Raw genomic sequence first — 113,518 nt, forward strand, 5'->3', positions numbered from 1 at the left:
ACACCGCATCGATGAGAGTGACCGTGACAGTTCCCGACGCCTGGCACACCAAAGCCACCGGCGAGGCGTGCCCATCCGTTACGAGCGCCGACTGACTCCTTCTACGGCCCCCGCCGGGACGCGTTCCAGGACGCCGCCCGCGAAGACGTCGTACAGCGGCAGGGTCTCCAGGTGCACGTATCCGATGTGGCAGTCGCATACGGCCAGGGGGCAGGCACGCGGAGCGAGCGCGGCACGGTAGGAGCCGTCGTAGAGATTGCCCAACTCGGCCCGCACGAAGTGACAGCGCCGGACCGTTCCCTCACCGTCCACGGAGATGACCGACTCTCCAGTCCGGCACGGCATGCCGGCCGAGCGGTGCGGATGCCGGCTGTACGGAAAGAGCGGGTCCAGCGCGGTCCACTCGGCGGCCTGCTCGTCCGTGTACGTGTGGCCCTCGGCGGCGTTCACCCACAGATACACGTGCTCCGGCAGTTCCGTACGCAGCCGGCGCGCGTGCTCCATATGCTCGGGCACACCGACGATCCCGACGCTGTGGCGCACTCCCATGGCGGACAGGCGGTGCGTCTTGGCCAGGAATCGCTCGTAGGGAGTCTGCCCGGGGTGATACGTGCACCACAGTGCGACGGTGTCGAGGTCCGCGTCCCCCAGCCAGTCGGTGCGGCAGCTCAGGTTGGTCTGGATGGCGACCCGTCGGACGTGCGGCTGGTGCGACAGTTCCACCAGGGTGCGGCGGTACCAGGAACGGACCAGGCCCTCTCCCCAGGGTGTGAAGAGCAGCGAGAGGTTTTCCTCTCGCTGCTCGCGCGCCCACGCGGTGAACCGTTCAAGGGCCGCCCGGTCGGCTCGCAGTTGTGCGGTGGTGTCGCGCCGCTTCGCGAACGGGCAGTACGGGCAGTCGTAATCGCAGGAAGAGAGAGGGCCGCGGTACAGAATCGTCAGGTCCACGGAGGCCTTCACTTCATCTCGTAGGCGGCCATGGCTTCCCGCACGGCCGGCGAGAAGAAGTCAGGGCCGATCGCGTCCGAGTGGGCGAGTCCCTCGGGAGAGAGAAGAAGCCGGCCCGCCCCGGACTCCTCGAGCCAGCCGCGGGCCGCGAGGGTGTCCAGCTCCGCGCCGAAGTCGTCGTGCGGATCGGACCCGAAGCGGAGGCGGTAGTCCGCGACGGCCAGGCCCTCGACCTGGAGAAGGGACTGCAGCAGATGCCGGCGCCTTGCTTCGTCCTCGTCGACCCGTCGTCCGTGCAGTGCGTGGGAGAAGTCCTCGGTGGTGGTGTAGTCGTCGACGATGCCGCGGATCTCCCGCATCGACACGGCGTAGTCGAAGGAGTAGTGCAGCGTGGAGGTGTACGAGCGCGCACCGCAGCCCAGGCCGATCATGCCGTCGGTCTGGCAGGCGTAGTCGTCAGGTCCCTGCGGCGGCGCGTCCACGCGCCGGAACATCCGCATGGACACCTGTTCGTAGCCCTGGGACAGCAGATGGTCGCGTCCCTCCCGGTAGCGGCGCAGGCGTTCCTCGTCCCACTGCCGGTCGGCCGCCTGTGGGTCGGTGTGGCGGCCGAGACCGGTGAGCGGGCGGATGTAGAGGGGATAGAGGTAGATCTCCTCGGGCTGCCAGGCGAGGGCCGCGTCGAGGGAATATCGCCAACTCGCCGCGCTCTGGCCGTCGATGCCGTAGATGAGGTCGATGTTGAGGACGGGTAGCGCTGCCTCGCGTATGCGTCCCAGCGCCGCCTCCACGTCGGCGCGCCGCTGGGGACGTACGGCGGCACGGGACTCCTCCTCCACGAAGCTCTGCACTCCGAGGCTGAGACGGGTGGTGCCCCGCTGTGCCAGCACGGCCAGCCGGTCGGCCGTGGCGGTCGCGGGGGACGCCTCCACGGACAGGGGTATCGCCCGCAGGTCCGCTCCCATCTCCTGCTCGGCGATGTCGAACAGCCGCTCCAGCTCGGTGGCCTCCAGATAGGTCGGTGTGCCACCGCCGAACGCGGCGTTGGCGAAGCGTACGGGCTCGTCCTCGCCGAGGGCCTCGCGGACGGCGGCGGCCTGGCGCCGCACCGCGTCCAGGTACCGTCCCGTCAGCCCGTCGGGGGCTCCGATACGGGTGAACAGATTGCAGAAGCCGCAACGGACCTCGCAGAACGGAATGTGCAGGTACAGCGAGAGCGCCTGCCGGGATTCGCCCTCCCACAGGTCCTTGAGCAGGGGCCGCGGGGTGAGCGGCCGGTATGCGGTCTTGTGCGGGTAGGCGTAGGTATAGCTCTGGTAGGGGCGCGGCAGGACGGCCGGGGCCGCCGCGGAGGGTCGGGTCATGCGGACGGCTCCAGAAAGAAATGGCTGTAGGGCACGGTCCACACGGACTCGTGGCCGAGACGGTGGCCGCTGTAGCCGTCATCTCCGTAGGCGGTGCCGTGGTCGGAGCAGACGACGGCGAAGCAGCGGCGGCGCGAGCTCATCGCACTGAACAGCCGGCCGACATGACGGTCGATGTATTCCAGCGCCGCGGCATGGGTGCGCCGGCTGTCGCCGGTCTCCCGGGTGGCCCCGGGCAGGTGGAACCAGTTCGGCTGGTGCAGCGCGGACGCGTTCAGGAACAGGAACAGCTTCTGCTGCTGCGGCAGTTCGGCCACGACCTTCTCGGCGCACGCGACCTGGGCCTCGAAGGACGTCGGGGAGGCCACGGAGAACTCCGGCTCCCAGTGACTCTCCTGGAAGAGCCCCGGCAGGACGTCGCCCAGCGCGCCCCGCTTGTTGAAGAAGCCGACGCCGCCGACGCACACGGTGCGGTAGCCGCGGTCGGCCAGGGCGGACACGAGGTTGGGGGCGTCGAAGACATACGTGCCGTCCGTCGTCGTCTCGCTGCCCGCGAACCGCGCCGCGAACAACCGTGGATGCGGACCGGGCTGCGCCGGAGTGGGAAGGAAACCCGCGAACATCGCCTGGTGCGAGGCGTAGGTGAAACTCCCGGGCGCATGCCGCTTCTCCCAGGTGCCGCCGGGCAGATGCGCGGCCAGGTTCGGCAGGCGTCCTGAGGCCGCCAGTTCGATCGCCACGTCGTAGCGAAGGGTGTCGAGGGTCAGGAGGAGCAGGTCGTCCCGGCCCACCACCTCGTTCATGTCGGGTGTCCTGGCCGGGGTGGGCGGAGGGGGTGTCGTGGCCGACTCGCGGTCGGGTTCAGGCTGTGGCATGTGCTGTCCTTGGCGGAACGAGGAGCGATGGAGCGGGTTGTACGGGAAACCTGCCGGGGGCGAGGGACCGGAACGCGGCGATCTGCGCGGCGTAGGTGTCCAGGTCTTCCGCGCCGCTGCCCGGAAGGCCGGTCAGGCGGGGGAGGAGATCTCCGAAGGCGTTCACCTCCGCGACGGCGAACCGCCGCCAGCCGATGGCCGGCAACAGATCGACCCCCACGCACAGGGTGCCGGGGAAGCAGGCCGCGGCGCGCTCGCTGATGTCGATGGCTTGTGCCCATCGGTCACCGGCCAGCGCCCGCGCGGCCGCCAGATCGCCGCGGGCCCCGCCCAAATGGAGATTGGTGAGAGGGGAACGGCTCGTGCGGACGACGGCGTGTGTGGCCCTGCCTCCCACGACCACGATGCGCAGGTCCGCCGACCTGTTCCCGAGTGAGGCTTTCGGCAGCCAGCGCTCGATGTGCAGCCCGTCCGGGGCGAGGGTGTCGACGATCGTGGCGATCTCCGACTCGTCCGTGTAGCGGCGGATGCGCAGGGAGTTGTGGAGACGGCCGTCCTCGGCGCGCTCCACCGACGTGGTCGCCCGGATCCGCCCGGAAGAGGCCGTCTCGATCGCCAGGACGCCGGAAGCGGACGAGCCGTGGGCGAGCTTGACGAAGACACGCCGCATACCGGCCTCACGTATGAGATGCCGTACGTCGCTCCAGCCCCGCACAGCTGCGATTCCGCCGGACGTGGGCGACGGCGGCACCGGTACGCCCGCGTCGGCGAGGCGGGCATGACACAGCCTTTTGTCGAAGAGCACGGCCAGGTCTGCCGGAGCGTCGAGACGTACGCCTCCCCGCAGTGAAGCCACGCAGGCGAGGAAACCGGCGTACCAGCGCGCGGAACCCTCCACGCGTGTCGGACCCTCGACGCCGCGCAGCAGCCTGTCCACCTCCGCGTTCTCTCCGGGCGAGTCCAGGCGGACCACCTCGTCGTCGGCGAAGGCGTGCCCGCCGTCATGGAGCACGTCTCGCCATTCGACGACGCGGGGCGTGCCGCAGCCGGCCGCCTCCGCAGCCGCGGTGAACAGGCTCAGCCTGCGGTTCTCGCCGTTGACGACGACCGCCCACCTCACCGCTGTGCCTCCCGGATCCGTGTGGCCCATGCCGCTTCCCCTCCCACCGGCCGGGGGCCGGACGGCGCTACTCACCCACCGCGACGAAGCGCCAGACCGTACCGTCCTCCTCCTCGTCGGACTCGGCGTCGTCCTGGTCGGCGTAGACCTCGACACCGGCGGGCTCCAACGTCTCCAGCAGTCGGGTGCGCAGGGCCGTGCTCAGGTAGTTGTGGTGCAGGTCGAGCTTCTTGAGATGCGTCAGCGGCTGGCCCGTCAGCAGCGCCGTCGCACCGTCGTCGGTCAGCACGCCCATGGAGACGTCGAGGACGTCGAGGCGCGCCACCACGGGGGCCGCTGCCAGCGCCGCGCAGATGTCGTCCTGTATCTCGCTGTTGCGCAGGGCGAGGTGGGTGAGCGCGGGAAGCCTGGTCCCCGCGAGGAACGGCTCCAGATCGGCCACGTCGGCGTCGCCACCGTATTCGGACGTGCCCAGCCACAGATCGAGATGGACCAGGGCCGGCAGGTCGCTGCCGGCGATTCCGCGCACCGCCACGGCGGGCATGCCGCCGGTCTCGACGGTCAACGTGCGCAGCCGCTCATGGCGGACGGGAGGGAAGACCAGCTGGTTCCCGCCCCGGACGCCGAACTCCTCCAAGTCGGGGAACGCGTCAAGGAGGGGACTGATATCGCCCTGGACGATCCACGAGATCTCGCACTCCTCCATCACGATGTCGGCGAGGAACAGGCCGCGCAGGGCGGGCAGCCGGTCACGGGCCGCGACCAGGGCCTCGATCACCGCGTCGGGGGCACTGTCGTACACGTCGCTCCACGCGCCGACGATCAGGGCGCGCACCTGCGTGGTGTCCACCGCCTTCAGGAAGCGTGCGAAGGCGTCCTCCCACGCTTCGTCGCTCTCGTAGGAGTCCACGGCGACGCGCCACGCCACGGACTCCGGCGACGGAAGAGACGTCGCACGGGAAGCCTCGGCGTCGGCATTCGGAAAGGTGAAGGCCGGCAGGCCGTGGAATTCCCCGAGGTGGCTACCGATGGTCATGCGCGCCCGCTCCTTCTTGCTGAGGCCGATGGATCGACGTAGTGCTTGCGAGCCTGGAGCGCGCCGACGCATCCAGGTAACGGAGTTCTACCAAGCCCCACTGACAACGCCGCGAACAGGGTTGCCCGGTCGACGAGACGTGATTGTCAGTGCTCGCCTCTACGGTCTCTTCCATGGCGCACCGAGTGCCTTCTCGGGAGGGAGACCCATGTATCGGCAGGGAGACGTTCTGATCGTGTCATTGGCGCAGGACGCGGTGCCGGACCACGCGAGGGACGCCGCGTCCGAACCGCGCGACGGCCGCGGCAGGCTCGTCCTCGCACTCGGCGAAGTCACCGGCCACGCCCATGCGGTGGTCGGACCGGGGCGGCTGATCCGGGAGAGCGGGGTGTTCGGCCCGATGCTGCTGCACGTTCCGGACGGCGCGCGCGTCGTGCACGAGGAGCACGCGGCGATCACGCTCCCGAAGGGCTGGTACCGCGTGATCCGGCAGCGGGAGTACGTCCCGGGTTCGGTGCGGATCGTCGCCGACTGACGCACACACGAGCAGATGTGCCTGGAAGCAGGGCAATTTCGGAGGGGAACGGCGTGATGGATCAGAGCAGTTGGCGTGCGGTGGCAGCGGCGACGGGAGCGGGTGACCGGGCGGCCGCGGAGGAGGGAGTTCGACTCGCCTACCGGCGCGCGGGGCTGGCCGAACCCGCACGGATCGTGTGGACGCGCTCGCCCCGTGAGGCGGTGCGGATGCTCATGGGGGCGAAGTACGCGGACGGTTCGGACCTGGGCGACACGGGTGCGAGCGTCCGCGACGCGGTGCTCAGCAAGCCCTGGGCGGCGGAACGGGACCGTCTGCACAAGCATCTGGGGCCGGAGGGCTGGAGCGGGCACTGGCGTGCCACGGGAGCGGCCCTTTGGGAGTCCACCCGAACCCTGGCGGACCGGATCCGGTCGGGAGTCGTCGAGGAAGAGGCCTCCGACCGGCGCGCGGAGACACAGGTCCGGCTGCTGCTCCTGGACGCGGTGCTGGGACAGCACGACGCGTCATGGCTGTGTGCGTTCGACACCGCCGGAGAGGGCGAGAACCCCCTGAGCGGTCTTGGCGCCGTGGCATGCAACGCGGGCTGGTGGTGGCCCTATGAGAAGGTGGCGATCGTCAGCGAACGGCCTCGGTGCCTCCACCGCGACGAAGCGGGACGCCTCGACAGAGGGGACGGCCCGGCTCTCGGCTACGCGGACGGGTTCGAGCTGTACGCCTGGCGCGGAATGCCCGTCCCGCGTGCGTTCCTGGACGAGCTGAGGTCGTTGACTCCCGAGCGGATTCGCGACGAGGAGAACGCCGAACTGCGCCGCGTGATGCTGGAGTACTACGGCTACGACCGGTACCTGGAGGAGTCCGGGGCGGTGCCCGTCCATCGTGACGAGACGGGAGTGCTGTGGCGCGTCGAACTGGTCGGTGACGAGGACGTGGTGATGGTGGAGGTCGTCAACTCCACACCGGAGCCGGACGGTACGAGCCGCACGTACTGGCTGAGGGTCCCGCCGACGACCCGTACCGCCAGGCAGGGGGTGGCGTGGACGTTCGGACTGGACGCCGAGGTCTATGAGCCGTTGCGGCAGACCTGAGCGCCGCGGACGCGGGCGACGCAAGCCGCAAGGGCAGAGGGACGGCCGGCCCCCGGCTCGCCGGGCTGATGACCCGTCCGTCGTCGTTCGCCTCCCGTACCGCCGACTTTCACATCGGCGCCACAGGAGCCTACCCGGGCGTTCGGTGCTGTTGAAACACTCCATTCGCACACGTTCCAGCAGTAACGGCCATCCGTACTCCGTCAGGACCGAGGTCACTCAGCCATGTCATCAGTGAATCGGCGTCGCTTTTTCCAACTCGCGGGCGGCACCGCGGCGTTCACCGCTCTGTCGAGCAGTATCGAGCGCGCCGCCGCACTGCCCGCGCATCACCGGTCCGGCACGATCGACGACGTCGAGCACATCGTCGTCCTGATGCAGGAGAACCGGTCCTTCGACCACTACTTCGGCTCGCTCAGAGGTGTTCGCGGTTTCGGTGACCCGCGCCCGTCCGCGCTGCCCAGTGGCAAGTCGGTCTGGCACCAGTCGGACGGCACCAAGGAGGTGCTGCCCTTCCACCCGGAGGCCGACGACCTCGGCATGCAGTTCCTGGAGGGCCTGCCGCACGGCTGGCCCGACGGACATGCCGCCTACAACGACGGCAAGTACGACAGGTGGGTCCCCGCGAAGGGCTCCACCACCATGGCGTACCTGACTCGCGAGGACATCCCGTTCCACTACGCGCTCGCGGACACCTTCACCGTCTGCGACGCGTACCACTGCTCGTTCATCGGCTCCACCGACCCGAACCGGTACTACATGTGGACGGGTTACACCGGCAACGACGGCGTCGGCGGCGGCCCGGTCCTCGGTAACGACGAGCTCGGCTACGACTGGACCACGTACCCCGAGCGCCTCGAGGAGGCCGGGATCTCCTGGAAGATCTACCAGGACATCGGCGACGGTCTGGACGCCTCCGGCTCCTGGGGCTGGATCGCGGACGCGTACCGGGGCAACTACGGTGACAACTCGCTGCTCTACTTCAACAAGTACCGCAACGCCAAGCCCGGCGACCCCTGGTACGACAAGGCTCGCACCGGCACCGACGTGAAGAACGGCGACGGCTACTTCGACCAGCTGAAGGCCGACGTCAAGGCGGACAAGCTGCCGCAGATCTCCTGGATCGCCGCCCCCGAGGCGTTCTCCGAGCACTCCAACTGGCCCTCGAACTACGGCGCCTGGTACATAGCCCAGGTCCTGGACGCCCTGACGTCCAACCCCGCGGTCTGGGCGAAGACGGCGCTGTTCATCACCTACGACGAGAACGACGGCTTCTTCGACCACGTCGTGCCGCCGCTCCCGCCGCGCTCCGCCGCGCAGGGCAAGTCCACGGTGGACGTGGAGCCGGACCTCTACAAGGGTGACGCCAACCGCGTGGCCGGTCCCTACGGTCTCGGCCCGCGCGTGCCGATGCTGGTGGTCTCGCCCTGGAGCAAGGGTGGTTACGTCTGCTCCGAGACCCTCGACCACGCCTCGATCGTCCGGTTCATGGAGCGCCGCTTCGGTGTGCGCGAGCCCAACATCTCGCCGTGGCGCCGGGCTGTCTGCGGCGACCTCACCGCCGCCTTCGACTTCTCCCGCAAGGACCCGCGCCCCGTCGAGCTGCCGGACACCGACGGCTACGAGCCGCAGGACCGCGAGCGCCACCCCGACTACAAGCCGACCCCGCCCGCCGACCCGCGGCTGCCCCGGCAGGAACGCGGTCTGCGCCCGGCCCGCCCGCTCAAGTACGCGCCCCTCGTGGACGGTTCGGCGGACCCGGCGGCCGGCAAGTTCACCCTGACCTTCGGCTCGGGCGCCAAGGCCGGCGCCGCGTTCCTCGTCACGTCCGGAAATCGCACCGACGGCCCCTGGACGTACACCACCGAGGCGGGCAGGACGGTCTCGGACACCTGGAACTCGGCATACTCGAACGGCTCGTACGACCTCACGGTTCACGGTCCGAACGGCTTCCTGCGCGCCTTCAAGGGATCGGGGAAGACCGCGGGACCCGAGGCCACCGCACGCCACGTCGGCGACGACGTGGAGCTGACCTTCACCAACAAGGGCTCCGGCACGGTCGACCTGAAGCTCACCAACGGCTACGGGGGGCGGGCGCGTTCGTTCAAGGTGCGGGCGGGCGCGACCGTGAGGCACCGGGTGGAGCTTCGGGCGAGTCGACGCTGGTACGACCTGACCGTCGTGTCCGGCACGGACTCCGGGTTCCTGCGGCGGTTCGCGGGGCATGTCGAGAACGGCCGGGCGGGCGTGAGCGATCCGGCGATCGTGACCGACTGATGGATACACGAACCCTGGTTGTTTTCCGGCCGACTCGCGGTAGTGTGCCCCGGTGACCACGCATTCGAACACTCCTGCAGGCTGGTACCCGGATCCGCACGGGGCGCCCCAGACGCAACGCTACTGGGACGGCTCGCAGTGGACCGAGCACACGAATGCGGACCAGCAGGCCCAGGCTGGACAGCAGGTGCCGCAGCAGGCCCAGCAGTCGTACGGACAGCCGGGGGCAGGCCCCGACCCGCGCGTGCACAAGCAGGTGCAGCAGCAGGCCGGGGTCGCGGCCGGCGGCGCGGGCGGCGGCACCCTGTTCACCGAACCGGTCCTGGTGGTGAACCAGAAGGCCAAGCTGATCGAGCTGACCAACGAGTACAAGGTCATGGACCAGCAGGGCAACCAGCTCGGCTCGGTCGTCCAGGTCGGGCAGAGCGCGCTGAAGAAGATCCTGCGCTTCGTCGCCAGCATCGACCAGTTCATGACGCACAAGCTGGAGATCCGGGACGCCTACGGCCAGCCGGTGCTGCTGCTGACACGGCCCCGGAAGTTCATGAAGTCGCGGGTGATCGTGACGCGCCCGGACGGTTCGCCCGTCGGCGAGATCGTGCAGCAGAACATGATCGGGAAGATCAACTTCGCGATCAACGCCAACGGCCAGCAGGTCGGCGCCATCAAGGCGGAGAACTGGCGCGCCTGGAACTTCGCGATCGTCGACCACGCGGACAACGAGGTCGCCCGGATCACCAAGACCTGGGAAGGCCTCGCCAAGACGATGTTCACCACTGCGGACAACTACGTCCTGCAGATTCACTTCCAGCTTCCTGAGCCCCTGCTGAGCCTCGTCGTCGCCACGGCACTGACCGTGGACACGGCGCTCAAGCAGGACTCCCGCGGGCTGGGCTGACCCTGCACACGGCAATCCGCTGACAAGAAAGGGCGGCTGCGGATTTTTCCGCAGCCGCCCTTTCCTTTGTGCAGGGGTTTTCAGCAGGGGATTTTATAGGGGCGTCAGATGCCCCGGGTTCGGTACCGCTCCAGGCTGCTTCGGCAGCAACGAGGGTTCGTACGCCGCCGATCCGGGCTCCAGTGCCAGCACCGCGGCGACCGGGTGGTCCTCGTCCACCCCGGGTTCCGCCAGTGCGAGTTCCGGCCGTTCCGGTGCCGAGCGCGACAGCGTCACCACGCCCCAGGACGCCAACCCCGCTCCCGCGGCGGCCAGCAGCAGGCCCGCCGCGCCGCCCCGGATCTGGTCGCCCAGCAAGGAGAGGCCGATCGCCGCGGCGGCGACCGGATTGGCGAGCGTCACGACGGCGAGGGGGGCGCCGAGCCCACCGCGGTAGGCGATCTGCGACAGGAGCAGGCCACCCGTCGCGAAGGCCGCCACGAGCAGGGCCACCACGATCACTTGGGCGCTGAGCAGCGGGCCGGAGCGGTCCGTAGCCGCCACCGTCACCGTCTGCGTGAGCGCCGAAGCGACACCTGACGCGAACCCGGAGGCGGTCGCGTGCCGCAGCCCCGGCCGGGCGCCGGGCCGCGACAGGATGCCGATCAGCGCGGCGGTCGTGGCGGCCACGCCCAGCGCCTGTGGCGTGCTGAGCACGTGGTCGGGCGTGTGCCCGGACGCCGTGACGAGCAGCGCGGCCAGTCCGATCAGGGTGAGCGCGGTACCGCGCCACTCGACCACGCTGACCCGCCGTCCGGCGACGCGCGCGCCGAGCGGCACCGCGGCCACCAGAGTGAGTGCGCCGAGCGGCTGCACCAGCGTGAGGGTCCCGTACTTGAGCGCGGCGACATGCAGCAGCGCGGCGGACGCGTTCAGCACCACCGACCACCACCAGGCCCCGCTGCCCAGCAGTCGCAGCACGCCCGAGTCGGCGGTGCGGGAAGCGAGCCGCTCCTGGGCCACGGCCGCGGCGGCGTACGCGACGGCCGAGAACAGCGACAGGACGACGGCGGCGAGAGTGGCGTTCATCGACCTGCCCCCACGAGTTCCGGTACGGATTCCTTGGCGTCGCCGACTTCCCCGGCGACGAGCTCCTGTGCGCGCCCGGCGGTCGTGCGCGTCCGGTGCGGCAGGTGGATCACGGCGAGGGTGATGCCGAGCAGCGCGGTGGCCACGATCGCGTCGAGCCAGTAGTGGTTCGCCGTACCGACGATCACCAGCAGGGTGAGCAGCGGATGCAGCAGCCACAGCCACCGCCACCGGGAGCGGGTCGCGGCGATCAGGCCGATCGCCACCATCAGCGCCCAGCCGAAGTGCAGGGAGGGCATCGCCGCGAACTGGTTCGCGATCTCGTCGCTCGCCGGGTGCGCCCCGTACACCGTGGGCCCGTACACCCGTCCGGTGTCTATGAGGCCCGTCGCGGCCAGCAGCCGGGGCGGGGCGAGCGGGAAGGTGAGATGCAGCACCAGGGCGGCGGCGGTGACCACGGCCAGCACCCTGCGGGCCCACACGTAGTGGACCGGGCGCCGCAGGTACATCCAGACCAGGAAGGCCACGGTGGCCGGGAAGTGGACGGTCGCGTAGTAGGTGTTCGCGAGGTGCACGAGGGTGTCGCCGTGGAGCAACGCGCCCTGCACGATGCTCTCGCCGGGCAGGTGGAGGGCCCGCTCCCAGTCCCACACCTGGTCCGCGTTGCGGAAGGCCTCGGCGGTGTGCCCGGTGGCCAGCTGCCGACCGAACTTGTAGAGGACGAAGAGTCCTACGACGAGCAGGAGCTCACGGATGATCGGCGGCCGTGTCGCGGTGTGCTGCGGCGACGGCCGCCGTCTCGCCGCGGCCGGCTCCGGTTCTGCAGGCTCGGTTCGGGAATCCATCCCCCGGCCCCTTTGCTGACGGTCTTGCGTGGGGTGGTGCGCGGTGAGCCCAGGGCAGGATCCACTCGCCGTCTACCCGACATGGGAGTGGGTTCTGTCCAGGACTCATCGATACGACAGGGTACCGATACGTTCATGTACCGATACGCCAGTGTACCGATACGACGCCGTACCGGTACACTGGCGTATCGATTAGACTGTGTGAAGCGGACCACCGGAGCGAGCGAGGAGAAGAGCCATGACGTCGCAGGCCGCGGACGGACCGGAGACGGTCGTCGCCTCGCGCCGCTCCAAGATCACGCCCGAGCGTGAGCAGGAGTTCTACGAGGCGGTGCTCGTGCAGATCCGCGAGTGCGGCTACGACTCGCTCACCATGGACGGCGTGGCCGCGACCACCCGCTGCAGCAAGTCCACGCTGTACCGGCAGTGGAAGACGAAGCCCCAGTTCGTGGCCGCCGCGCTGCGGGCCAGGCGCTGTCCGCGGTTCGAGGACATCGACACGGGCTCGCTCGCCGGCGACCTGCGCGCGGTGGCGCGGTCTGCCGACAAGTGGTCGGGCCCCGACACCCAGCTGCTCCAGGGGCTCGGCCATTCCGTGCTGCACGACAAGGAGCTGCAGGACGCGTTGCGCCATGCCCTCATCGAGCCCGAGGTCGCCGCCGTCCAGGCGATGATCTCCCGTGCGGTCGACCGGGGTGAGATCGCCGCCGACCATCCGGCGCTGGAATTCATCCCCGCGCAGCTGTTCGGTGTCGTACGCGTGCGCCCTGTCCTGGAGGGCCGGAACGCGGATGCGGCGTATCTCACACGGTTCGTGGAGGCTGTCGTGATTCCGGCTCTGGGCCTGACCTGAGACTCAGGTCGACGTCCGCGGGATGACCGGACGTCGGCCTGCTCGCGCCGCACCGTGGGGACGGGGGCGGCGCGCACCCCCCGGCCGGGTGGGGTTCCCCTTGAGCGGAGGGGCGCCCCACCCGGCCGATCTGTGTCCGGGGGGCCGGGAGACGTGCGGGCTGTACGGTCCAGGAGACGGACGGGCTATACGTTCTGCCCGCTGCCGCCGGTACCGGAGGCGACCTTGATGCCCTTGGTGATCTCGTCGATCACGGACTGCTTGGGCGCCTTGGAGCTGACGTCGATGCCGAAGCGGACGACGACCAGCGACTTGGAGTCGACGGGGGAGGGGAAGACGAGCGACTCGACATAGCCGTCCTCGCCCTTGCTGGTCGCGACCTTCCAGCGGACGAGATAGCCCTTCTCGCCGGCAACGGTCACCGCCTTGGAGGCGAGCTCCGTGTGCGAGGTGATCTCGCCGTAGCCCTCCCCGTAGGACTCCTCCGCGTTCTTCGAGATGTCCTCCTTGGCGGCTGCCTCGGCCGTGGTGGCCTTGATGCCCTGCATCTGCGCGAGCGTCGAGTACGCGCCGCCCCGCTGGCAGTTCTGCGAGGTGTCGCCGGGGCACTTGTAGGTGGCGTCGGTCGACACGGCCGCGCCCCCGGTGCCGCTCTGGCCGGTCCAGTCGTCGGGCACCGGGATGCTGATGCCGCTGAGCGCGTCGGTGGCGTAGCCGTCCTCGGTCTGCGGCTGGGCGGACTCGCCCGGCGCCGGGGTCTGGCCGCCGGAGCCCCCCGAACCGCCGGGAAGGCCACCAGGCCCGCCCTGGCCACCGTCGGGCCCGACCGTGCCGCCCTGGCCGCCGACTCCGCCCTGGCCGCCGGGAGCCTGGGAGTTGGCGCTGTTCCCGCTGCCGCCGTCGCTCTTGGTCAGGGCGTACACGCCGCCGCCGATGCCCGCGAGAACCGCGATCGCGGCGGCGACGGCTATGCCGGTGCGCAGCCCGCGCCGTGGTGCAGCCGGGGGAAGGGCCGGATAGGGGCCGTCGGCCGGCGGGTGCGCCGGGGGACCCCATGCGGTGGCCGACCCGGCGGGGCGGGTCTGGTCCGTCCATGTCTTGCCGTCCCACCAGCGTTCGGTGGCGGGACTGTCACTTGTCTGTCCGGGGTCGGGATACCAGCCGGGAGGAGTCACCTGCGTCATGTGCTTACCGTATGAGCCCTGGGTGAAAGGGGGATGAGAGGGGGCCCGGGAGCTTCAGACCGACCGGCAATGGGAGGGCGGCGTCGCGGGGTCCGGCACGCACATCTGCCGCGTTGTCGTCGGTCGCGACGGTTCCGCCCTCACTCCCTCCTCCGCCTTGCAGCCGCACGCACCAGACCCCGCTCGTTCTCCCGCCCTCCCATTGCCGGTCGGTCTCAATCGGCCCGGGAGTTTCATGTTTTCGGGGCTGTTGACGGTCGATAACTTTTACGGCGGCTGGTCGGCGCCCCGACGCGTCGCCTGCGGACACCTTGCGTCACCCGTCTCGGCAACAGGTGCCTGGACCCCTCTCCACATCGGCTTCCGGACGGCTAGGCTCGATACCAGTACGTCGTTTGGGCGGCCTTTGGGGAGGTAGCGGGATGACGGAGGCACGGCCCGGACCGGCCACCTCGGCCTCCTTATGGGAGCGAGAGGCGGAAATCGCCGACGTCGAAGGGGCCGTTCAGTCCCTGCGCGCGGACGCCTCGTCCTCGGGCAGCCTGCTGGTCTTCAGCGGCGAGGCGGGCATCGGCAAGACCGCCCTGCTCGCCGAGACCCGCCGGATCGCGGAGGCCCACGGCTGCACCGTGTGGTCGGCGCGCGGCGGTGAGACGGTCACCTCCGTTCCCTTCAATGTCATACGGCAACTGCTCCAGCCCGCCATCGTCTCGCTGATGCCCGAAGAGGCTCGCGAATACCTGGGCGACTGGTACGAGATCGCCGGACCCGCGCTGGGCATCACCGACCCGGGTGACCGGCAGGCCGACCCGCAGGGCGTGTGCGACGGACTGGTCGTCGCGGTGCGCAGGCTGGCCAAGCGCGAGTGGCCGCTCGTCCTGATCATCGACGACGCGCACTGGGCCGACCAGGAGACCCTGCAGTGGCTGGCCGCGTTCGCCGAGCGCCTGGACGACCTGCCCGTCCTCGTCGTGGTCGCCCGCCGCCCCGGCGACGTCACCGGCGAGCGGGCCCGCCAGCTCGACGCGGTCGCCGCCGCGGCCCGCCCGGTCGTCACCCTCAGCGAGCTGACACCCGAAGCGGCCGCGGGTCTGACCCGCGTCACGCTCGGGGAGCACGCCGACGCCCCGTTCTGCCGCGAGGTGTGGGCGGTCACCGGCGGCAATCCGTACGAGACCGTCGAACTCCTCGCCAAGGTGCAGGACAGCGAGCTGGAGCCGGTCGAGGCATCGGCCGCCGAACTGCGCGCCCTGAACCGCTCGGCGCGCGGCCGCGGACTCGTCGCCCGCCTCGAAGGACTCGGCATCGACGCCACCCGGTTCGCCTGGGCGGCCGCGATCCTCGGCACCGCGATCTCCCTCGACCTCGCCGCCCAGCTCGCCGGGATGCAGCGCGACGAGGCACAGCGCTGCGCCGAACTGCTCGGCGCGGCCCGCATCCTCACCGTGACCGACCCCGCGAGCGGTCAAGTGGCCGACGGAGACCTGGAGTTCGTCCACCCGCTCATCGCCACCGCCGTCTACCGCTCGATCCCGGACGCACTGCGCACCGCGATGCACGGCCAGGCCGCGTGGGCCGTCACCGACTCGGGCCGCGGAGCCGCCGCGGCATCACGCCACCTCCTCGAAGTGCACCCGGACGACGACCCCGAACTCGTCGAGCAGATGCGCGAGGCGGCCCGCGAGCACCTCGCCGTCGGCGCCCCCGACGCGGCCAGGCGCTGCCTGGAGCGCGCCCTCGCCGAGCCCCCACTGCCGGAGGTCCATGCGCGCGTGCTCTACGAACTGGGCTGCGCCACTCTCCTGACCGCCCCCTCCATCACGACCAGGCATCTGCGCGCCGCGCTCGACATGCCCGGCCTCGAAGGCGATCTGCGCGTGGACGCAGTCTTCCGCCTCTCGCAGGCGCTGCTCCACAACGACCAGTTGGAAGAGGCCGTCCGCACGGTCGACGCGGAGGCGGCCCTGCTCGCTCCGGGACCGGCCAGGATGCGGCTGCAGGCCGTGCACTACATGTGGGAGGGCATCCACGCGGGTGAGGAGCACTCTCCCGAGCGCTCCCGCAACCTCGCCGAACTCGTCAAGACGTGCACCGGCCGCGACAACTCCGAGCGCGCGCTGCTCATACTGCGCGGCTTCGACGCGATGACCCGCGGGGAGAGCGCCGAGGAGGTCGTGGAGCTCTGCGACCGTGCCCTCGTCAACGGCCGCCTCGCGCCGGGACTCGGCTGGACCGACACCGAGTGGGGCATCGAACTGCTGCTGATGCTGGCCAACGCGTACGCCTACGCGGACCGGCTCGACCGGGCCGACAGCCTCTACACGGAGGCCCTGCGCACCTACGAGGCGGCGGGCTGGAGCGGCGGTCACCTCGCCCTCGCCCATGCCTACGTCGGTGTCGGGCATCGCAGGCGGGGTCGGCTCAGGGAGGCGGAGACGGCCCTGCGCGAATCGCTGCGCATCGCCGAGCGGGTCGGGCGTGGCCTCCCGCTCTACTGGACCGCGACCTGCAACCTCGTCGACACGCTCCTCGCCCGCGGCGACGTCCAGGAGGCCTCGGCGATCGCCGAGCAGTACGGCTTCGCGCCTCCGTACCCGTCCACGATCGTGCTGCCCGACACCCGCTCCGTACGCGGGCGGCTGCTCCTTGCCACCGGTCGTACGAAGGACGGCATCAACGAACTCGAGGCCGCAGAGAAGGCCGCCGCCGCGCGGGGCCACCACAACACGGTGCTCGCGCCCTGGGCGCTCGACCTGGCCCGCGCGCTGGCCAAGGACGACCCCTCCCGCGCCGCCGCACTGGCCACCGACGCCCGCCGCAGGGCCGAGCGCTTCGGCACGGACACCGCCATCGGCGAGGCCCTGCGCTGCGCCGCGGCCCTCGAATCGGGCCAGCGCGCGGTACGCCTGGCCGCCCAGGCGGTCACTTACCTCGAGGCCTCTCCCTGCCAGTACGAACACGCGGCGGCCCGCGTCGAGTACGGCATCGCCGCGCGCTCGGTCTCCGAGCTCAACAAGGGCCTGATGCTGGCGCGTTCGTGCGGGGCGGACGGATTGGTGGCGAAGGCCGAGGCGGTGCTGGCGACGGGAAGAGGGCTGCGGTAGTTCCCTCGGGCCTCCCGGTCGTACGTCCCCTCGTGTCCCGCGCGGGACCCGCCGCGCCGTCGGCGACGGTGGTCCACGGCGAGACGCCGGCTTCACGGACCATGGTCGTGCGGTCAGGCTCCCTCCGTGTCCTCTTCCGCCAGCACCCGCTGGGCCACCGCGAACGCCGAATTGGCGGCCGGTACACCGCAGTACACGGCCGTCTGGAGCAGTACCGCGCCGATCTCCTCGGGCGTGAGACCGTTGCGCCGCGCCGCGCGGACGTGCATCGCCAGCTCGTCGTAGTGGCCGTGCGCCACCAGCGCCGTCAGCGTGATCATGCTGCGCTCGCGGCGGGCCAGCGTCGGGTCCGTCCAGATCTCGCCCCACGCATAGCGGGAGATGAAGTCCTGGAACCGGGCGGTGAAGGGGGTCTGGCGTGCCTGCGCGCGGTCCACGTGTGTGTCGCCGAGGACCTGGCGGCGTACCTCCATGCCTCGCTGCGCATACCCGTCGAAGTGCCCGCGCAGTGCGGCGAGCACAGCCTCCGGGCGCTCCGCGGGAGCGAGGTGGGAGGCCCCCGCGAGCTCGGTGAGCGACGCGCCGGGCACCGCGTCGGCGATCTCCCGCAGGTGCGCGGGCGGAGTCGCCGGGTCCTCGCGGCCCGCGATCAGCAGAGTCGGCGCGGTGATTGACGCCAGCCGGTCGCGGAGGTCGAAGGCGGCCAGGGCGTCGCAGCAGGCCGCGTACGCCTCGGGGTCCGCGTCGCGATGGTCAGCGACCAGCTCGGGAACGGTGAAGCCGGGCGTGAACCAACGGGAGTTCGCGGTCTCGGCGAGCGCGGCCAGGCCCTCGCGGCGTACGACCTCCGCGCGCTCCTGCCACGCCTTGGAGCCGTTGAAGTGGGCCGAGGAGCAGATGACGGCGAGGGAGGACACCCGCTCGGGGTGGTGCACGGCCAGGTGCAGGCCGACCGCGCCGCCGAGCGAGACGCCCGCGTAGCCGAACCGGTCGATGCCGAGCGAGTCGGCGAGTGCCAGCACCAGCTCGGCGAGGTCGGCGACCGTCGCGCCCGGGCCGATCAGGTCCGCGGGTGAACCGCCGTGACCTGGCAGGTCCCAGCGGACGACCCGGTGGGCGACGGACAACTCGGGCGCGACCTTGTCCCACAGGGCGCTCGAGGTGCCGAGCGAGGGTCCGAGGAGCAGCGGGGGAGCGGTGGCGGGCCCTTCGGCGCGGTGGCTGAGCAGTTTCTGGGTCAACGTCGCTCCAGTGCACGGTCGGTGAGGGCTCCCGCGGAGCCCGTGTAGCGGGTGGGGTCGGTGAGATCCGCGAGGTCGAGCTCCTTGAGCTCCGGCTCCTCGCCGAGCACGTCCACCAGGGGCCGGTTCTCGGCGACGGCGCGCTGCGCGGCCCGCGTCAGCAGCTCCTTGGCGCGGGCCCGGCCGAGTACGGGAGCGAGCTCGACGGCCAGCCGCTCGGAGACGATCAACCCGTGGGTGAGACCGAGGTGTTCACGCATGGTGTCCGTGTTCACCCGGAGCCCTTCGACCAGCTCGGCGGCGCTGAGCGCGGCGCCGCCGACCAGCCTCAGCAGATCGCGCAACGGCTCCCACTCCGCATGCCAGGCGCCGGCCGGCCGCTCGTCCTCGGCGACCATCGACGCGTACAGCGTGGCGGCGAGCCCCGGCGCGCGCCGGGCCGCAGCGGCGATCAACGTGGCCGCCACGGGGTTGGCCTTGTGCGGCATGGCGGAGGACCCACCTCCGGTCCCTTCGGCGACCTCGGCGATCTCTGTACGGGAGAGCGTGAGGATGTCCGCCGCCATCTTGCCGAGGGCTCCGGCCGTGAAGGCCAGGCCCCCGGCCAGATCGGCGATCGGCGTCCGCAGGGTGTGCCAGGGCAACGCCGGTTCAGCTAGGTCGAGTTCACGGGCGTACGACGCCACGAGGGCCTGCGTGTCGTCGGTGCCGAACGCGGCGAAGGCGGCCAACGTCCCTGCGGCACCGCCGAGTTGGGCGGGAAGCCGGACGGCAGCGAGCCGGTCCCGGGCATCCAGCGCCAGCGACCGCCACCCTGCCGCCTTCAGTCCGAAGGTCGTCGGTACGGCGTGCTGGGTGAGCGTCCGCCCCGGCATCACCGTGTCACGGTGGGCGGCGGCCAGCCGGCCGAGCCCTCGCGCCGTACGCTCCAGATCCTCCAGGGCCAGGGCCAGGGCGCGACGGGCGATCAGCATCATCGCCGTGTCCATGATGTCCTGGCTGGTCGCGCCCCGGTGGACGTACGGCCCGTACTCCTTGCCGACCGCCTTCGTCAGATCCGCGACCAGCGGGATCACCGGATTGCCGCCGCCTCCGGCGCGCAGCGCGATCGACCGGACGTCGAGGTCCGAGACCGCGACGGCGGACACCGCCGCCCCGGCCTCCGCCGGGGCCAGCCCGAGCCCCGCCTGGGCGCGCGTCAGTGCCGCCTCCGCGTCGAGAAGCGCCTGCAGAAATGCCTCGTCGGCAGTCGCGGTGGACGCGGCGGAGCCTGCCCACCCGGGGGCGAGCAGGGCATCGGAAGGGACCAAGGTCACTGGAACTCCAGGAAGACCGTTTCGCCTTCGCCCTGAAGGCGGATGTCGAAACGGTACGTGCGGTGCGCTCCCTCGGCCGCGATCAGCGTGGCGCGCCGGTCGGCCGGGAGGGAGTCGAGCAGCGGGTCCGCGCCGTCGGCGAGGTAGGCGCGAGTGAAGAGGTGGTGCACCAGACCGCGGGCGAACACGCACACGCTGATGTACGGCAGCCCGGCGTTCCCCGGCGGCAGGGTGGCGAGGGCGTAGTGCCCGTCGGCGTCCGTGGCGACCCGGCCGAAGCCCGTGAAGTCGACGCCGTTGCGGCCCAGGAAGCCGCCCGTCGACGGGTCGCGCCGCATCGAGCCGGGGGCGCCCTTGAGCGAGCCGTCGGGCGCCGCCTGCCAGAAGTCCAGCAGGGCGTCGGGGATCGGCGTGCCCGCGCCGTCGTACACGTACCCGTGCAGGGTGATCGTGTCGGGGTGGCCCTGGGGCGCGACCTGCGCGCCGCCGGGGAAGGGGAGGGCGTGGCCGTAGAAGGGGCCGATGGTGTGGGACGGGGTGGGGAGCAACCGCTCGGTCATGCTCAACGGCCTTCCTCGATCCAGGTGGCGGAGGGACCGTCGAGGACGATGTCCCATTCGTAGCCCATGGAGAACTCGGGCTGCGAGAGGTCGTGGTGGTAGGTGGCGATCAGACGGTTCCGGGCTGCCTCGTCCGTCACGGACCGCAGGATCGGGTCGTACCGGAACAGCGGGTCGCTCGGGAAGTACATCTGGGTCACGAGCCGCTGGGTGAAGGCCGTGCCGAAGACCGAGAAGTGGATGTGCGCGGGCCGCCACGCGTTGGTGTGGTTGCCCCACGGGTACGGGCCCGGCTTGATCGTGGTGAACGTGTATCGGCCCTGATCGTCCGTCAGGGTCCGCCCCACACCGGTGAAGTTGGGGTCGAGCGGCGCCGGGTGCTGTTCGCGCAGATGGGCGTAGCGGCCGGCGGCGTTGGCCTGCCAGATCTCGACGAGCTGGCCGCGCACGGGACGGCCGTCGCGGTCGAGCAGCCGGCCCGAGACGGTCATGCGCTCGCCGATCGGCTCGCCCCGGTGCTGGAGGGTCAGGTCGTTGTCGATCTCGGTGATGTCGGTGACGCCGAAGACCGGGCCTGCCAGCTCGACCGTCTCCGGGTCGCCACCGTTCACGGCGACCAGCGGCTGCTTGGGGTGGCGCAACCCGGAGCTGCGGTACGGGGCGTAGTCGCGTGCCGGATGGTGCTGGACCGGGGCGCCGCCGGCGACCGCCTTGTCGTAGGCGTCCTGGAGATCCTTGATCTCGATGTCGATGTCCGACTGAGTGAGAGCCATGGTCGACTTCCTATCGTTCGAGGACGAGGGCGAGGCCCTGGCCCACACCGATGCAGAGGGTGGCGACACCAACTCCGGAGCCTTTGCGGGCGAGTTGGTGGGCGACGGTTCCGGCGAGCCGGGCGCCCGACGCGCCGAGGGGATGGCCGAGGGCGATGGCGCCGCCCTGCGGGTTGAGGACCGCCGGGTCGAACTCGGGCCACTCGGCCACGCAGCCGAGCACCTGGGCGGCGAACGCCTCGTTCAGTTCAAGAGTTGACAGGTCGTCAAATCCCTTGCCCGCCTTGGTGAGTGCGCGATCGACCGCCTCGACGGGGGCGAGTCCGAAGTACTGCGGGTCGATCGCGGAGACGCCGGTCGCGCTGATGCGGGCGAGGGGCTCGCGGCCGGTGGCCTTCAGGCCCTCCTCGTCGACCAGGAGCAGAGCGGCCGCGCCGTCGTTCAACGGGGAGGCGTTGCCCGCCGTCACCGTGCCGTGCTCGGTGCGGAAGGACGGCTTCAGCTTGGCCATGGCCTCCAGGGACGCCTCGGCGCGTACGCATTCGTCGGCGCCAAAGACGACCGGGTCGCCCTTGCGCCGCGGGAGGGAGAGCGGGGCGATCTCGCCGTCGAACAGGCCGTCCGCCTGGGCCTGGGCCGCCTTGCGGTGGCTGGCGAGCGCGAACTCGTCCTGCTGCTCACGCGTGATCTTGTGCTTCTCGGCGATGAGTTCGGCCGACTCGCCGAGCGGGATGGTCCACTGCGGGTCCATCCTCGGGTTGACCATGCGCCAGCCGAGCGTGGTCGAGTACAGCTCGGCGTGTCCGGCCGGGAAGGGCTTGTCGCTCTTGGGGAGGACGTAGGGGGCGCGGGTCATCGACTCGACACCACCGGCCAGGGCGATGGAGGCGTCGCCGAGCGCGATGGCCCGCGCGGCCTGGATGACGGCTTCGAGCCCGGAGGCGCACAGCCGGTTGACGGTCACGCCGGGGACGCTGGTGGGCAGACCGGCCAGCAGAGCGGCCATCCGGCCGACGTTGCGGTTCTCCTCACCCGCGCCGTTGGCGTTGCCGAAGTACACGTCCTCGATCCGGGACGGGTCCAACTCCGGGGTGCGGGCGAGGAGTTCACGGATGGTGTGGGCTGCCAGGTCGTCCGGGCGGACGGCGGCCAGCGAGCCGTTGTACTTGCCGATGGGGGTACGGACCGCATCGACGATGTAGACGTCCTTCAGGCTCACGGCTGGATCTCCTCAGTGAGTTCATCAGTGAGTTCATCGCTGACACGGACCTTGGCGGCGGTCTTGGCGACGATCTCGTCGGTGGCCACACCGGGCGCGGTCTCCACCAGGACCAGTCCCTCGTCGGTGACGTCGAGGACGCCGAGGTCGGTGATGATCCGGTCGACGCACGCCTTCCCGGTGAGCGGCAGCGCGCACTCTTCAAGGATCTTCGGTGAACCGTCCTTGGCGGTGTGCGTCATCACGACGATGACGGTACGGGCGCCGTGGACGAGGTCCATCGCGCCGCCGATGCCGGTGATCATCTTGCCGAGGATCGCCCAGTTGGCGAGGTCGCCACCCGCGGACACCTGCATCGCGCCGAGCACGGCGACGTCGATGTGTCCGCCGCGGATCATGCCGAAGGACAGCGACGAGTCGAAGAAGGAGGCCCCCGGCAGGACGGTGACGGTCTCCTTGCCGGCGTTGATGAGGTCCGCGTCGACCTGGTCCTCGGTGGGATAGGGGCCGGTGCCCAGGATGCCGTTCTCCGACTCCAGGATCACCTCGACGTCCGCCGGGAGGTAGTTGGGGATCAGCGTCGGCAGGCCGATGCCGAGGTTCACGTACTGGCCGTCCTGCAGCTCGCGCGCGGCGCGGGCGGCCATCTCTTCCCTGCTCCAGGCCATTACTCGCTCACCGTTCCATCCGCCGCGGGCGCCGAGACCGTCCGCCGCTCGATCATCTTGGCGGTCGCCTGCTCCGGCGTGAGCGCCACGACACGCTGCACGAAGATGCCCGGCAGATGTACCGCGTCCGGGTCGATCCCGCCCGGCTCCACGAGCTCCTCCACCTCGGCGATGGTGATACGCCCGGCCATCGCCGCGAGGGGGTTGAAGTTGCGGGTGGACTTGTTGAACACCAGGTTGCCGTGCCGGTCGCCCTTGGCGGCCCGTACGAGGGCGAAGTCGGTGCGGATGCCGTGCTCCAGCACGTACTGGGTGCCGTCGAACTCGCGCACCTCCTTCGGCGGGGAGGCCAGTGAGACGCCGCCCTGTCCGTCGTACCGCCACGGCAGCCCGCCGTCCGCGACCTGGGTGCCGACCCCGGCCGGGGTGTAGAAGGCGGGGATCCCCGCGCCGCCCGCGCGCAGCCGCTCGGCGAGCGTGCCCTGCGGGATCATCTCGACCTCCAGCTCACCGGCCAGGTACTGGCGGGCGAACTCCTTGTTCGCGCCGATGTACGAGCCGGTGACGCGGGCGATCCGCCCGGCCGCGAGCAGGATCGCGAGGCCGGACTCCATGGCCCCGCAGTTGTTGGAGACCACGCCGAGCCCCGAGACGCCACGCTCGTACAGAGCCTCGATCAGTACGTTCGGCACACCGCTCAGGCCGAAACCACCGACCGCGAGTGTCGCGCCGTCCGGCACATCGGCCACTGCCTCCAGGGCCGTGGCGACCACCTTGTCCATCCGTGAAGCCCCATCTCTCCCGAGCATCCAGCGTCTCAGTGAGTCGGTCGATCTGGTCCGTCGATCTGGTCAGTCGAACCGGTCAGCCGAATTAGTCAGTGCGCTGATTATTTCTTCGAGGTTTCAAACACGCTGCCACCCGATCCCTGGACAGTCAAGACCCTCAGGGAATCTGCAGGTGACAGTCTTGGAGAAGGAGCGAGACAGGCTCGATGCCGGACGGGTATCGTTCAGTGCACCAACGAATACTGGGGAGCGCATATGGCCGCGGTGGATCTCTCCACCCACCCCGGGCACCTGGCCCGGCGGCTGCAGCAGGCGCACTATCTGCTGTGGAACACCATGGTCTCCGAGGAGATCACCTCGCCACAGTTCGCGGTCCTGAACGCGCTGGTCGCGGAGCCGGGCCTGGACCAGCGCACGGTGGGGGAGCGGGTGGGGCTCGACCGGTCCACCATCGCTGAGGTCATCAGTCGGCTCAGCCGCCGCGGTCTGCTCGACAAGGTGCGCGACCCGCAGGACGGCCGCCGCTCCCTGCTGCGCCTGACGGACGAGGGGACGCGGACGCACCGGAAGCTGACCGTCCGCACGGCGCGGATGAACCAGGTCTTCCTGGGGCCGCTCTCCGTCGAGGAGCAGGCCGTCTTCTTCGACCTCATCCAACGGGTCTCGGACGCCGCGGAGGGGCTCCGCAATCCGACGGAACCCCTCATCACCCAGCGCTAGGACGGCAGGCATTGACTGACGACGGGCCTTGACTGACGAGAGGCCTCGACTAAGCGTCCAGTCGTTCGACTTTGTCGATCAGGAGGGCGTACGCGAGGAATCCCGCCACCGACAGCGCGGCGACGTAGACCAGACCGCCCGCCATCGAGCCCGTACGGTCGATGATCACGCCGATGACGATCGGGGCGAGCGCGCCGCCGAGATTGGCCGCGAAGCTGAACGTGCCGCCCGCCAGGCCCATCAGGCGGACCGGCGCGATGTCGGAGAGCGCCGCCCAGCCGAGCTGCATGAAGCCCTGGGCGAAGAACGCCGTCGACATGAAGAAGATGACCAGGGGCGCGGCGTCCGTGAAGTTCGCCGCCACGATGATCGGCGCCAGGCACAGGCCCGTCATCACCGGCAGCTTCCGCGCCCAGGTGCGGGACATGCCGCTGTGCAGCAGGCGGTCCGAGCCCCAGCCCGCCATCAGGACGCCCACCATGGCGGAGAGGTAGGGCAGCGATCCCCAGAAACCCGCCTTGATGGTGTCCATGTGCTTCTCGTCGACGAGATAGCTGGGGAACCAGGTCAGGAAGAAGAAGAGCACCGAGGTGTTGGCGAACTGCGCGATGTACAGGCCCCACATCCGGCGGCTCCTCGCCAGGATCGCCAGCCCCTGCCAGGTGGACTCGGTGCGCGCGGCGGCCTGCTCGTCGGGGGTGCCCTCGCCGTCCTGGCGGATGTACGCGAGTTCCTCGGCGCTCACCCGCGGGCTCTGCTCCGGGGTGTCGTACACCCGCTTGAACCAGACCGCGGAGAAGAGCAGCCCGACGACGCCGGTCGCCAGGAAGATCGACGGCCAGCCGAAGTGCACGACCAGCAGGGAGAGCAGCGGCACGGCGACCGCGAGACCGACGTACTCGCCCGCCGTGTACCAGGCGGTGGCCCGGCCGCGCTCCTTGCTCGGGAACCAGTTGCTGACCAGCCGGTTGTTGGCCGGGAACGCCGGCGTCTCGAACAGGCCGAGGCCGACCCGCAGCCCGATCACCACACCGAAGGAGCGGGCGAAGAAGAACGCGACGGTACACAGGGACCAGCCGACCATCGCGTAGCCGAACGCCAGTTTCGGTCCGACCTTGTCGACGAGCCAGCCGCCCGGCACCTGGAGCGACGCGTACACCCACGAGAACGCCGACAGGATCAGGCCCGCCTCGGTGGCGGACAGCTTGAACTCGTCCGTGATGTGAGGGAGGGCGACCGCCATGTTCGTACGGTCGAGATAGTTGATCGCGGTGATCATGAACAGCGAGACCAGTAGACCGTACCGGGCCCTGCTGTTCGCCGGGCGGGCCGTCCGGTCCGACGGGGCGGACGGGGACGTGACGGCAGTGCTCATGGCTGCTCCTTTGCGGCCGTTCCAGTATGGGCCATCGGTCAGGTCCACTCTGTGGACCTCTGCGGAGTACCGTGCCTGTGCAGATTCGTCGGGAGGACCGCAGCGTGGTCCGACCTCAAGGAGGAACAGATGTCAGCCGAGTCCGAACCCGCCGGAATGCGGACCGTCCAGCGGGCGATCGACATCCTCGGACTCTTCGACGAGAGCCGCCCCGCGATGTCCGTCCGCGAGATCGTGACCGTCTCCGGACTGCCGAAGACCACGGTGCTGCGGCTGCTGGGGACCCTGCGGCTGAACGGTCTGCTGTGGGTGGACGAACATGGTCGCTACATCGCGGGCCCGGCGCTGCTGCGCTGGTCCCGCCTGGCCGAACAGGCCTGGCGGCTGCCGCCCGCGGCCGGCGTGATCCTGCGGAACCTCGCCGCCGAGTACAAGGAGACGGTGCACCTCTACGTACGCCGGGACATTCACCGCGTCTGCATCGCCCAGGAGGAGGGCCCGCAGACCCTTCGGCAGGTGGTCCGCGTGGGAGACGAACTCCCCCTGTGGGCGGGCGGCGTGGCCAAAGCCCTGCTCGTCGACGCCCCGGACGCGCTGCTGCGCCGGGTCGCGGAGGCCTCGCCGTACGGGGCTGACCATCTGGACACCCTGCACTCCTGGGTCGCGGAGGCGCGTGAACACGGGTTCGCGACAAGTCATGGTGAGCGCGAGGAGGGGCTGTCCGCCGTGGCCGTTCCGGTGCGGGGGCGCGGCGGAGTGGTGGCCGCCCTGTCGTTCGGCGGGCCGAGTACGCGGTTCACGCAGGAGCGCGTCGAGCGATTCGCGCAGGGGCTCGGGGCGGCGGCGCGGGAGTTGGCGAAGACGGGGCTGCCGTTCGAGGCGTGAGCCGCTCCGGGGGGCCACCCTGTGGTCCGCCCAGTGGACCAGGTGTACCGCTCAATGGATTGAAGGCTAGACTGACGTTCCCCGCATCTCTCCGCACGCGGGGCCCCGGGAAAGGAAGGCGGCATCACCGTGAGCCAGACCCTCGTCACCCGTTCCCCGCACACTCCCGCGGACTGGTGGGTCACCGCAGATCAGGCACGGCACGCCGCGCAGGACGGTCTCGGCGATGCGGCGACGGCCCCCGATCTGCTGCGGACACTCGCCGAACTCGACCGGGCACGCCGCGCCTCGGCGGCCGCCGTCGGCGCCGCGGTCGAGGCACTGCTCACCGCGGGTGTCAGCTGGGAGGACATCGCGGTCGCCGTGGGGCTGGACTCGGTCGAGGCGGCGCGGGACGCGCTCGCCGCCGCCCGCCAGGAGGCGGGAGCGGCGATCGAGCGTCGGCTGGGACACCGCGCCCAGGACCTGTCGGGCCGATGCCCGGGTCACTCCTTGGCGAGGACCACCCATACCTGACCCGTCGCGAAGTTCATCGGCGTGCCGTCGGTCGTCGTGAACTCCGTGCCGTCCGTGGCGGTCGGGCGCTTCCAGTTCACGTCGAACACCTGGCCGTCGCGCAACACCTTGGCGGTCCCCGAGCCCACGGTGTCCGTGTAAGGCGAGTTGTTGCCCAGGACGTCGTGGAACATGGACTTGTGCACCTTCACGTACTGCACGACGACGGTCGCGGGTGCCACCTTCTTCCCGTCGGTGGTCACCGTCGGCGTCCCGTCCATCGACACCAGCCAGCGGTGTCGGCTCGCGGACCAGTCGAAGGTGAAGCGGGCCGACGGGAAGCGCACCGTGCGTGAGGTCTCCGGGGTGCCGCCCTCGGGGGCCGCGCCGAAGTGGAATCCCGTGGTGAGGGCGTCGGCGCCCGGTGCCGAGCGCACCAGCTCCTGGGGGCGCAGATAGAGGTTGTGCGGGGAAGGCTTGTCATTGCCGCGGTAGTAGGCGTCGGAGTGCTGCTCGGGTGGTGCCGCGATCAGCGGTGCCTTGTCGATGAGCGGCAGCAGCTTGTGCTGCGCTCCCGAGAAGGCGAGCGTCGGCTTGTCGAACTGGCGCAGCAGCTCCAGGTCGGACTCGCGCGCGCTGCGCACCGGTCCGATGACCTTCGGCAGCTTGCTCGCGTAGATCGCCATCAGTCGGCTCAGGCCACCCTCGACCTGCTCCGCGTACACAAGGTCCGCCGCGTCGAGGCCCGTCTGCGGCCGGGCCGCACGCACGTTGTCGATCTTCACGGCGAGTACGGGACCGACGCTGTCGGTGCTGGTGCCGGTATCGCCCTGAGGCTGTCCCCGGCTGGGGCTGGGGTTGGGGCTGGGACTGGGACTGGGAACTCGGCCGCGCCCGTCGTCGATCGCGCCGCCGCCCGAGGTGCAGCCCGTCATCAGGGAACCCGTCACCGCGGCGGTCAGCAGCGTCGCCGTCATCGCGCCGCGCCGCATCCGCGCCATCTGCCGCATGCCCACCGTGCCACCCTCTCCCGTGCCACTGATTGTGCGCTCATATGTTCATCGGTGGGCATACCCGCACAGTTGCGTTCATGCGCGTCGAGTTGGGCCGATCGGCCGATGCGGGGGACTGATCACTCAGTCTCCAGGGTGGCGTCGATCAGGCGATCGGGCGATCAGCCCTGCGGTCCGAAGATCTCCGCGAGGTCGTACCCGACCGGCTCATCCAGCTGGCTGTACGTGCAGCTCTCGGCGGACCGGTCCGGGCGCCAGCGGCGGAACCGGGCCGTGTGGCGGAACCGGACGCCGTTCTCCATGTGGTCGTACGCCACCTCGGCGACCCGCTCGGGCCGCAGCGGCACCCAGGAGAAGTCCTTCTTCGTCGACCACCGGCTGGGCGCGCCCGGCAACCGCGCGGACTCGTGCGCCGACTCGTCCGACCAGGCGGCCCAGGGATGCCGCTCGACATCCGCCATGCGCAGGGGCTCCAACTCCTCCACCAGTTCCGCCCGCCGCTTCATGGGGAAGGCGGCGCTCACCCCCACGTGCTGGAGGGCGCCCTTGTCGTCGTACAGCCCGAGCAGCAGGGAACCGACGATCGGGCCGCTCTTGTGGAGGCGGTAACCCGCGACGACGACGTCCGCGGTGCGCTCGTGCTTGATCTTGAACATGGCCCGCTCGTCCTGCCGGTATCGCAGCGTGAGTGGTTTGGCGATCACCCCGTCGAGGCCGGCCCCCTCGTACTGCTCGAACCACCGCTGCGCCACCTCGCGTTCCGTGGTCGCCGGCGCCAGATGGACCGGAGGTGTCACCCCCGACAGGGCCATCACCAGCAGGGCGCGCCGGTCCCCCAGCGGAACGTCGAGCAGGGACTCGTCGGCCAGTGCGAGCAGATCGAAGGCCACGAACGACGCCGGGGTCTTCTCGGCCAGCATCCGCACCCGCGAGTCCGCCGGATGGATGCGCTCGGTGAGCGCGTCGAAGTCGAGCCGCCCTTCCTTGGCGATCACGATCTCGCCGTCCATCACGCACCGCCCCGGCAGCCGCTCCCGCAACGCCTCCACCAGCTCGGGAAAGTACCTGGTCAGCGTCTTCCCGGTGCGACTGCCGAGCTCGACCTCGGCGCCGTCGCGGAACACGATCGCGCGGAACCCGTCCCACTTCGCCTCGTACTGCATGTCCGGCGGGATCTTCGCCACGGACTTGGCGAGCATCGGCTTCACGGGCGGCATCACCGGCAGATCCATGCCTCGATTCTGCGGCGTCCTGAGGACGTTCGCCCGGTGTGGTTCGCCCGGTGTGCGAGGCATGCCCGCTGCGCCTACCGTGGCTCGCATGGCCGATGCGGTGGAACTCGAGGCAGCGGGGAGGACCGTACGTCTGTCCAGCCCGGGCAAGATCTTCTTCCCGGAGCGCGGCTTCACGAAGCTGGACCTCGCCCAGTACTACCTTGCCGTCGGCGACGGCATCCTGCGCGCCCTGCGCAACCGCCCGACCACCCTGGAGCGGTACCCGGAGGGCGTCGAGGGCGAGAACTTCTTCCAGAAGCGGGCGCCCAAGAACATGCCCGACTGGATCCCGACCGCCCACATCACCTTCCCCAGCGGGCGCAGCGCCGACGAGATGTGCCCCACCGAGGTCGCCGCCGTGCTGTGGGCCGCGCAGTTCGGCACGCTCACCTTCCACCCGTGGCCGGTACGTCGGGACGATGTCGACCGCCCCGACGAACTCCGCATCGACCTCGATCCGCAGCCCGGCACGGACTACGACGACGCGGTGCGCGCCGCCCACGAACTGCGCGAGGTACTCCACGAGTACGGGGATCTGCGCGGCTGGCCCAAGACCTCCGGCGGGCGCGGCCTGCATGTCTTCGTGCCGATCCAGCCGCGCTGGACCTTCACGCAGGTCCGCCGGGCCGCCATCGCCGTCGGGCGCGAACTGGAGCGCCGTATGCCCGACCAGGTCACCACCGCTTGGTGGAAGGAGGAAAGAGGCGAAAAGATCTTCGTGGACTACAACCAGACCGCCAGAGACCGCACCATCGCCTCCGCCTACTCCGTACGCCCCCGCCCGCACGCCCCCGTCTCCGCGCCCCTGCGCTGGGACGAGGTGGGCGACGCCCATCCCCGGGACTTCGACCTGGCGACCATGCCGAAGCGCTTCGCCGAACTCGGCGATGTACACGCGGACATGGACGACCACGCCTTCTCCCTGGAGGCCCTTCTCGAACTCGCCAGCCGCGACGAGCACGACCACGGCCTGGGTGACCTGCCGTACCCGCCCGAGTACCCGAAGATGCCCGGTGAACCGAAGCGGGTGCAGCCGAGCCGGGCGAAGCACGACAACTAGGAAGGCGCAGCACGAAGAGCTCGGCGTCCTCCTCCTCGTCCTCGAAGACGCCGCCTCTTCTCTCCCCGTGAACACACAGACCTCCCCGTCGTCAGCGGCGTACGGCTGCCACTGATCACAGCGTGCCGCACGCCACTGACAACGGCTCGGACAGGACCGACGTCCCTCCGGCCCCTCACAACTCCTTGATGCGGATGTCCCGGTACGAGATCACATCCGTCGTGCCGTGCACCTGAAGACCGAGGTAGCCGGAGGTGAACCGCCGTCCGTCCGTACCCGGGTCGTCCGAGCGCGGCGGATAGAAGTCCTGACCGCCGAGGTTGTCGAACTCGTTGATCAGCACGCCGTTGCGGTACACCGAGTAGTGCTGGTCGACGACGCGGATCTCGTAGTCGTTCCAGGTGCCCTTCTGGGTGACGCCCGCACCGGCGAGGCCCACGCGGTCGAAGCCGTAGACCGACCCCGTCTTGTACATGTCGCCGTCGGGCCGGTCGAGCACCTGCACCTCGTGCCCGTACTTGATGGCGACCCACTCGGGCCGCGACTCCTCGGGGTGGTCGTGGACCCAGGGGAATCGCACGAACACACCGGAGTTGGCGTTCCCGGTGCCGGGAGCGTCGTCACGCCACTGGAGCTTCAGCGAGAAGTCGCCGTACTTGCGCTCGGGGAACCACAGCATGCCGAGCCCGTCCTTGGACGTGCCGGATGTGATCGATCCGTCCGTGTTCAGGCCGAACGAGCCGCCGCCCACGTGCTCCCACTGGTCGAAGGACGCTTGTGAGCCGTCGAGGATCTTGCGGTAGCCGTCGGTCTGGCCAGGCTTGCCGATGCCGGACTGCTTGGCCGCCTTGGTGATCCGGTTGTCCTCCCGCTGGTCGATGACACCTTCCTTGAGGAGTTTGTCCAGGACGGTCGTGACGTGCTTGAGGAACAGAGCGTGGGAGGTCCACTCCTTCTCGTCCTCGATCAACTCGTTGATGCGGCAACGGTTGTTGGTGACCCGGTTCGGTACGCCTGAGTCGACCGTGCCGACGATCACCGTCAACCGCTCGTCGTACTCCGGGCAGTTGGGCGCGGGTACCCCGCCGCCCGTCGCGACGGTGAAGCTCACCGTCCGTGGCTCGGACGTGTTGCCCGCCTTGTCGCTCGCCCGGTACGCAACGGTGTGCGCGCCGACGCGGTCCACCGTCACCGGTGCGGTGTAGGTCAGATAGGGTCCGCCGTCGAGCGAGTACTCGATCACGGCGACCCCCGAACCGTGCTCGTCCGTGGCGCTCACGGTCACCTTGGCGTTCCCGACGTACGCCCCGCCGGAGTTCCGTGTTCCGTCGACGGTCACCCCGGTCACCGGTGGCGTCGTGTCCTGAGTGGGTGGCGCGACCACCGTGAACGAGACGCTCTTCTCGGCGGACACGTTGCCCGCCTTGTCGGTGGCGCGGTAGTGCACGGTGCGCGCGCCGAGTTGATGCACCATCACCGGACCGGTGTACGGCTGCCAGGCACCGGAGTCGACCGCGTACTCGATCGTGTTGACTCCCGAGCCGGTGTCGGAGGCCGAGACGGTGACCGTGGCCATGTCGAGGTAGGCCCCCTCGGCGTTGCGCTCACCGCTCACCGTCGCCGAGGTCTCGGGCGGTGTCGTGTCGTCGGACGGCGGGGCGACCACCGTGAACGAGACGCTCTTCTCCCCGGCCACGTTGCCGGCTTTGTCCGTGGCCCGGTAGCGAACGGTGTGGCTGCCGACCTGATCGAACACGACGGGCGCGGTGTACGGCTGCCACGCTCCCGTGTCGCCGATCGCGTACTCGATCCGGTCGACGCCGGAACCGCCCGCGTCGGTCGCGTTGACCGTCACGCTCGCCGAACCGACGTACTGCCCCTGCGCGTTCTGCGTACCGCTCACACTCGCCGACGTCTCGGGTGCCGTCGTGTCGTCGCCGCCGCCCTCGGTCACGACGAGGATGCCCTGCATCTGGCCGTGGCCGGGGATCGTGCAGTGGTAGAAGTAGCGGCCCGGGGTGAGCGTGACCTCGGCGGTGTGGCGGCCGCCCTGGTCGTCGTTCGGGTTGGCGAGGATGTTGAGCTGGACGTCGTTGTTGAACTCGGGATCGGAGGTCTCGAACGTCAGGGTGTGCGGCATACCGGTGGTGTTGCCGGTCGCCGCGCTGTTCTCGAAGACGATCGTCGTCGCTCCCGCCACCGCCGTCGTGGGCGCCGACATGTACCGGGTGATGTCGTCGCCCGCCGTCCAGGTGAGCACCTGGGCGGCGGCCGTACGTGCCGGGGCTTCGCTCTGCCCGACGGCGGACATCGCCGGCAGCCCGAGCAGCATCAGCAGCGCGGCGAGCAAACCCGTCCAGATTCTTCGTTGGCGCATCACTGTGCCTCCCTTGCCAGCTGATCGGCGACCGGGGTCGCCCCGCCACCGGTGTATGTGACCCTCCACAGCGCCGACTTGGAGTCCGAGGTGAAGAAGCCGCGCCCGTAGTCGAGGACGTACAGCGAGCCGTCCGGTCCGAACTTCCAGTCCATGAGGTTCTTGATGCCGTCGTTGCCGATGGGCACGATCTTCTTCAGCGACTCCGAGTGGATCGGCAGCCCGCCGTCTCCTTGTGTCTTCGGGTCGGTGAGCACGGCGTTGCGCGGCTGGTCGGCGTCGTAGAAGTCGCCGACGAACCACTTGCCGTCCCAGTACGAGGGCCATGCGACGTCACTCGAGCTCGTCGTGTCGTACCGGTAGACCGGGCCGTTCATCGCCGCCTGCCCGCCGCCCTTGAGCCACGGCAGCAGATAGGTGGCCTCCTCCTGCTTGTACGAGGGGATGCCGTTCGCGTCGCGCGGATAGTCCGGGGCGCCGCCCTGGGGCGAGTACCAGATGTTGTTGCCGGTGACCGGCGGGAGGTTGACGAGACCGTCGTTGTTGGGGGACTCGTTCTTGGGGTGATCGCAGTCGTACCAGCCGAGCGGTCGGGTCGGGTCGGGCAGATTGCGGTCCCGGTAGGGCTGCTTGTTGCCCATGCAGTAGGGCCAACCCCGGTTGCTCGCCTTGGTGATGACGGCGAAGGTGTCGTACTTGGCGGGGCCCCAGGTGGTCGACGGCACGCCCGCGTCCGGGCCGACCCACCCGGCGTACAGGGTGTCGGTCTTCTTGTCGACGGAGATGCGTGCGGGGTTCCTGACCCCCATCACATAGATCTCACCGCGCGTCTTGCCGCCGCCCTCGGCGGTCTCCTTGCCGGTGAACAGATTGCCTTCCGGGAGCGTGTACGTGCCGTCGGGCTCCGGGTGGATGCGCAGTATCTTGCCGTTGAGGTTGTTGGTGTTGCCCGCGGTGCGGCGCGCGTCAGCGAACGACACGCCCTTGTAGTTGGGCTGGGGGTTGTTGCCCGAGTAACCGTCGCTGAAGCGGCTGGAGTTGTTGTCCCCCGTCGCGATGTACAGGTTGCCCTGGGAGTCCCAGGCCATCCCACCGCCCGCGTGGCAGCAACTGTGGATCTGCACCGGCCAACTGAGCAGTACCTTTTCGCTGCTCAGGTCCAGCTTGTCGGTGGCGGGATCGAGCGTGAAGCGGGAGACGCGGCGCTCGGCCATCCGTGTGTCGCGGTTGATCTCGGAGTGGGGTGTGTAGTGCAGATACACCCAGCCGTTCTGCTCGAAGCGAGGATCGACCTCGATGCCGAGCAGCCCCTCCTCGACCTTGACCAGCTCGTCGCCGCCGCCCTTGTTGCCGAAGACCGTCAACTCGCCCGCCAGGGTGACCTTCTTGGTCTTCGGGTCGTAGACGTGGATCTGGCCCTTGCCCTTGCCGATGTCGGGGTTGTTCCAGTCGGTGATCACCGGCTGGGAGGAGTCCGCGCCGCCGCGGCCGATGTAGAGCACGCGCCCGTCGGGCGTGGTGACCAGGCCGTGCGGCTCGCCGATCTGGTCGCTTTGGCCGGGCTGATTGGGCTGAGTCAGGCGCTCCGCCTTGTAGTTGGCGTTGATGGTCGCCTTGCAGTCGGCCCGCGCGAGGCGGGTCGTCCAGAGCAGGGCGCCGCGCAGATGCGTGCGGAAGTCGGTCTCGTCGAACGATGCCGCCGTGCCGCCCATGCCGGTGTAGAAGGAGCGGCCGCCGTCGTAGTCGCGGCACCAACTCACCGGATGGTCCGAGCCGTTCGCGCTGGTGCCCGGCTGATACGTCGACTCGCGCACCCGAGCCACGGTGTGTACCTCGCCCGATGGGTTCTTCACCCAGTTGAGCCACTGGTCGGGGCGCTTCCACTGGACCGGGAGGTCCTTGGTGGCGGGATGTTGCCGGTCGCCGACCTCAACGGTCGCCCGCTGGACGTTCGTCGGGCTGGTGGTCGCCGGACGGGCGCCGATGAGTCCGGTGAACCAGTCCGAGTACGGCTCGGCGCGGGCCGCGTCATGGAGGCCGACGAAACCGCCGCCGGCCTCCATGTACGCCTCGAGGCCCGCCTCCTGCTCCGGATCGAGGACATCTCCGCCACCCGTGAGGAACACGATGGCATTGAACCGGCCCAGCTTTGTCTCCTGCGTGAAGACCGAGGCGTCGTCCGTGGCCTCGACCTTGAAATGCTGCGCGGCCGGGCCGGACAGACCGATCTTCTCGATGGCTTCGATTCCGGCGTTCACGACCGGTGACTCGTCCCCGGCCGCCGCCGAGCCGTAGAAGATCAGCACCCGTACGTTGGCGCCGCCTGGTGGCGACTTGATAGACATCGTTGTCAGGGGCGGTTCCGGAGCCTGGCCCGCACTCGCGGGCGGGGCCGAGAGTGCCCCCGCGGTGACGGCTCCGGCGGCCAGGGCGGTGGCCCAGGCGCGGAGTCGGCTTTTGGGTCTTCTCGCGCTCAACCCTCGTAAGACGGACGGTTTTTGATGCGATGGGAGCCGCATGTGGTCATCCAGTCCTCGTCGGTCACAGCAACAGCGCCAAGGAAGCTAGACCTCTTTTCGCGGCTCGCCAATAGGTATGACCGTAAGGGAACGAACTTTGTCCTGGGTGTGGATAAACTGGCGTCGTGCGACTACTGTCTCACCAGTTCATCTCCGTAAATTCCGTACCAGGGTGGGGAGTTCGGCATGGACAGACGTGGCTTCCATCGGCGGATGCTGCTGGGCGGGGCGGCGGTCGCAAGTGGGGTGACATCGTTGTCGTCGGCTCCTCGGGCGGTGGGTGCAGGCGACGCCGTGCGGACCGCTCCGGCCGGCGGCGAGGTCCGGCACATCAAGCTGTACGCCGAGAAACTGGCCGACGGGCAGATGGGCTACGGCTTCGAGAAGGGCAAGGCGTCGATTCCCGGTCCGCTGCTCGAGCTCAATGAAGGCGACACGCTGCACATCGAGTTCGAGAACACGATGGACGTGGCGGCGAGCCTGCATGTCCACGGCCTCGACTACGAAATCTCCAGCGACGGAACGAAGTTGAACAGGAGCGATGTCGAGCCGGGCGGCACCCGCACCTACACCTGGCGCACCCACGCGCCCGGCCGCCGCAAGGACGGCACGTGGCGCGCGGGCAGCGCGGGGTACTGGCACTACCACGACCATGTGGTCGGCACGGAACACGGAACGGGCGGTATTCGCAAGGGCCTGTACGGCCCGGTGATCGTCCGCCGCAAGGGCGACATCCTCCCCGACCGGACCTTCACCATCGTTTTCAACGACATGACGATCAACAACAAGCCCGCTCACTCCGGCCCCAACTTCGAGGCCACGGTGGGTGATCGCGTCGAGATCGTGATGATCACGCACGGCGAGTACTACCACACGTTCCACCTGCACGGTCACCGCTGGGCCGACAACCGGACGGGGCTGCTGACCGGCCCCGACGACCCGAGCCAGGTCATCGACAACAAAATCGTCGGGCCCGCGGACTCCTTCGGATTCCAGGTGATCGCGGGGGAGGGCGTGGGGGCCGGAGCGTGGATGTACCACTGTCACGTCCAGAGCCATTCCGACATGGGGATGGTGGGGCTGTTCCTGGTGAAGAAGACGGACGGGACGATTCCGGGGTATGAGCCGCATGAGCATTAGCCGGCGCTGATGTCGAGCACGGTCCACTCCGTGAAGGGGTCTTCCTGGATGTAGATGCGTGGCCCGCGGCAGACGACGCGGCGGCGACCGAGGTCGGTGCCGTCGGGGCGGACGAGTCGCCGCTCCGCGACGGCGGCGACCCCCGTGTCCGTCAGCTCGCCGATGACGAGCCGGTCGCGTTCGTGCTCGTAGCCGCCGAAGAAGGTCACGCGACCGTCGTGGACCGCCAGTCCCCTGGCGCCCCGGACCTGGTTGGCGTGGGCTCGCACACCCTGGTCCGGGCCGATCTCCAGCAGGGAGAACTCGGTGTAGGCGCAGACCCACGCCGAGCGGTCGCTGACGTTGAGCGCGTAGCAGTCGCTGATCGTGTCGCCGTGGTTCGCCGGGTGGTACGTCCACAGAGGGTCGCCGGTGTGGCTCCAGCGCCGTAGCCCGGGCCAACTGAGCTCGTCGTCGCCATACACGCCCTCGTCGAAGTAGCCCACCCACAGATCGCCGGCTTCATCGGTCAGCAGGTGCTCGATTCCGTCCCCCACGCGAAACGTCCACGAGAGGCGTCCGAGGGCGTCGAAGACCTGGACGTGTTCCCCTTGCGCCCGGCTGCGTGTGTCCGCGACGACGAATCCGCCGTCCGGGAGGGCGTCGAGCTGGGGGAATGCAGCCCGCAGAGCGCTGAGATGTGTCTCGTACGGGGGTCCGTCCCCGACCGTGACGACCACGGCGTCGTACGGCTTCTCGCGGCGCGGCTCGGGCGGACGCTCGGTCAGCAGCCAGTGCGCGCGCCCGAAGGCGTCGATCGTGCTGTGGGCGATGTTCCGGTCCCGATAGGAGCGGGGCAGACGGGCGAACGCGGCCAGTGGGGTCGCGGGGCGGTCAGGCGTCATGGACCTTTCTCATGGTCATGCGGAGATCATCATCCCGTACGGCTCGTCGGCGCAAGCCTTTTCGTTGATCCGGGAGCGCTCTCACGGCGGCGGCGCGGCTATCCTGATCCGCAACCGCTGGGGAGGTGCTCACGGGTGACCGGGACAGTGTCGCGCCCCACGTTGGAGGCCGTGGCCGCGCGGGCCGGGGTCTCCCGGGCCACCGCGTCGCGTGTCGTGAACGGTGGCGACGGGGTGCGGGAGCCGCTCGTCGAGCGGGTCAGGCGAGCCGTCGAAGAGCTCGGGTACGTGCCGAACCAGGCCGCACGCAGCCTCGTCACCCGGCGCCACGACGCGGTGGCCGTCGTGATCGCCGAACCGGAGACCCGAGTCTTCGCGGACCCCTTTTTCGCACTCCAACTCCGAGGCATCAGCAAGGAGTTGACGGCACATGACTCGCAGCTCGTGCTGCTGCTCACGGAGGGGCGCGACGACTACGCACGCGTGGGCCGTTATCTCGCCGGCGGTCATGTCGACGGCGCGCTCGTCTTCTCGCTGCACCTCGACGACCCGCTGCCCGGACTGATCCACGGCGCGGGCGTGCCGACCGTGTTCGGCGGACGCCCGGGCTGGGCCGACGGCACCCGTGACGCCGCGTCGACGGTGTACGTCGACTGCGACAACCGGGGCGGCGCCCGCGAGGCCGTACGCCACCTCGTCGGACTCGGCCGTACGCGTATCGCGCACATCACCGGCGCCCTCGACCAGACCTCCGCGGTCGACCGGCTCGACGGGTTCCGGGACGTCATGGTCGACGTCGATCCGGAGCTCATCGCCGAGGGCGACTTCACGCCCGCGGACGGCGAGCGTGCGATGCGGGAGCTGCTGGAGCGACGCCCTGATGTGGACGCGGTGTTCGCCGCGAACGATCTGTCGGCCTCGGGAGCCCTGCGCGTCCTGCGTGAGCGGGGACGGCGGGTGCCCGACGACGTCGCCGTGATCGGCTTCGACGACATGCTGCCCGTCGCCGAACAGACGGACCCACCGCTGACGACGGTCCGTCAGGACATCGAGGAAATGGGCCGGTTGATGGCTCGCCTGCTGCTGCGGGACCTCGATCACCGGACCGGTAAGGGGAGTCCGGGCGGCGGGCCCTCCAGCGTGGTGCTGCCGACGACATTGGTACGGCGGGCCTCCGCCTAGGGCAGCCCTTGGCCGGTTGCCGCGCTGTCGTCACTCTTGGTGCGGGCCCAAGTTGCCCAGCACTTCCCCCAGTTGGGGCGGGGTGAGGGGTGGCTCGGGCAGCGCTGAGGTGAGGGGGGAGGCGCGCAGGCCGTCCAGGAGGAGGGTGAGCGGGCGGCGCCAGGCGTCCGGGGCCGTGGTCGTGAGGGCCGGGACGGCGCGGCCGAGCGCGGCCAGTGTGAAGAGGAGGTCCTCGGTGGTGAGATCGCCGCGGATCGTGCCCTGTTCACGGCCGCGGCGCAGGAGCACCTCCAAGGTCTCCCGGTTGTGGGCGTGTACGGCATCAAGGGAGTCGACGCCCTTGAGGTGGGTGGTCATCAGGTCGTTCGTACCGCGGTCGGCGGCCAGTCCGGCGAAGACCGTCTCCAGATAGCCCAGCAGACCTGTCCAGGCTTCCTCACTGGTCCTGGCCCGCTCCCCGGCGTCCATGGTCTGCGTGAGCGAGTCCCGGAAGACCTCGTCGACCAGTGCGGCGCGGCTGGGGAAATGCCGGTAGAGCGTGGCGTTTCCCACGCCGGCCCGGCGGGCGATCACATCAAGCGGTGCGTGCAGCCCCTGTGCGGCGAACACCTCACGGGCAGCCTCGACCAACGACTCGCGGTTGCGCCGCGCATCGCGCCGCCGTACCGGATCGGGCCCGTTCACGCCGACCGTCATGACTTCGCCTCTCGGTAGTACCGGGGACAGCTCCCCAGTACTGATGCTATCGTCTACCGCAGAAGTGGGGAGTTATCCCCGCTTAGGTGGAGGCGTGACGGGGCGGGGCATGGACGGCCGGGGGAGCCGCCGGACTCGCCGAGACCGGGGTCGATGCCGCCGGGGCCGGCGCCGATGTCGCCATCGGCACGTCTGCCGGCGCGGTCCACGGTTCACGGCTCGCCTCCGGCATCAGCCCGGGCGAGCTGTACGAGGGTCAGCTGGCTCGGGCCGATGCCGTCGACGTGACGGTCACCTCGAGGCAGACGGCCCGCTTCCTGTGGGTGGCACTCGTCTCCGGTCGGGAACGGCTCGGCGGGCCACGTGTTTCGGGCCCACCGAGTCGTATCTCAGCTCTCCTGCGGCGCGCTCTTGATCACTGCGAAGCGTGCGCCGTACGGGTCGGCGAGCTTGGCCATGCGGCCGACGCCCTCCAGGTCGGTGGCGGGCATGCGGACTGTGCCGCCCAGCTCCTGGGCCTTGCTGACCGTCGCGTCCGTGTCGGTGACCTCGAAGTACGGCAGCCAGTACGCGCCGGACTTCGTCTCGGTCGGGGCGTCGGCCAGCGGGACGATGCCGCCGAACATGTCCGTGTCCTCGGTCCCCGCGGGGTTGATGCAGGTGTAGGTGCCGCCGGGGAACGGCGTGGCCGAAGTGGTCCAGCCGAACACGCAGTTGTAGAACGCGGCGGCCGCGGGCTCGTCCGCGGTGTAGAGCTCGACCCAGCACAGCGAGCCGGGGTCACCGGCCACCTCGATGCCCTTGGTCTGGCCCGGCTGCCAGATTCCGAACGGCACGCCCGCCTCGTCGCCGAGGATCGCCATGTGGCCCTTGCCCATGACATCCATGGGCTGAACGATCACGCTGCCCCCGGCCTGCTCGGCCGCTTTGGCGGTGGCATCGGCGTCAGGGCTCTGGAAGTACACGGTCCAGGAAGGCGGGCCCTGCTCCTCGGTGGTCTGCATGCCGCCCGCGGCGGTCTTTCCGGCGAGTTGGAAGAAGCCGTAGCCACCGGCGTCGGGCCCCGCGGACTGGAATCGCCAGCCGAAGAGGTCCCCGTAGAAGGAAGTGGCGCCCTCGATGTCGGGGGTGCCGACATCGAGCCAGTTCGGGGCGCCGGTGACAAAGCGGGTGGTGAGCATGATTGCCCTCCTTCGAGAGGTCCCGTTGCCTGCACTGCCGAGTCTTGCACCGCCCACTGACAATGGCCGCCGGGCCGCCCGCCGCGGATCTGTGCGACGGCCGCGGTTGCTCTGGGTGACCGGCGAGGTTCGCCTTGTTTTCACGCCTCCCGCGCGCCGCCGTGCCCTTCCGCGTCCGGCGGGGCCATCATCGGGGCCGTCGGCGGCATCGGAACACGGCGTTGATCCCGCGTTGATCGAACGTTTTTCGCCGCGCGGCACGATCTTCGCCATGCACACCGACACCATCGCCCCGGCCGACATCGACTGGCAGAACCAGGCACTGTGCGCGCAGACCGGGGCCGATTTCTTCTTTCCCGAGCCGGGCAGCTCGGTGCGGGAGGCGAAGCGCATCTGCGGCATGTGCGAGATGCGCTCCGCCTGCCTCCAGTACGCCCTGAACAACGACGAACGCTTCGGGGTCTGGGGTGGCCTTTCCGAGAAGGAGAGGATGAGCCTCAGGCGTACGGCTGAGTAGGCCTGCGGCCAGGACGGCTGAGTAGGCCCTGCGGCCAGGACGGGCGGGTGCGGCGCCCCGATCCGTCACCGCACCGCCTCCGCGTCGTCGGACCCGATCAGACCCAGCAGGAACCCGACCGCCTGTCCCGACGCGCTGTTGTCCTGCATGGGCGCATGATTCTGCAGCGGCCCGGCCGTCCGCACGGTAAATGAGGTACGCCGCATGGCTTTCAGCAGGCAGAATCCCCCGCATGTCCCGCACCCCGCAGCAGTACGCCGAGAGTCTGCTGAACGTCCTCGATCCGCTGCCGTTCCCGCACCGCATGCGCGAGCTCGCCCTGATGGTCAGGGAGGTGGCGCCGCTGCGGCCGGTTCTGGAGGAGCTCGAAAGCCGCGGACCGTACGGTCGCGGGATCGCCGTCGTCGCGGCGTCCGTCGTCCGGGACGCCGAATGGATCGCGGACCGTATCGCCGACCCCGACAGCTTCGTGCGCGGACACGCGCTGCGCGTCGCCGAAAGCCTCCAAGTACCCGACTCCGCCTACGAGTCGGCGCTCGAGGACGCCCCGGAAGTGGTCCGCAGACAGCTGCTGGGCGCGATCGTCGCGGGGCGGCGGACCGCGCTCGCCGACCGGCTGCTGGAAGGCCGGCGGCAGGCTTGGGGCGACGCGGACGCGGCATGGCTGCTGCCCGCCTGCGCCCCGGAGACGGTCGCCCGTCTGCTCCCCGAACTCTTCCACGCCGTCAGCGGGTGGAAGACGCTCGCCAAGCGGCATCCCGGCCCGCTTCTCGACGTCGCGGAAGGGGAGTTGACGGCGCTGCCCGAGGCTTTGCGAGCCACTTGGTGGGGCCGGTACGCACCGGGCGTGGCCGCCACGGTCCCCGCGGAGCCACTGCGCGTGCTGGACCTGCTCGAACGCTTCCGGCCGGGCGCCGTTCCCCACCTGTTCCACGACCACTTCGGAGCGTTCGCGGCGGCCGACGCGAGCCGCTGCCTGAAGCTGCTGCTCACACCGGGTGAAATCGCCGCGCGCCGCAGTCGGGCCCTGGGCCCCGCGGTGCTGCGCAGACTGGCCCGCTCCGGCGCGCCCGAACTCGCCGCCTACGGCCAGGTCCTGGCAGAGTGGGGCGATCTCGCGCCGCTCCTGAAGGCGCTGCCGCCCGCCCGACGCCACGCCTTCTACCGGAGCGCGGAGGAAGACCGCGGAGCCGGACACGTCACCATCGACACGGTCATCCTCGAAGTGCTGCCGCGCAGTGCTGTCGCCGAGGAGGCCCGACGGATGGCCGCCGTCGCCCGCGAACGCGGCGCCCGCTGGAACTCCCTGCTGCTCGCCGAGTCCTTCCTGCCCGTCGCCGAGGTGCGCGAACGGCTCGTCGAGGCCACCCGGCGCCCGGCCGCCGAAGACCGCGCCGAGGCCTGGCCGTTGCTCATCCGCAACGCCGCCCGCTCAGGCGACCCCGCGGCCGTCACCTCCGTACTGGAGGACATGGGACGGCTGCGCAACGAGCAGGACCCGGTCCGCTCCGCCGCGCTCCACGCCCTGTCCGAGGTCCGGCCCGCGCTGTTCACCGAGGACGCCGAACCGCACCTCGACCGGATCGCCGCGGACGCCGTCGAGGCCCGCGACTCCTCGCCCGCCACCCGGCAGCACCTCGGCCGGCTCGCCCTCGCCGTCCTGCGCGAGCACGCGGCGGGCGGGCGACGGGAGTTGGTGAACTGGGCGCTGCGCACCCTGGTCCGGATATCCGGCAACACCGGCGGCGCCGACCTCGGCCGGCTCGACGCGAGGCTGCGCCGCGGCCAGGAGCACCAGGTGTACGAGGCGCTGCGCCCCTGGATCGAGGCGGGCGCCGAGAAGTCCGACTACAGCCTCGCCTTCGCGCTCGCCCGCGCGGCGGGGCGCCGCGCCGCCGGCATGCCCGAGCTGCAGGAACTCCTGTGGCAGGCCATCCGGTACGGCAACGACACGACCGTGCGCAGCGCGGTCGAGCTCTGGTTGGAGCCGCCCGCGACCCGGGACGAGCGGGTGGCGCGTATCCTCGCGCTCGAACCGTCCGCGGGTGCGCTGTGGCCCGTCCTCCAGGTCGTCACCCGGCGCCGCACCGATCTGCTCGACCTGCTGCTGGCCGACGCCCCGCCGTACGGGCGCTTTCTGACCAAGGGCACCCCCTGGACCGTACCGGTGGACCGCGACGTACGGCGTTGGGTACCGCGTCAACAGCTCGCGGTGGCCCGGCAGCTGGCGGCGGAGGCCGAGGACGCCGGGCTGCCGCTGTACCAGCGGGCCGCAGCCGTCATGCAGAGCGCGCTCGTCCCGGACACGGGCGCCGATCTCGTACGTCACTGGACGGATTCCCCGGACGTGGTGCTCGCCGAAGCGGCCCTGGCCGCGCTCGCCCGCACCGACCGGCCCGCCGACACACTGCCCGAGCTGCTGGCGCACGCGGGCACGGAGCGGGCGCGGGTCGCCGTGTACGCCGCCACCCAGGCGTCCCGGTACGCGGCGCCGTCGCGCCTTGCCGAGCAACTGCGCGCGGTGCTGTTCGCGCCGCGCGCCAAGGTGACCAGTCGCAAGGAGGCCGCCCGGCTCGCCGCCGTGCGACTGCCGGTGCCGCGGGCGGCGGCGCTGCTGACCGAGGCGTACGCGGCGCCGGGCACCCACGTCGACGTCCGCGCCGCCATCGTGGCCTTCGCGGGCGGCCTGCTCGCCGAGGAAGCGGTGTGGGGACTGTTGCGCGACGCCGCCGGCGCCGAACCGGTGCTGCGCACCGCGGTCCTCCGGGTGTCCCCGTGGGAACTGCCCGAACCCCACCGCGAGCGGTACGCCCGGCTGGTACGCGACGTGTCCGCCACCGACGACCCGGAGACCGCCGGACTCGCCTTCGACGCGCTGGCCCGCTGGGTGCCCTGGTCCCCGCAGGCCCCGACGGTCCTCGCCGACGCCATCGCCGACCTGACGCAGCGCACGAACTGGCGCGCGGCGGCGAGCGGTCTGGTGACCGCGGCGGCGGGCTCACCACGCGGTGGCCTGGCACTGGAGCGGGCGCTGAGGGCGTTGGCCGAGGCGGAGACCGCTGCGCAAGGTGACGGGTATGCCGATGCCGACGAGCGACGCGATCGACCGGCCCGGCAGCGCGTCGACCACCTCGTCGCGGGCCTCGCCCGGGAGGCCAGGCTGGTCCCGGGACCCATCCGTCCCGTGGCCCTCGCCGCCGGTGAACTGCTCGCCGGGTACGACGCCTTCGTACCGCAGGCGGCCGCGATCACGGTGTTTCACCTGGATCTGGACACCGATCCGGTGCGGCTGGAGCGGCTGGCAGCCCTCACCGAGGGCCGGCCGGCGCTCGCCGTGCGGACCGCCAAGGAGCTGGGGCAGCGGTTGCAGAGCAGGCCGTCCGAGGGGGATCCCGAGGTGCTGCTCGCCGCGGTACGGCGGTCGACCGCTCACGGCGGGTACGGCGAGGGTCTGCTCGCCGTGGCCGTCACGGAGGCGATGGGCGCCCGCACGGGCTGGGCCGCCCCCTGGCGGGAGCGGCTGAGAGCACTGCGCCGCCACCCGGTGGCCGACGTGCGGGACGCGGCGCTGGACCAGGTGACGGCGTACGAGTGAAAAGAAAGAGGGGCTGAGGGGGCGGTACTACGCGCTCGCGCGTGCCGCCATCCGTGCCTTGCGGGCCGCGAGCTTCTCGTCGAACTTCGCGGCCTCCGCGTCCAGGCCGCCCATGAAGAAGCCGAGCTCCTCCTGGGCCTGCAGGCCCTCGGGGCCGAGGCCGTCGATCTCCAGGACCTTGAGGTGGCGCAGCACCGGCTGCAGCACGTCGTCGTGGTGGATGCGCATGTTGTAGACCTCGCCGATGGCCATCTGCGCGGCGGCCCGCTCGAAGCCGGGCATGCCGTGACCGGGCATCCGGAAGTTGACGATGACGTCCCGCACGGCCTGCATGGTCAGATCGGGGGCGAGCTCGAACGCGGCCTTCAGCAGGTTCCGGTAGAAGACCATGTGCAGGTTCTCGTCGGTCGCGATGCGCGCCAGCATGCGGTCGCAGACCGGGTCGCCCGACTGGTGGCCGGTGTTGCGGTGCGAGACGCGCGTCGCGAGCTCCTGGAAGGCGACGTACGCGACGGAGTGCAGCATCGAGTGGCGGTTGTCCGACTCGAAGCCCTCGCTCATGTGCTGCATGCGGAACGCTTCGAGCTTGTCGGGGTCGACGGCGCGGGAGGCGAGCAGGTAATCGCGCATCACGATGCCGTGGCGGCCCTCCTCGGCGGTCCAGCGGTGCACCCAGGTGCCCCAGGCGCCGTCACGGCCGAAGAGCGAGGCGATCTCGTGGTGGTAGCTCGGCAGGTTGTCCTCGGTGAGGAGGTTGACGACCAGGGCGATCCGGCCGAGCTCGGTGACCTTGGACTGCTCCTTGTCCCAGGCATCGCCGTCCTCGAAGAAGCCGGGGAAGTTACGGGCGTCGCCCCACGGCACGTACTCGTGCGGCATCCAGTCCTTGGCCACCTTCAGGTGGCGGTTGAGCTCCGTCTCGACCACTTCCTCCAGCGCGTACAGCAGCCGAGCATCGGTCCAGGCGGCGGACGGGCTGCCAAGGTGGGGAGAAGTGATCGTCACGGGTACTCCAGGGGACGGGAAAGTACTGAGCGGGGACGAAACCTACGGCATCGTAGGCTACGAAACCGTAGGTTACGAAACCGTAGGTTAAGCGCAGTGTAAAGAGTGCCTGATCAGCGGGGGTCTTCAAGGGGGTGCGGCGCACCTTTGGACCCGGCCGGGACCGCCGTGGACCCGCCCCGCGATCGCGGATTCCGAGGCCGGACGGGCGTCTCGATCACTCGTTCAGGCGTACAGCCCTCGAAGTCGTACTGAGAGGCATGTCACACACCCTTCGAGTTTCTCGAACTCGCTGATGTCCACCAGAACCGGTTCGTGGCCGAGGCGCGCGAGCAGTTCCGCGGTCTTCGGGGCGCTCGCCGCCATCAGCAGTTTTCCGTCGCCGAGCAGCACGACGTGCGCACCGGACTCCTCCGGCACCGGCAGGAAGCGCGGGAACAGCGACGGTGTGTCCACCAGCGGCTCATGCCCGATCACCGTGCCGTCGGGCAGCGCGGTGACCGCCGACTTCAGATGCAGCACCTTGCTCACGGGTACGGCGACGACCCGCGCCCCGAGCGGTTCGAGGGCCGCCCGCAGTTGCTGGACCCCGGCCGCGTTGGTGCGGCCACCGCGGCCCACGTACACCGTGTCGCCGACCTTCAGGACATCGCCGCCCTCCAGGGTGCCCGGTTCCCAGATCCAGTTCACCGAGCAGCCCAGCCGGGCGACGGCCTCCTCGACCCCGGCGGTCTCGCCGCGCCGGGACTCGGCGCCCGGGCGGGAGATCAGCGCGACGTTGCGGAAGACGACCACGGTGTCCTCGACGAACACCGAGTCGGGGCAGTCGTCGGCCGGATCGACCTCGACGGTCTCCCAGTCATGCGTGCGCAGCGCCTCCGCGTACGCCTCCCACTGCTCGACCGCCAGGTCGACGTCCACCTTCTCGCGCTCGATGTGCGTGACCAGCCCCTCGGCGAGACGGGGGCTGGGCCGGCGGATGAGGGCTTTCTGGCTGGGCACGAGGGGTTCTCCGAATCGGCAGAGGGCGTCGGCGCAACATCATGCAGCGCCGCCCGCGCGCGCAAAAGCCCTTGCCTCTGCCTGGCGTACGGCGCTCCCGGACGGAGATCGGGCAACTCCCGAATCAGATGCGCGGTCGCCCCTGGCACCGAGGTTAGACAGCCCCCGGGCCCGGCGCTATGTCGGATACCCGACAGCTTCCGGCGTGGTTTCTTTCAGTTCTCCTCCTTCCAGCAGCAGCCAGCGTGTGATTCCGATCGACTCCAGGAACGGCACATCGTGACCGGCGACGATCAGCGCGCCCTCGTACGACTCCAGTGCCGTGGTCAGCTGCCGGACGCTCGCCATGTCGAGGTTGTTCGTCGGCTCGTCGAGCATCAGGAGCTGCGGCGCGGGCTCGGCCAGCATCAGTGCCGCGAGCGCCGCCCGGAAGCGTTCGCCGCCCGACAGCGTCGCCGCCCGCTGGTCGGCCCGCGCCCCCTTGAACAGGAAGCGGGCGAGGCGCGCCCGGATCCGGTTGTTGGTGGCGGCCGGCGCGAAGCGGGCCACGTTCTCGGCGACGGTCCGCTCGTCGTCGAGGACATCGAGCCGCTGCGGCAGGAACCGCAGGGGCACATGGACCCACGCCCCGCCGGACACCGCGTCCAGCTCCCCGGCGATCGTCCGCAGCAGCGTGGTCTTGCCCGCGCCGTTGCGCCCGATCAGCGCGATCCGCTCGGGCCCGCGCAGGTCGAACACGCCGTTCACGCGTGCGCCGTACCTGAGCTCGAGGTTCTCCAGCGTGAGGACGGTGCGGCCGGGCGGCACGGCCGTGTACGGCAGGTCGACGCGGATCTCGTCGTCGTCCCGTACGGCCTCCACCGCGTCGTCGAGACGCTCCTTCGCCTCGGCGAGCCGCTCCTCGTGCATGATGCGGTGCTTGCCGGCGGACTCCTGAGCCGCCCGTTTGCGCGCACCCATGACGATCTTCGGTTCCCGCTTCTGCTCGAACATCTTCTGCCCGTACCGCTTGCGTCGGGCCAACTTGACCTGGGCGTCGACCAGTTCGCGTTTCTGCTTCTTCAAGTCGGCCTCGGCGACGCGCACCATGCGCTCCGCGGCCTCCTGCTCGCCGGCGAGCGCCTCCTCGTACGCGGAGAAGTTGCCTCCGTACCAGGTGACCTCGGCGGAGCGCAGATCCGCGATCTGGTCGACGAGGTCCAGGAGTTCGCGGTCGTGGCTGACCACGACCATGACCCCGGACCAGGCCTCGACGGCCGCGTACAGCCTCCGCCGGGCGTACAGGTCGAGGTTGTTGGTGGGTTCGTCCAGCAGCAGTACGTCCGGTCGGCGCAGCAGCAGCGCGGCCAGCCGCAGCAGCACTGACTCACCGCCCGACAGTTCACCGATGGTGCGGTCCAACTCGATGTGCCCGAGCCCGAGTTCACCGAGCATGGCGAGTGCCCGCTCCTCGACGTCCCAGTCGTCGCCGACGACCTCGAAGTGCTCCTCGGCCACGTCGCCCGCCTCGATGGCGTGCAGCGCGGCGCGGATCGCGGCGATGTCGAGCGCCTCGTCGACCCGCAGACCGGTGTCGAGCGTGACGTTCTGCGGCAGATAGCCGATCTCGCCCGCGACGCGGATCGCGCCGTCGACCGGGGCGAGTTCGCCCGCGATCAGCTTCAACAGGGTGGATTTTCCCGATCCGTTGGAGCCGATGAGACCGGTCCTGCCGGGGCCGAAGGCGATCTGGAGGTCGTCGAAGACGGTGGTTCCGTCCGGCCAGACGAAGGAGAGGGAGGTACAGGTGATGGAGGTGGGGAAGGTAGACATATAAGCCTCGCGGTTGCTGGGTGTGGTCAGGGGCACGCGTTCGGGACACCGCGAGGTGGCTGACGACGAATCCAGGCCGGAGGGAAGCAGAAAGGCCCTGTACCGGAGGACGGCTCGTACGCCGAGGTCGCACGCTGCGCACACAGGACCGGAGAGAGCCGGCTGTGTGTGACGCGGTGTCTCAGACCTCAGACGAGCAACGTCCTTCTCCGATCGACGACAATAGGACCGCTCTACACCGTAGGAGCGGCCCTGGAGGCTGTCAAAGGATTAACGTGGCCCCGACGACGCGAAGGAGATTTTGTGCCGAACGGCTCGCTCTCGCTCCCCGTCCGGCTCTATCTGCTGGCCTGGGACACCACGAGGCTCAAGGTCACCGGTGCGACCCACCTCCACCACCTGGTGCGCGCGGGCGCCCTCACCGAACTGGCCCAGCGCGGACTGCTCACCGATGTGGACGGTATCGCCACGCCGGTCGACATCGATGCCCGCACGGGGGACCTCGTGCTCGACGGACTCCTGGAACTCGTCGAGGAGTCCCGGCCGCGGAAGTGGAAGGCGTGGGTGACGCTGCGGGCGCACGTCACCCTCGACGCCGTGCGCGCACAGCTCGCGGCCGAGGGATACCTAAGGGCCGAGAAAAAGCGGGTGCTCGGGCTCTTCCCGTCCGTGGACTACCAGCTGGATCGCGTGACCGTGGTGGACGCGCTTCAGGAGGAGGCACGGGAGGTGCTGCACGGCCCGGTGCCCGTCGACGAGATCGCCGACCGTGATGCGGCACTCGTCGCCCTCGCCGTCGCGGCCGAACTCCGCACCCTCGCCCCGGGCAAGGAGCGCCGAGTGCACAAGCAGCGCATCGAGGAGCTGACCGACCGCAGCGGAGCGGCGGCCCCGGCGCTGAAGCGGGTCATCCAGGAGGTGCGCACGGCGGTGATCGCGGCGTCGACGACGGCGGCCACGACGGCGGCGACCAGCGGCTGAGCGGTACGAAGAGAGGGGAGCAGCCTCCGGGCGCCCACCTCACGTACAGGTCGCATTCCTGCCGGCCCCGGCGCGCACCAGGTGACGGAATCGCCCCATGACGAACCCGAACCCCCGCCAGGAAGCCGCCCTCGCCTTCCGCGCCCTGCACGTGCCCGGGCGCCCGCTCGTCCTGCCCAACGCCTGAGACACGATGAGCGCGCTCCTGGTCGAGCAGGCCGGGACCGTCGGCCCGGCGACGCTCACGTCACTCGTGGCGGGCGTCGAGGGCCCGCTCAATGTGCTGGTCGGTCCCGACGCGCCGCCCGTCGCCGAGCCGGCCGCGTTCGGCGTCGCCCGGATCAGCGTGGGTTCGAGCATCGCTCTGGCCGCGCACGCCGTGGTCCGCCGCGCCGCGCGGGAGCTGCTGAGCGCGGGGACCTGTGACTCGCTGCGCGGTGGGCTCGACTACACCGAGCTCAACTCTCCAGCGGGCGGCAGTCGCTGAGGGGAGGCTCAGCAGGTGCCCCGCATCAGCTCCGCCAGGTCGTGGTCCAGATCCACTTGCAGATGCTCGAGCCCGACGGGCACCAGTTCGGTGGTGCGCCGCAGGAAGTGCTGCAGTTCGCCCGAGCGCACATGCACCACGGCAGTGCCCTCGACGGCGCGGAACTCCAAAACGGTGCGGTCGTAGCCGTACGGCCGCACACGTACGTCGCCGTACCCGACCGCCTCCTCCATGCCGGACGCGAGCAGCTCGCGTGCGAACGTCCAGCAGACCTCCACTCCCTCCAGCGTGGCCGGGGCGGGGAAGGTCATACGGATGGCGAAGGGGTCGCGTCGGTCGTACTGGAGCGTTGCGGGAATGCTCGGCATCCGCGGCGCGGCGGCGACGAGGCGGGCCTCTACGGGCTGCTCGATGACGGTGGACAACGCCTTGCTCCCTTGTGACGGCTGGACCTACTCCGGGCGAATGAGGCCAGGCAATTGAAGAGACGAAAGAATGGGCCATCGAGTGCACCTGCAACCCGAGTGACCTCTGTCACCGAGTTCATTCACTGCGATGGTCCCCTTCCGGTCCCGTCATGCCGGGGATACCGAAGAGGACACTCACGGAGGCCTCCGGGTTCCCGCGGAGGGCATCTGGACGGCAGCCGGGGAGTGGGCTAGCTTCGCCCGCCATGAGGGGCTTGGGGAAGTCGAGACGTACGAGTCGGGTGGTCACCGTGGGACTGTGCGCGGCAGCGTTCGCCGCCGCGCTCATGGCGCCGCCCGCGCAGGCGCACGAGGCGGGGAAGGCGGCCCACTGGAAACTCAAGGACAGCGGCACGGACGTACGGTTTCGCGGCCTGTCGGCCGTCACCCGGGACACCGCCTGGGTGGCGGGCTCCAAGGGCACCGTGCTGCGCACCACCGACGGCGGCGCGAGCTGGCGAAACGTCTCGCCGCCCGGCGCCGCCGAACTGGAGTTCCGGGACATCGAGGCGTTCGACGCGCGGCGCGCCGTGGTCCTGGCCATCGGCGAGGGCGAGGCCTCCCGGGTCTTCAGGACCGACGACGGCGGCGCGACCTGGACGGAGTCCTTCCGCAACACCGACGCGAAGGCCTTCTACGACTGCCTGACCTTCTTCGACCGGCGCCACGGGCTGGCGATGAGCGACCCCGTGGACGGGAAGTTCCGCATCCTGTCCACCAGCGACGGCGGACGTTCCTGGAAGGTGCTGCCCAACGACGGAATGCCCGCGGCGCAGGACGGCGAGGCGGGCTTCGCGGCGAGCGGGCAGTGCCTGGTGAGTGCGGGGCCACGTGATGTGTGGCTGGCCACCGGCGGCGCTGCACGCGCGCGCGTGCTGCACTCCTCCGACCGCGGACTGACCTGGAAGGCGACCGACACGCCGATCCCGGCGGGCGACCCGGCGCGCGGTGTCTTCGCCCTGGCCTTCCGTGACCGTGTCCACGGCCTCGCGGTCGGCGGCGACTACAGAGCCGACCAGGCGTCACCCCAGGCGGCGGCGCTCACCTCCGACGTCGGCCGCACCTGGGCCTTTGCCGCACAGCCGCCGCCCGCGTACCGCTCCGGTGTCAGCTGGCTCCCGCACAGCCGCACCGTCGCACTCGCGGTCGGCCCGACCGGCACCGACCTCACGACCGACGCCGGCCGCACCTGGCACACCCTCGACAGCGGCTCGTACGACACCGTCGACTGCACCTCCGACCTGGGCTGCTGGGCCTCCGGCGAGAAGGGCAGGGTGGCACGCCTGGAACGCTGACCCGTGCGGTGTGGGCCCTGAGGCAACGGGTACTCGTGAAGCGAAGGGAGCAGTGATCAGCCATGCCCCGTGGATCGAGCCCCAAGCGGGAACGCCAGTACGAGCACATCAAGGAGAGCGCGCTCGACAGGGGAGAGAGCAGCAAACGCGCCGAGGAGATCGCCGCGCGCACCGTCAACAAGGAGCGCGCGCGGTCCGGCGAGTCGAAGACCGCGAGCCGCACGTCCACCCAGGACATCTCGTCCGGCAGGCGCGGCGGCCTGCGCTCCCACCAGGGCGCCCAGGGGCCCACCTACGACCAGTTGTACGAGGAGGCCAAGCGCCGAAATATCCACGGCCGCTCGGACATGAACAAGGAGCAGCTGCGGCGCGCACTCGGCGACCAGTGACACCCCGTACGCTCGTCACCACCATGAAGACCGTCACGAACACCGCTTCTCACACCGTAGGCATTCCCGCGGGTTGGCCCGCGACCGAGGAGCAGGCCCGCGCCGTGCAGGACGAGTTGCGGGGGCGCGTGGTGCTCGACGAACCGGGACCGCGGCCTGGCACCGGCAGGGTGACGGGGGTCGACGTGGCGTACGACGACGAGCGCGACGTCGTCGTCGCCGCGGCCGTCGTGCTCGACGCGGCGACCCTCGACGTCGTCGCCGCGGCCACCGCCGTCGGACAGATCTCCTTCCCGTACGTTCCCGGACTGCTCGCCTTCCGCGAGATCCCGACCGTGCTGGCCGCGCTCGAAGCGCTCGCCTGCGCGCCGGGGCTCGTCGTCTGCGACGGCTACGGCCTGGCCCACCCGCGCCGCTTCGGCCTCGCCAGCCACCTCGGCGTACTCACCGGGCTTCCCACCATCGGGGTGGCCAAGAACCCGTTCACCTTCTCCTACGAGGAGCCGGGCGCCCGGCGCGGCAGCACGTCCCCGCTTCTCGCGGGCGAAGGCGGCGGTGTCGAGGAGGTCGGCCGTGCGCTGCGCACCCAGGACGGCATCAAGCCGGTGTTCGTCTCGGTCGGCCACCGGATGAGCCTCGACAACGCGTGCGCGCACACCCTCGCGCTCGCCTCGAAGTACCGCCTGCCGGAGTCCACCCGCCGCGCGGACTCTCTCTGCAGGCAGGCCTTGCAGGAAGCAACTGCCTCAGAGACCCCACCCGATGACTGAGTACGTTCTCTGAGTACCTGTACGGATGTGGTGCCGTCGCCATGATCGGCAAGCTGTACCCCATGACGACGCACCGTTCCTCGAAGCCCGCCGCCACCGCCTCCCAGCCGGTCGAGCGTGTCGTGATGGCCGCACTGCTCCTCTCCGTGATCGCCGGACTCGCCTGGATCGGCGGGATGATCTACACGGTGCTGGGTTGGCCCTTGTAGGCACTTCTGCGGCGGTCGGCAGGCACGACCCTGAGCCGGTCGGGCGCGATGTGCTCGATGGTCGGCGCGGTGGTCGCAGCCTCCTGGTTTCTCACTGCGGCGGGTCCTCTCCGACGAGCCCGTCGATCGCCTCCCGCAGGAGGTCGGCATGACCGACGTGCCGTGCGTATTCCTCGATCATGACGACGAGCAGGTAGCGCAGGGTCGGGGACCTGCCGTCGGCCGTGGTGAAGTGCGCGGGCCGCTCGGTGCCGCCTGTCGTGAGCGCCTCGGCCACGGCCGCGCGGGAGCGGGCGACGGACTCGCCCCAGAGCGCGCGCAGTTGTTCGGGCGAGTCGTCGGCGGCAGAGCGCCAGTCCCAGTCGGGGTCCGCCTCGAAGTCGACGGCGTCCCAGGGAGCCGACGGCTCCCGACCGTGGAGCCGCACCTGGAACATCTCGTCCTCGACCTGGGCGAGGTGCTTGAGGAGGCCGCCCAGGGTCACCGAGGACGGGCCGAGCCGCGCGCCCAGCCCGGCCGCGTCGAGTTCGCCGCACTTCCAGGCCAACGTTCGGCGCTGGCGTTCCAGGGCGCCCAGGAGGGTGTCGATCTCGCTGCCGTCGATCGGTGGTTCCCGGAGAACCGTCGTCATGGTGTCGTCGCTCATACGGCGCGACACTAGCGTCGCTGATGAGCTGAGGTTCCCTGGGCGGTCCTGGGTTTTCATGGATGCGGGGAAGCGGTCCGTCGTGCCGGGCGGGGTGTGGAGGCCTGCCGGTGGACCGTGGGCCGTCGCCGCCGGGTGCGGTGCGGGTGCTCATCGTGTGCGGTACCTGCCGCCTGTGGCGCCGTCGGCTGCGGCGATTCGGAGGCTGCGGTGTCCGCCCCGCCGGACGCTTTTCGCTCCGGTGTGGACCCGGGCGGGGGCGGGGACCCCGCGTCGCTTTCCTGGGCACGGGGCGGATTCTCAAGGAGACCGGAATCGTGATTGCTGCTCCCACCGGCCTCGCAGTGACACGCACGCTACCGGGCGCACCATCACGCTCCTGCACCTCGCAGACGCACCATCACTGGAAAGTGCGACAAAAGCCTGATCGCACCAAATTGAGCACAACCCCGTGATACCCAGTCGCACCAAGGATGCACAGGGCATCAGGAGCACTGCGCAGGAGCCTGCGCCTCGTCGCGCCGGCTGCGCCTCGGCTATCGCATGGGGCCCGGACGGGATCGGGTCATGGAGGTCGATCCGTGGGCCGTCGTCGTACGCGACGGCCGCTGGTTCCTCCTGTGCTGGTCGCGCACGAGGAACGCCCGACGGGCCCTCCGCGTCGACCGGGTGGTCGCGGCCGACGTCCTCGCGGACACGTTCATCCCGCCGGCCGACCTCGACGCCGTACGCACCCTTGAAGAGCACCTGTCCGAGGGCTGGAAGTACCGGGTGGAGGTCGTCATCGAGGCATCGGTGGCCAGGGTCGCCCGATGGCTGCCGCGCAGCCTCGGCCGCCTCGAAGCGCTCGGCCCCGAGCGCAGCCGCCTCCTCGCGACCACCGACGAGCCCGCGTGGTACGCCCGACAACTCACCGCCCTTCAGGCGCCCTTCCGTATCGTCGAACCCCCTGAGTTGCGGGAGGCCGCGCAGTTGCTGGGGCAACGCCTCCTTGAGGCCGCTGATCTCCTGGCCGATGCGGAAGGGGCCGCATCGGTCCATGAGGCGGCTGGGCCCGCGGTCGCGGTCCCTACCGGGAGGCAGCCACCCGGAACGTGATCCCCGCCTCGCGAAGTCGTTCCATGAGGGCGTCGCCCATCGCCACCGCCGTCGTGACCTGCCCGGCCGTCTTCGGCAGGTCGTCGAAGGCGAGGGACAGCGCGGACTCGGCGAACATCTTGGCCGTCTCGCCGTAGCCGGGGTCACCGCCCGCGACCTCCGTGAACACCCGGCGTCCACCGCCCTCGCCCACGAACCGCACCGAGAACCAGCTCTTCCTCCGCAGCGCGGCACTCGGCCCCTCGCCGGGCTTGATCCGTTCGGACAGCCAGCGCCGCGCGGGCGGCAGTTGAGCGGCCGCGAACACCGTGCCGACGGCGGCGACCCCGCCCAGGGCGATCGGCAACCGCTCGACGGCCGCGTAGTGGCGGTAGCGGAAGTCGGGCCCGTACCGCTCCAGGGCCCGCGCCGAACGCAGCACCACCTGCGGGTCGATGGTGGGCAGCGGCACCGCCCACGCCCCGACCTCCTTGGCGAACCGCGGCGCGCTCGTCGGCGCGGACGCCCGCCGCCCCACGAGCCGCGGCTCGTGCCGCCCGCGATCCCGCGCCGCGGCCAGGATGTGCCGCCCGCGAGCGAACTGGTTGAGCGCGGAGGCGAACGTGCCGCCCGAGACCATCCCCTGGGCGCGCACGAATCCGTCGACCCGCAAGGGCGCGCCCTCGGGAAGCTGCCGCACCGTGAAGTACGCGCCCAGGTCGTGCGGGACCGAGTCGAAACCGCAGGCGTGCACCAGCCGCGCCCCGGTCTCCCGCGCGCGTGCGTCGTGCCGGACGTACATCAGGTCCACGAACTCGGGTTCACCGGTGAGGTCCAGATAGTCGGTGCCGGCGTCGGCGCAGGCGGCGACCAGTTCCTCGCCGTAGGTGATGTACGGCCCGACGGTCGTGGCCACCACGCGCGCGCGGCGGGCGAGTGCGCGCAGCGACGCCGGATCGGAGACATCCGCCCGGAGCACGCCGGGGGCGTCCGCCCGGAGTACGCCGGGGGCCCCGGCCAGCCGCTCCCGCAGCCGCTCCAGCTTTTCCTCGCTGCGCCCGGCGATCGCCCAGCGCAGTCTCTCGGGCGCGTGCGCGGCGAGATACTCCGCGGTGAGGGTTCCGACGAATCCCGTGGCTCCGAAGAGCACGATGTCGTACGCGCGATCCGTCCCGTTCAGCCTGCTCATGACACCCCTCTGCCGTGCGCGAAGCGCCGTTGTCGGTGGCTGAGGCTAGCGTGAGGTACGAGCAGCCGAGCGATGAGGTCGCACGAAGAGGTCGGAGGTAGCCGTGGCCGTGCCGAGGAACGCCCTGAAAAAGTGGGAGAAGGTGCGCGAGTCCGGCTGGGTCCGCATACCCCTGGCGGAGCGGGGCGCTCCGAACACGGCGCTGGACGGGCGCTGACACGCCCGGCGCGGCTGTCAGGAATTTAACTAAGCGCTTGCTCGTTCAGGGCTTGCCCGAAGTGGAACACGTTCTTAACATCGCTGATGTCACATCAGCAGTGTCACAGTGCTGGGGGCTTCATGGCACAGGCAGCGACGCCGGGGCACGGCCCGCTCTCCGGGGTGCGCGTGGTCGAGCTGGCCGGCATCGGGCCCGGCCCGTTCGCCGCCATGCTCCTCGCCGACCTCGGCGCGGACGTCGTCCGCGTGGACCGGCCGGGCGGCACCGGGCTCGGGATCAATCCGGAGTACGACGTCACCAACCGCAACAAGCGGTCGGTGCTGATCGACCTCAAGGCCGAGGACGGCCCGGCTCGCGTCCTGGACCTGGTCGACCGCGCGGACGTCCTCGTCGAGGGCTACCGGCCCGGTGTGGCCGAGCGCCTCGGCGTGGGCCCCGCGATCTGCCACGCCCGCAATCCCCGGCTCGTCTACGGGCGTATGACCGGCTGGGGCCAGGAGGGCCCGCTCGCCCAGCGCGCCGGGCACGACATCGCGTACATCGCCCCGACCGGCACCCTCGGCATGATCGGTCGACCGGGCGAGCCACCCACGGTCCCCGCGAACCTCGTCGGCGACTACGCGGGCGGCTCGCTCTATCTCGTCGTCGGCGTCCTCGCCGCGCTCCACCACGCGCGCGCGACCGGCGCCGGACAGGTCGTGGACGCGGCCATCGTCGACGGCGCCTCGCACCTCGCCACGATGATCCACGGCATGGTCGCCGCGGGCGGCTGGCGGGACCAGCGCGGAGCCAACCTCCTGGACGGCGGCTGCCCGTACTACGGGACGTACGAGACGGCCGACGGGCAGTACATGGCGGTGGGCGCCCTTGAACGGCAGTTCTACGACCAGTTCGTCGAGCTGCTCGATATCGAGGAGTACGCCTCGGCGCACAAGGACCTGTCCCGCTGGGGCGAGCTCAGGGAGGCCGTCGCCGCCCGCTTCAAGACCCGTACGAGGGACGAGTGGACCGCGGTCTTCGCGGGCTCCGACGCGTGTGTGGCCCCCGTCCTGTCCCTGCGCGAGGCCCCCTCCCACCCCCATCTCGCCGCCCGCGGCACCTTCACCGACCACGGTGGCATCACCCAGCCCGCCCCCGCACCCCGCTTCTCCCTCACCCGTACCTCCGTCCGCAGCGGCCCGGCCCAGCCGGGCGCCGACACCGCGGCTGTGGCGCGCGACTGGGACGTACCCCGACTGATGAAGGACGGCCCGATGGACGGAAAACCATGAAACGTCAGATCTTCGGCCCCGAGCACGACGCGTTCCGGGAGACGGTGCGCACGTTCCTCGCCAAGGAGGTGCTGCCCCACTACGAGAAGTGGGAGAGGAACGGCATCGTCTCGCGTGACGCCTGGCGCGCGGCCGGGAAGCAAGGGCTGCTCGGGCTCGCCGTACCGGAGGAGTACGGGGGCGGTGGCAACGCGGACTTCCGCTACAGCGCCGTACTCGCCGAGGAGTTCACGCGCGCGGGAGCCGCCGGGCTCGCGCTCGGGCTGCACAACGACATCATCGGGCCGTATCTGACCGGCCTGGCCACCGAGGAACAGAAGCGGCGCTGGCTGCCCGGCTTCTGCGACGGCTCGCTGATCACGGCGATCGCGATGACCGAGCCCGGGGCCGGATCCGACCTCCAGGGCATCAGGACGCATGCCGAGGACCGGGGCGACCACTGGCTTCTCAACGGCTCCAAGACCTTCATCTCGAACGGGATCCTCGCCGACCTCGTGATCGTCGTGGCGAAGACGACTCCCGAAGGCGGCGCTCACGGCCTCTCCCTGCTCGTCGTCGAGCGCGGCATGGCAGGCTTCGAACGGGGCCGCAACCTCGACAAGATCGGCCAGAAGGCCCAGGACACCGCCGAGTTGTTCTTCCACGACGTCCGCGTGCCCAAGGAGAACCTGCTCGGCGCGCTCGACGGCGCTTTCGTCCACCTCATGACGAACCTCGCGCAGGAGCGCATGGGCATCGCCGTCGCCGGGATCGCCGCCGCCGAATTCCTGCTCGAGATCACCACCGAGTACGTCAAGGAGCGCGAGGCCTTCGGACGGCCGCTGTCCAAGCTCCAGCACATCCGTTTCGAGATAGCCGAGATGGCCACCGAGTGCGCCGTCACCCGTACGTTCCTCGACCGCTGCATCGTCGATCACTCGAGCGGGGAACTCGACGCCGTCCACGCCTCGATGGCCAAGTGGTGGGCCACCGAACTGCAGAAGCGGGTCGCGGACCGCTGTCTGCAACTGCACGGCGGATACGGCTACATGGCGGAGTACCGCATAGCCAGGGCCTTCACCGACGGGCGCATCCAGACCATCTACGGCGGGACCACCGAGATCATGAAGGAGATCATCGGTCGTTCCCTGCTCGGCTAACCCTCCCTCCAGCCCCCTGAAAGGCTTAACAGTGAGCACCGAAGCGTACGTGTACGACGCGATCCGCACGCCGCGCGGCCGCGGCAAGGCGAACGGCGCCCTGCACGGCACCAAGCCCATCGACCTGGTCGTCGGGCTCATCCACGAGGTCCAGCGCCGCTTCCCCGGGCTCGACCCGGCCGCCATCGACGACATCGTGCTCGGCGTCGTGGGACCGGTCGGCGACCAGGGCTCCGACATCGCCCGTATCGCCGCGATCGCGGCCGGACTGCCCGACACGGTCGCCGGCGTCCAGGAGAACCGCTTCTGTGCCTCGGGCCTCGAGGCCGTCAACCTGGCCGCGATGAAGATCCGCTCGGGGTGGGAGGACCTGGTTCTCGCGGGCGGCGTCGAGTCGATGTCGCGGGTACCGATGGCCTCGGACGGCGGCGCCTGGTTCGCCGACCCCATGACCAACCTGGCCACCAACTTCGTGCCGCAGGGCATCGGAGCCGACCTCATCGCCACGATCGAGGGCTTCTCCCGGCGTGACGTGGACGAGTACGCGGCGCTGTCCCAGGAGCGCGCGGCCGCGGCCTGGAAGGACGGACGCTTCGAGAAATCCGTCGTCCCCGTGAAGGACCGCAGCGGGCTCGTCGTCCTCGACCACGACGAGCACCTGCGGCCCGGCACCACCGCCGACTCGCTCGCCAAGCTGAAGCCGTCGTTCGCGGACATCGGCGAGCTGGGCGGCTTCGACGCCGTGGCGCTGCAGAAGTACCACTGGGTCGAGGCGATCGACCACGTCCACCACGCGGGCAACTCGTCCGGCATCGTGGACGGCGCGTCGCTGGTCGCCATCGGCTCGAAGGAGGTCGGCGAGCGCCACGGCCTCACCCCCCGCGCGCGGATCGTCTCCGCGGCCGTCTCCGGCTCCGAGCCCACCATCATGCTCACCGGGCCCGCGCCCGCCACCCGCAAGGCGCTCGCCAAGGCCGGCCTGACCATCGACGACATCGACCTCGTGGAGATCAACGAGGCCTTCGCGGCGGTCGTCCTGCGCTTCGTCAAGGACATGGGCCTGTCCCTCGACAAGGTCAACGTCAACGGCGGCGCGATCGCGCTGGGTCACCCGCTCGGTGCCACCGGCGCGATGATCCTCGGCTCCCTCCTCGACGAACTGGAGCGCCAGGACAAGCGCTACGGCCTCGCCACGCTCTGCGTGGGCGGCGGCATGGGCATCGCCACCATCATCGAACGCCTGTAACTCCCCAGCGGACCACCAGACTTCAACGGAGACCGGAGACCCTCCCCATGACCGAGAGCACCACCATCCGCTGGGAACAGGACGAGACCGGCGTCGTCACCCTCGTCCTCGACGACCCCAACCAGTCCGCCAACACCATGAACCAGGCCTTCAAGGACTCGATCGCGGCGATCGCCGAACGCGCCGAGGCCGAGAAGGACTCCATCCGCGGCATCATCTACACCTCCGCGAAGAAGACCTTCTTCGCGGGCGGCGACCTGAAGGACATGATCCAGGCAGGCCCGGAGAACGCCCAGCATGCCTTCGACACCGGTACGGCCATCAAGTCCTCCCTGCGCCGCATCGAGACCCTGGGCAAGCCGGTCGTCGCCGCCATCAACGGCGCGGCGCTCGGCGGGGGTTACGAGATCGCCCTCGCCTCCCACCACCGCGTCGCCCTCGACGCCCCCGGCTCCAAGATCGGCCTGCCCGAGGTCACCCTCGGCCTGCTCCCCGCGGGTGGCGGCGTCACCCGCACCGTCCGCCTCATGGGCATCGCCGACGCCCTCCTGAAGGTGCTGCTCCAGGGCACCCAGTACTCCCCGCAGCGGGCCCTGGACAACGGCCTCGTCCACGAAGTGGCCGCGACGCCCCAGGAGATGCTCGCCAAGGCGCGCGCCTTCATCGACGCCAACCCCGAGTCGCAGCAGCCCTGGGACAAGCCGGGCTACAAGATCCCGGGCGGTACGCCGTCGAACCCGAGGTTCGCCGCCAACCTGCCCGCCTTCCCGGCCAACCTCAAGAAGCAGCTGAACGGCGCCCCCTACCCGGCCCCGCGCAACATCCTCGCGGCGGCGGTCGAGGGCTCCCAGGTCGACTTCGAGACCGCGCTGGTCATCGAGGCGCGGTACTTCACGGAGCTGGTCACCGGTCAGACCTCGAAGAACATGATCCAGGCGTTCTTCTTCGACCTCCAGGCGGTCAACTCCGGCGCCAACCGACCCAAGGGCATCGAGTCGCGCCAGGTCCGCAAGGTGGCCGTGCTCGGCGCCGGGATGATGGGCGCGGGCATCGCGTACTCCTGCGCCCGCGCGGGCATCGACGTCGTCCTCAAGGACGTGTCGGCCGAAGCGGCCGCCAAGGGCAAGGCCTACTCCGAGAAGCTCTGCGCGAAGGCCGTCTCCAGGGGACGTACGACACAGGAGAAGGCCGACGAGCTCCTCGCCCGCATCACACCCACCGCCGACCCGAACGACCTGGCCGGCTGTGACGCCGTGATCGAGGCCGTCTTCGAGGACACGGCGCTCAAGCACAAGGTGTTCCAGGAGATCCAGAACGTCGTCGAGCCCGACGCGCTGCTGTGCTCCAACACCTCCACCCTGCCGATCACCGTGCTCGCCGAGGGCGTGGAGCGGCAGGACGACTTCATCGGACTGCACTTCTTCTCGCCCGTCGACAAGATGCCGCTCGTCGAGATCATCAAGGGCGAGCGGACCGGGGACGAGGCACTCGCGCGCGCCTTCGACCTGGTACGGCAGATCAAGAAGACCCCGATCGTCGTCAACGACTCGCGCGGCTTCTTCACCTCACGGGTCATCGGCCACTTCATCAACGAGGGTGTCGCGATGGTCGGCGAGGGCATCGAACCCGCGTCCGTCGAACAGGCCGCCGCGCAGGCCGGCTACCCGGCCAAGGTCCTTTCGCTGATGGACGAGCTGACCCTCACCCTGCCGCGCAAGATCCGCAAGGAGTCGAAGCGGGCCGTCGAGGAAGCGGGCGGCACCTGGGCGACCCACCCCGCGGAGGCGGTCATCGACCGCATGGTCGACGAGTTCGGCCGCACCGGCCGCAGCGGCGGCGCGGGCTTCTACGAGTACGGCGCGGACGGCAAGCGCGGCAAGCTGTGGCCGGGCCTGCGTGAGCACTACACCAAGCCGGGCTACGAGATCCCCTTCCGCGACATGCAGGAGCGCATGCTCTTCTCCGAGGCGCTGGACACCGTCCGGCTGGTCGAGGAGGGCGTGCTGACCTCTGTCGCCGACGCCAACATCGGGTCCATCTTCGGCATCGGCTTCCCCGGCTGGACCGGTGGCGTCCTGCAGTACATCAACGGATACGACGGCGGCGCCGGGGCAGGTGCCGGTCTGCCCGGATTCGTGGCCCGCGCGCGTGAACTCGCCGAGCGCTACGGGGAGCGGTTCACGCCGCCCGCGCTGCTCGTCGAGAAGGCGGAGAACGGGGAGAAGTTCAGCGACAAGTAGGGCCCTGAAGGTCAGCGACAGGTGACGTGTCGCTGAGTGGTATGCGGGGCTTGCTCCTCAGGGGCGGGGACCGGACGCTGGCCCGCGAACCGGTCCCCGCCCCCACGAGGAGTCCCCATGGGCCGCCGCCCCGCCCTCGCCCTGCTGGAGATCCTGCGCGGCGAGGGCGTGGACCGCGTCTTCGGCAACCCCGGCACCACCGAACTGTCCTTCCTGGCCGCCCTCATGGACGCCGGGGAAGCCCCCGAGTACGTCCTCGGCATCCACGAGGGCGCGGTCGTCTCCATGGCCGACGGATACGCCCGCGCCACCGGCCGCCCCGCCTTCGTCAGCCTGCACATCGCCGCGGGGCTCGCCAACGGGCTCATCGGACTGCTCAACGCCCGCCGCTCGCGCACCCCGTTGGTGGTGATGGCGGGTCAGCAGGACCGCCGCCACCTCCAGCAGGAGCCCATGCTGTCGGGCGACCTCGTCGCACTCGCCGCACCCGCCGTGAAGGCCACCTTCGACATCCAGCACGCCCGCGACCTGCCGCTCGCGGTGCGCCGCGCCTTCGCGCTCGCCGTACGGCCGCCCGCCGGGCCGGTGTTCCTCTCCGTCCCCATGGATCTGCTCGCCGAGGACACCGAGGTCGATGTCCCGGCCCGCACACCGACACCCGCCGCCGCGAAGGCCGTCGGCCTGGACCGCGCCGCCGTCCTGCTCGGTGCCGCCGCCCGCCCGGTGATCGTCGCCGGGGACGGGGTGGGCCGCGAGAACGCCGTCGCCGCGCTCGTCCGTACTGCCGAGGCCTGCGGCGCACCCGTCCACCACCAGCCGATGGCCGACTGCCTGAACTTCCCGACCACTCACCCCCTGTACGCGGGCATGCTGCCCCCACGCCACGACGCGATCCGCGACGCCCTCATGCCGTATGACGCCGTGCTCATCGCCGGGGCCCACGCCTTCAGCCCGCACCACTACAGCCCGGGACCCGCGCTGCCGTCCGGTATCACCGTCGTGCAGCTCGATTCCGACCCGGGCGAGATCGGCCGCAATTTCCCCGCCGACGCCGGGCTCGTCGGCGCCCTCGCCCCCTCCCTCGACCGGCTCGCCGAGCTGCTGCCCGGCCAGGTGCCCGGACACACCGCGAAGGCCAGGACGCTGCGCGCGGGCGAGCGGCACACGGCGGAGCGCAGCCGCACAGACGCCGATGCCCACGCCGTCTACTCCCCGGCGCCGCTCGCGCCCTGGGCCGCCGCCCATGCCGTGGCTCGCGGACTGCCCGCGGAGGCCGTGGTGGTCGAAGAAGCCATCACCGTGGGCCTGTTGCTGCGCAGGCTGATCCGTCTTGACCGGCCCGGCAGTTATACGCACACCGTGGGTGGAGGCCTCGGCTGGGGCATCGGCGCCGCCGTCGGCCGCGCGCTCGCCGAGCCGGGGCGGCCGGTGGTCGCCGTCCTCGGCGACGGCAGCGCACTGTTCGGCCTGCAGGGTCTGTGGAGCGCGGAACGCTGCGCCGCTCCGGCGCTGTTCGTGGTGATGAACAACGGCGCCTACCGCACCCTTCAGAACACATACCAGGCGATGGGTGGCCAAGGCCGGTGTCCCGGCACCGAGTTGGGCGCGCTCGACTTCACTCGGGCGGCACGGTTCTTCGGGATCGACGCGGCGCGGGCGGAGAGCGCCGACCACCTACGTGAACTCGTCTCCACAGCGGAAAAGTTGAGGCGCCCGATGCTGATCGACGTACCGCTTCGTTAGCCGCGTGGCCGCCTCACAGTGCCGCGCACCTTGTCAACCTCCCTCTCGCGCCCGACGATCGGTCCATGACGGACGGTCCGGTGCCCAAGTCGGTGCTCGCACGCGGGGCTTCGCTGCTGCGTGCCTGCGGCGACTGCGAGGGCGCGCTGAGCCTGGCCGAGCTGGCACTGCGCACCGGGCTGCCCAAGCCGACCGCGCATCGCCTGATCGGCGAGCTGGTTCGGCTCGGGCTCGTCGAGCGCACGCCCGAGGGCTGCTACCGGATCGGCCTCGCGCTCTTCGTCCTCGGCCAATCGGCTCCGTCCGTACGGGAGTTGCGGGACGCCGCGCTGCCCTACCTCGGTGACCTGCACCAGGAGACGCAGGAGAATGTGCACCTCGCCGTCCCCGACGGGCCCGACACGCTCTTCCTGGCGAAGATCACCGGGCGCCGCGCCACCCCGATCGTCTCGCGCACCGGGGGGCGGCTGCCCGCGCACTGCACGGCCACCGGCAAGGTGTTCCTCGCCCACGACCCCGGGCCGCCGCGCCGTACCCTGCCCCGCCTCACCCCGCGCACCCTCGTCCTGCCGGGCCAGCTCGCCCGCGACCTGGCCGCGACGCGGGCCCGCGGCTACGGCGTGAACCTGGAGGAGGCCGAGATCGGAATCTCGGCGGTCGCGGCCCCGGTCTACGGGCACGAGCGCGGACCCGGTCCGGTCGCCGCGATCTCCGTCACCGGCGGCACCCGCAGGCTCGACGTGGACCGCATCGGCGCACGGCTGTGCGCGGCGGCGCGGGCCCTCACCCGCACGCTCTCAATCTGACCGTGTACTCCCCGGCTGCATCGCCACCGCCAGCGTGTGCTCCGTGAGCCGCTCCCCGCGTACCTCGCCCACGATCCGCCCCCGCGCGAACACCAGCACCCGGTCGCACACCTCCGTCAGCTCCGCCAGATCGGTCGAGGCGATCAGGATCGCCGCACCACCCGCCGCCAACTCGCCCACGATGCTGTGCATTTCGGCGCGCACGCCCACGTCGACGCCCCGGGTCGGATCGTCCAGGACGACGATGCGCGGCTCGGTCGCCAGCCATTTGGCGAAGACCACCTTCTGCTGGTTGCCGCCGGACAGTCGGGCCACGATGTCGTACGGACCGCCGCGCAGTCGGAGCCGCTGGGTCAAGTCGCCTGTACGGCGGATCAGTTCACCCCGCGCGGGCAGTACACCGCCTCGCCCCAGGGCCAGCCAGCTCACCGCCGTCACGTTCTCCCACACCGTCCGCTCGGCCATCAGCCCGTACCGTTTACGGTCGCTGGGCACGAAGGCGACGCCGGCCCGGACCGCCGCGCGCAGCGTACGCGGCAGACCCCGGCCGCCCACGTCGACCCGCCCCGCCGAGATCGCCGTGCGCCCGCACGCCACCGCCAACGCGTCGAGATGGCCCGCGCCTTGGAGTCCGGCCACGCCCACCACCTCGCCCGCACGCACGGTGAAGGTGACGTCGGCGAGCCGCCCCGCCACGCCCACCCCGGACAGCACCACGGGTGACGGGCCGTCGCCGACGGCCCGCGTACGGCGTACGGGCGTCGGCGGCCGACCGCCGAGCATCGCCTTCACCAGCTCCGGCACGTCGACGTCCTCCCGGCGCACCCCGTCCAGCGCGACCTTCCCGTCCCGCAGCACCGTCACGCGCTGTGCGAAGCGCATCACCTCCGCGAGGAAGTGGGTGACATACAGGACCGCGATGCCCTGCCCGGTGAGTGTGCGCAGCACCTGTTCGAGGCGGTCCACGGCGGCGGCCGGCAGCGCGGAGGTCGGCTCGTCGAGGACCAGCACCTTCGGGCGTCGCAGCAGCGCCCGCGCGATCTCCGTCAACTGCTGGTCGGCCAAGGGGAGTTCACCGAGGTGCGCAGCGGGGTCGACGTCGAGTCCGAGCTCGGCGAGGACCGGGCGGGCCGCGCGGTCCATGGCGCCCCGGTGAAGCAGGCCGAAGCGGCACGGCGGACGGTGGGGGTAGAGGTTCTCGCGGACGGTGAGGTCCGGGAAGAGGCTCAACTCCTGGGAGACGACGGCGATCCCGGCCTCGTCGGCAGACCGGGCCCGCTCGGCGGACCAGGCACCCGCGGCAGACCGGGCGCCCGCGGCAGGCCGGGCGCCCTCGGCGGACCGGGCATCCTCGGTCAACCGCACCGTTCCCGCGTCCGCCGCCACCACCCCCGACACGATCCGCACCAGCGTCGACTTGCCCGCGCCGTTCTCACCCACCAGCGCGTGCACTTCGCCGCCGCGCAGCCGGATGCCCGCCCCGTCCAGGGCCCGGACCCCGCCGTACGACTTCACCAGGTCCCGCGCCACCAGCAGGTCGCCGTACGTCATCTCAGCGCGCGTCCTTCAAGGGCTTGAGCTGGGCCTTCTGGTCGCCGAGGAGCTTGTCGATCGCCGGTTTGTACCAGTCGTACGCCGCCTGCGCGGATTTCTGCCGCGTGATGATCTCGTCGATGTTGGACTGGTCGACGACCCCGCCGGGGGACAGGAACCAGCCCTGGAGCAGCTTGCCGCCGTTGTCGCGCACCGCCTCGATCAGCATCGCGGTGGACAGATAGCCCTTGAGGAAGTGCTGCGGGTCGATGGTGACGAAGTTCGAGCCGTCCTTGACCGCGTCAAGCGTCTTCGGATCGACGTCGAAGCCCGCCGTGAGCCAGTTGCCCCGCTCGGCCTTCTTGATCTTCGCGAGGTTGTAGCTGTCGGCGTCACCGACACCGAGGAAGGCGAGTGCCTCGGGGTGCGCGTTCACCTGCGCGGACCAGGAGCTGTAGTTCTGCCCGGGATCGCTGTACGTCTGGAAGGGGCCCAGGATTTCGACGTTCGGGGCCTGCTTCTCGAACGTGTCGGCGATGCCCTTGGCCCGGTTGTCGAGCACCGGCGTCCCGGGGTTCGGCACGCCGATGACGATCTGCCCCTGCGGGTCGTCGCCGAGCCGCTTCAGGGCCTCCTGCGCCATCAGCTCACCGAGCGCGTAATTGTCGTTGCCCACATAGAAGTTCACCTTGCTGCCGTCGGTCGGCGAGGTGTCCAGCGCGACGATCGGGATGCCCTGGTCGACGGCGCGTGCGGCGGGCCGGGTGAAGATCGGCGGGTCGAGGTTCTCCAGGACGATGCCGTCCTTGGCGCGGGCGGTCAGGTTCTGGAAGAGCTGTACCTCGGCGGGCCCGTCGGTGTTGGGCGGCCCGACCGCCTTGAAGTTCACCTTCCCCGCGTGGCTCGCGGCGCTCTCGGCGCCGAGGACCATCTCATGGGCGAAGTTCAGACTGATGTTGGCCACGGCGATGCCCATATTGAGCTCGCCGTTCTTGCCGCCGGAGCCGCTTGAACTGCCGCAGCCCGCCGCGGCGAGGAGGGCCAGCGCCGCGGGCACGGCGAGCAACGTACGCAATCGGGAGTGCATCACGGCCTCCAAGCGGCTCCGGACAAGGGTGAGTCAACAAGGGGGAGGTCAGCGGCGTCGGCGTCCCGTACGGCGCAGCGCGCTGTCCGCCGCGACCGCGACGAGGATGACCCCGCCGGTCGCGAACGACGTCCAGTTGATGGGTACTTCGAAGAACACCAGCCCGGCGGCGACGACGGACAGGATCATCGCCCCGGCCACGGCCCCCACCACCGAACCGCGCCCGCCCGCCAGTGGGGTGCCACCGATGATGCAGGCGGCGATGGCCTGCAACTCGTAGCCTTGGCCCAGCGTCGGGTCCCCGGCCCCGTAGAAGGCGAGCGCGAGCGCCGCCGCGCAGGCCGTGGTCAGGCCGGACAACGCGAGCGCCTGGATACGGGTGCGGACGACGGGGATGCCGCTGAACGCGGCGGCGTCGGGGTTGGACCCGATCGCCCGCACCCGGGCCCCGAAGCGCGTCCGGGTCAGCATGACCGCGAGGACGACGACCACCGCGAGCAGCACCCACAGGGCGAACGGCACCCCCGCCGCGTCGCCGCCCGCGAGCGTGAAGAACGAGTCGTCGAGCGGCAGATCGGTGATCTGTTTGCCGTCGGCGAGAGCGAGCCCGACGCCGCGGAAGAGCATCAGCGTGCCCAGCGTCACGATGAACGAGGGCAGTGCGAGCAGCGTCGTGACCAGCGCGTTGAAGACACCCAGAGCGGTTCCGGTGATCAGCACCACCGGGACCGCCAGCCAGGGCGCCGTGCCCTCCCGCACCAGCAGGGCCCCGACGACCAGACACATCGCATAGGTCCCGCCCACGGAGAGATCGACCTCGCGCATGGCGAGCGCGAAGACCATCCCGCACGCCATCAGCGAGATGTAGACGGAGTTGTGGGCGGTGGAGAGCAGGTTGTCGGTGGCCAGGAAGTCCGGGTACGGAATGCCGATGCAGGTGATCAGCAGCCCGAGGACGAGGAGCACACCCAACTCGTCCCGCACCAGCCGACCGGGCAGTGTCCCGAAGCGCCCGCGGCCACGGCCCTGTTCACGGGCGCGCTCGGCGTCGTCCACGGCACGCTCGGTCTCGGTCATCGGGCACGGCTCCCGTACGGCTGACGCTGGGCGGTCGCCCGCAGCGTGGGCCTCACGAACGCACCCGGCAACAGGGCCGTTCCAGCGAGTGGAATGCGCTCTTGCCGAGCCACTGACCGGTCAGCACACTCGGCGCATGGAGACGCGTACCGCACTGGTGACCGGAGCGGCACAGGGACTCGGGCAGGAGTTCGCCGTCGCGCTCGCCGGGCGCGGCTACCGGGTCGCGGGGATCGATCTCGTTCCGCAGCCGGAGACGGCCGAACGGATAGTGGACTATGTGGAGTTGATCGCCGACGTCACCGACGAGGAGCAGATCGAGGCGGCACTGGAGCGGGTCATCGACCGCTTCGGGACCCTGCACGTGCTCGTCAACAACGCGGGCGTCTACCCGGAGTCGGACTTCGAGGACACGACACCCGGGGAGTGGCGGCGCGTCATGCGCGTCAACCTGGAGGCGCCGTTCCTGGTGACCCGCGCCGTACTGCCGTACCTGAAGACGGCCGGCTGGGGCCGGATCGTGAACATCGCGTCGGCGGCCGTCCTCACCGCGCCGCCCACGATGGTCGCGTACGTCGCCTCGAAGGCGGGCCTGATCGGCTTCACGCGCGCGCTGGCGTCCGCGCTCGGCCCGTACGACATCACCGTCAACGCGATCGCCCCGAGCATGGTCCGCACCGCGACGGCCGAGCGGACCGTCGGTGCGGACGGCGGCTTCGAGCACGTCCGCGCACAGCAGGCGGTCCCGAGGACCCAGGAGCCGTGCGACCTCGTCTCCACCCTGCTGTACGTGGTCGACCGGCGCAGCGGCTTCCTGACGGGGCAGACTCTCAACGTGGCGGGCGGCTCGGCGTACTTGTGAGGCTCAGGACTCCCCGTAATTCTGGGATTCGGGCTCCTTGAGCCACTCCCGCAACTCCTCCTTCAGGGAGCGCTGGAACGTCGTCAGCAGCGCCTGCACCACCAGCGGCTGCATGTGCGCCGACAGGGACTTCACCGCCGCCACGGACTCGTGCCCACCGACCGCGTCCCGCAGCAGCGCGGACAACTCGTGCGCCGCCGCACGCGAGTGCTCCAGCAGAACGGTCCGCGCTGCGAGGATCGTCTCCTGCGCGAGGGGTACGTCGAGGATCTGGACGCCTAGCCGCAGCAGCCCTGGGTCGATGCGGAACGACTCCCCGGTCCGCGCGACCACGTTCATCGCGACGAGCCGTTCGAGATCCTCTTCGCCCAGGGGCCGACCGACCTGCCGCTCCAACTCCTCGCGCGTCATGTCCTCCGCTGCGTCCGGCGCCCAAGAGGCCACCACCGCACGGTGAATGGCGAGATCGTGGGCGCTCAGATCGGGCGACAGTCGCAGCAGATGGCGCTCGATCGCGGCCAGGGTCATGCCCTGGTGCTGCAACTCCTCGATGAGCGCGAGCCGGGCCAGATGCTCCTGGCTGTAGTGACCCACGCGGCGGGGACCGATCACGGGCGGCGGCAGCAGACCCTTGGTGCTGTAGAAGCGGACCGTACGGACCGTGACGCCCGCGCGCGCGGCCAACTCGTCGACCGTGAGCGTCGGTTCCTCGGTGTCCGTCGTCATGGCAGGCCTCGCCTCTCCGGGTGGTGCAGTGGCCAGGTGCAACAGTATTGCTGTCTCACCGGTGTGGTGAAAGCGTTCTGAGCGGGCTGTGGGGGCCACGCTCCGTGGACCGGGCAGGCTGCGGGAGACACGCTCCGTGGAACCGGCGGCACGCTCCGTACGTTCACTGCTCACGCCGATCGGACGGTCGGCGGCGCACGCCGAGCCGATGGCACCAGGAGGCGGTCATGACCACGACCCTGCGACTCCCCGGGGACCCCGCCGAACTCACGCTCCCCGCCCTGTTGCTGCGCAACGCCGAGGACCACGGACACCTCCCGGCCCTGTCCTGGCGCACCCCGGCCGAGGCCCGCTGGGCCACGCTCACCTGGAGCGAGGTGCGCCGTGAGGCAGCCGCCCTCGCCGCCGGATACGCGGCGTTGGGTGTCGAGCGCGGCGACCACGTCCTGATGATGATGAGCAACCGCCCCGAGCACTGGTTGAGCGACCTTGCCCTCACCCACCTGGGCGCCGTCCCGGTCACGGTCGACGGTTTCGCGACCCCCGACCATGTCGCGCACATCGCCCGGCACAGCCGGGCTCACCTCGCGATCGTCGGGGGCGCCCGCGAACGGGCGTGCTGGGAACCGCTGTTGGAGGATCCCGGCACGCGCCTGGAGCGCCTCGTCGTCGCCGACGCCGCGGAGGCGGGCCCCCATCGGACGTACGACTCACTGAAGGGCCCGGACACCTTCGAACACTTCGCGAATGTGGGCGTCCTCGAGAAGAACGGAGGTGTCCTGGAGAAGAGGGGCCTCCTGGCGGCGGGTGTCCTCCAGAAGACAAGCCTCTTCGAGAAGGCCTGGCGCGAGACCCGCTCCACCGACCCCCTGACCGTCGTCTACACCTCGGAGACCTCAGGCACCACCGGCGCACCCAAGGGCGTCCGCATCACCCACCGCAATGTCGTCCTGAAGGCGCTTGCCCTGGACCGTCTCGCCGAACTCCCGGACCACGTCGCGCACCTCTCCTGCCTCCCCTTCGCGCACATCACCGCACGCATGCTCGGGATCTACCTACCGGTGCTCCGCGCCTCGCACGTGTACCTGTGCCCCGACCCCACAGAGGTCGGCGCGATCGCGCGGGAGCTCCACCCGGCGCAGTTGTTCGGGGCCCCGCATGTGTGGGAGAAGCTCTCCGCCGCCGTACGGGCCGAGCTGGCGGAGCTTCCCGAGGACAGGCGCGCGCTCGTGGACGCGGCGATGGAGACGGCAGGCGCGCGGGCGCGCAGGCGCGAACGGGGCGAGGAGCCGTCCGCCGAGCTGGAAGCGGCGTACCGTGAGGTGAAGGAGCGGGTGCTCGACCCGATCCTTGCCCGCGCCGGATTCGACCGCCTTGTGTGGACGGCGAGCGTGTCGGCCCCCATGCCGCCGGACGTGAGGGACTTCTGGTCGGGCTTCGGTCTCACGATCATGGACAGCTGGGGGCCGACCGAGACGATCGGCGTCGCCACGGTCAACAGCCCCACAGACTTCCGCCTCGGCTCGGTCGGCAAACCCCTGGACGGCCTGGAGCTGCGCACCGCCGAGGACGGCGAGATCCTGGTGCGCGGCGCGACGGTGTGCGAGGGCCGTCTGGGTGCGGACGGCACGGTCGAGGACGCGCGAGACGCGGACGGATGGTTCGCCACGGGCGCCTTCGGGCGCATCGACGCGGACGGCTATCTCTGGCTGACCGACCGCGGTAACGGGCATCTGTACACCTCCTGACCTGCGTCAATACACCCTCTGATCAGCATGTGAGATGTGCCGCGATGTGAGGTGTGCCACCGCATCGGGAGTGACCCCTGGGGGAAGGTGGCCCCTTGGTCCGTACCGCGTCAGGGGTGGTGCGGGCCGAGGCACATCCGGACACCCGCGTACCCGGTGCCCGGAGGTCGGCCGCAAGACCCTGCTCCTCATCCCGGTGATCGCTCTCCTCCTGGTCGGCGGCTGGTTCGCGATCCGTCGCCGCGTGTCGAAGGCCGCGGACGAGGAACTGAGCGAGCTCACGAAGGAGCAGCTCACGGGCCATTGTCAGTGGCAGACCCTACGGTGGCGTCATGTCGGAGATCAGGTATGTCCGGGGTGACGCCACCGTTCCGTCGGTCAAAGGCGTCAAGCTGATCGCCCATGTCTGCAACGACTTGGGGGGATGGGGGAAGGGCTTCGTCCTGGCCGTCTCCCGCCGCTGGCCGGAGCCGGAGGCGGCCTACCGCGCCTGGCACCGTGACCGCGCTCGCAACGACTTCGGGCTGGGCGCGGCCCAGTTCGTCCAGGTCGAGCGGTATGTGTGGGTGGCGAACCTGATAGGCCAGCGGGGGATACGGGCCGGCAGCAAGGGCGTCCCCGTCCGCTACGAGGCGATCGACGCCGCGCTCGTACAGCTGGCGGACAAGGCCGCCGAACTCGACGCGTCCGTCCATATGCCACGCATCGGGTGCGGCCTGGCCGGTGGCAACTGGTCACGCGTGGAGCCACTCATCACGCAGCGGCTGGTGCGGCGGGGGACAGCGGTGACGGTGTACGACCACGGGGATTGAGCGCGGGTTCGAGGCTCGGGGCTGAGGGCTCGGGCTGAGGACTCGGGGTGAGGACTCGGGGTGAGGACTCGGGGTGAGGACTCCGGGCCGGGCGACGCGGGCCGAACACGCGGCCGCGCTCGGCCGAAGGGCTACTCGCGCTCGGCTGAGGGGTTACTTCCGAAGGGTTACTTTCGGTCAAGTCTGGCGCAGACGCGCGTTGGTTCGCACGGATGAGCGGGTAAGGCATGGTCATGGACCTCATCCCGTACCCCGTAGGCCCACTCAACCCCAAGGTTCAGGATCTGCTCCTCGCCCTCCCGCTGTTCGCCCTCGTCTACGTACTTCTCGCCCGGGTCTTGCCGCGCGTCAACCGAGTGCTGAAGGAGCGGGACGACGCGATCGAGGGCGCCAAGGGCCGGGCCGAAGCCGTGCGCGCCCGTGCCGAGCAGGAACGCGCCAAGACGGAGGCCCTCCTGGCCGAGGCCCGCCACGCCGCCGCGCGCATCCGTCAGCAAGCTTTCGAACAGGGCACCGCCATGATCGCCGAGGCCCGTGCGGACGGGCAGCGCCGACGCGACGCGATGCTGGCGGAGGGTCGTGCCCGCATCGAGTCCGAACGCATGGCCGCCGAGACCGAACTCCGCATATCCGTCTCGGAGTTGGCCTCGAACCTGGCGAGCCGCATCGTGGGCGAGCGGGTCGTGGCCCCCGCGGAGCAGGGCAACTGACGCCCGATCCTGAACCGCTCCCCGGCCGCCCGTCCTTGAAAGGGCGGGCGGCCGGGGGAGAACGCCGGCCGACAGCCGGAGCGTCGGCTCAGCCGGAGTGGACGTCGTTGGTCGCCGCGATCTTCTTCCACGACCTGGGCTGCGAAGGGGACCCCTTCGCGTCCGCCCCGGCCACCGGCAGCGACGCATCCCGCGCCGCGGGCGCCCCCGGCTTCGACGGCTGGAAGAGCCAGGTGTCGAAGAGCGAGGCAAGCGGCTTGCCGGACACGCTCTCCGCGTACTTCCGGAAGTCGCCGACCGACGCGTTCCCGTACGCGTACTTCTGCGGCCAGCCCTTGAGAAGGGCGAAGAACGCCTCGTCTCCGATCTCGTTGCGCAGCGCCTGGAGGGCCAGCGCACCCCGGTCGTACACGGCCAGGTGGAACTGGTTCTTGGGCCCTGGGTCCCCGGGCTCGACCGTCCAGAACGGGTCGTCGGCGGGATGCGAGGCGTACACGTAGTCCGCGAGCTCCTGCGCCGTCCCCTCGCCCTCGTGCTCGGACCACAGCCACTGCGCGTACCGGGCGAAGCCCTCGTTGATCCAGATGTCCTTCCAGCCGGCCACGGAGACCTTGTCGCCGTACCACTGGTGGGCCAGCTCATGGACGACGACGGAGACGTTCGAGCCGTTCGCGAACTGCCGTGGGCTGTAGAAGGGCCGGGTCTGCGTCTCGAGCGCGTAGCCGGTGTCGGTGTTCGGCACGTACCCGCCGAGCGCGTTGTACGGATACGGCCCGAAGTGCTCGCTCAGCCAGTCGGCGACCTCCCCGGTCCGCTCGATGCTCGCCCGCGCCGCGCCGTAGTTGTCGCCGAGGTCCTTGCTGTACGCGTTGATGACCGGAATCCCGCTCTCGGTCGTCCCGGTCGTGACGTCGAACTTCCCGACCGCCAGCGTGGCGAGATACGTGGCCTGCGGTTTGTTGGACCGCCAGTTGTAGCGGGTCCAGCCGCCCCGCGAACTCATCGACTGGAGTGTCCCGTTGGAGATGGCCTGCGTCCCGTCGGGGACCAGCACCGACACGTCGTAGGTGGCCTTGTCGAGCGGGTGGTCGTTGCTCGGGAACCACCACCAGGCCGCCTCGGGCTCGTTCGCCCCGACACCCCCGTCGGGCGTGCGGTGCCAGCTGGTGAACCCGTACGCCTGCTCGGACGACGGCACACCGCTGTAGCGCACCACGACGCTGATGGCCGTGCCCTTGGGCAGCGGGGTCTTCGGGGTGATCTCGAGCTCATGCTCGCCGGAGGCGGCGAACGACGCCTTCGCGCCGTTGACCCGCACCTCGCTGACGTCCAGCAGGAAGTCGAGGTTGAACCGCGAGAGGTCCTGGGTGGTCCGGGCCAGCAGGGTCGCCGTGCCCTCCAGTTCGTCCGTAGCGGGTTGGTACTTGAGCCGCAGGTCGTAGTGGGAGACGTCGTATCCGCCGTTGCCGTAGGCCGGGTAGTAGGGGTCGCCGATGCCCGGGGCTCCGGGGGAGTAGTCGGCCGCCGTTGCCGGGATCGCCAGCAGCAGGGAGGCGGCGAGCGCGCCGGGGGCGAGGAGTCTGCGGTGCACGTCGAGCTCCAAGTCGTGGGGGCATGAAGTCTGTCGGGAGCCTATTCACTCCCTGTGGCCTCGGGGGTGTCCATGGCCGCCCCTGTCACACGATCGCCATTCGGCCGACATGAGCCATTCGGCCGCACCGGGCCACTTCGCCGCACCGGGCCACTTCGCCGCACGATTGCATTCCTTCGCATGAGTGCTCCAAGCGCCCCCTTTTGCACAGGAGTTGACCGGGGTACCGTCCGCGCATGCCGACACCAGCGCGCCGCATGCGCTTCACGACCTGGAGATCGCTCGCGATGGCGGCCACGGCCGCCTTGATGGCCGCCTTCCTCACCCCCGCCGCCGCACACGGCGCCCCGCGGGAGAGCGCCCCGATCTACTCCTACGAGAGCGCGATCCGCGAATCCGTCTGGGTGGACACCGGCCTCGACGGCGACAGCGACGGGAAGACCGACCGCGTCGCCGTCGACATCGTCCGGCCCCGGGAACTCGCCCAGCAGGGCCGCAAAGTCCCCGTGATCATGGACGCCAGCCCGTACTACTCCTGCTGCGGACGCGGCAACGAGAGCCAGCGCAAGACGTACGACGCGAACGGCAACGTCGTCCAGATGCCGCTGTTCTACGACAATTACTTCGTTCCGCGCGGCTACGCCTTCGTCGGCGTCGACCTGGCCGGAACCAACCGCTCCGACGGCTGTGTGGATGTCGGCGGACGCTCCGACATCCAGTCCGCGAAGGCGGTCGTCGACTGGCTCAACGGCCGGGCCAAGGCCTACACCTCGCGCTCCGGTAGCGACCGGGCCAAGGCGGGCTGGACCAACGGCAGGACCGGCATGATCGGCAAGAGCTGGGACGGCACCATCGCCAACGGCGTCGCCGCCACCGGCGTCGAGGGTCTGAAGACCATCGTGCCGATCAGCGCCATCTCCTCCTGGTACGACTACTACTTCTCCCAGGGCGCCCCGCTCTACGACTCGGGCCCGGACTGGCTCTCCGACTACGTCGACAGCCCTGACGCCCGTACCAAGTGCGCCGCCGTGCAGCAGAAGCTCGTCGACGAGGCGCCGCGCACGGGCGACTGGACCTCGCTGTGGACCGAGCGCGACTATGTGAAGGACGCGAGCAAGGTCAAGGCGAGCGTCTTCCTGATCCACGGCTCGCAGGACCTCAACGTCCGTATGGAGCACGTCGGCCCGTGGTGGGACGCCCTCGCCAAGAACGGCGTCGAGCGCAAGATCTGGCTCTCCCAGACCGGTCACGTCGACCCCTTCGACTTCCGCCGCGCCGACTGGGTCGACACCCTGCACCGCTGGTTCGACCACGAACTCCTCGGCTACGACAACGGCATCGACGACGAGCCCATGGCCGACATCGAGCGCCACCCCGACCAGTGGGTCACCTCCGCCGTCTGGCCGCCCCGCTCCACCCGGGCGACGACCCTGCGTCCGGGCGAGGGCACGCAGGCGGGCGTCGGCACCCTCGGTCTCCGCAAGAGCGAGGGCACCGAGACCTTCACCGACGACCCGCGGCTGAGCGAGACCGACTGGGCGGCGCACATCGACCGGTCCACCGCAGAGAAGGCCGGGTTCGTCACCAAGCCGTTGACCCGGGACCTGCGCCTTTCCGGCTCGTCCAAGGTGACCGTCACCGCCACCCCGACCACCTCGACCGCCCACCTCTCCGCGGTTCTCGTCGACCTCGGTCCGGACACCATCCGCGACTACGCCGCCGCCGGCGAGGGCATCACCACGCTCACCGACCGCACCTGCTGGGGCCCGAGCACGACCGGCGACAGCTCCTGTTTCAAGGCCACGCAGGCGAAGACGACCGCCGTCGACTACACGGTCCTCAGCCGTGGCTGGGCCGACCTGGGCACCTACGCCACCGCCGGGAAGGGCGTCCCGCTCACCCCGGGCAAGGCGTACACGATCACCCTCGACCTGGCCGCGACCGACCACGTCGTCCCCGCGGGCCACCGGCTCGCGCTGATCGTCGCGGGCACCGACAAGGACCTCATCGACCCCCCGTCGAGCACGCCGACCCTGACGCTCGATCTGTCCCGTACGTCGGCCCGCGTGCCGCTGGTCGGCGGCGCCGAGGCCTTCTCGAAGGCGACCGCGGGCTCCACCGCGGCCGAGAGCACATCGGTTCTCGACGGTGTACGCGATCCGCGCACCGCCCTCCGCGTCCCTGGAGACAGACACTGATGACACCCCGAACGCGCGCCCTTGCCGTGGCGGTCATCGCCACGGCTCTGGCGGCCCCCCTGCTGACGACCACACCGGCGTACGCGTCAAAGACCCCGCCCCGCACCGGATTCGAACAGACCGATGGCGCCCGCTGGACCGGCCAGCCCGAGGAGCAGGACTTCCTGGCGGCCGTCGACAAGGCGAGCGACCGGGTGTCCGTGACCCGGATCGGTACGACCAAGCAGGACCGCCCGCTCCAACTCGTCCGCGTCGGCACGCACCGCACGGCGACCACCGTGCTTCTGGTGTGCAGCCAGCACGGCGACGAACCGTCCGGGCGCGAGGCCTGCCTCACCACGATCCGCGACCTGGCGTACGCGAAGGACCAGCGGACCCGGAAGTTCCTCGCCACCACCACCCTGCTCGTCGTGCCCACCGCGAACCCCGACGGCCGTGCCGCTGACACCCGTGGCAACAGCGACGGTGTCGACATCAACCGCGACCACCTCGCGCTGCAGACGGCCGAGGCGCGCGCGATGGCCAAGGTCGTGCGCGACCGCGAGCCCGATGTCGTCTACGACCTGCACGAGTACGGGGCCACACCCAAGTACTACGACAAGGACCTCTTCGATCTCTGGCCGCGCAACCTCAACACGGACGCGGTCGTGCACGACGAGGCTCAGACCCTGTCGCAGGCGTACGTGCGGCCCGCCGCCCAACAAGCGGGGTACACGACGGGCACGTACGGCATCTGGACCGACCCCGTGACCGGCGATCCGATCAAACAGACCGCGGGGGACGGGCAGGAGCGCATCCTGCGGAACATGTCGGGCGTCAAACACTCCGTCGGCCTGCTGATCGAGAGCCGCGTCGACGCCCCGGTCGATGTCGACGAGCCGACCAACAACCGGCGCCGCGTCGACTCCCAACTGGCGGCACTCGGCGGACTGTTCGGCTTCGCGGGAGAGCGGGGCAGAAGAGTCGCGGCGGCGACGGACGCGGCCCGGCTCGCGGGCTACCGCGACACCGGTCCGGTCTACGTCGGCGGCGCGGACAACGACCCGGCCGAACCCTCCGAGGTGATCCAGAACCTGCCCTGCGGCTACCGGCTCACCGCCGACCAGTACGCGGACCTCGGCGACGAACTCGCCCTGCACGGCGTGCGCGTACGGCCTGAGGGCGACGGCGTACTCGTACCGCTGCGCCAGTCCCTGCGCGCCCTCGTCCCGCTGCTCCTCGACGAGCGCGCGCCGTACCACCTCACGGCAGGGGAGCCCGCCCCCGACTGCTGAGGCGCCAGGAGTGGTCTCTCCACGGCGGCCGGGCCTCGCACGGCGCGAGCCCGGCCGCCTCCCGCGCACTCCCAGGGGCGCGCGGGCAGAGCCCACGCGGGAAATATGTCATGCCGTGCTCACATCGCTCCCACTCTGGGGATACTCACAGCATGTCTGCCGAGTACGCGACCTTCGGCCTGGCACCGGCGATGCGTGCCGGTGGAGTCCTCGCCAACGGTGACTACCAAGTGCACCGGGATTTCGTCGACTTCATTGTCGAGGGGCGCCCGCTGCTGTACCAGCTCTCCGACCTCGACGCGGTGTCCCCGCTCGCCTCCGACATACCACCCGCGATCTTCACCGCCCAGGTCCGCAGCCTCCTCCTGGAGGCCGAGGCTCCGCTCGACGGCGGCCGGTACGTCATCTACGGCTGCCCCGAATGCGAGGGCATCGAGTGCGGTGCCGTCACCGCCGTGATCGAAAAGACCGACACCGACGACGACTATGTGTGGCGCGACTTCGCCTGGCAGACCGACGAGCGGGTCGATCTGGACCTCAACGGCTACCACGGCATAGGGCCGTTCCGCTTCCGCGGTGCCGAGTACCGCAGCGCCCTGAACTCCCTGCTCAGCGGTGACTCCGGGGCGCGGCGACGGGTCCTGCTCATCGGTGCCCGCGTCGCCGTGCTCGCCAAGCTCGCCGCCGCCCTGCGCACCATCGGAATCGGTGCCGACATCACCCACGACGCCACGAATGTCCCGGCCGACGAGCTGCGCACCTACGGCGCGGTGGCCTTCGGGCGCGCCGTCGGCGAGCCGGAGCGCGCCGCCGTACGGCAGTCCTTCGAGCGGGCCGGAGTCGAGGTCGCGTACGTCGACGGCCTGGCCCCGATCGTTCCGCTCCTTGTCGCCCAGATAGAACACGCGCTCGATCGCAGCCCCAGTGAGCTGCGCCGTCTCACCCGCCTCGTCGCCGCGGACGGCGAGGCCGGCATCGAGGTCACCTCCACCTGCCGGGTCCAGCTGACCGCGTACCGCCTCGACCGCCTGTACCGCACCCACACACAGGAGGTCTTCGACGGGATCCTGGAGGCGGGCCGGCACCGGGTCGCCCTTGACGCCAAGGCCGTGAAGGGGGAGTCCTTCCTCGTGGCGCGCACGTCGGGGAGCGTGCTGGTGGCGGCGATGGCCCACTGAAATCCGAGGGATGGCCGACTGAACCCGAGGGAGGACCTGCTGAATCCGAGGAGGGCGGCCGGGCCGTTAGGATCGGCCTTCTGATGACTGCCACTCTCGTCGCCAAGAATCTCGCCGCCGGACACGGCGACCGCTCGCTCTTCGCCGGGCTCGACCTCGTGGTCGCGCCCGGCGACGTGATCGGACTCGTCGGTGCCAACGGCGCCGGCAAATCCACGCTGCTGCGGCTGCTCGCCGGGCTGCTCACACCGGAGCAGGGGGAGCTGCGCCTGTCCCCGCCGTCCGCGACCGTCGGGCATCTGCCGCAGGAGCCGGAGCGGCGGGAGGGCGAGAGCGTACGGGAGTTCCTGGCGCGGCGTACGGGTGTGGCCGAGGCCCAGCGGGCGATGGACGAGGCGACGCAGGCGCTGGTCGACGGGGCGCCGGGCGCGGATGACGCGTACTCGACGAGCCTGGAGCGCTGGCTCGACCTCGGCGGCGCGGACCTCGACGAGCGCGCCGAGGAGGTTGCCGACTCCCTCGGGCTCGGTGTCGACCTCGACCAGCCGATGACCTCCCTCTCAGGTGGCCAGGCGGCCCGCGCGGGCCTCGCCTCCCTCCTCCTTTCCCGCTACGACGTCTTCCTGCTCGACGAACCCACCAACGACCTCGACCTGGACGGCCTGGAGCGACTCGAACGCTTTGTGTCCGGCCTGCGCGCGGGCACCGTCGTCGTCAGCCACGACCGCGAGTTTTTGACCCGCACGGTCACCAAGGTGCTCGAACTCGACCTCGCACAGCAGCAGATCACGCTGTACGGCGGCGGATACGAGGCGTACCTGGAGGAGCGCGACACCGCGCGCCGGCACGCCCGCGAGGACTTCGAGGAGTACGCCGACAAGAGGTCCGCGCTCGAAGGCCGCGCCCAGATGCAGCGCTCCTGGATGGACAAGGGCGTGAAGAACGCCCGGCGCAAGGCGAGCAACGACAACGACAAGATCGGCCGCAAGTTCCGCAGCGAGGCCAGCGAGAAGCAGGCCGCGAAGGCCCGGCAGACCCAGCGCATGATCGAACGGCTCGATGTCGTGGACGAGCCGCGCAAGGAGTGGGAGCTGCGTATGGAGATCGCGGCGGCACCGCGCTCCGGCGCGGTCGTCGCCACCCTGCGGGACGCCGAGGTGCGGCGCGGCGAGTTCACCTTCGGTCCCGCGACGCTCCAGATCGACTGGGCGGACCGGGTCGCCGTCACGGGCGCCAACGGCGCCGGTAAGTCGACCCTGCTGGGCGCCCTGCTCGGCCGCGTCCCGCTGGACGCCGGCCACGCGGCCCTCGGCCCCGGCGTGGTCGTCGGCGAGGTCGACCAGGCCCGCAAGCTCTTCCACGGCTCCGAAGCCCTGCTCGACGCGTTCTGCGCGGCCGTCCCCGACACCGAGCCGGTCGAGGTCCGCACCCTGCTGGCCAAGTTCGGCCTCAAGTCGGAGCACGTCCTGCGCCCGGCGGCGACGCTCTCACCGGGGGAGCGCACCCGCTCCGCGCTGGCACTGCTCCAGGGCCGCGGCGTCAACCTCCTCGTCCTCGACGAGCCGACCAACCACCTCGACCTCCCGGCGATCGAACAGCTGGAGTCGGCGCTCGACTCGTACGAGGGCACGCTGCTGCTCGTCACCCACGACCGCCGCATGCTGGACGCCGTCCGCACCACCCGCCGCCTGGAGGTGGCGGCGGGCAAGGTCACGGAACGCTGACCTACGCGGTGGCCAGCCGCCGCGCCATCGTGGGGTAGTCGACGACGTACCCGTCCGCGTCGAGCTCCAGGTCACTGCGGTAGTCGCCGGAGGCGAAGCGGACACGCCCGCCGTCGGCGTGCCGCCCGAGATGCGTGTACGTCTGCTGGGACGCCCGCACCGTCAGCTCCGGCACCGACACCCAGGCCATCAGGAACTCCCGCTCGCCCGGGCCGAGGTGGAGTCCATGGCGCAGCACCGGCATGGTGTTCGTGAGCGGGCACAGGCCCAGGTCGCAGTCGAGGGCTCCGCCGAGGTCGGGCAGCCATTCCCCGTCGGCGGTCCAGTGGCCCTCCCCGTCGTGCCGCAGATCGAGGACGCGCGTGCCCGCGGCCGTCTCGGCCGTCACACGCAGCCGACGGGTCACGAAGCCGTCGGCGGTGTCGAGTTCGTACGAGATCCAGTACGGCTCCGGAGTGGTCCCGACCGCACGTCCGCGCGCCGACAGTGCGCCGGCGCCGGACGTGATCCAAGAGGTCTCGTACCCCTTGCTCTCGGTGACTACCCAGGTGATGACACGCGAAGTGACCATGGGGCCACTTTAGAAGCGCCCTGTAAGGGGCGCGGGGAACTGCGCGCCCAGCCACGCACTACCCGCGCGTCCCCACTGCCTAACGCCTGCCCTTCTTCGGGTCGACAAGCCCCGCACGCCGCAACGCGTCAGCCATCGCACTGTTGGCGGGCGGCGGCGCCGCAGCCTGCCGAGCCCCGCCGCCGGAGGCCCCCGCACCGCCACGCGCCTGCCGCGGCTGCTGCTGCCGCTGCTGCGGCGGACGGCCGCCACGCTGCGGGCGCCCACCCCCACCCTGCTGATCCGCCGGCGCCGCCTCGTCGTCCAGCCGCAGCGTCAGCGAGATCCGCTTGCGCGGAATGTCGATGTCGAGCACCTTCACCTTGACGATGTCGCCCGGCTTCACCACGTCCCGCGGGTCCTTCACGAACGTCTTCGACATCGCCGAGACGTGCACCAGACCGTCCTGGTGGACGCCGACGTCCACGAAGGCCCCGAAGGCGGCCACATTCGTGACGACCCCTTCGAGCACCATCCCGGAGGCCAGGTCGGAGATCTTCTCGACGCCCTCCTTGAAGGTGGCCGTCTTGAAGGCGGGCCGCGGGTCGCGACCCGGCTTCTCCAGCTCCTTCAGGATGTCCGTGACGGTCGGCAGACCGAACGTCTCGTCCACGAAGTCGGTCGGCCTGAGCGAGCGCAGCACACCGGTGTTGCCGATCAGGGAAGCGACCTCGCTGCCCGCCGTCTTCACCATCCGCCGCACCACGGGATATGCCTCCGGGTGCACGCTGGACGCGTCCAGCGGGTCCTGCCCGTCCCGGATCCGCAGGAAGCCCGCGCACTGCTCGTACGCCTTCGGGCCGAGCCGGGCCACGTCCTTGAGGGCCTTACGGGACCGGAAGGGGCCGTTCGCGTCGCGGTGGGACACGATGTTCTCGGCGAGGCCGGAGGTGATCCCGGAGACGCGGGAGAGCAGCGGCGCGGAGGCCGTGTTCACGTCCACGCCCACGCCGTTCACACAGTCCTCGACCACCGCGTCCAGCGACCGGGAGAGCTTCACCTCGGACAGGTCGTGCTGGTACTGACCGACACCGATGGACTTCGGGTCGATCTTCACCAGCTCGGCGAGGGGGTCCTGGAGCCGGCGCGCGATGGACACGGCGCCGCGCAGTGACACGTCCATGTCGGGCAGCTCCTGCGAGGCGAATGCCGACGCCGAGTACACCGACGCCCCCGCCTCGGAGACCATCACCTTGGTGAGCGTCAGCTCCGGGTGCTTGGTGATGAGCTCACCGGCGAGCTTGTCCGTCTCGCGGGACGCCGTGCCGTTGCCGATCGCGATCAGCTCGACCGCGTGCTCCTTGGCGAGCCGGGCGAGCTTGGCGATGGCTTCGTCCCACTTGTTGGCCGGGACGTGCGGGTAGATGACGTCCGTCGCGACGACCTTGCCGGTCGCGTCGACGACGGCGACCTTCACGCCCGTACGGAAACCGGGGTCCAGGCCCAGCGTCGCGCGTGTGCCCGCCGGGGCGGCGAGCAGCAGGTCCCGCAGGTTCGCCGCGAAGACGTTGACCGCCTCGTCCTCGGCGGCCGTCCGCAGCCGCAGCCGCAGGTCGATGCCGAGGTGCACGAGGATGCGGGTCCGCCAGGCCCAACGAACCGTGTCCGTGAGCCACTTGTCGGCCGGGCGGCCGCGGTCGGCGATCTGGAAGCGGTGGGCGACGATCCCCTCGTACGAGGACGGTCCGGGCTGCTCGGAAGGCTCCTCGGGCTCCAGAACGAGGTCGAGGATCTCCTCCTTCTCGCCGCGCAGCAGGGCGAGGGTGCGGTGCGAGGGCAGCTCCTTGAAGGGCTCGGCGAAGTCGAAGTAGTCGGCGAACTTGGCGCCCGCCTCCTCCTTGCCGTCCCGCACCTTGGCGGCCAGCCGGCCGCGCACCCACATGCGCTCACGCAGCTCGCCGATCAGGTCGGCGTCCTCCGAGAACCGCTCGGTGAGGATGGACCGGGCGCCGTCGAGCGCGGCCTGCGGATCGGCGACGCCCTTGTCGGCGTCCACGAAGGCCGCCGCCGCGGCGAGCGGGTCGACCGACGGGTCGCCGAGCAGCCCGTCTGCCAGCGGCTCCAGGCCTGCCTCCCGCGCGATCTGCGCCTTCGTGCGCCGCTTCGGTTTGAACGGCAGATAGATGTCCTCGAGGCGCGCCTTGGTCTCGGCGCCCCGGATCTGCGCCTCGATCTCCTCGGTGAGCTTGCCCTGCTCGCGCACCGATTCGAGGATCGCCGTGCGCCGCTCCTCCAGCTCCCGCAGATAGCGCAGCCGCTCCTCGAGTGTGCGCAGCTGCGCATCGTCGAGCATCTCGGTCGCTTCCTTGCGGTAGCGGGCGATGAAGGGCACCGTCGAACCGCCGTCGAGCAAGTCGACGGCGGCCTTGACCTGCCGCTCCCGTACGCCGAGCTCCTCGGCGATCCTGCCTTCGATGGACCCTACGAGGGGTGTCGTCACGATCCCGTACCGCCTTCTCCACTGAGGTTGCGCGGCAATTGTGGCAGGTGGCACCGACAATGGGGGATCAGGGCGCCGATCGGCGCTGTCAGCCTTTGCCGATCATGCCCTCGGGGAATGCGCCGGCCGCGAGTGCCGCCGTCAGCACACCCAGCGCCAGCTCGGTGAGGCGTGCCACGCCCGCGGCCCCCAGATGCTCGTACGGAGCGCGGTCCAGCCGGTCCGTGCTCGCCTCGATCTCCCTGCGCAGGGTCACGCCCGCCTCCGTCAACTCGCCCTGAGCGTCGAGCAGTCCGCGCTCGCGCAGCCGCCCGATCGCCGCGTCCCAGTCCGTGCGGGACCAGCCGCGCGTGCCCACCGCCCACTTCGGGGCCATGCCCTTGCCGGTCGCGGTGTGGCTCACCAGTGCCTCGACCGGGTCGAGTTCCGCATCGAGCAGCACCGCGAGATGACCGTCGCCCCGGTGCTCGCGCAGCAGCGTGGCGGCGTGCCAGAGCGCGAGATGCGGCGCGTCGGGCACGGGCAGGTCCGCGTGCGCGGCGTACAACGGGCGCGCGGTCCTGCCGCAGGCCTCGGTGGCCCGCAGGGCGAGCTCCGCCGCCTCGGCCACCTCCTTGGATGCGACGACATCCTCGCCGAGCAACCGCCGCAGCGTCGCGTCGACGGCACGCGCGCGTGCCGCGAGCACGGTCTGGGGCGAGGCCGCCCGCCACACGTCGGGCAGGTGCTTCGCCACCAGCTCGTGGCGGAAGTTGTAGAACGTCGCCGTCACCGTGCCCGGACCCACCGGCCCCATGGCCGCCGCCCGCACGGCGAAGTACGCGCCCCGCTCGTCCTCGATCCCGACCGCGGCCAGCTCCCGCCCCAGGTCAGGCGAGAAGTAGTGCGTCGAGTGCAGCGGATTGAGGACGTTGTGGCAGCGCCGCGCGGCGCGCTCCGGCAGAGGAGTGGTCATGCCCAGCACGTTACCGACTAGTCGGTACGGGAGGAATGGCAGGGCGCGTCATGGCAGGAAAAGAGGGGTATTCGTCATTGCGGCCGTGGCGCCGACGGCCAAGAATCGAGAACATGCGAACCGTCCTCGTCGTTCTCTTCGACGACGTGCAGAGCCTCGACGTCACCGGCCCCGTGGAGGTCTTCGTGGGTGCCGAGACCTACCGTGGCGGCTCGTACCGCGTGCGCACCGCCTCCCTGGACGGCGCGCCGGTGCGCGCCTCCAGCGGTCTCACCGTCGTCCCGGACCTCGCCCTCGCCGACGCGCCCACCCCGCACACCCTGCTCGTCCCGGGCGGCCGAGGCACCCGGCACCCCGACCCCTGTCTGACCGACTGGCTGCGTGCGCACGGCCCGCGCGCCGAGCGCCTGGTCTCCGTCTGCACCGGTGCCATCCTGCTCGCCGAAGCGGGTCTCCTGGACGGCCGCCGCGCGACGACCCACTGGGCTTACTGCGACAAACTCGCCCGCGACCATCCGGCCGTCGAGGTCGACCCCGACCCCATCTACGTGCGCGACGGCCAGGTGTCCACCTCCGCCGGAGTCACCTCGGGGATCGACCTCGCCCTCGCGCTCGTCGAGGAGGACCTGGGCCGCGAGGCCGCGCTCACCGTCGCCCGCCACCTGGTCGTCTTCCTCCGGCGCCCGGGCAACCAGTCCCAGTTCAGCGCCCAGCTGACCGCGCAGACGGCACAGCGCGAACCGCTCCGCCACGTCCAGCAGTGGATCACCGAACACCCCGGCGACGACCTGTCCGTCGAGTCGCTCGCCGCCCGCGCCCGGCTCTCACCCCGGCACTTCGCCCGCGCCTTCCAGGACGAGACAGGCATGACACCGGGCCGCTACGTCGACCGGGTCCGCCTCGAACACGCCCGGCGTCTGCTGGAGGACACCGCCGACGGTGTCGAGGAGATCTCCCGCGCGTGCGGCTACGGCACACCCGAGGCGATGCGCCGCGCCTTTGTGAAGGCGCTCGGCTCGGCGCCCGCGGAGTACCGGCGCCGCTTCCGTCCCGCCCCCACCCGTTGACCTGTCCTCACCCGTTGAAAGGACCCCGATGCAGATCGCCATCGTCCTCTACGACCGCTTCACCGCCCTGGACGCCGTGGGACCGTACGAGGTCCTCGGCCGCCTGCCCGACGCGGACACCGTCTTCGTCGCCGAGCGCACCGGCCCCGTCCGCGCCGACACCGGCAATCTGGCGCTGACCGCCGACAAGACCCTGGCCGAGGTGGCGCACCCGGACATCGTGGTCGTCCCGGGCGGCCCGGGCCAGTTCCAGCAGATGGACAACGAGGTCCTCCTGGACTGGCTGCGCGGCACCGACAGCACCAGCGTCTGGACGACCTCGGTGTGCACCGGCTCCCTGCTGCTCGCCGCCGCGGGGCTCCTCGACGGCCGCCGGGCCACCTCCCACTGGCTTGCCCTTGACCTCCTCAAGCAGTTCGGCGCCGAGCCGACGCCGGAGCGGGTCGTGTTCGACGGCAAGTACGTCACCGCGGCCGGCGTCTCCTCCGGCATCGACATGGGGCTCACCCTCCTCGGCAGGATCGCCGGCGACGAGCACGCCCAGGCCGTCCAGCTGCTGACCGAGTACGACCCGCAGCCGCCCTACGACGCCGGATCCCCCGCAAAGGCGCCCGCGCACCTCGTCGAGGAGTTCCGCACGAGCAGCCGCTTCAGCCTCACGTAGTCCGGGTGAGCAGCCGCTTCAGCCTCACGTAGTCCGGGTGAGCAGCCGCTTCAGCCTCACGTAGTCCGAGTGAGCAGCCGCTTCCGCCTCAGGTGGTCCGGGTGAGCAGTCGCTTCCCCCTCACGTGGTCCAGGTGAAACGCGGCTGCCTGCGCTCCAGGAACGCGGCGACGCCCTCCGCGGTGTCGCCGCTGCCCAGCGCCTGCTGAGCCCAGTACACGTCCCGGTCCGTCCGCCCGTTCGTGAACTCCTTGGCGGCCGCCTGCGTCAGCAGCGACCGCGCGGCCAGCACGCGCGTGAAGTCCCCGACCCGCTTGCCGAGTTCCCCCTCGGGCAGTACCTCGTCCACCAGACCCGTGCGCAACGCCCGCTCCGCGTCGATCAACTCGCCCGAGAACAGCAGATACTTGGCCGCACCCGGACCCACCAGCGAGACCAACCGCCGGGTGGAGGACGCCGGATAGACGATCCCCAGCTTCGCCGGAGTCACCCCGAACAGCGACTCCTCCTGCGCGAACCGCAGATCACAGGCCGCCGCGAGCTGGGACCCGCCGCCCACGCAGTACCCGCGGATCGCGGCCAGCGTCGGCTTGGGGAACGCGGCCAGCGCCTCCTCGGCGAGCACGGCGAGACTCTGTGCCTCCTCCGGGGAGCCCCGCAGCGTCGAGATGTCGGCCCCCGCGCAGAACGTGCCGCCCTCGCCGGTGAGCACGAGCGCGCGCACGGCGGGGTCGGCGGCCAGCCCGTCGAGCAGGGGTGGCAGCGCCCGCCACATGTCGGCCGTCATGGCGTTGCGTTTGGCCGGGTGGTGGATGACGACGGTGGCGACCCCGTCGCCCACACTGTGCAGCAGCTGCGGCTCCATATGCCGGATGCTATCCGTACCCGTCGAACGTACGATCAAGGAGGGAACAGGCGCGAGGAGGCGCTGATGGCCAAGTCCAAGGTGGCCGGGCCGAAGGGCGAAACCGCCCGGCTCACCCGCAGTTTTGGGTGGCTCGCGGCGCTCGGCGTGATCCTTGTGATCGCGGGACTTGTCGGGCTCGTCTACACCGGGGTCGCCACGCTGACCTCGATGATCCTGTTCGGCTGGCTGCTCCTGATCGGTGGCGCGGTCGGACTGCTGCACGCGATCCAGGCGCGCGGCACCAACTACTTCTGGCTCGGCGTGGTGGTAGCCGCCCTGAACATCGCGGCGGGCGTGGTCGTCATCCGGCAACCGGACGCCGCGGCCGAGGCGCTCACGATGTTCGCCGCCCTGCTGTTCCTGACCGGCGGGGTGTTCCGGCTGGTCGGCAGCCTGGTGGTGCGTGGCCCACAAGTCGGCTGGACGCTCCTGCAGGGCGCGTTCGGCCTGCTCCTCGGCATCCTGGTGCTGGCTTCCTGGCCGAGCAGCAGCAAGTACGTCATCGGCTGCTTCTTCTCACTCGCCCTGCTCTTCGACGGACTGGGCCTGATCGCCGCGGGCTTCGGCGGTCGGCGCATCGTCAGTCTGGTCTCGGAGAACGAATCAGGCGAGCCCGTGGGCAAACCCGTACAACCCGAATAGTTCGCGAAGCGGACACAACAGCGGCGGTACCAGTCGCACAGTCAACCCTGCCAGGCGCAGACGATCAGAATCCGTCGATACCCGCTTACTTCTGTTCAGGCATCAGGTCCGAACCAGCGCGTTACCAACACTCGACGTGTGGTGACAATCGAGCGCAAGGGTGGCGACCGGACGATGGAGAACCACGGGCGGGGGTTCGACTCCCGTCCCGAAGGCGGCGGGGACGGGCCTCCCGACCGGAGAGCACCGGGTCCGCTGCCGTACGAGGGGGTGTGGCGGTTCACCGCCCCCGCTGTCGACGCCTCGGTTCCGCAGGCGCGACACGCCGTTCGTGACCTGCTGTGGCGCCAGGGTGTGCCGGTCTCGGACGACCTTGTCCAAGGGCTGCTGCTGATCGTTTCCGAACTGGTCACGAACGCCGTCCGGCACGCGGCACTCCTGTCGCCGATGCTCGCCGTGGAGGTCGCCGTCGGCGCCGAGTGGGTGCGGATCTCGGTGGAGGACAACCACCCCTACCGTCCGACGGCCCTGGAGGCCGACCACGGCCAGACCGGCGGCCGCGGTCTGCTCCTGGTGCGGGAGGTCACCAGGGAGTCGGGCGGGGTGTGCGACGTCGAGCACACGGCGAGCGGGGGCAAGGTGATCTGGGCCGCCCTGCCGCTCAGTCCGAGTGTCGTGTAGCGGGACGGGCTACCAGCCCGCGGACGGCCCGGTCAGCTCCCTGATCGCCGGACGGGCCGCGTCCAGGACGGTCATGAACCACGCCGAGAAGGTGTCCTTCGCGTGCCGCTCCGCCAGCTCGGCGGCGGTCGCGAAGGCTGTCGCCCCGACCTCCGCCGGGTCGGGGCGCAGCGGTGCCTGCACCATCCCGACGAAGAGGTGGTTGTACTCCTGCTCCACCAGGCCCGACTCCGGGTCCGGATGGTTGTAGCGGACCGTGCCCGCCTCGGCGAGCAGCGACGGGGAGACCCCGAGCTCCTCGTGCGTGCGCCGGGCGGCCGCCGCGAACGGCGCCTCGCCGGGGTAGGGGTGACCGCAGCAGGTGTTGGACCAGACCCCGGGGGAGTGGTACTTGCCCAGGGCGCGCTGCTGGAGCAGCATCCGGCCGCGCTCGTCGAAGAGGAACACGGAGAACGCCCGGTGCAGCTGCCCCGGCGCCTGATGGGCGGCGAGCTTCTCCGCCGTGCCGATCGTATTGCCGTCCTCGTCGACCAGCTCGAGCAAGATCGCTTCAGCGGTGCCGTTCGACGAACTGTGCGTCGCGGTGGCAGGTGTGATCGGCATACCCATCCTTCGCATCGGTCTTCGAGCCCCAAGTCTGCCGTACGAAACCGGCACTCCCGGCACTTCGCTGCTCCCCGCATGTCCCGCCCCGGGCTCCCGGGGCGGAACACGCGGACGACGTACGTCAGCTGCCGCCGGCGGCCGGATACCTGATCGTGCCCGGTGCCACGGACGAGGAACCGTCCAGGACGGGGGCGTCAGGTGTTCGGCCGGCCCTCCGCATCCGGGCCGGATGCCGTACACCGAAGCGGGCGGGAGACCGAGCCTCGGGTAGTACGGGGCGTCCGAGTACGGGGACGAGCCGGGGCGTCCGAGTACGAGGACCAGGCGCGCCGCCCGCGCGCATGCCGCCTTCGGCACCGCGCGTACGACGACCACTCCCGTGCCGTGGACGTACGGCGCCGGGAGTGGCCTTCGGCCGGGACGCCTCAGCCGTCGGCGCGGACCGGACGCAGGACGTAGCCCGCGTAGCCGTACTCCCTCCCGTGCTCGCGGCGCATCGCGATCTCCGCCCGGGCGCCCGCGACGGCCTCGGCCATGCCGGGACGCGTGACGTCGGCCGCGTCCGCGTGGGCGGCGAGCGGCTCGTAGTACTCGTCCCAGTCGGACTCCGGCTGGGGATACACGCCGAGTACGGAGTACCCGGCGTCGAGTGCGGCCCGGGTGTTCTCCTCGGTGGTGCGCAGCAGCCCCTCCCAGAAGGCGATGGCCTGGGCGGACGGCGTGTCGGTGGTCCACACGCAGTCGGTGAGCACCAGCGTGCCGCCGGGGGCGAGCAGGCGGCGCCAGGAGCGCAGTGCGGTGTCGAAGCCGATCAGGTAGGCCGAGCTCTCGGCCCAGATCAGGTCGAACGAACCGTCCGGGTGGAGGAGTTCGCCCATGTCCCCGTTGACGGTGTGGATCGACGCGGTGAGGCCGCGTTCCTCGGCGGCCGTCCGCAGTTCGTCGAGGAACGGTTCGTGCAGATCGACGGCCGTGACCTCGGCCGCGGCCTCGGCGGCCAGCAGCAGCGCCGACCGACCGGGCCCGCAGCCCAGATCGAGCACGCGAGGACGCGCGGGCAGCGGGCCCGCGAGGGACAGCAGATGACGCGTCGTGGCGTCGGAACCGGGGCCCTGCCGTGGCAGTTCGTGGTGCAGGGCGAAGAAAGCCTCGTGGGAGGCGTCATGGTCGGACAACGTGAGAAACCTTCGGAAGCGGGGGCCCGGGCCGCCGCACACACTGCTCGGCGTGGGTCAGCCGTGGACCCGGAGGATGGGGACGCACCTGTCGTCGCCGCACATGGCGGCGGCCTGCGGGACAGTCATCAACCCACCTCTTCCTCGGACCGGGGTCACGTTCCTCGGACCGGGGTCACGCTAGCACCGGACGTGAAGGCGCCGCCTCGCATTAAAACTCGCATGGAAAGGCGAAGCTCTGCCATTTATTGGGCATCAATGGCAGAGCTTCGCCTCGTGCTCCGCGTGCCCGCTCGGCTCCAGCTGGAAGGTGCAGTGCTCCACGTCGAAGTGGTCACCCAGACAGCCCTGGAGCTCGTGGAGCATTTTCTCGTGACCTATGGCGTTCAGGACGTCGGAGCTGACGACCACGTGGGCGGAGAGGACCGGCATGCCGGAGGTGATGGTCCAGGCGTGCAGGTCGTGGACGTCCTCGACGCCGGGCAGCGCCACGATGTGGGCGCGCACCTCCGCCATGTCGACGTTCTTGGGAGCCGCCTCCAGCAGCACGTCGAGCGTCTCGTGGAGCAGCTTCCAGGTGCGCGGGACGATCATGAGGCTGATGAGGATCGAGGCGATCGGGTCGGCGGCCTGCCAGCCGGTGCTCATGATCACCAGCGCGGAGATGATGACCGCCACCGAGCCCAGCGCGTCCGCCACCACCTCCAGGAAGGCGCCGCGCACATTCAGGCTGTCCTTCTGGCCGCGCATCAGCAGCGTGAGCGAGATCGTGTTCGCGACCAGGCCGATCATGCCGAACACGATGGTCAGGCCGCCCTCGGTGTCGGCGGGCGTCACGAAACGGTTGATCGCCTCGTACAGGACGTAGCCGCCGACACCGAGCAGGAGCAGACAGTTCGCGAGTGCGGCGAGGATCTCGGCCCGCGCATAGCCGAACGTGCGCCTTCCACTGGGCGGGCGGCCCGCGAAGTGGATCGCGAGCAGCGCCATGCCGAGGCCCACCGCGTCCGTCGCCATGTGCGCCGCGTCCGCGACGAGCGCGAGCGAATCGGCGAGGACACCGCCCACGATCTCGACCACCATCACGGTGAGCGTGATCGACAGCGCGACGCGCAGTCTTCCGCGGTACGCGGCTGTCGCCGTGCCGGTGGTGGGCGCGCCGTGCGCGTGCCCGTGATCGTGTCCAGCCCCCATGGAAGCCGCCTCCTGTGCTCTGCCCGGGATCACAGTGAACTACGGGTGGGGGGTATCGGGCAACGCGGTACTGAACACCGTTGTCATATGCTCTGACCTGCGGAAATGATCCGCAGGTCAGAAGGTCTGAGCAAGGGCGCGATCACTGATCATGAGTCGGGGGCCGGTGCAGCAGCCACCCCTGCCAGGCCGACTCGACCATCTCGCGCACCTCACGCCGCGCACTCCAACCGAGCTCCTCGGAGGCCAGCGCGGCCGAGGCGACCGCGCGCGGGGCGTCACCGGGGCGGCGCGGCTCGACGACCGGACGGCGGCTGTCGCCGCTGACCTCCGCGATGAGCGTGAGGAGTTCCCGTACCGAGACGCCCTCGCCGCGGCCGATGTTCACGGTCAGGTCGCCCGTCGCGCCGCCGGCCAGCCGCCGGGCCGCCGCGAGGTGTGCCTCGGCGAGGTCGGCGACGTGGATGTAGTCACGGACGCAGGTGCCGTCCGGCGTCGGATAGTCGTCCCCGAAGATCCGCGGGGCCTCGCCGCGGGTGAGGCGGTCGAAAACCATCGGGATGACGTTGAACACACCGGTGTCGGCCAGCTCCGGTGCGGCCGCGCCCGCCACGTTGAAGTAGCGCAGACACACCGTCGCGATGCCGTGCGCCCGGCCGGCGGCGCGCACCAGCCACTCCCCGGCGAGCTTCGTCTCGCCGTACGGGCTCATCGGGGCGCAGGGGGTGTCCTCCGTGATGAGGTCGACGTCCGGATTGCCGTAGACGGCCGCGGACGAGGAGAACAGGAACCGCTTGACGCCCGCCCCGGCGGCCGCCTCCAGGAGCGTCGCCAGACCGCCCACGTTCTCCTGGTAGTAGCGCGTCGGCTGGGCCACGGACTCACCGACCTGCTTGCGTGCGGCGAGATGCACCACGCCCGTCACCGCGTGCTCCGCGAGTACGCGCTTGAGCAGATCCCCGTCCAGCGACGAGCCCTGCACCAGTGGAATGGTCTCCGGGAGCCGGTTCGCCACCCCGGCCGACAGGTTGTCGAGGGCGACGACGCGCTCCCCGGCCTCGTCCATCGCCCGCGCCACGTGTGCCCCGATGTATCCGGCTCCGCCGGTGATCAACCAAGTCATGGACGCCCACCCTATGTCGGTTCTGCGCCGCGCCCGCCCTGTCCCGCTGCAGACCGGAGCGCGCGGTTCCGTCCGCGATGCCGTGAATGAACCGGTCTGGGGGCGCGGTTTGTGGCACGAGCCCCGGATCCCTGATGATGATCGTGGCGGAGGTGGCTACGCAGACCTGGCTGATCGGGCCGTGAACGGGCGGTGAACGCCGGATTCTCATCATCCGATAGCCTCTGCCGACATGCTGCCCGGCCACCCTCGGCGCAGGGCCATCCCACCACGCACATGCCCGGCGCGAGGCCGCGCCGGCACTCAGGGAGTGAGTTCGCTGTCGACCGCCATCCTCACCGGTCAGCCGGTCCCCGGATCGTCGCTCGAGAGCGATCTGCAGTCGCTCGGCTTCGACGTGCGGCTCGCCGCCGAGGCCGGTGACGTCGAGACGCTCCTGGCCGCCGTACCGGCCGGCCGGCGCGTCGCCGTCGTCGACGCCCGCTTCGTGGGCCACCCGCACGCCCTGCGCCTCGGCCTCACGGACCCCCGGTTCCCGGCCTCCGCGCTGCCCGGCGCCGTATCGGTGCAGCCCGAGGCCCGTCGGGCGCTGACCCGCGCCGTGGCCCGCCAGAGCTCCGCCTCCGGCGGCCTCGCCGTCGCCACCGAGAACCTCGCCGAGCGCATCACCGCGGACCTCGACGCGGACGGCGTCGCCGTGCACCGCCCCGAACTCGGCACGCTCGTCGCCGTCGTCCCCACCGACCCGCAGGAGCGCAACGAGGCCCGGCAGGCCGTCGCGGCCGTTGACGACGAGGCCGTCCGACTGCGCAGCGCCGTGAAGGCCCGCGACGGCTTCTTCACCACGTACTGCATCAGCCCCTACTCGCGCTACATCGCCCGCTGGTGCGCCCGTCGCGGCCTGACCCCGAACCAGGTCACCACCGCCTCGCTCCTCGTCGCGCTGATCGCCGCGGGCTGCGCCGCCACCGGCACCCGCGCCGGGTTCGTCGCGGCCGGTCTGCTGCTCCTGTTCTCCTTCGTCCTGGACTGCACGGACGGACAGCTCGCCCGCTACTCCCTGCAGTACTCCACCCTCGGCGCCTGGCTCGACGCGACCTTCGACCGGGCCAAGGAGTACGCCTACTACGCGGGCCTCGCCCTCGGGGCGGCCCGCGGCGGCGACGACGTCTGGGCGCTCGCCCTCGGCGCGATGATCCTGCAGACCTGCCGCCACATCGTCGACTTCTCCTTCAACGAGGCGAACCACGACGCTTCCGCCAACACCAGCCCCACCGCCGCCCTCTCGGACAAGCTCGACAGCGTCGGCTGGACGGTCTGGGTGCGCCGGATGATAGTCCTGCCCATCGGCGAGCGCTGGGCGATGATCGCCGTGCTCACGGCGCTGACCACCCCCCGCATCACCTTCTACGCGCTGCTCATCGGCTGCGCGTTCGCCGCGACGTACACCACGGCGGGGCGTGTCCTGCGCTCGCTGACGCGCAAGGCGCGGCGCACCGACCGTGCCGCCCGGGCACTGGCCGACCTCACCGACTCCGGCCCGCTCGCCGAGCTGTTGACCCGCCTCATGCGCGGCGTCGCGAGCCCCGGACCGGCGTACGTCGCCTTCCTGGCCGGAGCTCTCGTGGTGCTCGGCGCGGCGCTCGCCCCGTACGGCAGCTGGTGGCCCGTCCTGGGCGCCGTGATCTACGTACTCCTGTCGCCCGTGGCACTCGCGCGGCCCCTCAAGGGAGCCCTCGACTGGCTGGTCCCGCCGTTCTTCAGGGCGGCCGAATACCTCACCGTTCTGGTACTGGCCGCCAACGCGGAGGTGAACGGAGCGCTTCCCGCAGCTTTCGGCCTGGTGGCCGCCGTCGCCTACCATCACTACGACACGGTGTACCGCATCCGCGGCAACGCCGGCGCGCCCCCGCACTGGCTGGTGCGAGCGATCGGCGGGCACGAGGGCAGGACGCTGTTGGTCACCGTCCTGGCCGCGCTGCTCACCGGCGCACAGTTCAAGGTCGGGCTCACGGCGCTGGCCGTGGCCGTGGCGCTGCTGGTGCTCGTCGAGAGCATCCGCTTCTGGGTGTCCTCCGGGGCGCCCGCCGTACACGATGAAGGAGAACCCGCATGATCGGCCTTGTGCTGGCGGCCGGCGCCGGACGGCGTCTGCGTCCCTACACCGACAGCCTCCCCAAGGCTCTTGTGCCGGTTGGCCCTGCGGGCATAGAGGACAGCATCACGGTTCTCGACCTGACACTCGGCAACTTCGCCGAGATCGGTCTGAGCGAGGTCGGCATCATCGTCGGCTACCGCAAGGAAGCCGTCTACGAGCGCCGCGCGGCCCTCGAGGCGAAGTACGGCCTCAAGATCACCCTCATCGACAACGACAAGGCCGAGGAGTGGAACAACGCCTACTCCCTGTGGTGCGGACGTGACGCCCTCAAGGACGGTGTGATCCTCGCCAACGGCGACACCGTGCACCCGGTCTCCGTCGAGAAGACGCTGCTGGCCGCCCGCGGTGACGGCAAGAAGATCATCCTTGCCCTCGACACGGTGAAGAAGCTCGCCGACGAGGAGATGAAGGTCGTCGTGGACCCCGACAAGGGCGTCCGGAAGATCACCAAGCTCATGGAGCCGTCCGAGGCCACCGGTGAGTACATCGGCGTCACCCTCATCGAGGGCGACGCCGCCGCCGACCTGGCCGACGCCCTGAAGACGGTGTGGGAGACCGACCCGCAGCAGTTCTACGAGCACGGCTACCAGGAGCTCGTCAATCGCGGCTTCCGGATCGACGTGGCACCGATCGGCGACCTCAAGTGGGTCGAGATCGACAACCACGACGATCTCGCCAAGGGACGGGAGATCGCGTGCCAGTACTGACGAGGCTCATCCCCTCGCCGGTCGTCGTCGACATCCGTCCGGGGGCTCTGGACGATCTGGCGAGTGTGCTGTCCGACCAGCGGATCTCACACTCGGGGAAGCTGGCCGTCGCGGTGAGCAACGGCTCCGGCGCCAGGCTGCGCGAGCGGATCGCCCCGGCCCTGCCCGGCGCCACCTGGTACGAGGTCGGCGGCGGCACCCTCGACGACGCGATCGAGCTGGCCGGTGCCATGAAGGCCGGGCACTACGACGCGGTCGTGGGTCTGGGCGGTGGCAAGATCATCGACTGTGCGAAGTTCGCCGCGGCGCGCGTCGGCCTTCCGCTGGTCGCTGTGCCCACGAACCTCGCCCACGACGGCCTGTGCTCGCCCGTAGCGACCCTGGACAACGACGCGGGCCGCGGCTCGTACGGTGTGCCGAATCCCATCGCGGTCGTCATCGACCTCGATGTGATCCGTGAGGCTCCGGCGCGGTTCGTGCGCGCCGGTATCGGTGACGCCGTGTCGAACGTCTCCGCGATCGCGGACTGGGAACTGGCCAACCGCGTCAACGGCGAGAAGATCGACGGCCTCGCCGCCGCGATGGCACGCCAGGCCGGTGAGGCCGTGCTGCGGCACCCGGGCGGCATCGGGGACAACGACTTCCTCCAGGTGCTCGCCGAGGCACTGGTCCTCAGCGGTATCGCCATGTCGGTGTCGGGCGACTCGCGGCCCTCGTCGGGCGCCTGCCACGAGATCAACCACGCCTTCGACCTCCTGTTCCCCAAGCGCGCGGCGAGTCACGGTGAGCAGTGCGGGCTGGGCGCGGCCTTCGCGATGTATCTGCGGGGGGCGCACGAGGAGTCGGCGTACATGGCCGAGGTACTGCACCGCCACGGACTGCCCGTGCTGCCGGAGGAGATCGGCTTTACGGTGGACGAGTTCATCCAGGTGGTGGAGTTCGCTCCACAGACCCGGCCCGGCCGCTACACGATCCTCGAACACCTCGACCTGAAAACCCACCAGATCAAGGACATCTACTCCGACTATGCCAAGGCCATCGGTAGCTGAACTCCGCCCCGTCGTTCACCCTGCAGGGGTGAAGGACCGGCGCAGCGGTGAGCACTGGGCGGGACGCCTGTACATGCGAGAGATCTCGCTGCGCTGCGACCGCTACCTGGTGAACACCAGGATCACGCCCAACCAGCTCACGTACCTGATGGTCGTCGCGGGCATCCTGGCGGGCGCGGCACTCCTCGTGCCCGGGCTCGCCGGGGCGCTCCTGGGCGCCGTACTCATCCAGCTCTACCTGCTGCTCGACTGCGTCGACGGCGAGCTCGCGCGCTGGCGGGGACAGACCTCGATCACCGGCGTCTATCTGGACCGCATCGGCCACTACCTGTCCGAGGCGGCCCTTCTCGTGGGCTTCGGCCTGCGCGGCGCCGACCTGTTCGACGGCTCCGAGAGCCCGGAGTGGCTGTGGGCCTTCCTCGGCACCCTGGCCGCGCTCGGCGCGATCCTGATCAAGGCCGAGACGGACCTGGTCGACGTGGCGCGGGCCCGCAGCGGCCTGCCCGCGGCCAAGGACGAGGCGGCCACGCCGCGCACCTCCGGGCTCGCCCTGGCCCGCAAGGCCGCGGCGGCCCTGAAGTTCCACCGGTTGGTCGGCGGCGTCGAGGCCAGCCTCTTCATCCTCTTCGTGGCGATCCTCGACATGATCGGCGGCGACCTCTTCTGGACCCGCCTCGGCATCGCGGTCCTGGCCGGCATCGCCATCCTGCAGACCCTGCTGCACCTCGTGTCCATCCTCGCCTCGAGCAGGCTGCGGTGAGCGCCCCGATGAAGGTCGGCGCGGTCATCATCACGATGGGCAACCGCCCCGCGGAACTCCGGGCCCTGCTGGACTCCATAGCCAAGCAGGACGGCGACCGGGTCGAGGTGGTCGTGGTCGGCAACGGCTCGCCCGTTCCGGACGTCCCCGCGGGCGTGCGCACGGTCGAGCTGCCCGAGAACCTCGGCATACCCGGCGGCCGCAACGTCGGCATCGAGGCCTTCGGCCCCGGCGGCACCGACGTCGACATCCTTCTCTTCCTGGACGACGACGGCCTCCTGGCCACTCTCGACACGGCCGAGCTGTGCCGCAAGGCCTTCGAGGCCGCCCCCGAGCTCGGCATCATCAGCTTCCGCATAGCCGACCCCGAGACGGGTGAGACCCAGCGCCGTCACGTACCGCGGCTGCGTGCCGCCGACCCGATGCGCTCCTCACGCGTCACCACCTTCCTCGGCGGCGCCAACGCGGTGCGTACGAAGGTCCTGGCCGAGGTCGGCGGTCTCCCGGACGAATTCTTCTACGCCCACGAGGAGACCGACCTGGCGTGGCGGGCCCTCGACGCGGGCTGGATGATCGACTACCGGTCCGACATGGTGCTGTACCACCCCACCACCGCGCCCTCGCGGCACGCGGTCTACCACCGCATGGTGGCCCGCAACCGTGTCTGGCTCGCGCGCCGAAACCTGCCCGCGCCCCTGGTCCCGGTCTACCTTGGCGTCTGGATGCTCCTGACGCTGCTCCGCCGCCCCTCGCGGCCGGCCCTGAAAGCCTGGTTCGGCGGTTTCAAGGAGGGCTGGACGAGTTCGTGCGGACCCCGGCGCCCCATGAGGTGGCGTACGGTGTGGCGGCTGACCCGACTGGGCCGACCTCCCGTCATCTGACAAGCTCGTTCCTGTGAGCACGTGGGCCGTCCCGCGGTCCGTGTCTCCTGCCCCTGCCCGGCCAGGCCGTGCGCTTTTCGAAGACGAAAGTTTCCATTTGTGAGTGAGACAACGCATGACGGACGAGTCGCGGTGAGCGACCGTCCGTCGTCCGACGAAGGGCTCTCCGCGGGCGAGCTGGCCGCGAAGTACGGGCTCGCGGTGAGCGGTGCCCGGCCCGGAATCGGCGAGTACGTTCGGCAGCTGTGGGGGCGGCGGCACTTCATCCTCGCCTTCTCGCAGGCGAGACTCACCGCCCAGTACAGCCAGGCCAAGCTGGGCCAGCTGTGGCAGGTGGTGACGCCGCTGCTGAACGCGGCCGTGTACTACCTGATCTTCGGTCTGATCCTCAAGGCCAGTCGGGGCATGCCGCAGGAGGTCTACATTCCCTTCCTGGTGACCGGCGTCTTCGTCTTCACCTTCACGCAGAGCTCGATGATGGCCGGCGTCCGCGCGATCTCCGGCAACCTGGGGCTGGTGCGCGCGCTGCACTTCCCGCGAGCCTCGCTGCCCATCTCGTTCGCGCTCCAGCAGCTCCAGCAGCTGTTGTTCTCGATGATCGTGATGTTCGCCGTGGTGATGGCCTTCGGCAGCTACCCCGGCCTGTCCTGGCTGCTGATCCTCCCGACGCTCGCGCTGCAGTTCCTCTTCAACATGGGCCTCGCGCTGATCGTGGCCCGGATGGGCGCCAAGACGCCGGACCTGGCCCAGCTGATGCCGTTCCTCCTGCGCACCTGGATGTACGCGTCCGGCGTCATGTTCTCCATCAAGACCATGCTCGCCGACCGCCCGGAGTGGATCGCCACCGTCCTGCAGCTGAACCCGGCCGCGGTCTACATGGACCTCATGCGCTTCGCCCTCATCGACGGCTACGACTCCTCGAACCTGCCGCCTCACGTGTGGGCCATCGCCCTCTTCTGGGCCGTGGCCGTCGCCGTCGGCGGTTTCGTGTACTTCTGGAAGGCTGAAGAGAGGTACGGCCGTGGCTGAGCAGGCGTCTCACGTCCCCACCGTCATCGCGGACGAGCTGCACATCGTCTACCGCGTCAACGGCGCCAAGACCGGAAAGGGCAGTGCCACCGCCGCCCTCAGCCGCATCGTCAAGCGGGGCTCCGGCGAGGCAGAGCGCGGCGTCCGTAAGGTGCACGCGGTCAAGGGCGTCTCCTTCGTCGCCTACCGCGGCGAGGCCGTCGGGCTGATCGGTTCGAACGGCTCCGGCAAGTCCACCCTGCTGCGCGCCATCGCCGGACTGCTGCCCGCGGAGAAGGGCAAGGTCTACACCGACGGCCAGCCCTCGCTCCTCGGCGTGAACGCGGCCCTGATGAACGACCTGACGGGCGAGCGGAACGTCATATTGGGCGGGCTCGCGATGGGCATGTCCCGCGAGCAGATCAAGGAGCGCTACCAGGAGATCGTCGACTTCTCCGGCATCAACGAGAAGGGCGACTTCATCACCCTCCCGATGCGCACCTACTCGTCCGGCATGGCGGCCCGGCTCCGCTTCTCCATCGCGGCCGCCAAGGACCACGACGTCCTGATGATCGACGAGGCCCTGGCGACCGGCGACCGCTCCTTCCAGAAGCGGTCCGAGGCTCGCATCCGGGAGCTGCGCAAGCACGCGGGCACGGTGTTTCTGGTCAGCCACAACAACAAGTCGATCCGCGACACCTGCGACCGCGTGCTCTGGCTGGAGCGCGGTGAGCTGCGCATGGACGGCCCGACCGAAGAGGTCCTCAAGGAGTACGAGAAGTTCACGGGCAAGTAGCCCATACTGCCCAGGGCCCCGCCGGAACGGTTCGGCGGGGCCCTGCGTCTGCAAAGGAAACGTCAACTCCGGCCGCCCTTAGGAATCTTGACACCAATCGGTGTGTTGTTGTGATCTGCCGGATACCCCGACGGAGCGGGACGGGTTGTACAACGTAAGCTGTACGAGTGCTGATTCGCGGCAAGTAGGGCGATAATGCGCGACACCCGGCACCGCGCGCTGCGTGGACCTCCGGGCGGCGTGTCCGAAATGGGCAGTATTGGGTCAGCAGTGTAGAACGGGAGATGTGACGGCAATGGCTACGGAATCTCTCCAGCTCCGCGATGCGTGTGCCGTCCTCGCGCGGGGCGGCGAGCGGTGACCGATGCCGGGACGGCGCGCACCGGAGATCCTGAGCGCGACACCCTCGACAAGGCTGCGGACGAGAACTTCCCCGTGGCGCCGTTTTTCGTGCCCAAGGCTTGGCGCGACGACCTGATGGCCGTGTATGGCTTCGCCCGCCTCGTCGACGACATCGGTGACGGGGACCTCGCCCCGGGTGGCGCGGATGCCCGCCTGCTCGGCGTGTCGCCCGAGGAGGCCGAGGATCGTCTCGTTCTCCTCGACGCCTTCGAGGCCGACCTGCACCGCGTGTTCGACTCGACGCCGCACCACCCGCTGCTGCGCCGCCTGCAGCCCACGGTCCGCCGCGCGGACCTCACCCCCGAACCCTTCCTGGGCCTGATCGCGGCCAACCGCCAGGACCAGCTCGTGAAGCGGTACGAGACCTACGACGGCCTCCTGGCGTACTGCGAGCTGTCGGCCAACCCCGTCGGCCGCCTCGTCCTCTCCGTCACCGGAACCTCGACGCCCGAGCGGGTGCGCCGCTCCGACGCGGTGTGTACCGCGCTGCAGATCGTCGAGCACCTCCAGGACGTCGCCGAGGACCTCGGCCGCGACCGCGTCTACCTGCCCGCCGTGGACATGAAGCGCTTTCATGTCCAAGAGGCGGATCTCGCCACGGCCACGGCAGGCGCATCGGTGCGCGCACTGGTTGCATACGAAGCAGAACGCGCTCTGCACCTCCTGAATGAAGGCACCCCCCTCGTGGGTAGCGTCCACGGCAGGCTGAAGCTGCTGCTCGCGGGGTTCGTTGCGGGGGGAAGGGCGGCAATCCGTGCGATTGCCGCCGCCGAATATGACGTACTTCCCGGCCCGCCCAAGCCCGGCAAGCTCCAGTTGCTGCGCGAGGTGGGAGTGACTCTGCGAGGAGAGGGGTGATCCGGACCGTGGAGTCGGAACAACACGTGTCCGCACCGGTACTCGCCGCTTACAGCTACTGCGAGGCAGTGACCGGTCAGCAGGCCCGAAATTTCGCGTACGGCATCAGACTTCTGCCGACGCCCAAGCGTCGCGCGATGTCGGCGCTCTACGCGTTCTCGCGGCGTGTCGACGACATCGGCGACGGCGCGCTGGCACCGGACGTGAAGGCGGCCCGTCTCGAGGACACCCGGGCGCTGCTCGCCCGGGTGCGCGCGGGCGCCGTCGACGAGGACGACACCGACCCGGTCGCGGTCGCCCTCAGCCATACCGCCGAGTACTTCCCGGTGCCACTGGGCGGTCTCGACGAACTCATCGACGGCGTGCTGATGGACGTACGCGGTGAGACGTACGAGACCTGGGACGACCTGAAGGTCTACTGCCGGTGTGTGGCCGGGGCGATCGGGCGGCTCTCGCTCGGTGTGTTCGGCACGGAGCCAGGGGCGCGCGGCGCCGAGCGCGCGCCGGAGTATGCCGACACGCTCGGGCTCGCGCTGCAACTCACCAACATTCTTCGGGACGTCCGTGAGGACGCCGTGGGCGGGCGCACCTATCTGCCCGCCGACGACCTTGCGAAATTCGGCTGCTCGGCCGGGTTCAACGGGCCGAAGCCACCGGAGGGCTCCGACTTCGCGGGTCTCGTGCACTTCGAAGTGCGACGGGCCCGCACTCTTTTCGCGGAGGGCTACCGGCTGCTGCCCATGCTGGACCGGCGCAGTGGCGCCTGTGTCGCGGCCATGGCCGGCATCTATCGGCGGCTCCTCGACCGCATCGAGCGCGAGCCGGAAGCCGTGCTGCGCGGTCGTGTCTCGCTGCCGGGCCGCGAGAAGGCGTACGTCGCCGTGCGCGGGCTGTCCGGCCTGGACGCCCGGCATGTGTCCCGCCGTACTGTCAGGAGGCGCACCTGATGGACAATATGGGCCAAAGTGATTCCATCGGCGAAAAACGGCAGGCAACCTTCCGGAGCCCGGTGGCGTCCCTGACTGCGATGGCGTGCAGTGCGCCGTTCGATCACTGCGGCAGGGCCTCGGGGGAGGGTGCACGATGAGCGACGCCATGCGGTCCATGCACACTGCCGGCCGCCCCGGTGGGGCGGCTGCGGTGGTGATCGGCGGCGGGCTCGCCGGGATCACCGCCGCGCTCGCGCTGGCCGATGCCGGGGTGCGCGTGACGCTGCTCGAAGGCAGGCCGCGGCTCGGCGGGCTCGCCTTCTCCTTCCAGCGCGGCGCACTGACCGTGGACAACGGCCAGCATGTGTATCTGCGCTGCTGCACCGCCTACCGGTGGTTCCTCGACCGTATCGACGCGGCCTCGCTCGCGCCCCTGCAGGATCGTCTCGACGTGCCCGTTCTCGACGCCGAGGGCAAGCCGGGACGACGGCTCGGCAGAATCGGTCGTGGCGCGCTGCCGGTACCGCTGCATCTGGCGCGCAGCCTCGCGACGTACCAGCATCTGTCGCTGGCCGAGCGCGCCAAAGTCGGGCGTGCCGCATTGGCGCTCAAAGGCCTGGACCTCGCCGATCCGGCGCTCGACGCACAGAACTTCGGCGATTGGCTCGCCGAGCACGGTCAGTCGAAGCGTGCCGTCGAGGCACTGTGGGACCTGGTGGGGGTCGCCACCCTCAACGCGGTGGCCGGCGCCTCGTCGCTGGCGCTCGCCGCGATGGTGTTCAAGACCGGTCTGCTGTCCGACCCGGGCGCGGCCGACATCGGCTGGGCACGCGTCCCGCTGGGCGAACTGCACGACACCCTGGCCCGCAAGGCGCTCGACTCCGCGGGCGTCCGTACCGAAGTCCGTACACGCGTCACCTCCATCTCCCCCAACAAGAACGGGCGTTGGAGCGTTCAGGTTCCCGGCGAAACGCTCGACGCGGACACGGTGGTGCTCGCCGTACCCCAGCGCGAGACCCACGATCTGCTGCCCGAGGGGGCGCTCGAGGCCCCCGAGCGGCTCCTGGAGATCGGCACCGCGCCGATCCTCAACATCCATGTCGTCTACGACCGCAAGGTGCTCGCGCGCCCGTTCTTCGCGACCCTCGGCTCCCCGGTGCAGTGGGTCTTCGACCGCACCGAGGCGTCCGGGCTGCGGGAGGGGCAGTATCTGGCCCTCTCGCAGTCGGCCGCACAGGACGAGATCGACGAGCCCGTGTCCGGCTTGCGCGAGCGCTATCTGCCGGAACTGGAGCGGCTGCTGCCCGCCGCGCGCGGTGCGGAAGTGAAGGACTTCTTCGTGACCCGGGAGCGTACGGCGACGTTCGCTCCCACCCCAGGTGTCGGGCGGCTGCGGCCCGGCGCCCGCACCAAGGCTCCCGGCCTGTATCTGGCCGGAGCGTGGACCGCCACAGGGTGGCCCGCGACCATGGAGAGTGCGGTCCGCAGTGGTGTGAGCGCGGCGGGAGCCGCGCTCAGTGCCCTGGGCCGGCCCCGCGATCACCTCTTCGAAGTGGAAGAGGCGGCCTGATGCTCGATCAGCGCGCGGCGGACCCCCGCACCCCCGGTACCGCAACAAGAGGAGAGACTGTGCCCACTGTGCCCCCGGCCGAAACGGCTGCCGACGCGGTGGACGTGTCCGCGCTCCTGGAGCGCGGCCGGACCCTGGCCACACCGGTGCTGCGGGCGGCCGTCGACCGCCTGGCATCGCCCATGGACACCGTCGCCGCCTACCACTTCGGCTGGATCGACGCCAAGGGCAACCCCGCGGACGGCGACGGCGGAAAGGCCGTACGCCCCGCGCTCGCCGTCCTGTCCGCGCAGGCCGCCGGCGCCGCCCCCGAGGTGGGCGTGCCGGGTGCGGTCGCCGTTGAACTGGTGCACAACTTCTCACTGCTGCACGACGACCTGATGGACGGCGACGAACAGCGCCGCCACCGCGACACCGTCTGGAAGGTGCACGGCCCCGCCCAGGCGATCCTCGTCGGTGACGCCCTGTTCGCGCTGGCCAACGAGATCCTCCTCGAACTCGGCACCGTCGAGGCAGGCCGCGCCACCCGGCGCCTGACCAGCGCGACCCGCGCGCTCATCGACGGCCAGGCGCAGGACATCTCCTACGAGCACCGCGACCGCGTCAGCGTCGAGGAGTGCCTGGAGATGGAGGGCAACAAGACCGGAGCCCTGCTCGCCTGTGCCTGTTCCATCGGCGCGGTCCTCGGTGGCGCCGACGACCACACCGCCGACACGCTGGAGAAGTACGGCTACCACCTCGGCCTCGCCTTCCAGGCCGTCGATGACCTCCTAGGCATCTGGGGCGACCCGGAGGCCACCGGCAAGCAGACCTGGAGCGATCTGCGCCAGCGCAAGAAGTCCCTGCCGGTCGTGGCGGCGCTCGCCGCGAGCGGCCCCGCCTCCGAGCGGCTCGGCGAGCTGCTCGCCGAGGACGCCAAGGCCAGTGACTTCGAGAACTTCTCCGAGGAGGAGTTCGCCGCGCGCGCCGCGCTCATCGAGGAGGCGGGCGGCCGTGAATGGACCGCCCAGGAGGCACGCCGCCAGCACACCATCGCCATCGAAGCCCTGGACGCCGTGGAGATGCCCGCGCAGGTGCGGGCCCAGCTCGTGGCGCTCGCCGACTTCGTCGTCGTACGAAAGAGATGATCACTATCGGTCGAATAAACCTCGCGTAGTCGCCGGCCGGTGCCGCGGGAGAGCGAAGCACCGGCCGACGGCGGACCCACAGCAGACGTTTCACTGCACGAAGGGGAAGCCATGACAGCGACGACCGACGGAAGCACCGGGGCCCTGCCGCCCCGCGCTGCCTCGGCCAGCGAAACACAGACACTGACGACTCCCGTGGCGACCGGGACAGTCGAGACCCGAGACGTCGCCACGCACGCCATACAGCGCGCCACCGATTTCCTGCTGTCACGGCAGGACGCCCAGGGCTGGTGGAAGGGCGACCTCGCGACGAACGTCACGATGGACGCCGAGGACCTGCTCCTCCGTCAGTTCCTGGGAATCCGCGACGAGATGACCACCCGCGCCGCCGGCCTGTTCATCCGCGGCGAGCAGCGCGAGGACGGCACCTGGGCCACGTTCTACGGCGGCCCCGGCGAACTCTCCACCACCATCGAAGCGTACGTCGCCCTGCGGCTGGCCGGGGACACTCCGGACGAGCCGCACATGGCGAAGGCGTCCGCGTGGATCCGCGAGCGGGGCGGTATCGCCTCGGCCCGTGTCTTCACCAGGATCTGGCTCGCCCTGTTCGGCTGGTGGAAGTGGGACGACCTGCCCGAACTCCCGCCGGAGCTCATCTACTTCCCGAAGTGGATGCCGCTGAACATCTACGACTTCGGGTGCTGGGCGCGGCAGACGATCGTGCCGCTGACCATCGTGTCGGCGAAGCGTCCGGTGCGGCCCGCGCCCTTCCCGCTCGACGAGCTGCACACCGATGCCCGCCACCCCAACCCGGTCAAGCCGCTGGCACCCGCGGCCAGTTGGGACGGGGCCTTCCAGCGGCTCGACAAGGCGTTGCACCAGTACCGGAAGGTCGCCCCGCGCCGACTGCGCAGGGCCGCGATGAACGCGGCGGCGCGCTGGATCATCGAACGGCAGGAGAACGACGGCTGCTGGGGCGGCATTCAGCCGCCCGCGGTGTACTCGGTCATCGCGCTGCACCTGCTCGGCTACGACCTCGAACACCCGGTGATGCGGGCGGGGTTGGAGTCCCTGGACCGCTTCACCGTGTGGCGCGAGGACGGGGCCCGGATGATCGAGGCCTGCCAGTCACCCGTCTGGGACACCTGTCTGGCGACCATCGCGCTCGCCGACGCGGGTCTTCCCTCAGACCACCCGCAGCTGGTGAAGGCCGCGGACTGGATGCTCGGCGAGGAGATCGTGCGGCCCGGTGACTGGGCCGTGAAACGTCCCCAACTTCCCCCGGGTGGCTGGGCGTTCGAGTTCCACAACGACAACTACCCCGACGTCGACGACACCGCCGAGGTCGCCCTCGCGCTGCGCCGCGTTCAGCACCACGACCCGGAGCGCGTCGAGAACGCCATCGGACGCGGGGTGCGCTGGAACCTCGGGATGCAGTCCAAGGACGGTGGCTGGGGCGCCTTCGACGTCGACAACACCAGCGCCTTTCCCAACCGGCTGCCGTTCTGCGACTTCGGTGAGGTCATCGACCCGCCGTCCGCGGATGTCACCGCGCATGTGGTCGAGATGCTCGCCGTCGAGGGGCTCTCGCACGATCCGCGCACCCGCCGGGGCATCGAGTGGCTGCTCGCCCATCAGGAGCCGAACGGCTCCTGGTTCGGCCGCTGGGGCGTCAACTACGTCTACGGAACCGGGTCGGTGGTGCCCGCGCTCGTCGCCGCCGGACTGCCCGCCGCGCATCCCGCGATCCGCCGGGCCGTCGGCTGGCTGGAGACCGTCCAGAACGACGACGGCGGCTGGGGCGAGGACCTGCGCTCCTACCACGAGGTCGCCGATTGGAGCGGCCGCGGTGCGTCGACGGCCTCGCAGACCGGGTGGGCCCTGCTCGCCCTGCTCGCCGCCGGGGAGCGTGACTCGAAGGCCGTCGAGCGCGGGGTCGAATGGCTCGCGGGAACCCAGCTGCCCGACGGCTCCTGGGACGAGCCGTACTTCACCGGCACCGGGTTTCCGTGGGACTTCTCGATCAACTACCACCTCTACCGGCAGGTCTTCCCGCTCACCGCGCTCGGCCGGTATGTCCACGGCGAGCCGTTCGCCGAGGCCAAGGGGGGTTGATGAGCACCAAGCCCGCGCCGGTTCCGCTCCTCATCGCCTGTGCGCTCGGCATCGAGCGCCTTGCCCTGCGCAGCGGCGAGCGGACCGGGGCCGGCGGGCCCGTCACCGTGCTGCGCACCGGCATGGGGCCCAAGGCCGCCGACCGCTCGCTCACCCGCGTACTCGCCGACCCGGCACTGCGCGGGGCCGCCGTCCTGGCCACGGGCTTCTGCGCCGGGCTCGCCCCGGGCATGCACCCCGGCGACCTCGTCGTCGCCGAGGAGGCCCGGGACCCGCGCGGCACCACCCCGTGCGTGGGCACCGACCTGCTCGTCAAGGAACTGGTGCGTGCCGTGCCTGGGCGCACCGTCCACACGGGACCGCTCACCGGCTCCGACCATGTCGTCCGCGGTCACGAGCGGTCGGATCTGCTCGCGACCGGCGCAATCGCGGTCGATATGGAGTCGGCGGCCACGCTCCACAGCGCCGTGCGCACGGGCGAGCGCCCGGTTGCGGCCGTACGGGTGGTCGTGGATGCTCCCGAACATGAACTCGTCCGTATCGGCACGTTGCGCGGTGGAATATCTGCCTTCCGTGTACTTCGTGCCGTCCTTCCCGCTTTCTTTGAATGGCACCGTTCTTTGCTGCTCCCTCGGAGGTGAGCCAGATGGCCATGCCCCTTCGGCAGACCATGAAGGTCGCTGCATACCTGTTTGAACAGAAGCTCAGGAAGCGGGACAAGTTCGCGCTGCTGGTCGAGTTGGAACCGCTCTTCGCGTGCAACCTCAAGTGCGAGGGCTGCGGCAAGATCCAGCACCCGGCGGGGGTGCTCAAGCAGCGAATGCCGGTGGCGCAGGCCGTGGGCGCGGTCCTGGAGTCCGGTGCCCCGATGGTCTCCATCGCCGGCGGTGAACCGCTGATGCACCCTCAGATCGATGAGATCGTGCGGCAGTTGGTGGCAAAGAAGAAGTTCGTCTTCCTGTGCACCAACGCGCTGCTGATGCGCAAGAAGATGGACAAGTTCAAGCCCTCGCCGTACTTCGCGTGGGCCGTGCACATCGACGGGCTGCGTGAGCGGCACGACGAGTCCGTGGCCAAGGAAGGCACCTTCGACGAGGCGGTCGAGGCCATCAAGGAGGCCAAGCGACGCGGCTTCCGCGTCACCACCAACTCGACCTTCTTCAACACCGACACCCCGCAGACGGTCATCGAGGTGCTCAACTTCCTCAATGACGACCTGAAGGTGGACGAGATGATGCTCTCGCCCGCCTACGCCTACGAGAAGGCGCCCGACCAGGAGCACTTCCTCGGCGTCCAGCAGACCCGGGAGCTGTTCAAGAAGGCCTTCGCCGGCGACAACCGGCGCCGGTGGCGGCTCAACCAGAGCCCGCTCTTCCTGGACTTCCTGGAAGGCAAGGTCGACTTCCCGTGCACGGCGTGGGCGATCCCGAGCTACTCGCTCTTCGGCTGGCAGAAACCCTGCTACCTGATGAGCGACGGGTACGTGCAGACGTACAGGCAGCTCCTGGAGGAGACCGACTGGGACTCCTACGGCCGCGGCAAGGACGAGAGGTGCGCGAACTGCATGGCGCACTGCGGCTACGAGCCGACCGCCGTCCTCGCCACCCTGGGCTCCCTCAAGGAGTCGCTGCGCGCCGCCCGCGAGACCTTCACGGAAAGCCGGGTGTGATGGCATGACCGCCGTTTCCTTGGGCCTCCCCGAGGTGCCGGTCCGACCGATCGCGGAGCGCCGCCTGTCGCGGCAGATCCAGGTCGGGCCGGTGGCGGTCGGGGGCGGGGCACCCGTGTCGGTGCAGTCGATGACGACGACGCGTACGTCGGACATCGGCGCCACCTTGCAGCAGATCGCGGAACTCACCGCGTCCGGCTGCCAGATCGTCCGCGTCGCCTGCCCCACGCAGGACGACGCGGACGCCCTCGCCACCATCGCCGAGAAATCACAGATCCCGGTGATCGCGGACATCCACTTCCAGCCGAAGTACGTGTTCGCCGCCATCGACGCGGGCTGTGCGGCGGTGCGGGTGAACCCGGGCAACATCAAGCAGTTCGACGACAAGGTGCGTGAGATCGCGCGGGCCGCCTCGGACGCCGGCACACCGATTCGGATCGGTGTCAACGCCGGGTCGCTCGACCGGCGGCTGCTGAAGAAGTACGGGAAGGCGACGCCGGAGGCGCTCGTGGAGTCGGCGCTGTGGGAGGCGTCGCTCTTCGAGGAGCACGGGTTCCGGGACATCAAGATCTCGGTGAAGCACAACGATCCCGTGGTGATGGTCAACGCGTACCGACAGCTGGCGGCTGCCTGCGACTATCCCCTGCACCTCGGTGTGACGGAGGCCGGTCCGGCCTTCCAGGGGACCATCAAGTCGGCTGTCGCCTTCGGCGCGCTGCTCAGCGAGGGCATCGGGGACACCATCAGGGTCTCCCTGAGCGCGCCGCCCGCCGAGGAGTGCAAGGTCGGCATGCAGATCCTGGAGTCCCTCGGGCTGCGGGAACGGCGCCTGGAGATCGTCTCGTGCCCGTCCTGCGGGCGGGCCCAGGTCGATGTCTACAAGTTGGCCGACGAGGTCACGGCCGGTCTGGAGGGGATGGAGGTCCCGTTGCGTGTCGCGGTCATGGGCTGCGTCGTCAACGGCCCCGGCGAAGCGCGGGAGGCGGACCTGGGGGTCGCCTCCGGCAACGGCAAGGGGCAGATCTTCGTCAAGGGCGAGGTCATCAAGACCGTACCCGAGTCGAAGATCGTGGAGACCCTCATCGAGGAGGCGATGAAGATCGCCGAGCAGATGGAGAACGACGGCGTCGGGTCCGGAGAACCGGCCGTCACCGTGAGCTGATCAGCACGGACCGAGAGGGGGCTCGAGCGTGACGATTCTGGAGAGCATCCGGGGACCACGCGACCTGAAGGCGCTGTCCGAGGCGGAGGTCGGTGAACTTGCTGACGAGATAAGGGAATTCCTGGTGCATGCGGTCGCCAGGACCGGTGGCCACCTGGGGCCCAATCTGGGGGTGGTGGAACTCTCCATCGCACTCCACCGGGCCTTGGAATCGCCCGCCGACCGCATCCTGTGGGACACCGGCCACCAGAGCTACGTACACAAGCTGTTGACGGCACGTCAGGATTTTTCCAAGCTGCGTGGCAAGGGCGGCCTGTCCGGCTACCCGTCGCGCGAGGAGTCCGAGCACGACGTCATCGAGAACAGCCACGCCTCCACGGCGCTCGGCTGGGCGGACGGGCTCGCCAAGGCCCGTCAGGTGCAGGGCGAGAAGGGCCATGTCGTCGCGGTCATCGGCGACGGCGCGCTGACCGGCGGCATGGCCTGGGAGGCGCTGAACAACATCGCCGCGGCCAAGGACCGCCCGCTGATCATCGTCGTCAACGACAACGAACGCTCGTACGCGCCGACCATCGGCGGCCTCGCCAACCACCTCGCCGCCCTGCGTACGACGGACAGTTACGAGAAGGTCCTCGCCTGGGGCAAGGACGTACTGCTGCGCACACCCGTCGTGGGACACACGATCTACGAGTCGCTGCACGGCGCGAAGAAGGGCTTCAAGGACGCCTTCGCGCCGCAGGGCATGTTCGAGGACCTCGGGCTCAAATACGTCGGGCCGATCGACGGGCACGACGTGGGCGCCGTGGAGTCCGCGCTGCGACGCGCGAAACGCTTCCACGGGCCGGTGGTCATCCACTGTCTGACGGAGAAGGGGCGCGGTTACGAGCCCGCGCTCGCGCACGAGGAGGACCACTTCCATACGGTCGGCGTGATGGACCCGCTCACCTGCGAGCCCCTCGCACCCTCCAACGGGCCTTCCTGGACCTCGGTGTTCGGCGACGAGATCGTCAGGATCGGGGAGGAACGCGAGGACGTCGTGGCGATCACGGCGGCCATGCTGCATCCGGTGGGACTCGGGAAGTTCGCCGAGAGGTTCCCCGACCGGGTGTGGGACGTCGGGATCGCCGAGCAGCACGCCGCGGTGTCCGCGGCCGGGCTCGCGACGGGCGGCCTCCATCCCGTCGTCGCCGTCTACGCCACCTTCCTCAACCGGGCCTTCGACCAGCTGCTGATGGACGTCGCGCTGCACCGCTGTGGCGTGACCTTCGTGCTCGACCGGGCCGGGGTCACCGGCGTCGACGGGGCCTCGCACAACGGCATGTGGGACATGTCGATCCTCCAGGTCGTGCCCGGCCTGAGGATCGCCGCGCCGCGCGACGCCGACCAGCTGCGGGCCCAGCTGCGAGAGGCGGTCGCCGTCGACGACGCGCCGACGCTGGTCCGCTTCCCGAAGGAGTCGGTGGGGCCGGAGATTCCGGCGGTCGGCCATGTCGGCGGGCTGGACGTGCTGCGCCGTGCGGACCGGCCGGAGGTGCTGCTCGTCGCTGTCGGCGTCATGGCGCCCGTCTGCCTCCAGGCCGCCGAGCTGCTCGAAGCCCGCGGCATCGGCTGCACCGTCGTCGACCCGCGCTGGGTCAAACCCGTCGACCCGGCACTGCCCGGCCTGGCCGCCGAGCACCGGCTCGTCGCGGTCGTCGAGGACAACAGCCGGGCGGCCGGGGTCGGCGCGGCGGTCGCGTTGGCGCTCGGGGACGCCGAAGTCGACGTGCCCGTACGAAGGTTCGGCATCCCGGAGCAGTTCCTCGCGCACGCCAAGCGAGCGGAGGTGCTGGCGGACATCGGTCTCACGCCCGTCGAGATCGCCGGACGGATTGGTGCCTGCCTGGCTGTCAAGGACGAGCTGTCGAAGGACGAGCCGTCGAAGGATCAGCCGTCGAAGGATCGGCGGCCCGGGCGTGACCTGTTCAGGGACGAGCTGCCCATGGATGAGTTGTCCAAGGAGAAACAGGAATGACCGATCCTGCTCAGAAGCGGGAGTTCGACCTCGGCGCGCTGCTGGCCGAGCGCGGAGCCGAGCGCTACGAGCTGCACACCAAGTACCTGAACCACCAGCTCCCGCGCATGCTGCACACCATCGGCTTCGACAAGGTGTACGAGCGGGCCGAGGGCGCGCACTTCTGGGACGCGGACGGCAACGACTACCTGGACATGCTCGCCGGGTTCGGGGTGATGGGCCTCGGCCGCCATCACCCCGTCGTCCGCCAGGCGCTGCACGACGTCCTGGACGCCTCGCTCGCCGACCTGACCCGCTTCGACTGCCAGCCCCTGCCCGGGCTGCTCGCCGAGAAGCTGCTCACCCACAGCCCGCACCTGGACCGGGTGTTCTTCGGCAACAGCGGTACGGAGGCCGTGGAGACCGCGCTGAAGTTCGCCCGGTACGCCACCGGCAAGCCTCGGATCCTCTACTGCTCGCACGCCTTCCACGGCCTGACCACCGGCTCGCTCTCCGTCAACGGTGAGGACGGGTTCCGCGACGGCTTCGCCCCGCTGCTCCCCGACACGGCCGTCCCGCTCGGCGATCTCGACGCCCTGGCACGGGAGCTGAAGAAGGGCGACGTCGCCGCGCTCATCGTCGAGCCCATCCAGGGCAAGGGTGTGCACGAGGGCCCGCCCGGCTATCTGCGCGCCGCCCAGGAACTGCTGCACAAGCACAAGGCGCTGCTCATCGCGGACGAGGTGCAGACCGGGCTCGGGCGGACCGGGGACTTCTACGCCTACCAGCACGAGGAGGGCGTCGAGCCGGACCTGGTGTGCGTGGCCAAGGCGCTCTCCGGCGGCTATGTGCCGGTCGGAGCGACACTCGGCAAGGACTGGATCTTCAAGAAGGTCTACTCGTCGATCGACCGGGTCCTCGTCCACTCGGCGAGCTTCGGATCGAACGCACAGGCCATGGCGGCGGGACTGGCCGTGCTCTCCGTGATGGAGAACGAACAGACCGTGGCCCATGCCCGGGCCATGGGCGAGCGGCTGAAGTCCCGGCTCGCGGCGCTCGTGGACACGTACGAGCTGCTGAGCGA

99 protein-coding genes and 2 pseudogenes (2 of these 101 cut by a window edge) are annotated in these 113,518 nt (G+C 70.4%); 58 read left to right on the forward strand and 43 right to left on the reverse strand.

The genetic code is table 11. From position 1 onward, the window contains the following. Positions 1-95, forward strand: the final stretch of a protein-coding gene (locus tag AB0D57_RS01600) for a hypothetical protein (protein WP_362065794.1). 433 nt of this gene lie to the left of the window's left edge; the window shows 95 of its 528 coding nt (coding positions 434-528); its start codon lies off the left edge, out of view; its stop codon occupies positions 93-95. Here the strand turns inward: AB0D57_RS01600 and AB0D57_RS01605 are convergent. Genes AB0D57_RS01605 through AB0D57_RS01625 form a run of 5 tightly spaced genes read right to left on the reverse strand, consistent with a single transcriptional unit; the run spans position 79 to position 5,343 of the window. Next, positions 79-948 (reverse strand): STM4011 family radical SAM protein, encoded by an 870-nt coding sequence (locus tag AB0D57_RS01605; RefSeq protein WP_362065796.1) that lies wholly within the window; start codon positions 946-948, stop codon positions 79-81. The genes AB0D57_RS01600 and AB0D57_RS01605 overlap by 17 nt on opposite strands. 8 nt (positions 949-956) lie before the next feature. Next, positions 957-2,312, reverse strand: coding sequence for an STM4012 family radical SAM protein (locus AB0D57_RS01610; RefSeq protein WP_362065798.1), 1,356 nt, complete (start codon positions 2,310-2,312; stop codon positions 957-959). After that, positions 2,309-3,115, reverse strand: coding sequence for an STM4013/SEN3800 family hydrolase (locus tag AB0D57_RS01615; protein ID WP_362066165.1), 807 nt, complete (start codon positions 3,113-3,115; stop codon positions 2,309-2,311). The genes AB0D57_RS01610 and AB0D57_RS01615 overlap by 4 nt, the downstream gene beginning before the upstream one ends. Before the next feature lie 58 nt (positions 3,116-3,173). After that, complete coding sequence (locus tag AB0D57_RS01620) at positions 3,174-4,337, reverse strand: STM4014 family protein (RefSeq protein ID WP_362065800.1); 1,164 nt, start codon at positions 4,335-4,337, stop codon at positions 3,174-3,176. Positions 4,338-4,374: 37 nt separating this feature from the next. Further along, positions 4,375-5,343, reverse strand: a complete 969-nt coding sequence (locus tag AB0D57_RS01625) for an STM4015 family protein (RefSeq protein WP_362065802.1) — start codon at positions 5,341-5,343, stop codon at positions 4,375-4,377. A 208-nt stretch (positions 5,344-5,551) separates the two neighbouring features. Between AB0D57_RS01625 and AB0D57_RS01630 the strand changes: the two genes are divergently transcribed. From AB0D57_RS01630 to AB0D57_RS01645, 4 genes are all read left to right on the forward strand, one after another. Then, a complete protein-coding gene (locus AB0D57_RS01630) occupies positions 5,552-5,878 on the forward strand; it encodes a hypothetical protein (protein WP_362065804.1) in 327 nt (108 codons plus the stop codon). 53 nt (positions 5,879-5,931) lie between these two features. Then, the gene (locus tag AB0D57_RS01635) at positions 5,932-6,966 is read left to right on the forward strand and encodes a DUF6745 domain-containing protein (protein ID WP_362065806.1); all 1,035 of its coding nucleotides are present in this window, start codon (positions 5,932-5,934) and stop codon (positions 6,964-6,966) included. A gap of 225 nt (positions 6,967-7,191) precedes the next feature. Further along, positions 7,192-9,243: a phosphocholine-specific phospholipase C gene (locus AB0D57_RS01640; protein WP_362065808.1), complete on the forward strand. Its 2,052-nt coding sequence runs from the start codon at positions 7,192-7,194 to the stop codon at positions 9,241-9,243. Between the two features lie 52 nt (positions 9,244-9,295). Next, a complete protein-coding gene (locus AB0D57_RS01645) occupies positions 9,296-10,141 on the forward strand; it encodes a phospholipid scramblase-related protein (protein ID WP_362065810.1) in 846 nt (281 codons plus the stop codon). 93 nt (positions 10,142-10,234) lie between these two features. Here the strand turns inward: AB0D57_RS01645 and AB0D57_RS01650 are convergent, their stop codons facing one another. Continuing rightward, positions 10,235-11,209, reverse strand: a complete 975-nt coding sequence (locus AB0D57_RS01650; RefSeq protein ID WP_362065812.1) for a hypothetical protein — start codon at positions 11,207-11,209, stop codon at positions 10,235-10,237. Then, complete coding sequence (locus AB0D57_RS01655) at positions 11,206-12,054, reverse strand: phosphatase PAP2 family protein (protein ID WP_362065814.1); 849 nt, start codon at positions 12,052-12,054, stop codon at positions 11,206-11,208. Before AB0D57_RS01655 ends, AB0D57_RS01650 begins: the two co-directional genes overlap by 4 nt. Positions 12,055-12,292: 238 nt before the next feature. On the opposite strand from AB0D57_RS01655, the gene AB0D57_RS01660 reads away from it, so the two are divergent. Next, complete coding sequence (locus AB0D57_RS01660) at positions 12,293-12,907, forward strand: TetR-like C-terminal domain-containing protein (protein ID WP_362065816.1); 615 nt, start codon at positions 12,293-12,295, stop codon at positions 12,905-12,907. A 185-nt stretch (positions 12,908-13,092) separates the two neighbouring features. Here the strand turns inward: AB0D57_RS01660 and AB0D57_RS01665 are convergent, their stop codons facing one another. Next, positions 13,093-14,091: a DUF2510 domain-containing protein gene (locus AB0D57_RS01665; RefSeq protein ID WP_362065818.1), complete on the reverse strand. Its 999-nt coding sequence runs from the start codon at positions 14,089-14,091 to the stop codon at positions 13,093-13,095. Between the two features lie 422 nt (positions 14,092-14,513). Between AB0D57_RS01665 and AB0D57_RS01670 the strand changes: the two genes are divergently transcribed. Continuing rightward, the gene (locus AB0D57_RS01670) at positions 14,514-17,195 is read left to right on the forward strand and encodes an AAA family ATPase (RefSeq protein ID WP_362065820.1); all 2,682 of its coding nucleotides are present in this window, start codon (positions 14,514-14,516) and stop codon (positions 17,193-17,195) included. Between the two features lie 113 nt (positions 17,196-17,308). On the opposite strand, the gene pcaD is transcribed toward AB0D57_RS01670, so the two are convergent. The 7 genes from pcaD to AB0D57_RS01705 are packed head-to-tail and all read right to left on the reverse strand — an operon-like array spanning position 17,309 to position 23,754. Beyond that, positions 17,309-18,436: a 3-oxoadipate enol-lactonase gene (pcaD, locus tag AB0D57_RS01675; protein WP_362065822.1), complete on the reverse strand. Its 1,128-nt coding sequence runs from the start codon at positions 18,434-18,436 to the stop codon at positions 17,309-17,311. Further along, complete coding sequence (gene pcaB / locus AB0D57_RS01680; protein WP_362065826.1) at positions 18,433-19,752, reverse strand: 3-carboxy-cis,cis-muconate cycloisomerase; 1,320 nt, start codon at positions 19,750-19,752, stop codon at positions 18,433-18,435. Before pcaB ends, pcaD begins: the two co-directional genes overlap by 4 nt. Further along, positions 19,749-20,312 (reverse strand): protocatechuate 3,4-dioxygenase subunit alpha, encoded by a 564-nt coding sequence (gene pcaG, locus AB0D57_RS01685; RefSeq protein WP_362065828.1) that lies wholly within the window; start codon positions 20,310-20,312, stop codon positions 19,749-19,751. Before pcaG ends, pcaB begins: the two co-directional genes overlap by 4 nt. A gap of 2 nt (positions 20,313-20,314) precedes the next feature. Further along, positions 20,315-21,085, reverse strand: coding sequence for a protocatechuate 3,4-dioxygenase subunit beta (gene pcaH, locus AB0D57_RS01690; RefSeq protein ID WP_362065830.1), 771 nt, complete (start codon positions 21,083-21,085; stop codon positions 20,315-20,317). 10 nt (positions 21,086-21,095) lie between these two features. After that, positions 21,096-22,298: a thiolase family protein gene (locus tag AB0D57_RS01695; RefSeq protein ID WP_362066167.1), complete on the reverse strand. Its 1,203-nt coding sequence runs from the start codon at positions 22,296-22,298 to the stop codon at positions 21,096-21,098. A 2-nt stretch (positions 22,299-22,300) separates the two neighbouring features. Further along, entirely contained in the window at positions 22,301-22,972 is a 672-nt protein-coding gene (locus AB0D57_RS01700; protein WP_362065832.1) for a CoA transferase subunit B, read from the reverse strand. Next, positions 22,972-23,754, reverse strand: a complete 783-nt coding sequence (locus AB0D57_RS01705) for a CoA transferase subunit A (RefSeq protein ID WP_362065834.1) — start codon at positions 23,752-23,754, stop codon at positions 22,972-22,974. Before AB0D57_RS01705 ends, AB0D57_RS01700 begins: the two co-directional genes overlap by 1 nt. A gap of 261 nt (positions 23,755-24,015) precedes the next feature. Here AB0D57_RS01705 and AB0D57_RS01710 point away from each other — a divergent pair, with 261 nt between their 5' ends. Beyond that, on the forward strand, positions 24,016-24,480 hold the full coding sequence (locus AB0D57_RS01710) for a MarR family transcriptional regulator (protein ID WP_362065836.1): 465 nt from the start codon (positions 24,016-24,018) through the stop codon (positions 24,478-24,480). A 49-nt stretch (positions 24,481-24,529) separates the two neighbouring features. Here AB0D57_RS01710 and AB0D57_RS01715 read toward each other — a convergent pair whose 3' ends face one another. Then, positions 24,530-25,855, reverse strand: coding sequence for an MFS transporter (locus AB0D57_RS01715; RefSeq protein ID WP_362065838.1), 1,326 nt, complete (start codon positions 25,853-25,855; stop codon positions 24,530-24,532). 129 nt (positions 25,856-25,984) lie between these two features. Between AB0D57_RS01715 and AB0D57_RS01720 the strand changes: the two genes are divergently transcribed. Together AB0D57_RS01720 and AB0D57_RS01725 are read left to right on the forward strand one after the other, a co-directional pair. Next, positions 25,985-26,740, forward strand: a complete 756-nt coding sequence (locus AB0D57_RS01720) for an IclR family transcriptional regulator (RefSeq protein WP_362065840.1) — start codon at positions 25,985-25,987, stop codon at positions 26,738-26,740. Between the two features lie 129 nt (positions 26,741-26,869). Then, positions 26,870-27,256, forward strand: a complete 387-nt coding sequence (locus AB0D57_RS01725) for a hypothetical protein (RefSeq protein WP_362065842.1) — start codon at positions 26,870-26,872, stop codon at positions 27,254-27,256. Here the strand turns inward: AB0D57_RS01725 and AB0D57_RS01730 are convergent. Together AB0D57_RS01730 and AB0D57_RS01735 are read right to left on the reverse strand one after the other, a co-directional pair. Further along, positions 27,226-28,245 (reverse strand): DUF3048 domain-containing protein, encoded by a 1,020-nt coding sequence (locus AB0D57_RS01730; RefSeq protein WP_362065844.1) that lies wholly within the window; start codon positions 28,243-28,245, stop codon positions 27,226-27,228. The genes AB0D57_RS01725 and AB0D57_RS01730 overlap by 31 nt on opposite strands. A 164-nt stretch (positions 28,246-28,409) precedes the next feature. After that, on the reverse strand, positions 28,410-29,480 hold the full coding sequence (locus tag AB0D57_RS01735) for an ATP-dependent DNA ligase (RefSeq protein WP_362065846.1): 1,071 nt from the start codon (positions 29,478-29,480) through the stop codon (positions 28,410-28,412). A gap of 88 nt (positions 29,481-29,568) precedes the next feature. Between AB0D57_RS01735 and ligD the strand changes: the two genes are divergently transcribed. Continuing rightward, a complete protein-coding gene (ligD, locus tag AB0D57_RS01740) occupies positions 29,569-30,582 on the forward strand; it encodes a non-homologous end-joining DNA ligase (RefSeq protein WP_362065848.1) in 1,014 nt (337 codons plus the stop codon). 175 nt (positions 30,583-30,757) lie between these two features. Here the strand turns inward: ligD and AB0D57_RS01745 are convergent, their stop codons facing one another. Beyond that, on the reverse strand, positions 30,758-32,959 hold the full coding sequence (locus AB0D57_RS01745) for a family 16 glycoside hydrolase (protein ID WP_362065850.1): 2,202 nt from the start codon (positions 32,957-32,959) through the stop codon (positions 30,758-30,760). Next, positions 32,959-35,388, reverse strand: coding sequence for a ThuA domain-containing protein (locus AB0D57_RS01750; protein ID WP_362066169.1), 2,430 nt, complete (start codon positions 35,386-35,388; stop codon positions 32,959-32,961). Before AB0D57_RS01750 ends, AB0D57_RS01745 begins: the two co-directional genes overlap by 1 nt. A gap of 276 nt (positions 35,389-35,664) precedes the next feature. Between AB0D57_RS01750 and AB0D57_RS01755 the strand changes: the two genes are divergently transcribed. Beyond that, entirely contained in the window at positions 35,665-36,618 is a 954-nt protein-coding gene (locus tag AB0D57_RS01755; RefSeq protein ID WP_362065852.1) for a multicopper oxidase domain-containing protein, read from the forward strand. On the opposite strand, the gene AB0D57_RS01760 is transcribed toward AB0D57_RS01755, so the two are convergent. Then, positions 36,615-37,502, reverse strand: a complete 888-nt coding sequence (locus tag AB0D57_RS01760; protein ID WP_362065854.1) for a hypothetical protein — start codon at positions 37,500-37,502, stop codon at positions 36,615-36,617. The two genes, AB0D57_RS01755 and AB0D57_RS01760, sit on opposite strands and share 4 nt — an antisense overlap. Before the next feature lie 135 nt (positions 37,503-37,637). On the opposite strand from AB0D57_RS01760, the gene AB0D57_RS01765 reads away from it, so the two are divergent. Next, positions 37,638-38,684 carry a LacI family DNA-binding transcriptional regulator gene (locus AB0D57_RS01765; RefSeq protein WP_362065856.1) on the forward strand — a complete coding sequence of 349 codons (1,047 nt, stop codon included), beginning with the start codon at positions 37,638-37,640 and terminating at the stop codon, positions 38,682-38,684. Between the two features lie 30 nt (positions 38,685-38,714). Here AB0D57_RS01765 and AB0D57_RS01770 read toward each other — a convergent pair whose 3' ends face one another. Beyond that, the gene (locus AB0D57_RS01770) at positions 38,715-39,380 is read right to left on the reverse strand and encodes a TetR family transcriptional regulator (protein WP_362065858.1); all 666 of its coding nucleotides are present in this window, start codon (positions 39,378-39,380) and stop codon (positions 38,715-38,717) included. 389 nt (positions 39,381-39,769) lie between these two features. Then, positions 39,770-40,561: a VOC family protein gene (locus tag AB0D57_RS01775; RefSeq protein ID WP_362065860.1), complete on the reverse strand. Its 792-nt coding sequence runs from the start codon at positions 40,559-40,561 to the stop codon at positions 39,770-39,772. Positions 40,562-40,832: 271 nt separating this feature from the next. Between AB0D57_RS01775 and AB0D57_RS01780 the strand changes: the two genes are divergently transcribed. Then, complete coding sequence (locus AB0D57_RS01780) at positions 40,833-41,078, forward strand: WhiB family transcriptional regulator (protein WP_362065862.1); 246 nt, start codon at positions 40,833-40,835, stop codon at positions 41,076-41,078. A 65-nt stretch (positions 41,079-41,143) separates the two neighbouring features. Here AB0D57_RS01780 and AB0D57_RS01785 read toward each other — a convergent pair whose 3' ends face one another. Then, a complete protein-coding gene (locus AB0D57_RS01785; protein WP_362065864.1) occupies positions 41,144-41,284 on the reverse strand; it encodes a hypothetical protein in 141 nt (46 codons plus the stop codon). Between the two features lie 26 nt (positions 41,285-41,310). On the opposite strand from AB0D57_RS01785, the gene AB0D57_RS01790 reads away from it, so the two are divergent. Beyond that, entirely contained in the window at positions 41,311-44,673 is a 3,363-nt protein-coding gene (locus AB0D57_RS01790) for a hypothetical protein (protein ID WP_362065866.1), read from the forward strand. A gap of 27 nt (positions 44,674-44,700) precedes the next feature. Here AB0D57_RS01790 and AB0D57_RS01795 read toward each other — a convergent pair whose 3' ends face one another. The 3 genes from AB0D57_RS01795 to AB0D57_RS01805 all read right to left on the reverse strand — a co-directional run bounded on the left by AB0D57_RS01795 (position 44,701) and on the right by AB0D57_RS01805 (position 48,492). Continuing rightward, positions 44,701-45,678 (reverse strand): acyl-ACP desaturase, encoded by a 978-nt coding sequence (locus AB0D57_RS01795; protein WP_362065868.1) that lies wholly within the window; start codon positions 45,676-45,678, stop codon positions 44,701-44,703. A gap of 225 nt (positions 45,679-45,903) precedes the next feature. Then, positions 45,904-46,680 carry a dimethylargininase gene (gene ddaH / locus AB0D57_RS01800; RefSeq protein ID WP_362065870.1) on the reverse strand — a complete coding sequence of 259 codons (777 nt, stop codon included), beginning with the start codon at positions 46,678-46,680 and terminating at the stop codon, positions 45,904-45,906. A gap of 177 nt (positions 46,681-46,857) precedes the next feature. Further along, positions 46,858-48,492, reverse strand: a complete 1,635-nt coding sequence (locus AB0D57_RS01805) for an ABC-F family ATP-binding cassette domain-containing protein (RefSeq protein ID WP_362065872.1) — start codon at positions 48,490-48,492, stop codon at positions 46,858-46,860. A gap of 303 nt (positions 48,493-48,795) precedes the next feature. On the opposite strand from AB0D57_RS01805, the gene AB0D57_RS01810 reads away from it, so the two are divergent. Both AB0D57_RS01810 and AB0D57_RS01815 read left to right on the forward strand, forming a co-directional pair. Continuing rightward, positions 48,796-49,473, forward strand: coding sequence for a GPP34 family phosphoprotein (locus AB0D57_RS01810; protein ID WP_362065874.1), 678 nt, complete (start codon positions 48,796-48,798; stop codon positions 49,471-49,473). 193 nt (positions 49,474-49,666) lie between these two features. Continuing rightward, positions 49,667-49,960 (forward strand): isocitrate lyase/phosphoenolpyruvate mutase family protein, encoded by a 294-nt coding sequence (locus AB0D57_RS01815; protein WP_362065876.1) that lies wholly within the window; start codon positions 49,667-49,669, stop codon positions 49,958-49,960. A gap of 8 nt (positions 49,961-49,968) precedes the next feature. On the opposite strand, the gene AB0D57_RS01820 is transcribed toward AB0D57_RS01815, so the two are convergent. After that, the gene (locus AB0D57_RS01820) at positions 49,969-50,385 is read right to left on the reverse strand and encodes an SsgA family sporulation/cell division regulator (protein ID WP_362065878.1); all 417 of its coding nucleotides are present in this window, start codon (positions 50,383-50,385) and stop codon (positions 49,969-49,971) included. Positions 50,386-50,633: 248 nt separating this feature from the next. Here AB0D57_RS01820 and AB0D57_RS01825 point away from each other — a divergent pair, with 248 nt between their 5' ends. From AB0D57_RS01825 to AB0D57_RS01840, 4 genes are all read left to right on the forward strand, one after another. Then, positions 50,634-51,722 (forward strand): oxidoreductase, encoded by a 1,089-nt coding sequence (locus AB0D57_RS01825; RefSeq protein WP_362065880.1) that lies wholly within the window; start codon positions 50,634-50,636, stop codon positions 51,720-51,722. 62 nt (positions 51,723-51,784) lie between these two features. Beyond that, on the forward strand, positions 51,785-52,111 hold the full coding sequence (locus tag AB0D57_RS01830; RefSeq protein ID WP_362065882.1) for a plasmid stabilization protein: 327 nt from the start codon (positions 51,785-51,787) through the stop codon (positions 52,109-52,111). 23 nt (positions 52,112-52,134) lie between these two features. After that, on the forward strand, positions 52,135-52,881 hold the full coding sequence (locus AB0D57_RS01835) for an endonuclease V (RefSeq protein ID WP_362065884.1): 747 nt from the start codon (positions 52,135-52,137) through the stop codon (positions 52,879-52,881). Between the two features lie 62 nt (positions 52,882-52,943). Further along, on the forward strand, positions 52,944-53,090 hold the full coding sequence (locus AB0D57_RS01840; RefSeq protein ID WP_362066192.1) for a hypothetical protein: 147 nt from the start codon (positions 52,944-52,946) through the stop codon (positions 53,088-53,090). Positions 53,091-53,181: 91 nt separating this feature from the next. Here the strand turns inward: AB0D57_RS01840 and AB0D57_RS01845 are convergent, their stop codons facing one another. Then, positions 53,182-53,736 carry a DinB family protein gene (locus tag AB0D57_RS01845; protein WP_362065886.1) on the reverse strand — a complete coding sequence of 185 codons (555 nt, stop codon included), beginning with the start codon at positions 53,734-53,736 and terminating at the stop codon, positions 53,182-53,184. A 504-nt stretch (positions 53,737-54,240) separates the two neighbouring features. Between AB0D57_RS01845 and AB0D57_RS01850 the strand changes: the two are divergent. After that, positions 54,241-54,834: pseudogene (locus AB0D57_RS01850) on the forward strand (WYL domain-containing protein); the annotation flags it as partial. Here the strand turns inward: AB0D57_RS01850 and AB0D57_RS01855 are convergent. Next, positions 54,806-56,002 (reverse strand): saccharopine dehydrogenase NADP-binding domain-containing protein, encoded by a 1,197-nt coding sequence (locus AB0D57_RS01855; RefSeq protein WP_362065888.1) that lies wholly within the window; start codon positions 56,000-56,002, stop codon positions 54,806-54,808. The pseudogene AB0D57_RS01850 and the gene AB0D57_RS01855 sit on opposite strands and share 29 nt — an antisense overlap. A gap of 339 nt (positions 56,003-56,341) precedes the next feature. On the opposite strand from AB0D57_RS01855, the gene AB0D57_RS01860 reads away from it, so the two are divergent. The 6 genes from AB0D57_RS01860 (at position 56,342) to AB0D57_RS01885 (ending at position 64,667) form a co-directional block, all read left to right on the forward strand. After that, positions 56,342-57,493, forward strand: coding sequence for a CaiB/BaiF CoA-transferase family protein (locus tag AB0D57_RS01860; RefSeq protein WP_362065890.1), 1,152 nt, complete (start codon positions 56,342-56,344; stop codon positions 57,491-57,493). Beyond that, positions 57,490-58,632 (forward strand): acyl-CoA dehydrogenase family protein, encoded by a 1,143-nt coding sequence (locus AB0D57_RS01865; RefSeq protein ID WP_362065892.1) that lies wholly within the window; start codon positions 57,490-57,492, stop codon positions 58,630-58,632. The genes AB0D57_RS01860 and AB0D57_RS01865 overlap by 4 nt, the downstream gene beginning before the upstream one ends. Before the next feature lie 31 nt (positions 58,633-58,663). Continuing rightward, positions 58,664-59,878: an acetyl-CoA C-acetyltransferase gene (locus AB0D57_RS01870; RefSeq protein WP_362065894.1), complete on the forward strand. Its 1,215-nt coding sequence runs from the start codon at positions 58,664-58,666 to the stop codon at positions 59,876-59,878. A gap of 47 nt (positions 59,879-59,925) precedes the next feature. Then, entirely contained in the window at positions 59,926-62,118 is a 2,193-nt protein-coding gene (locus tag AB0D57_RS01875) for a 3-hydroxyacyl-CoA dehydrogenase NAD-binding domain-containing protein (protein WP_362065896.1), read from the forward strand. Positions 62,119-62,235: 117 nt separating this feature from the next. Further along, positions 62,236-63,861, forward strand: a complete 1,626-nt coding sequence (locus AB0D57_RS01880) for a thiamine pyrophosphate-binding protein (RefSeq protein WP_362065898.1) — start codon at positions 62,236-62,238, stop codon at positions 63,859-63,861. A 65-nt stretch (positions 63,862-63,926) separates the two neighbouring features. After that, on the forward strand, positions 63,927-64,667 hold the full coding sequence (locus AB0D57_RS01885; RefSeq protein WP_362065900.1) for an IclR family transcriptional regulator: 741 nt from the start codon (positions 63,927-63,929) through the stop codon (positions 64,665-64,667). Here AB0D57_RS01885 and AB0D57_RS01890 read toward each other — a convergent pair. The 3 genes from AB0D57_RS01890 to AB0D57_RS01900 are packed head-to-tail and all read right to left on the reverse strand — an operon-like array spanning position 64,659 to position 68,364. Further along, positions 64,659-66,218: a sugar ABC transporter ATP-binding protein gene (locus AB0D57_RS01890; RefSeq protein WP_362065902.1), complete on the reverse strand. Its 1,560-nt coding sequence runs from the start codon at positions 66,216-66,218 to the stop codon at positions 64,659-64,661. The two genes, AB0D57_RS01885 and AB0D57_RS01890, sit on opposite strands and share 9 nt — an antisense overlap. Before the next feature lies 1 nt (position 66,219). Beyond that, positions 66,220-67,287: a substrate-binding domain-containing protein gene (locus AB0D57_RS01895; RefSeq protein ID WP_362065904.1), complete on the reverse strand. Its 1,068-nt coding sequence runs from the start codon at positions 67,285-67,287 to the stop codon at positions 66,220-66,222. 48 nt (positions 67,288-67,335) lie between these two features. Next, positions 67,336-68,364, reverse strand: coding sequence for an ABC transporter permease (locus AB0D57_RS01900; protein WP_362065906.1), 1,029 nt, complete (start codon positions 68,362-68,364; stop codon positions 67,336-67,338). A gap of 136 nt (positions 68,365-68,500) precedes the next feature. On the opposite strand from AB0D57_RS01900, the gene AB0D57_RS01905 reads away from it, so the two are divergent. Further along, positions 68,501-69,226, forward strand: a complete 726-nt coding sequence (locus AB0D57_RS01905; RefSeq protein WP_362065908.1) for an SDR family oxidoreductase — start codon at positions 68,501-68,503, stop codon at positions 69,224-69,226. 3 nt (positions 69,227-69,229) lie between these two features. Here AB0D57_RS01905 and AB0D57_RS01910 read toward each other — a convergent pair whose 3' ends face one another. After that, positions 69,230-69,952 (reverse strand): MerR family transcriptional regulator, encoded by a 723-nt coding sequence (locus tag AB0D57_RS01910; protein WP_362065910.1) that lies wholly within the window; start codon positions 69,950-69,952, stop codon positions 69,230-69,232. 227 nt (positions 69,953-70,179) lie between these two features. On the opposite strand from AB0D57_RS01910, the pseudogene AB0D57_RS01915 reads away from it, so the two are divergent. The 3 genes and pseudogenes from AB0D57_RS01915 to AB0D57_RS01925 all read left to right on the forward strand — a co-directional run. Then, positions 70,180-71,673: pseudogene (locus AB0D57_RS01915) on the forward strand (AMP-binding protein); the annotation flags it as partial. A gap of 359 nt (positions 71,674-72,032) precedes the next feature. Further along, a complete protein-coding gene (locus AB0D57_RS01920; RefSeq protein WP_362065912.1) occupies positions 72,033-72,512 on the forward strand; it encodes a macro domain-containing protein in 480 nt (159 codons plus the stop codon). Between the two features lie 233 nt (positions 72,513-72,745). Continuing rightward, entirely contained in the window at positions 72,746-73,222 is a 477-nt protein-coding gene (locus AB0D57_RS01925; protein WP_362065914.1) for a hypothetical protein, read from the forward strand. A gap of 88 nt (positions 73,223-73,310) precedes the next feature. Here the strand turns inward: AB0D57_RS01925 and AB0D57_RS01930 are convergent, their stop codons facing one another. Beyond that, entirely contained in the window at positions 73,311-74,813 is a 1,503-nt protein-coding gene (locus AB0D57_RS01930; RefSeq protein WP_362065916.1) for a M1 family metallopeptidase, read from the reverse strand. A gap of 236 nt (positions 74,814-75,049) precedes the next feature. On the opposite strand from AB0D57_RS01930, the gene AB0D57_RS01935 reads away from it, so the two are divergent. From AB0D57_RS01935 to AB0D57_RS01950, 4 genes are all read left to right on the forward strand, one after another. Continuing rightward, complete coding sequence (locus tag AB0D57_RS01935; RefSeq protein WP_362065918.1) at positions 75,050-77,011, forward strand: Xaa-Pro dipeptidyl-peptidase; 1,962 nt, start codon at positions 75,050-75,052, stop codon at positions 77,009-77,011. After that, positions 77,011-78,285: a M14 family metallocarboxypeptidase gene (locus AB0D57_RS01940; RefSeq protein WP_362065920.1), complete on the forward strand. Its 1,275-nt coding sequence runs from the start codon at positions 77,011-77,013 to the stop codon at positions 78,283-78,285. Before AB0D57_RS01935 ends, AB0D57_RS01940 begins: the two co-directional genes overlap by 1 nt. A gap of 152 nt (positions 78,286-78,437) precedes the next feature. Beyond that, positions 78,438-79,463 carry an oxidoreductase gene (locus tag AB0D57_RS01945; RefSeq protein ID WP_362065922.1) on the forward strand — a complete coding sequence of 342 codons (1,026 nt, stop codon included), beginning with the start codon at positions 78,438-78,440 and terminating at the stop codon, positions 79,461-79,463. 83 nt (positions 79,464-79,546) lie between these two features. Next, on the forward strand, positions 79,547-81,187 hold the full coding sequence (locus tag AB0D57_RS01950) for an ABC-F family ATP-binding cassette domain-containing protein (RefSeq protein ID WP_362065924.1): 1,641 nt from the start codon (positions 79,547-79,549) through the stop codon (positions 81,185-81,187). Position 81,188: 1 nt separating this feature from the next. Here AB0D57_RS01950 and AB0D57_RS01955 read toward each other — a convergent pair whose 3' ends face one another. The 3 genes from AB0D57_RS01955 to AB0D57_RS01965 all read right to left on the reverse strand — a co-directional run bounded on the left by AB0D57_RS01955 (position 81,189) and on the right by AB0D57_RS01965 (position 85,192). After that, complete coding sequence (locus AB0D57_RS01955) at positions 81,189-81,758, reverse strand: putative glycolipid-binding domain-containing protein (RefSeq protein ID WP_362065926.1); 570 nt, start codon at positions 81,756-81,758, stop codon at positions 81,189-81,191. Between the two features lie 79 nt (positions 81,759-81,837). After that, positions 81,838-84,237 (reverse strand): Tex family protein, encoded by a 2,400-nt coding sequence (locus tag AB0D57_RS01960; RefSeq protein ID WP_362065928.1) that lies wholly within the window; start codon positions 84,235-84,237, stop codon positions 81,838-81,840. A gap of 88 nt (positions 84,238-84,325) precedes the next feature. Next, complete coding sequence (locus AB0D57_RS01965; RefSeq protein ID WP_362065930.1) at positions 84,326-85,192, reverse strand: hypothetical protein; 867 nt, start codon at positions 85,190-85,192, stop codon at positions 84,326-84,328. Positions 85,193-85,305: 113 nt separating this feature from the next. Between AB0D57_RS01965 and AB0D57_RS01970 the strand changes: the two genes are divergently transcribed. Both AB0D57_RS01970 and AB0D57_RS01975 read left to right on the forward strand, forming a co-directional pair. Beyond that, positions 85,306-86,259 carry a GlxA family transcriptional regulator gene (locus AB0D57_RS01970; protein ID WP_362065932.1) on the forward strand — a complete coding sequence of 318 codons (954 nt, stop codon included), beginning with the start codon at positions 85,306-85,308 and terminating at the stop codon, positions 86,257-86,259. Between the two features lie 28 nt (positions 86,260-86,287). Then, positions 86,288-86,923 (forward strand): DJ-1/PfpI family protein, encoded by a 636-nt coding sequence (locus tag AB0D57_RS01975; RefSeq protein WP_362065934.1) that lies wholly within the window; start codon positions 86,288-86,290, stop codon positions 86,921-86,923. Between the two features lie 120 nt (positions 86,924-87,043). Here AB0D57_RS01975 and AB0D57_RS01980 read toward each other — a convergent pair whose 3' ends face one another. Next, on the reverse strand, positions 87,044-87,787 hold the full coding sequence (locus AB0D57_RS01980) for an enoyl-CoA hydratase-related protein (protein WP_362065936.1): 744 nt from the start codon (positions 87,785-87,787) through the stop codon (positions 87,044-87,046). Positions 87,788-87,853: 66 nt separating this feature from the next. Here AB0D57_RS01980 and AB0D57_RS01985 point away from each other — a divergent pair, with 66 nt between their 5' ends. Then, complete coding sequence (locus AB0D57_RS01985) at positions 87,854-88,471, forward strand: HdeD family acid-resistance protein (protein ID WP_362065938.1); 618 nt, start codon at positions 87,854-87,856, stop codon at positions 88,469-88,471. Between the two features lie 174 nt (positions 88,472-88,645). After that, positions 88,646-89,152, forward strand: coding sequence for an ATP-binding protein (locus tag AB0D57_RS01990; RefSeq protein ID WP_362066171.1), 507 nt, complete (start codon positions 88,646-88,648; stop codon positions 89,150-89,152). A gap of 9 nt (positions 89,153-89,161) precedes the next feature. On the opposite strand, the gene idi is transcribed toward AB0D57_RS01990, so the two are convergent. The 4 genes from idi to galE form a co-directional block, all read right to left on the reverse strand. Beyond that, entirely contained in the window at positions 89,162-89,755 is a 594-nt protein-coding gene (gene idi, locus AB0D57_RS01995; RefSeq protein WP_362065940.1) for an isopentenyl-diphosphate Delta-isomerase, read from the reverse strand. Between the two features lie 428 nt (positions 89,756-90,183). Beyond that, a complete protein-coding gene (locus AB0D57_RS02000; RefSeq protein ID WP_362065942.1) occupies positions 90,184-90,933 on the reverse strand; it encodes a class I SAM-dependent methyltransferase in 750 nt (249 codons plus the stop codon). Between the two features lie 255 nt (positions 90,934-91,188). Then, complete coding sequence (locus tag AB0D57_RS02005) at positions 91,189-92,127, reverse strand: cation diffusion facilitator family transporter (protein WP_362065944.1); 939 nt, start codon at positions 92,125-92,127, stop codon at positions 91,189-91,191. A 142-nt stretch (positions 92,128-92,269) separates the two neighbouring features. Further along, the gene (gene galE, locus AB0D57_RS02010) at positions 92,270-93,250 is read right to left on the reverse strand and encodes a UDP-glucose 4-epimerase GalE (protein ID WP_362065946.1); all 981 of its coding nucleotides are present in this window, start codon (positions 93,248-93,250) and stop codon (positions 92,270-92,272) included. Between the two features lie 319 nt (positions 93,251-93,569). Between galE and AB0D57_RS02015 the strand changes: the two genes are divergently transcribed. From AB0D57_RS02015 to AB0D57_RS02100, 18 genes are all read left to right on the forward strand, one after another. Next, positions 93,570-95,366: a DUF5941 domain-containing protein gene (locus AB0D57_RS02015; RefSeq protein WP_362066173.1), complete on the forward strand. Its 1,797-nt coding sequence runs from the start codon at positions 93,570-93,572 to the stop codon at positions 95,364-95,366. Beyond that, on the forward strand, positions 95,363-96,115 hold the full coding sequence (locus tag AB0D57_RS02020) for a phosphocholine cytidylyltransferase family protein (RefSeq protein WP_362065948.1): 753 nt from the start codon (positions 95,363-95,365) through the stop codon (positions 96,113-96,115). The genes AB0D57_RS02015 and AB0D57_RS02020 overlap by 4 nt, the downstream gene beginning before the upstream one ends. Further along, positions 96,103-97,164, forward strand: a complete 1,062-nt coding sequence (locus AB0D57_RS02025; protein ID WP_362065950.1) for an iron-containing alcohol dehydrogenase family protein — start codon at positions 96,103-96,105, stop codon at positions 97,162-97,164. Before AB0D57_RS02020 ends, AB0D57_RS02025 begins: the two co-directional genes overlap by 13 nt. After that, on the forward strand, positions 97,142-97,924 hold the full coding sequence (locus AB0D57_RS02030) for a CDP-alcohol phosphatidyltransferase family protein (RefSeq protein ID WP_362065952.1): 783 nt from the start codon (positions 97,142-97,144) through the stop codon (positions 97,922-97,924). Before AB0D57_RS02025 ends, AB0D57_RS02030 begins: the two co-directional genes overlap by 23 nt. Beyond that, positions 97,921-98,805: a glycosyltransferase gene (locus AB0D57_RS02035; RefSeq protein ID WP_362065954.1), complete on the forward strand. Its 885-nt coding sequence runs from the start codon at positions 97,921-97,923 to the stop codon at positions 98,803-98,805. Before AB0D57_RS02030 ends, AB0D57_RS02035 begins: the two co-directional genes overlap by 4 nt. Positions 98,806-98,904: 99 nt before the next feature. Continuing rightward, on the forward strand, positions 98,905-99,834 hold the full coding sequence (locus tag AB0D57_RS02040) for an ABC transporter permease (protein ID WP_362065956.1): 930 nt from the start codon (positions 98,905-98,907) through the stop codon (positions 99,832-99,834). Next, positions 99,827-100,609 (forward strand): ABC transporter ATP-binding protein, encoded by a 783-nt coding sequence (locus AB0D57_RS02045; RefSeq protein ID WP_362065958.1) that lies wholly within the window; start codon positions 99,827-99,829, stop codon positions 100,607-100,609. Before AB0D57_RS02040 ends, AB0D57_RS02045 begins: the two co-directional genes overlap by 8 nt. A gap of 357 nt (positions 100,610-100,966) precedes the next feature. Further along, positions 100,967-101,869 (forward strand): squalene synthase HpnC, encoded by a 903-nt coding sequence (gene hpnC / locus AB0D57_RS02050; protein WP_362065960.1) that lies wholly within the window; start codon positions 100,967-100,969, stop codon positions 101,867-101,869. After that, on the forward strand, positions 101,866-102,816 hold the full coding sequence (gene hpnD / locus AB0D57_RS02055) for a presqualene diphosphate synthase HpnD (protein ID WP_362065962.1): 951 nt from the start codon (positions 101,866-101,868) through the stop codon (positions 102,814-102,816). The genes hpnC and hpnD overlap by 4 nt, the downstream gene beginning before the upstream one ends. An 8-nt stretch (positions 102,817-102,824) precedes the next feature. After that, positions 102,825-102,956 carry a DUF6380 family protein gene (locus AB0D57_RS02060; protein WP_362066175.1) on the forward strand — a complete coding sequence of 44 codons (132 nt, stop codon included), beginning with the start codon at positions 102,825-102,827 and terminating at the stop codon, positions 102,954-102,956. Continuing rightward, positions 102,953-104,368 (forward strand): hydroxysqualene dehydroxylase HpnE, encoded by a 1,416-nt coding sequence (hpnE, locus tag AB0D57_RS02065; protein ID WP_362065964.1) that lies wholly within the window; start codon positions 102,953-102,955, stop codon positions 104,366-104,368. Before AB0D57_RS02060 ends, hpnE begins: the two co-directional genes overlap by 4 nt. Then, positions 104,368-105,495: a polyprenyl synthetase family protein gene (locus AB0D57_RS02070; protein ID WP_362065966.1), complete on the forward strand. Its 1,128-nt coding sequence runs from the start codon at positions 104,368-104,370 to the stop codon at positions 105,493-105,495. Before hpnE ends, AB0D57_RS02070 begins: the two co-directional genes overlap by 1 nt. A 111-nt stretch (positions 105,496-105,606) precedes the next feature. Further along, positions 105,607-107,610 carry a squalene--hopene cyclase gene (gene shc, locus AB0D57_RS02075; RefSeq protein ID WP_362065968.1) on the forward strand — a complete coding sequence of 668 codons (2,004 nt, stop codon included), beginning with the start codon at positions 105,607-105,609 and terminating at the stop codon, positions 107,608-107,610. Then, positions 107,610-108,251: a 1-hydroxy-2-methyl-2-butenyl 4-diphosphate reductase gene (locus tag AB0D57_RS02080; RefSeq protein WP_362065970.1), complete on the forward strand. Its 642-nt coding sequence runs from the start codon at positions 107,610-107,612 to the stop codon at positions 108,249-108,251. The genes shc and AB0D57_RS02080 overlap by 1 nt, the downstream gene beginning before the upstream one ends. A gap of 5 nt (positions 108,252-108,256) precedes the next feature. Next, a complete protein-coding gene (gene hpnH, locus AB0D57_RS02085) occupies positions 108,257-109,279 on the forward strand; it encodes an adenosyl-hopene transferase HpnH (protein ID WP_362065972.1) in 1,023 nt (340 codons plus the stop codon). A 4-nt stretch (positions 109,280-109,283) separates the two neighbouring features. Beyond that, complete coding sequence (gene ispG / locus AB0D57_RS02090; RefSeq protein ID WP_362065974.1) at positions 109,284-110,441, forward strand: flavodoxin-dependent (E)-4-hydroxy-3-methylbut-2-enyl-diphosphate synthase; 1,158 nt, start codon at positions 109,284-109,286, stop codon at positions 110,439-110,441. Between the two features lie 28 nt (positions 110,442-110,469). Then, complete coding sequence (gene dxs, locus AB0D57_RS02095) at positions 110,470-112,455, forward strand: 1-deoxy-D-xylulose-5-phosphate synthase (protein ID WP_362065976.1); 1,986 nt, start codon at positions 110,470-110,472, stop codon at positions 112,453-112,455. Then, a protein-coding gene (locus AB0D57_RS02100; RefSeq protein ID WP_362065979.1) for an aspartate aminotransferase family protein crosses the window boundary here: on the forward strand, positions 112,452-113,518 show its 5' portion. 334 nt of this gene lie beyond the right edge of the window; 1,067 of the gene's 1,401 nt are visible here — the first part of the coding sequence; it begins with the start codon at positions 112,452-112,454; its stop codon lies beyond the right edge, outside the window. The genes dxs and AB0D57_RS02100 overlap by 4 nt, the downstream gene beginning before the upstream one ends.

Origin of the sequence: Streptomyces sp. NPDC048275 (assembly GCF_040652275.1) — a bacterium.
GTDB lineage: Bacteria > Actinomycetota > Actinomycetes > Streptomycetales > Streptomycetaceae > Streptomyces.

Excerpts from the sequence above, each read along its gene's own strand:
- AB0D57_RS01610 (WP_362065798.1), bottom strand. The coding sequence starts at position 2,312 with ATGACCCGACCCTCCGCGGCGGCCCCGGCCGTCCTGCCGCGCCCCTAC.
- AB0D57_RS01615 (WP_362066165.1), bottom strand. The coding sequence starts at position 3,115 with ATGAACGAGGTGGTGGGCCGGGACGACCTGCTCCTCCTGACCCTCGAC.
- AB0D57_RS01620 (WP_362065800.1), bottom strand. The coding sequence starts at position 4,337 with ATGGGCCACACGGATCCGGGAGGCACAGCGGTGAGGTGGGCGGTCGTC.
- AB0D57_RS01625 (WP_362065802.1), bottom strand. The coding sequence starts at position 5,343 with ATGACCATCGGTAGCCACCTCGGGGAATTCCACGGCCTGCCGGCCTTC.
- AB0D57_RS01630 (WP_362065804.1), top strand. The coding sequence starts at position 5,552 with ATGTATCGGCAGGGAGACGTTCTGATCGTGTCATTGGCGCAGGACGCG.
- AB0D57_RS01640 (WP_362065808.1), top strand. The coding sequence starts at position 7,192 with ATGTCATCAGTGAATCGGCGTCGCTTTTTCCAACTCGCGGGCGGCACC.
- AB0D57_RS01650 (WP_362065812.1), bottom strand. The coding sequence starts at position 11,209 with ATGAACGCCACTCTCGCCGCCGTCGTCCTGTCGCTGTTCTCGGCCGTC.
- AB0D57_RS01655 (WP_362065814.1), bottom strand. The coding sequence starts at position 12,054 with ATGGATTCCCGAACCGAGCCTGCAGAACCGGAGCCGGCCGCGGCGAGA.
- AB0D57_RS01660 (WP_362065816.1), top strand. The coding sequence starts at position 12,293 with ATGACGTCGCAGGCCGCGGACGGACCGGAGACGGTCGTCGCCTCGCGC.
- AB0D57_RS01665 (WP_362065818.1), bottom strand. The coding sequence starts at position 14,091 with ATGACGCAGGTGACTCCTCCCGGCTGGTATCCCGACCCCGGACAGACA.
- AB0D57_RS01670 (WP_362065820.1), top strand. The coding sequence starts at position 14,514 with ATGACGGAGGCACGGCCCGGACCGGCCACCTCGGCCTCCTTATGGGAG.
- pcaG (WP_362065828.1), bottom strand. The coding sequence starts at position 20,312 with ATGACCGAGCGGTTGCTCCCCACCCCGTCCCACACCATCGGCCCCTTC.
- pcaH (WP_362065830.1), bottom strand. The coding sequence starts at position 21,085 with ATGGCTCTCACTCAGTCGGACATCGACATCGAGATCAAGGATCTCCAG.
- AB0D57_RS01700 (WP_362065832.1), bottom strand. The coding sequence starts at position 22,972 with ATGGCCTGGAGCAGGGAAGAGATGGCCGCCCGCGCCGCGCGCGAGCTG.
- AB0D57_RS01705 (WP_362065834.1), bottom strand. The coding sequence starts at position 23,754 with ATGGACAAGGTGGTCGCCACGGCCCTGGAGGCAGTGGCCGATGTGCCG.
- AB0D57_RS01710 (WP_362065836.1), top strand. The coding sequence starts at position 24,016 with ATGGCCGCGGTGGATCTCTCCACCCACCCCGGGCACCTGGCCCGGCGG.
- AB0D57_RS01715 (WP_362065838.1), bottom strand. The coding sequence starts at position 25,855 with ATGAGCACTGCCGTCACGTCCCCGTCCGCCCCGTCGGACCGGACGGCC.
- AB0D57_RS01720 (WP_362065840.1), top strand. The coding sequence starts at position 25,985 with ATGTCAGCCGAGTCCGAACCCGCCGGAATGCGGACCGTCCAGCGGGCG.
- AB0D57_RS01730 (WP_362065844.1), bottom strand. The coding sequence starts at position 28,245 with ATGCGGCAGATGGCGCGGATGCGGCGCGGCGCGATGACGGCGACGCTG.
- AB0D57_RS01735 (WP_362065846.1), bottom strand. The coding sequence starts at position 29,480 with ATGGATCTGCCGGTGATGCCGCCCGTGAAGCCGATGCTCGCCAAGTCC.
- ligD (WP_362065848.1), top strand. The coding sequence starts at position 29,569 with ATGGCCGATGCGGTGGAACTCGAGGCAGCGGGGAGGACCGTACGTCTG.
- AB0D57_RS01745 (WP_362065850.1), bottom strand. The coding sequence starts at position 32,959 with ATGCGCCAACGAAGAATCTGGACGGGTTTGCTCGCCGCGCTGCTGATG.
- AB0D57_RS01755 (WP_362065852.1), top strand. The coding sequence starts at position 35,665 with ATGGACAGACGTGGCTTCCATCGGCGGATGCTGCTGGGCGGGGCGGCG.
- AB0D57_RS01760 (WP_362065854.1), bottom strand. The coding sequence starts at position 37,502 with ATGACGCCTGACCGCCCCGCGACCCCACTGGCCGCGTTCGCCCGTCTG.
- AB0D57_RS01770 (WP_362065858.1), bottom strand. The coding sequence starts at position 39,380 with ATGACGGTCGGCGTGAACGGGCCCGATCCGGTACGGCGGCGCGATGCG.
- AB0D57_RS01775 (WP_362065860.1), bottom strand. The coding sequence starts at position 40,561 with ATGCTCACCACCCGCTTTGTCACCGGCGCCCCGAACTGGCTCGATGTC.
- AB0D57_RS01780 (WP_362065862.1), top strand. The coding sequence starts at position 40,833 with ATGCACACCGACACCATCGCCCCGGCCGACATCGACTGGCAGAACCAG.
- AB0D57_RS01785 (WP_362065864.1), bottom strand. The coding sequence starts at position 41,284 with ATGCGGCGTACCTCATTTACCGTGCGGACGGCCGGGCCGCTGCAGAAT.
- AB0D57_RS01790 (WP_362065866.1), top strand. The coding sequence starts at position 41,311 with ATGTCCCGCACCCCGCAGCAGTACGCCGAGAGTCTGCTGAACGTCCTC.
- AB0D57_RS01805 (WP_362065872.1), bottom strand. The coding sequence starts at position 48,492 with ATGTCTACCTTCCCCACCTCCATCACCTGTACCTCCCTCTCCTTCGTC.
- AB0D57_RS01815 (WP_362065876.1), top strand. The coding sequence starts at position 49,667 with ATGAGCGCGCTCCTGGTCGAGCAGGCCGGGACCGTCGGCCCGGCGACG.
- AB0D57_RS01825 (WP_362065880.1), top strand. The coding sequence starts at position 50,634 with ATGAGGGGCTTGGGGAAGTCGAGACGTACGAGTCGGGTGGTCACCGTG.
- AB0D57_RS01830 (WP_362065882.1), top strand. The coding sequence starts at position 51,785 with ATGCCCCGTGGATCGAGCCCCAAGCGGGAACGCCAGTACGAGCACATC.
- AB0D57_RS01835 (WP_362065884.1), top strand. The coding sequence starts at position 52,135 with ATGAAGACCGTCACGAACACCGCTTCTCACACCGTAGGCATTCCCGCG.
- AB0D57_RS01840 (WP_362066192.1), top strand. The coding sequence starts at position 52,944 with ATGACGACGCACCGTTCCTCGAAGCCCGCCGCCACCGCCTCCCAGCCG.
- AB0D57_RS01845 (WP_362065886.1), bottom strand. The coding sequence starts at position 53,736 with ATGAGCGACGACACCATGACGACGGTTCTCCGGGAACCACCGATCGAC.
- AB0D57_RS01855 (WP_362065888.1), bottom strand. The coding sequence starts at position 56,002 with ATGAGCAGGCTGAACGGGACGGATCGCGCGTACGACATCGTGCTCTTC.
- AB0D57_RS01860 (WP_362065890.1), top strand. The coding sequence starts at position 56,342 with ATGGCACAGGCAGCGACGCCGGGGCACGGCCCGCTCTCCGGGGTGCGC.
- AB0D57_RS01865 (WP_362065892.1), top strand. The coding sequence starts at position 57,490 with ATGAAACGTCAGATCTTCGGCCCCGAGCACGACGCGTTCCGGGAGACG.
- AB0D57_RS01875 (WP_362065896.1), top strand. The coding sequence starts at position 59,926 with ATGACCGAGAGCACCACCATCCGCTGGGAACAGGACGAGACCGGCGTC.
- AB0D57_RS01880 (WP_362065898.1), top strand. The coding sequence starts at position 62,236 with ATGGGCCGCCGCCCCGCCCTCGCCCTGCTGGAGATCCTGCGCGGCGAG.
- AB0D57_RS01885 (WP_362065900.1), top strand. The coding sequence starts at position 63,927 with ATGACGGACGGTCCGGTGCCCAAGTCGGTGCTCGCACGCGGGGCTTCG.
- AB0D57_RS01890 (WP_362065902.1), bottom strand. The coding sequence starts at position 66,218 with ATGACGTACGGCGACCTGCTGGTGGCGCGGGACCTGGTGAAGTCGTAC.
- AB0D57_RS01895 (WP_362065904.1), bottom strand. The coding sequence starts at position 67,287 with ATGCACTCCCGATTGCGTACGTTGCTCGCCGTGCCCGCGGCGCTGGCC.
- AB0D57_RS01900 (WP_362065906.1), bottom strand. The coding sequence starts at position 68,364 with ATGACCGAGACCGAGCGTGCCGTGGACGACGCCGAGCGCGCCCGTGAA.
- AB0D57_RS01905 (WP_362065908.1), top strand. The coding sequence starts at position 68,501 with ATGGAGACGCGTACCGCACTGGTGACCGGAGCGGCACAGGGACTCGGG.
- AB0D57_RS01910 (WP_362065910.1), bottom strand. The coding sequence starts at position 69,952 with ATGACGACGGACACCGAGGAACCGACGCTCACGGTCGACGAGTTGGCC.
- AB0D57_RS01920 (WP_362065912.1), top strand. The coding sequence starts at position 72,033 with ATGTCGGAGATCAGGTATGTCCGGGGTGACGCCACCGTTCCGTCGGTC.
- AB0D57_RS01925 (WP_362065914.1), top strand. The coding sequence starts at position 72,746 with ATGGACCTCATCCCGTACCCCGTAGGCCCACTCAACCCCAAGGTTCAG.
- AB0D57_RS01935 (WP_362065918.1), top strand. The coding sequence starts at position 75,050 with ATGCCGACACCAGCGCGCCGCATGCGCTTCACGACCTGGAGATCGCTC.
- AB0D57_RS01940 (WP_362065920.1), top strand. The coding sequence starts at position 77,011 with ATGACACCCCGAACGCGCGCCCTTGCCGTGGCGGTCATCGCCACGGCT.
- AB0D57_RS01945 (WP_362065922.1), top strand. The coding sequence starts at position 78,438 with ATGTCTGCCGAGTACGCGACCTTCGGCCTGGCACCGGCGATGCGTGCC.
- AB0D57_RS01950 (WP_362065924.1), top strand. The coding sequence starts at position 79,547 with ATGACTGCCACTCTCGTCGCCAAGAATCTCGCCGCCGGACACGGCGAC.
- AB0D57_RS01955 (WP_362065926.1), bottom strand. The coding sequence starts at position 81,758 with ATGGTCACTTCGCGTGTCATCACCTGGGTAGTCACCGAGAGCAAGGGG.
- AB0D57_RS01965 (WP_362065930.1), bottom strand. The coding sequence starts at position 85,192 with ATGACCACTCCTCTGCCGGAGCGCGCCGCGCGGCGCTGCCACAACGTC.
- AB0D57_RS01970 (WP_362065932.1), top strand. The coding sequence starts at position 85,306 with ATGCGAACCGTCCTCGTCGTTCTCTTCGACGACGTGCAGAGCCTCGAC.
- AB0D57_RS01975 (WP_362065934.1), top strand. The coding sequence starts at position 86,288 with ATGCAGATCGCCATCGTCCTCTACGACCGCTTCACCGCCCTGGACGCC.
- AB0D57_RS01980 (WP_362065936.1), bottom strand. The coding sequence starts at position 87,787 with ATGGAGCCGCAGCTGCTGCACAGTGTGGGCGACGGGGTCGCCACCGTC.
- AB0D57_RS01985 (WP_362065938.1), top strand. The coding sequence starts at position 87,854 with ATGGCCAAGTCCAAGGTGGCCGGGCCGAAGGGCGAAACCGCCCGGCTC.
- AB0D57_RS01990 (WP_362066171.1), top strand. The coding sequence starts at position 88,646 with ATGGAGAACCACGGGCGGGGGTTCGACTCCCGTCCCGAAGGCGGCGGG.
- idi (WP_362065940.1), bottom strand. The coding sequence starts at position 89,755 with ATGCCGATCACACCTGCCACCGCGACGCACAGTTCGTCGAACGGCACC.
- AB0D57_RS02005 (WP_362065944.1), bottom strand. The coding sequence starts at position 92,127 with ATGGGGGCTGGACACGATCACGGGCACGCGCACGGCGCGCCCACCACC.
- galE (WP_362065946.1), bottom strand. The coding sequence starts at position 93,250 with ATGACTTGGTTGATCACCGGCGGAGCCGGATACATCGGGGCACACGTG.
- AB0D57_RS02020 (WP_362065948.1), top strand. The coding sequence starts at position 95,363 with ATGATCGGCCTTGTGCTGGCGGCCGGCGCCGGACGGCGTCTGCGTCCC.
- AB0D57_RS02030 (WP_362065952.1), top strand. The coding sequence starts at position 97,142 with ATGCCAAGGCCATCGGTAGCTGAACTCCGCCCCGTCGTTCACCCTGCA.
- AB0D57_RS02060 (WP_362066175.1), top strand. The coding sequence starts at position 102,825 with ATGGGCCAAAGTGATTCCATCGGCGAAAAACGGCAGGCAACCTTCCGG.
- hpnE (WP_362065964.1), top strand. The coding sequence starts at position 102,953 with ATGAGCGACGCCATGCGGTCCATGCACACTGCCGGCCGCCCCGGTGGG.
- AB0D57_RS02070 (WP_362065966.1), top strand. The coding sequence starts at position 104,368 with ATGCTCGATCAGCGCGCGGCGGACCCCCGCACCCCCGGTACCGCAACA.
- shc (WP_362065968.1), top strand. The coding sequence starts at position 105,607 with ATGACAGCGACGACCGACGGAAGCACCGGGGCCCTGCCGCCCCGCGCT.
- AB0D57_RS02080 (WP_362065970.1), top strand. The coding sequence starts at position 107,610 with ATGAGCACCAAGCCCGCGCCGGTTCCGCTCCTCATCGCCTGTGCGCTC.
- hpnH (WP_362065972.1), top strand. The coding sequence starts at position 108,257 with ATGGCCATGCCCCTTCGGCAGACCATGAAGGTCGCTGCATACCTGTTT.
- ispG (WP_362065974.1), top strand. The coding sequence starts at position 109,284 with ATGACCGCCGTTTCCTTGGGCCTCCCCGAGGTGCCGGTCCGACCGATC.